The organism is Streptomyces sp. NPDC002328 (assembly GCF_042890065.1).
Classification (GTDB): domain Bacteria; phylum Actinomycetota; class Actinomycetes; order Streptomycetales; family Streptomycetaceae; genus Streptomyces.
Genome location: NZ_JBIARQ010000015.1, coordinates 11,263 through 125,158 on the forward strand (window position 1 = coordinate 11,263; position 113,896 = coordinate 125,158).

Below are 113,896 nucleotides of genomic sequence, written 5' to 3' on the forward strand. Positions count from 1 at the left end.
GGCCCGGCCCCGGTTCAGGCGGGGCCGGGCACCCGGAGTGCGGGGCGGGGGCGGGGGACGTCGGCCGACTCCCCGGCGGCGCTTACGCCTTGGCGAGTTCCTTCTCGCCGCCCTCGCGCTGCTCGGGCAGCTCCGCGGCCTGCGGAGCGGCGCCGTCCGTGTCGTCGTCGTGGTCGAGCAGGGTCTTCTCGTCGAAGGGCGCCCGGCCCGCGAGGACTTCCTCGACGCGCGCCTTGTCGATCTCCTTGGTCCAGGTGCCGATCAGGACGGTGGCGACGGCGTTGCCCGCGAAGTTCGTCAGGGCGCGGGCCTCGCTCATGAAGCGGTCGATGCCGACGACGAGGCCGATGCCGTCCACCAGGGCGGGCTTGTGCGACTGGAGACCGCCGGCCAGGGTCGCGAGACCGGCGCCGGTGACGCCCGCGGCGCCCTTGGAGGCGACGAGCAGGAAGAGCAGCAGCGGGATCTGCTCGCCGACCGACATCGGCGTGCCCATGGCGTCGGCGATGAACAGCGAGGCCATGGTCATGTAGATCATGGTGCCGTCGAGGTTGAAGGAGTAGCCGGTCGGGACGGTGATGCCGACGACGGGCTTGCTGACGCCCAGGTGCTCCATCTTCGCGATGAGGCGCGGCAGCGCGGACTCGGAGGAGGAGGTGGACAGGATCAGCAGGAACTCACGGCCCAGGTACTTGAAGAACGTGAAGATGTTCATGCCGGCCACGATCCGCAGCAGTGCGCCCAGGACGATGAAGACGAACAGGAAACAGGTGGCGTAGAAGCCGAGCATCAGCACGGCCAGGCTCTTCAGCGCGTCCAGGCCGGCGGAGCCGGTGACCGCGGCGATCGCGCCGAAGGCGCCGATCGGGGCGGCCCACATCACCATGGCGAGGATGCGGAAGACGAGTCGCTGGATGTGCTCGATGCCGCGCAGGACCGGCTGTCCTGCGGAGCCCATCGCCTGGAGGGCGAAGCCGGCGAGCAGCGCGACCAGCAGGGTCTGGAGCACCTCGCCGCCGGTGAAGGCGGAGACGATCGTGGTCGGGATGATGCCGAGCAGGAACTCGGTGGTGTCCTTGGCCTCGGCCGACACCTGTGCCTGGCCGGTCTCCTTGATCGCGTCGGTGACCGCGAGGCCGGTGCCCGGCTCGAGGATGTTGCCGACGATCAGGCCGATGCCGAGGGCTACCAGCGACATCACCGTGAAGTAGACGAGGGCGATGCCTCCGACGGCGCCGACCTTGGCGGCCTTACGGACCGATCCGATCCCGAGGACGATCGTGCAGAAGATGATCGGTGAGATCATCATCTTGATCAGGTTGACGAACCCGGTGCCAAGGGGCTTGAGCTCCTTGCCGAAGTCGGGCGCGATCAGGCCCACGGCGATGCCCAGGGCGACCGCGACGATCACCGCGATGTACAGGTAGTGGGTGCGGTCCCGCTTGGCGGGTGCGGCAGGTGCCTTCGTGGTGCTGCTGGCGGCCACGGCTGCCCTCCTTGACGTCTTCGTCGGCATCACCGGCGTGCGGCTCACGTCCGGGGAGATAAAGGGGAATGCAGAGACTGTCTCCCGGTGTGTGAGGGCGGTCACCCTTCCGTTCATTTAGTTCACGCTTAACCTCGGGGGCACACTGACGACATGCGCATCCCCGTCCCCGGACCCCGCAGCCTGGCCGGTCAGCTGTTCGCCATGCAGGCGGTGCTGATCGCGGTCGTCGTCGCGGGGTACGCGCTGTTCACGTACGTGAGCGACCGCAGCCAGGCCGAGGATGCGGCGGGGCGGCAGGCCACCGCCGTGGCCAGGTCGGTCGCCGACTCCCCCTCCGTCCGGGAGGCGATCGGCACCCCGGACCCGACGCTCATGCTTCAGCCGTACGCGCTGCGGGTGATGCGGGACACGGAGGTCGACTTCGTGACGATCATGAATCCCGAGGGCATCCGCTGGACGCACCCGGACGAGAACCAGATCGGCCGGCACTTCCTCGGCAACACGGCCCGCGCCCTGAAGGGCGAGTCGTTCACGGAGACGTACACCGGCACCCTCGGCCCGTCCGTCCGCGCGGTCACGCCGATCGAGGACGACGACGGGCGGGTCGTCGGCATGGTCAGCGCCGGCATACGGGTCGAGGCGATCAGCGAGCGCGTCTCGGACCAGGTCACGGCCCTGTTCGGGGTGGCGGCGGGCGCCCTCGCGCTCGGCGCGGTGGGCACGTACGTGGTCAACGCCCGGCTGCGCCGCCACACGCACAACATGAACGCCGCCGAGCTCAGCCGGATGCACGACTACCACCAGGCGGCGCTGCACGCGGTGCGCGAGGGGCTGCTGATGCTGGACGGGCAGTACCGGGTGGCGTTGATGAACGACGGCGGACGGGAGCTGCTGGGCGTCGACGGCGACGTCGTCGGCGCGTCGGTGGCCGACCTCGGCCTGCCGGCCCCGCTGACGGGCGCGCTGCTGGCGTCCGAGCCGCGGGTGGACGAGGTGCATCTCACGGCGGACCGTGTGCTGGTGGTCAACACCTCCCCGGTGTCCGGCGGGGAGCGCCGCGGCACGGTGGTGACCCTGCGGGACGTGACGGAGCTCCAGTCGCTGATGGGCGAGCTGGACTCGGAGCGCGGCTTCACCCAGGCGTTGCGCTCGCAGGCGCACGAGGCGGCGAACCGGCTGCACACGGTGGTGTCGCTGATCGAGCTGGGCCGGGCGGAGGAGGCCGTCGACTTCGCGACCGCCGAACTGGAGCTGGCCCAGGCGCTGACCGACCAGGTGGTGGCGGCGGTGAGCGAACCTGTGCTCGCGGCGCTGCTGCTCGGCAAGACGGCGCAGGCCAACGAGCGGGGCGTGGAGCTGGTGGTGTCGGAGGACAGCGGCCTGGACGACGGTCTGCTCCCGGAGTCGCTGCCCGCGCGCGACCTGGTGACCATCCTGGGCAACCTCATCGACAACGCCGTGGACGCGGCGCAGGGCAGCGTGCGGGCCAGGGTGACGGTGACGGCGGCCACGGAGGGCGACGAACTGCTGCTGAGCGTAGCCGACACGGGGGACGGGGTGGATCCCGCCCACGCCTCCCAGGTCTTCGAGCGCGGCTTCTCGACGAAGCCGTCGGGCCCCGGCGGGCGCGGCCTGGGCCTGGCCCTGGTCCGCCAGGCCGTGACCCGCCACGAGGGCACGCTGTCGGTGGCGGCGGCCGAGGGCGGCGGCGCGGAGTTCGCGGTACGGCTGCCCTTGCGGACGACGACCGCCGCGGTTCGGACGTCGGGAGGTGCGAGATGACGGACGCGACGGGCCCAGTGGCCACGAACCCCATCCGGGTGCTGGTCGTCGAGGACGACCCGGTCGCCGCCGACGCGCACGTCCTGTACGTCGGCCGGGTGCCGGGCTTCGTCGCCGTCGGCAAGGCGCACACCGGCGCGGAGGCGCGACGCCTGCTGGACCGCACGCCGGTGGACCTGCTGCTGCTGGACCTGCACCTCCCCGACGGTCACGGTCTGCAACTGGCGCGCTCCCTGCGGGCGGCCGGCTACCACGCCGACGTGATCGCGGTGACGTCCGCGCGGGATCTGACGGTGGTCCGGGAGGGGGTGTCGCTGGGCGTCGTCCAGTACGTCCTGAAGCCGTTCACCTTCGCGACGCTGCGGGACCGGCTGGTGCGGTACGCGGAGTTCCGCGGCGCGGCCGGTGAGGCGAGCGGCCAGGACGAGGTGGACCGCGCCCTCGCGGCGCTGCGCGCACCGGGCCCCGCGGCCCTGCCGAAGGGGCTGAGCGGCCCGACCCTGGAACGGGTGACGGTGACCGTGCGGGAGGCGGAGGAGGGGCTGACCGCGGCCGGCGTGGCCGAGGCGGTGGGCATCTCGCGGATCACCGCCCGGCGGTATCTGGAACACCTGGTGGACGCCGGCAGAGCCGAGCGCAAGCCGCTGTACGGGCAGGTGGGGCGGCCGGAGCTGGTGTACCGGTGGGTGTCGGCGGGGCGGTGACCTGCACGCCGGCGGGGCGGTGACGTCCGCGCCGACGGGGCGGTGACCTCCCGGCGTCGGGGCTCGGGCGTGGCGTGAATCGGTCGGCACACGGCGTGACTATGGCCGAACGGCCCGTAGTCGTCGCAGCGTCGGGCCCCTAGCTTGTCCCCCGTGCCCAGACCCACACCCAGACCGCGTGCCCAGACACGAGCCTCCCGACCCGGACCCCCCTTCAACGCGCCCACCGCCCGCCGGCTGCGCGCGGCGCTGCGCATGACGCCCGACCAGGTGGCGCAGCACCTGCGTTCCTCCTACGCCCTGCACCAGGTCACGCCCGACCTCGTCAGCGCCTGGGAGCGCGGTGTCGCCACTCCCACCGCGCCCGAACTGACCGCGCTCGCACGGGTGTTGTGGTGCTCCCCGGCCGAGCTGGTCGGACGGCCCCGCAATCTGCGCGAGCACCGCGTGGCCCGGGGGCTCGCCGCCGAGGACGTGTCCCGGGCCGTGGGACACGAGTTCCTGGCCTATGTCCGGATGGAGGAGGACAACCGGTGGCGCGGCACCGAGCGCCAGACCGCGCTGCTCGCCGATCTGCTGGAGCTCACCCTGCCCGACCTGGTCACCGTGACCGGTGAGGAGGCCAGGCTCGCCGAGCTGCTGCGCGCCGCGGTCGACGGGCGCCCGCAGGCGAGTGTGCGGCCCGTCGGCCGAATCGTGCCGCTGGACCGGCGTCTGCTGGAGGACGCCCTGCGGGAGCTGCACAGGAGCTACGGCGAGCTGCGCCGCGGCTCCGACGACATCGGCGCGGCGGGCACAACGGCCACGACAGGTGCGGCAGGCGACGCGGGCGACCCCGGCCGGGACTTCCTCGACCGGATCGTCGAGGTCTTCTGGGCGACCGTGCAGAGCAGAACCGGCTAGCCGGCCGCCGCGGGGACACGACCGGCTAGAAGACCGACTCCGCCTCGTCCATGCGGTACTTGGGGACCGTCTTCAGCTCGGTGACGGCCTCCGCCAGCGGCACCATCACCACGTCCGTGCCGCGCAGCGCCGTCATCCGGCCGAACTCGCCGCGGTGCGCGGCCTCCACCGCGTGCCAGCCGAAGCGGGTGGCGAGGACACGGTCGTACGCGGTCGGGACGCCGCCGCGCTGGACGTGGCCGAGGATGACCGGGCGGGCCTCCTTGCCGAGCCGCTTCTCCAGCTCGTACGCCAGTGCCGTGCCGATGCCCTGGAAGCGCTCGTGGCCGAACTTGTCGATGGCGCCCTTGCCGTAGTCCATGGAGCCCTCGGCGGGGTGGGCGCCCTCGGCGACGCAGATCACCGCGAACTTCTTGCCGCGGGAGAACCGCTCCTCGACCATCTTGACCAGGTCGGTCGGGTCGAAGGGGCGTTCGGGCAGGCAGATGCCGTGGGCGCCGGCCGCCATGCCGGACTCCAGGGCGATCCAGCCGGCGTGCCGGCCCATGACCTCGACGACCATCACCCGCTGGTGGGACTCGGCGGTCGTCTTCAGGCGGTCCATCGCCTCGGTGGCGACGCCGACCGCCGTGTCGAAGCCGAAGGTGCGGTCGGTGGAGGAGATGTCGTTGTCGATCGTCTTGGGGACGCCGACCACCGGCAGGCCCGCGTCGCTCAGCATCCGCGCCGCCGTCAGCGTGCCCTCGCCGCCGATGGGGATCAGCGCGTCGATGCCGAAGTCGTGGATCATGTCGCCGGCGCTCTCGCAGGCCTCGCGCAGCCGGTCGCGCTCCAGCCGGGAGGAGCCGAGGATCGTGCCGCCGCGGGCCAGGATGCCGCTGACCGCGTTCAGATCGAGGGCACGGTTACGGCCGTCCAGCAGGCCCGCGTAGCCGTCCTCGAAGCCGATGACCTCGTCGCCGTAGTTGTCGACCGCTCGGTGCACGACCGACCGGATCACTGCGTTCAGCCCGGGGCAGTCGCCACCTGCGGTGAGAACTCCGATGCGCATCGTGCTGTGTCTCCTGCTCGCTGTCGATACCGGTGAGCCGTTCCGATTCTTTCACGCCGCCGAGGGCACTGTCTCTTGACGGGCGCCTTATCCACACGCAGGGGTATTGTCAAGAGGGTTCCGCTCACCCCGGTGGGCGATTTTTGTGCCCTGACGGCGACTCTCGACAGCAGCACCCGACAGCAGAAACGGAGAGCACGCGTGACGCGCAGCGTGTACGTGACCGGGATCGACCGCGGCGACGGCCGCCAGGTCGTGGAGCTGGGGGTGATGGAGCTCCTCACCCGCCAGGTCGACCGGGTCGGCGTCTTCCGCCCCTTCGTCCACGACGGGCCCGACCGCCTCTTCGAGTTGCTGCGCGCACGCTACCGGCTGGCGCAGGACCCGGCGACCGTCTACGGCATGGACTACCACGAGGCGTCCGCGCTCCAGGCGGAGCAGGGCACGGACGAGCTGGTGTCCAGGCTCGTCGACCGGTTCCACCGCGTCGCCCGCGAGTACGACGTCGTCCTCGTCCTCGGCACCGACTACGCCGACACCCAGTTCCCGGACGAGCTGTCCCTCAACGCCCGTCTGGCGAACGAGTTCGGCGCCTCGGTGATCCCCGTCGTGGGCGGTCGCAAGCAGCCCGCGGAGTCCGTGCTCGCCGAGACCCGCAACGCCTACCGCGCCTACGACGGCCTGGGCTGCGACGTCATCGCCATGGTCACCAACCGGGTCGCCCGGGAGGACCGGGAGCTGATAGCCGAGCAGCTCGACTCCCGGCTGCCGGTGTCCTGTTACGTCCTGCCCGACGAGCCCGCGCTGTCCGCGCCGACGGTCGCCCAGATCAGCCACGCCCTGGGGGCGAAGGTGCTGCTCGGGGACGACTCGGGGCTGGCCCGCGACGCCCTCGGCTTCGTCTTCGGCGGCGCGATGCTGCCGAACTTCCTGAACGCCCTGACCCCGGGCACCCTCGTCGTCACCCCGGGCGACCGGGCCGACCTGGTCGTCGGCTCGCTCGCCGCGCACAGCGCCGGCACCCCGCCGATCGCCGGCGTGCTGCTCACCCTGGGCGAGGTGCCGAGCAACGAGATCCTCACGCTCGCCGCCCGGCTCGCGCCCGGCACGCCCGTCCTGTCCGTGGCCGGCACCAGCTTCCCCACCGCCGAGCAGCTGTTCTCCCTGGAGGGCAAGCTGAACGCGGCCACCCCGCGCAAGGCCGAGACCGCGCTCGGCCTGTTCGAGCGGCACGTCGACACCGCCGACCTGCTGAAGCGGGTCTCCGCGCCGAGCAGCGACCGCCTCACCCCGATGATGTTCGAGCACCAGTTGCTGGAGACGGCCCGCTCCGACCGGCGCCGGGTCGTCCTGCCCGAGGGCACCGAGGCACGGGTCCTGCACGCGGCCGAGGTGCTGCTGCGCCGCGGCGTCTGCGACCTCACCCTGCTCGGCCCGGTCGACCGGATCCGCAAGCAGGCCGCCGACCTGGGCATCGACCTCGGCGACGCCCAGCTGATCGACCCCGCCACCAGCGAGCTGCGCGACGCCTTCGCCGAGAAGTACGCCCTGCTGCGCGCCCACAAGGGCGTCTCGGTGGAGCTGGCGTACGACGTCGTCTCCGACGTGAACTACTTCGGCACGCTGATGGTGCAGGAGGGTCTCGCCGACGGCATGGTCTCCGGGTCCGTGCACTCCACGGCCGCGACGATCCGGCCCGCCTTCGAGATCATCAAGACCAAGCCGGACGCCGACATCGTCTCGTCCGTCTTCTTCATGTGCCTGGCCGACAAGGTCCTCGTCTACGGCGACTGCGCGGTCAACCCCGATCCGGACGCCGAGCAGCTCGCCGACATCGCCATCCAGTCGGCGGCGACCGCCGCGCAGTTCGGCGTGGAGCCGCGGATCGCGATGCTGTCGTACTCCACGGGCACGTCGGGTTCCGGCGCCGACGTCGACAAGGTGCGGGAGGCGACCGAGCTGGTGCGTTCGCGCCGGCCCGACCTGAGGATCGAGGGGCCGATCCAGTACGACGCCGCCGTGGAGCCGTCGGTCGCGGCGACCAAGCTGCCGGAGTCCGAAGTCGCGGGCCAGGCCAGCGTGTTGATCTTCCCCGACCTCAACACAGGCAACAACACCTACAAGGCCGTGCAGCGTTCGGCCGGCGCGATCGCCGTCGGACCGGTGCTCCAGGGTCTGCGCAAGCCGGTCAACGACCTGTCCCGGGGCGCTCTCGTCCAGGACATCGTCAACACCGTCGCCATCACGGCGATCCAGGCCCAGACCCCCAGCGAGAAGGCGTCCCAGCAGTGAGTGCCACACGTGTCCTCGTCCTCAACTCCGGCTCCTCGTCGGTGAAGTACCAGCTGCTCGACATGGGCGACGGCAGCCGGCTGGCCGTGGGGCTCGTCGAGCGCATCGGTGAGCAGTCCTCCCGGCTCAAGCACACGCCCCTGGCGAGCGGCGGGGATCCGCGGGAGCAGACCGGCGCGATCGCCGACCACGACGCCGCGCTGAAGGCCGTCGCGGAGGAGCTGGCCAAGGACGGGCTGGGGCTGGACTCGCCGGAACTGGCCGCCATCGGGCACCGGGTGGTGCACGGCGGCAAGCACTTCACCGAGCCGACGGTCGTGGACGACGCCGTGCTCGCCGAGATCGAGCGGCTGATCCCGGTGGCCCCGCTGCACAACCCGGCCAATCTGACCGGCATCCGGACCGCGCAGGCGCTGCGGCCCGACCTGCCGCAGGTCGCCGTCTTCGACACGGCGTTCCACACGACGATGCCGGAGTCCGCCGCCCGTTACGCGATCGACGTGGAGACGGCCGACGAACACCGCATCCGGCGCTACGGGTTCCACGGCACCTCGCACGCGTACGTCTCCCGGGCGACGGCACGGCTGCTCGGCAGGACGCCCGAAGAGGTGAACGTCATCGTGCTGCACCTCGGCAACGGGGCGTCAGCGTCGGCGGTGCGCGGAGGCCGGTGCGTGGACACCTCCATGGGGCTCACGCCTTTGGAGGGGCTCGTCATGGGTACGCGCTCCGGAGACACCGATCCGGCCGTCATCTTCCATTTGGCGCGTGTTGGCGATATGTCCATCGACGAAATCGACACTCTTCTCAACAAGAAGAGCGGGCTGATCGGCCTGTGCGGCGACAACGACATGCGGGAGATCACGCGTCGGATCGACGAGGGCGACGAACAGGCCGCGCTCGCCTTCGACATCTACATTCACCGGCTGAAGAAGTACATCGGCGCCTTTTACGCCGTTCTCGGCCGGGTGGACGCGGTGGCGTTCACCGCCGGGGTCGGGGAGAACGCGGCGCGGGTGCGCGAGGCGGCCGTCGCGGGCCTGGAGAGCCTGGGCCTGGCGGTGGACGCCGAGCTGAACGCCGTACGGAGCGACGAGCCGCGGCTGATCTCGCCCGGGGACGCGCGGGTGAAGGTCGCCGTGGTGCCGACGGACGAGGAGCTGGAGATCGCGACACAGACCTACGCATTGGTGGAAAACACAAACTGAACCGGAAAGCAAACGAGCAGCTTCCCGCCCATTTGTATCTTCCGCCAGACGGAATATTCCGTAGCGAAACAAACCGATAGGATCGCCCCATGCGCCGTTCGAAAATCGTCTGTACTCTCGGCCCCGCGGTCGACTCCCACGAGCAGCTCGTCGCGCTGATCGAGGCCGGCATGAACGTGGCCCGCTTCAACTTCAGCCACGGCACGCACGCCGAGCACCAGGGCCGTTACGACCGGGTCCGGGCCGCGTCCAAGGAGACCGGCCGGGCCATCGGCGTCCTCGCCGACCTCCAGGGCCCCAAGATCCGGCTGGAGACCTTCGCCGAAGGTCCGGTGGAACTGGTCCGCGGTGACGAGTTCACCATCACCACCGAGGACGTGCCCGGGGACAAGACGATCTGCGGCACCACCTACAAGGGTCTGCCCGGCGACGTCTCGCGCGGCGACCAGATCCTCATCAACGACGGCAACGTCGAGCTGAAGGTGCTGGACATCGAGGGCCCGCGGGTGCGGACGATCGTCATCGAGGGCGGCGTCATCTCCGACCACAAGGGCATCAACCTGCCCGGCGCGGCCGTCAACGTGCCCGCGCTGAGCGAGAAGGACATCGACGACCTGCGGTTCGCGCTGCGCATGGGCTGCGACCTGGTCGCGCTGTCCTTCGTCCGGGACGCCAAGGACGTCTCCGACGTCCACCGGGTCATGGACGAGGAGGGCCGCCGCGTCCCCGTCATCGCCAAGGTGGAGAAGCCGCAGGCGGTGGAGAACATGGAGGACGTCGTGATGGCGTTCGACGGCGTGATGGTCGCCCGTGGCGACCTGGCCGTCGAGTACCCGCTCGAGAAGGTCCCCATGGTGCAGAAGCGCCTGATCGAGCTGTGCCGGCGCAACGCCAAGCCGGTGATCGTGGCGACCCAGATGATGGAGTCGATGATCACCAACTCCCGTCCCACCCGCGCCGAGGCCTCCGACGTCGCCAACGCGATCCTCGACGGGGCGGACGCGGTCATGCTGTCGGCGGAGTCCTCGGTCGGCGCGTACCCGATCGAGACCGTGAAGACGATGTCGAAGATCGTCGCCGCGGCCGAGCAGGAGCTGCTGAGCAAGGGCCTCCAGCCGCTGGTGCCGGGCAAGAAGCCGCGCACACAGGGCGGTTCGATCGCGCGCGCCGCGTGCGAGATCGCCGACTTCCTCGGCGGCCGGGGCCTGGTGGCCTTCACCCAGTCCGGCGACACCGCCCGCCGGCTGTCCCGCTACCGCGCGGCCCAGCCGATCATCGCCTTCACCACCGACGAGGGCACCCGCAACCAGCTGGCGCTCAGCTGGGGCGTCGAGTCGCACGTCGTGCCGTTCGTGAACAGCACCGACGAGATGGTCGACCTGGTCGACCAGGAGATCATCAAGCTCAACCGCTTCAACGCGGGCGAGATCGTGGTCATCACCGCCGGCTCACCCCCCGGCGTCCCGGGCACCACGAACATGGTCCGGGTCCACCACTTGGGGCAGGGCGACCGCGACTAGGCGGTTCCCGCGTTTCCCGTACGGCACTGAGGGCGCCCCCTGTTTTCGGGGGCGCCCTCAGTGGTTCTCGGCGGGGCTACGGCAGGTCCGGGGTCAACCGCTCCCACTCCTGGACCCCGGGCCAGCGGGGATGATCCGCAAGGAGCGGACTCAACCGCCGCACCGGGACGAGCAATCGCCGGATTATCCGGAACGCCAGGATCTGCTCGCGGCCGCAATCTGGACCTCACCAGCGTCCCGCATCGCGCCACCACCGCCCTACTCGGGGGTAACTTTCAGTCATTCTTTATGGCGCCCTTAGCTCGCATCACCTCTTGAGGTTCACCAGATCCCCACAGGAAATCCCTGATGGCCTCACATGGAGCCGATGTTCTGGAACGCCCGAGACCGCATGGCTCATTGCTCGCCGGTTGCGTGTGGCGCGAAGATTTCCCTTGTCCGGCCCTGGGCTCTTGTGGCTATGTTGATCGCCGCGCCAGAAAACGGAAGTTGACCACTCCGTCCGGGCGCATGCCAACCAGCGACCGGGGGGACACCGTCGCCACGGGGAGAGGTACATCTGTCGTCATGCCGCGACTTGAGCTGTTCACGCCCGCCGTCCCGGCCTGACTCTCCATGCTCTGCGCCACTGACTCCGCGTTGAGGTGGCGGGTCCAACTCCCGTGACACCTCCGCCTTTTCGGGCGGAGCCCCCGCTTGTTCTCTTGCGACAAAAGGAACGTATCTTTGCGCCTTAGACCAAGGTTCTCCAGACCCGTATCACGTAAAACCGGATACCTGGCGCCCATCATCGCGTCCGGTCTGGCTAGTGCCGTGCTGTCCGGGATGGTCGAGCAGCCTGGCCTGCTCGGCCGGTCTTCGGGCGCGGACATGGCTCCGGTGGCGGACAGCTACGACGGGTTCGATGCCGCCGCGGCTGATCAGTTGCGGCAGGACCAGTGCCTGATGACGGAGGTGTTGCGCAGGGGCGGGCCGTCGATGGCGGCGACCGCGCAGAACGGTCTCAACCAGGCGCCGGACAAGCTCCGCGAGGTCGCCAACCGGCAGTACTGGGAGGACACGCCCCTCGCTGCGGCGTTCGACAAGGACCGCGACGCCGCCTTCAAGGAGGCGGACGCGCTTTACGCCAGGCTGAACGCCTGGAAGGAGCCGGTATCGGGACTGCCTCAACCGGGCGGGTTCAAGAGTCTCGCCGACTTCGAATGGCCGCCGGGAACGTCGGCCTCCACGGGTGACAAGGACTTCTTCGACCAGGCGGGTCTCGGACCGTGGATCGGCAGCCGTATGTGGCTGCACGAGGGCGACTTCTACAAGGACCCCACCTCCAAGGCCGACGAGAAGACGGTCAAGGCGGTCAAGGATCTCGGTACGCCGCTGTACGGGAAGGACCCGGACGCGACGCTTCCCACATGGGATCAGGACTACCTCGAACACCGGGCCTGGAACGATCTGGTGAACTGGTCCATGGAGCCGACGGGTGCGGACAACGCCCGTATCTTCCTGGCCTCCGGCGGCTTCCCGCGTACCGTGTCCGAGCCGGGCACCGCGGAGTACCGGATCGCGGTCGAAGACCTGAAAACCCGCTTCGCTTCGTGCGCTTGGCGTACCCCGATCGACCCGAACAAGGTCCTGGGACAGCAGGTCGCCACCGCGTCGAAGGAGTGGCAGGAGGAGATTTCCTCGCAGGCCACGCAGCGCAACCAGATCCTTACCGCCAACAGGGACGCCACCATGGCCATGGCCGCTGGGGCGAAGGCGTTGGGCGAGATGCTGGGCCAGTCGTGGATCGCTGATCGTCTCGCGCGTTGGGAGGACTACTGGGCGCCCGGTGGCGCCGGCTGGATCGGTGAGAGTCCGGCGGTCATCCAGGTTCAGGCCGCGAAGGGCAAGTGCCTTGAGGCGGAGGGCGGGAAGATCGCCAACGGCACTCCGGTGCAGATCTACACCTGCAACAAGTCCGCGGCGCAGGACTGGCAGATCAAAGGCGGCAGCACTCTGTACAACGTCAAGGCCGACAAATGCCTGGACGTCTCGAGCAACGCCTCCGCGAACGGCACGAAGATCCAGCTCTGGACGTGCAACTACTCCCCCGCGCAGACGTGGGAGTACAACACGCGTGCGGTGACCAGCCTGAAGAACGTCGGGACAGGCAAGTGCCTGGACCTGAACAAGTACGACAACGGCCACAACTCCTGGCTCTGGGACTGCAACAACACCGGCCCGCAGCAGTTCAAGGTCGTCGCGTCGGGTCACCAGGGCACTGACAATCTGGACTATCCGGAGAAGGCGGAGTTCGACAAGGCCAAGAAGGGCCTCGCGACGGCGCAGGCCGAGGCGAAGAAGCAGCTCGCCGTGATCAAGGCGCAGGCCGAGATCGCGAAGAAGGCCGTCACCGCCACCGACACGGCCGAGCAGGCCGCGTACTCCATCGCGGACTCCAAGGGCGCGCCCCGGGGCCGTGGTCTCCTGGTGGGTCAGCAGAAGGCTCAGGTGACGAAGGCTTCCTCCGCCGCGCTGCTGGCGATGACCAAGGCCGGCGAGACGGCCGAGGCCGCGACCCGGGCGTCGGGCGCGGACAGCAAGACCATCGCGCAGCGTGCGCTGGCCCAGTCCGCGGCGACGAAGGTCGAGTTCCGCAAGGCCGCGGCAGCCGCCGCCGAGCAGCAGGCGAAATCGGCCGCGGACGCCGCGATGATGCACCGCGACAACGCGAAGAAGGACCGCGACACCGCCAAGGTGAAGCTGGCCGAGGCGCAGAAGGCCGAGGCCGACGCGAAGGCAGCCGCGGCGGACGCGCACGCCAAGCGGCTGGCCGCCGAGGCGGAAGAAGCCACCGCGAAGAAGGAGAAGGCCACCGCCGCCGCGAAGCAGGCCGAGGCAGCGCAGCACAAGAGCAACGCCGAGGGCTACGCGAAGACCGCGAACGAGGCCAAGGGCCGGGCCGAGTCGGCCGAGTCCACCGCACGCGTGAAGCGCCAGGACGCGGAAGCCGCGCGTGACCGGGCCAAGGGCAAGCGGGACAAAGCCTGGGACGCCGAGAGCAAAGCGAACGCGGCGCGGGCCAAGGCCGAAGCCAAGGAAGCCTACGCGGAATCCCTGGAGTCGGGCGACGCCGCGACGCAGGCGAGGGCCGCGGCCAACGCTGCGGACAGCGCGGCCAACGACGCCGAGTCTGCTGCCAGTTCGGCACGCACCGAGGCGGACGCGGCGACTCAGGCAGCCGCCGACGCGGACGCCGCCGCCACCCGCGCCGAAGCCGCCGCCAAGCGCGCCCGCTCCCACGCGGACGACGCCCAGGCCGCCAAACTCAAGGCCGACGCCGCGGTGAAGACCGCGACCAGCGCGGCGGCGGACGCGATCAAGGCAGCCCAGCACGCCGCTTGGGAGGCGAACCAAGCGGTCGCACTGGCCAACGAGGCCCAGCAGCACGCCAAGACCGCCAAGAGCCACGCGGACGAGGCGAGCAAGGAAACCGCCAAGGCCGTCGTGGCCTCCGCGAAAGCCGCCGGATACGCCCACGTCACCGCACAAGCCGCGGCGGACGCGGGGAACGCCGCAGCACAGGTCGCCGCTCCCGCGAACGACGCCATCCAGCTCGGCTCGCCCTACGTCACCACCGACTCCGCCGCGGGCCTGGCCGTGCTGACCGGGCAGGCGTCCAAGTCGATCGCCGAGCAGCAGAAGGCCGTCGCCGACGCCCACGCAAAGAACGCCCAGCAGGAAGCCGCAACAGCCAAGGCCCTCGCGGACCAGGCCACCGGCGACACCAAGGCCGCCTACATCCACGCCGCCAACGCCGCCGCCCACGCCGCAACCGCCCGCACCTACTCCAAAGAAGCCCTCGACTACGCGGCAGAAGCATCCGACTTCGCGGCCGACGCGCAGAAGTCACTGGCCCGCACCATCGAGCACGACCGCCAGGCCACCGAAGACGCCGCCGCAGCCGGCCGTGCTGCCGGCCGCGCCGAGGGCTACGCCACGGCCGCCCGTTCCTCAGCCGACCAGGCCGCCCTGGATGCCGCGGCCGCCCGCACGGCGGCCTCCGAGGCCGAGCAGGCCGCCACGGACGCCCGCGCCGCCGCTACCCGCGCCGACGCCGAAGCCACCGCGGCCGAAGAGGCAGCCAAGGACGCCCAGAAGTACGCCGAGTCCGCCCAGCAAGCGGCCGACTCCGCCGAGCGTAAGGAAGCGAACGGGCAGGTCGCCTCGGGCGCCGGAACCGGCGTCGGAGGTGTCTTCTACATCATCGACAAGATGACCGAGGCCGCGCCGGCCAAACAGCTCAACGAGTGCCAGTACGTTCCCCAGGGCTGCACGGTGAAGTACGAGCTGTACGTGAACATCACGATCAGCTACTACTTCTGCGCCAACCCCGAGGTGCCCGCCACCGAGGCAGGCTGCCCGCAGGCGGACACGATCTTCCTCAAGACGGAGACGCTCGCGAATCAGAAGCTGCCGTGGACCCACCACTTCAGTTTCGGTGACATCACCCGGATCGGCTGGCAGAACCTGTTCGGGGATACGGTCGGCGCGGTCCTGTACGAGATTGCGCTGGGTGATGTCGCCCGCTGTTACCACGGTGACAAGTCAAGCTGTGCTTGGTTCGCGTCCAACTTCATCCCGGGCAAGGTGTTCACGAAGATCGCAGACGGGATCCGCGCGCTCGACGCCGCGATGAAGACCGGCATCGGGGTCGCCGACGCATTCAAGGCGCTGAAGGCCCTGGACGTGGACCCGGCCACGCTGGCCAAGATCGAGGCAGGTGTGAACGCCTACGAGGACGTGGTGACGACGTGCAAGGTCAACAGCTTCCCTGGGGAAACCCTGGTGCTTATGGCCGACGGTACGCGTAGGGCGATCCGTGATGTGCGGGAGGGCGACCAGGTCGTGGCCGCCGACCCCGGCACCGGACGGTTGCGCGCAGAGTCCGTCACCGACACGTTCCGGCACGACACGGAACGGTTGGTGACGATCGGTCTGGCAGGCGGCAGCGGCCTGGACACCACGGCTGGACACAAGATCCGCACCAGCGAGCGTGGTTGGGTCCTTGCCTCCGAACTGCGCCCGGGTGACCGGCTGCTCAGCCCGGACGGGACGCTCCGCGCCGTGACCGACGTCAGTGACCGGTCGGGGCTCGCGCCGCGCCGGGTCTACGACCTCACCGTTGACGGCCTGCACACCTTCTACGTGCGCAGCGAGGGCGTCGGGGCAGTTGACGTCATGGTCCACAACTGCCTGAACCTGGGGGACGAGGACCTCAAGGCCCTGGAGAAGTACAAGGACGAGATCCACACGCTGAAGGAGCACGTGCGGCCGGATGAGAGAAAGGCGTTTGAGCTCGCCGAGAAGAAAGGGAAGCCCAACACCGTCTGGACAAACCAGGAAATCGCTCAGCAGGCCGTGGACCGGGTAGTGGGCGACTACTTCAGCAAGCGGACTGCGAGCGGCCAGAAGGTCTTCGACCAGGACAAGTGGAAGAAGTTCCAAGACTGGGCGGCAAAGGCCAGGGACGGTGAGCAGTACCCGGCGATCACCGGGACGTGGGATGCCTATCCCTCTCTGGGCAAGCGGTACCACCCAGACGGGAGGACGATAGACGATGCCGGTAACGAGGTCGTAGTGATCCTGATGAAGGTCAAGGGTCACAACGGACAGGGCAGGTACGGCTTCGTCGTCAAGACCGCTTACCCGAAGTAGAACACGACCCGTGTAGGACATGATCCATGCCACAGAAACGTCCAGCGTATGTTGAACTGGGCTACTCCGAAGACTTCGGACTCAGCGGTCTGGCGGGGCAGTTGTGCTCTCCTGACCGCACCTCCGCCAGCCCCGTCGTCGACCTCCAGGCCGCGCTCGCGGCCGCGGCCCGGTCGGCGGACGGGTCGGACGGCGAGGAAGCCGTGGAGCTGGGGGAGGATGCCCGTCGGCTGTTGGACGGCCCGTTGTCGGAGGAGGTTCTCCATACGGTGTGGTTGGCCGTGGTTGGCCGGACTTTCGATCCGGCCGACCACGGCATGGACGTCCGCACCTGGCTGCGTGCGGTCTCGGACCTGGCCACGGACCGCCTCCGGCAGAACAGACGCTCCTACGTCCCGCCGCCGGTCCAGCCGATACGGGACGAAGACCTGTGCGGGGAGGTGGTGGCGGAAATCCGCGCCATGGCCGGGGAGCTGACCGGTGCAACCGGGCTGCCCAACCTCGTTCCGAGCTTGGAGCAGGTTGCTGGGCGAACCGACGCTGATCTCGGATTTCGACTCTTCCTGCGGATCCTGAAGGTGTACTTCGTACGGGTCCCGAAGGAGCGGTACGACAGGTTTCGCAGGCTCGGCGAGTGGCTGGAGTACCCGATCGCGGTCGTACGGGAAGGCCTTCACATCGACTGGCCGCCCATAGACACCACGCACCGCGACACGGCATGGGACTTCGGTCTTTCCCGTCTCGCTGGCAACGCCCACCAGGACTGGCGTGCCGACACGGCCCGGCGAGAGATCCGTCGGGTGGCGGACGCGGACGAGCCCGGCCAGTCCCCGGGCACGGCGGCGGCCCTTCTGCTGGAGGACGCGCTGCGTCTGCTGCACTCTCCGCTGTCCGACGGCACGATCACCGCGCTGTGGGTAGCCGTATCGGGCGCTGCACTACGTGTCGACGGACGCGACTGGCTGCGGCTCATCGCGGGCGTGTGCACAGAGCGGCTGGCGGAAGTCGCCCCCGCTTACACCCCCGCTGTACCGCCCGCGCCCATGGACCTGGTGGACTCGGTGCTGTGGGAGCTTCGGCAGATGGGGCTCGCAGTGGCGGACGATGCCATCAGTCCCCACTGGCAGCCGCTGCCGGCCGCGCAGGCCATGGCCGCAGTGGAAGAGGTCATTGGCCGGGTCGATCCCGACCTCGGGTTTCGGTTGTTCCTCCGCGTCCTACTGGTGCTGCATGCGCCGGTCACACGAGGCCAGTACGAGAGGTACCAGGCCATCGGTCAACGGTTCGGTTATGGGCGACACCACGTCGACGAGGTGGAGCATCTGGTGCTCGAGGAGGCTTAGCGGCTCCCCATGTCTCTGCTCAGAAGCAGGTGCACGTCCTTGAGGTTCTCCCGTGAATGATCTACGACATGCCGGTCGAGCAGCGTCACTGCCTCTCGTCCGGCCAGCGTGAGGTTGTGCAGGTGGGCGATGCCGCGCATGGCCTGATGGACGCCGTCGCTCTTGAGACGGCCGTCGCGGAGGACCTTCCAGATTTTCATGCGGGCGAAGGCGAGCTCGACACGGGCGTGGACCTTCCGGTGTGAGCGGTTGTGCTCCTCTTTCCAGTCCGGAAGTTCGCTCTGACCGCGAGAGTGACGCCGAGGCGTCCGCGTAGGCGCCCGAGGCGCTCCTTGCATCAATCCAGACGGCTGCCGCTTACCGGGCGCTGCGAGGCGTAAAGGCAGAACTTTCACGACCCCCGTTCCCGTTCACTCGATGGTATGGGTGACGTCCCCAACTGCGCATGAGGAAGCCGTAGTTGGCGACGCCTGATCACCTATCCTCGGCGGCACTCTGGCCGCTCCGACGGAGTAACACGGCGCATGGGCTCAGGCGGGGGGGGGGGGGGGGGGGGGGGGGGGGGGGGCGCCCCCCGCCCCCCCCCCCCCCCCCCCCCCCCCCCCCCCACCGCCCCACGCGAGCGGGACAGCAAGCATTCACCGCATTTCCTGCACTGTCATCGATCTTCACAGCGGCAACAACTGAGCTGCGGCGAATGCCAGCGCACAGCCCAGCCAGATCAGACGAATCTTCCTCGCGTTGCCTCCCCAACGTTTTGGCGGGAGGCTAGACCCTCCTCCGCTCGACGAAAGGGCGATGGTCTGTAGCGGCACTGTCACGAAACGCTCGTCCTCAAACGCCGGATGGGCTGGATCGGGGCACCTCAGCCGGTCAGGCCCAGCAGCAGCACCCTGGTGAAGCTCCGCACCCACTCCTCGTCCGCCGGTTCGGCACTTACCAGGGTGCGGTGGACCACTGCTCCCGCGACCACGTCGAAGATGAGGTCGACCGTGCGGGAGGCTTCCGCGGGGTCGGTCTCCGGGGGGAGTTCGCCGCGTCGTTGGGCGCGGGCTCGGCCCTCCAGGACCAGGTCCTTCTGGGGGTCGACGATGGAGGAGCGGATGCGGGCGCGCAGTGCGTCGTCGCGGGTGGATTCGGCGACCACCGCCATCAGGCCGCTCCTGGCCTCCGGGAGGGCGAGGATCGCCGCGAACTGGAGGACCACGCCCTCGATGTCGGCGGCCAGGCTGCCGCGGTCGGGGAGTTCGAGTTCGTCGAAGAGTTCCGCGACGGCGTCGACGACGAGTTCGTTCTTGCCGGCCCAGCGGCGGTAGAGCGTCGTCTTGGCGACCCCGGCTCGCGTCGCCACGTCTCCCAGGGTCAGCTTCGACCAGCCCAGCTCGACCAGTGCCTCCCGCGTCGCGGCCAGGATCGCCGCGTCCGCGGCGGCGCTGCGCGGCCGTCCGGTACGGCTGGCGGGAGTGCGGCTCTGCATGGTTCGACCATAACCGCCCGCTTCGGGCTTGTTCGCAGTGAGGGAGATCACCGGAAAGCGCCCCCGCGCGGGCCCCCGGGACCATTACGCTACGACTCGTAGCGGAAGCTCGTGACGGACGTACACGGGTCGCGATCGTGTGACGCGGGGTGGGGACCCGGCGCGTTTTCGGATCGCTTTTCACGCACGCGCGGGAACGGGGGAGGATAGACGCATGCAGCCACGGAACATGTCCATGAGCGGAGTCGTCGACCTCGCCGCGGTGAAGGCGGCCCAGGAGGCCAAGGCGAAGGCGGAGCAGGCGCGCGCCGAAAGCGCCCGGCAGGGCGGGGCGGGTGCGGTGTCCCCCGCCGAACTCGTCATCGACGTCGATGAGGCGGGGTTCGAGCGCGACGTCATCCAGCGCTCCGCCGAGGTGCCCGTCGTCATCGACTTCTGGGCGGAGTGGTGCCAGCCCTGCAAGCAGCTGAGCCCCGTCCTGGAACGGCTCGCCACCGAGTACGCGGGGCGCTTCCTGCTCGCCAAGATCGACGTCGACGCCAACCAGATGCTGATGCAGCAGTTCGGGGTGCAGGGCATCCCGGCCGTCTTCGCCGTCGTCGCGGGGCAGGCCCTGCCGCTCTTCCAGGGGGCCGCCGGAGAGGCGCAGATCCGGCAGACGCTCGATCAGCTGGTGGCCGTCGCCGAGCAGCGCTTCGGGCTCACCGGTCTGACGGTAGACCCGGACGCCCTGCCCGGCGAGCGCCCGGAGCCCGCCGAGGCGCCGGCCGGACCGTACGACGCCTTGCTGGAGGCGGCCGTTCAGGCGCTCGACGCCGGCGACCTCGCGGGCGCGGTGCGCGCCTACCAGAACGTGCTGAACGACGACCCGGCCAACACCGAGGCCAAACTCGGTCTCGCGCAGGCCGAGTTGCTCCAGCGGGTGCAGGGCATGGACCCGCAGGCGGTGCGCAGGGAGGCCGCCGAGAAGCCGCAGGACGCACAGGCTCAGATCGCCGCTGCGGACCTGGATCTGGTGGGCGGTCATGTCGAGGACGCCTTCGGGCGGCTCATCGACGCCGTGCGCGGTACGGCCGGTGAGGAGCGGGACGCCGTACGGGTGCGCCTGCTGGAGCTGTTCGAGGTGGTGGGTCCGGAGGATCCGCGGGTGGCCGCGGCGCGCAGGGCTCTGGCGCGCGCCCTGTTCTGAGGCGGACGGGGACCCCGGTGCTGACCAGTCGCTAAACGCCGGGGCCTGTGATGCCGGAGTGAAATTTCTGCCCACGAGATGCCCCTGCGGCCGCGCTTTACCAAATCTTGGTAATCGCGGCCGCTGTTACTGCTAGTAAGTCAGGGGCGCGGATCTGTCGGATTCTGTCCAGCGATCAATAGTTTTGTCCTGGGCATGATTGCCACCGAGTGTTGTGGGCCGAGACCTGTGGGTCGTTGTTCGGTTATCCGGCCGTTACTAGCCAGTAACGAACCCCCTTGTGCGGGCGGCGAGAATGCACCACGATCGGCCACGCTCGGTCCAATTCCGTACCCCGACAGCCGGTTGGGTTCAACGGATTTCCTGGGTCCCCACCGAGCAGAGCCGACGACAGTGGCGTCGGCTCTTGGGCAGGGGGGTCTTCGCCGCTCGGTGAAGCCTGTCCAGCAGGGTTGTGCGTGATGCGTGTCAGGCGCGACCAGTGGTTGTCGCTCGGGGGTGATCGCCGGTGATCCGAAGCGCGGTTCGCGCCTCTCGGGTACGGGCGCTCCCCTTCCCGAGGACGTAGCACTTCTCCCATCCCTGCCCGGCTCGGCCGCCGCTTCGGAGGCGAGCCGGAGCCAGAGGATGTACGTCCGAGAAGGAGGAAATATGGAGTCCCAGGTGCGTGGCGGGACCAGATGGAAGCGCTTCGCTGTGGTCATGGTGCCCAGCGTCGCCGCGGCAGCGTGTGTGGGCGTCGGTCTGGCGCAGGGCGCACTCGCGGCCTCGTTCAGCGTGTCCGGCCAGCAGTTCAAGGTGACGGCCGACCACCTGCACGGTGACGGATTCGCCCAGTACGGCGGCATCGACAGCGTCTACACCTCGGTCGACGGCAAGACCAAGACGCAGGTTCCGGTCGCGGTCTCGTCGTTCGAAGACGCGACGATCACCAAGATGTGTCAGTCGGTCAAGACGACGATCCCGGTCCTCAACAAGACGTTCTACCTGCGTCTTGAGGCGGGGAACGAGAAGCCGGTCGTCGCCAAGAACCTCTACATCGACGTCGCGCAACTCGACGCCGATGCGACGTTCACCAACATCGACATCGGCGTCGCGGTCAAGGACAAGACCCGTGGCCCCGCCGTCAAGGAGGGCGAGAGCGTGCTGCCGGGCGGCTTCGCCCAGCAGGCGCAGTCGGCCGACCTCTACGGAGTCAAGCAGACGGCGTGGGCGACCACGGCGGGCACGTTCAAGCTCAGCGGTCTGTCGATGCGCCTCGGTGCGGACCCCAAGATGGAGTGCTACTGACGGCTTGTGCCGTCAGGATGACCTTGGCCGGCTGAGCCGCCAGGACGGGGCGGAGGAGCGGTCGCTCCTCCGCCCCGCACCCCCACCCGGTGCTGCGCGCCGGGCGCACCCACACACCCAGAGACCTTCCGGCTTCTCCATGCCACGGCCGAGCCGGTATGTACCCAACCCGGACCCAGGGAGCTGTTTTCCATGAGTGCCGAGACTCCGGGCCAGAGCGCCGGGACTTTTGCCCGGCTGCGTCTGCGGTTCCGTGACTGGCGGGGCGACCGGCCCTTCTGGGCGGGCCTGTTCACCTTGCTCGGCGGTCTGCCGATCGCCTACTTCCCTTACGCCACGCTCAAGCTGGGCACCATGTCGCTCACCATGGCGACCACCGCCGGCGCCGGTTCGCTGATCATCGGCGTGCTGCTGGTCACCCTGGGTCTGACCATGTGGTTCCAGCAGGCGACCCGGGTCTTCGCCGGCATCGCGGCGATCCTCCTCGCGCTGGTCTCCCTGGTGGTCTCCAACATCGGCGGCTTCATCCTGGGCTTCCTGCTGGCGCTGGTCGGCGGAGCGCTCGCCCTCTCCTGGGCGCCCGGCAACCCGGCGCCCGAGGGCGCCGAGCCCAAGGGCTTCACCCCCGCTCCCGCCCATGACGGCGCCCCCGAGGCCGGCCCGCGGCCCGTCGCCGGTGAGTCCGGCCCGTCGTACTCGCTGGACAAGCGGGACGACGGCGACGCGCAGAACCCCGTCCGGGCGGACGAGCCGAACGGAGTGCACCGTGTCGGCTGACGAGGTCCTCGGCGAGGACTCGGCCCTCCAGGAGCGGTCGAGAGGCGGAGGGCGCCACGCGGCGCCCAAGAAGCCGCTGTTCACCCGCTTCCACATGCCGGCGGGCAAGGCGATAGCCATGGCCGCGATGCCCACGGCCGTCCTCATGGGCATGGGGTTCACGCCGACGCTCGCCGTCGCCGACGACCAGCCGACGTCCAACAGCCAGCTGGCCGACGACTACAAGGACTGTCTGACGGCCCTGGAGGACGCCTCCGCCTCTCCCTCGGCCTCGGCCTCCCCGTCGGCCTCCAAGGGCGCCGACGACTCCGGGAGCGACGCCAAGGGCGACGCGTCGGACTCCGGTTCCGAGCAGTCCGGGGGCGCCAAGAACCCGTCGGGCTCGAAGGGCTCGGGTTCTTCGGGTTCGGGGTCGTCGGGCGGCGGTTCCTCCTCGTCGGATTCAGGTTCCGACGAGAAGCCGGTCCCGTCCCCGTCGGCCTCCGCGCAGGAGCCGTCCTCCGGTGAGACCGCGACGGCGAGCCCGGCGCCCGCCGAGACCGAGAAGACCGACAAGAACGTCCTGGAGACCATCGGCGACGCCGTCGTGGACATCTTCGACGGCGGCGGCATCGGCGGCTCCGACAAGACGGCCGAAGCGAGCCCGTCGCCGTCGGCCTCCCCGTCCGCCGCGGACTCCGGCTCCTCCGGGGCCAAGTCGGGCACCTCGGGCACCGCCGGCTCCGGGAAGAGCAGCGCGGACAAGAGCGCCTCCGACACGGCCGAGGACACCTCCGACGCCGTGACCGACACGGTGGAGGAGACCGGGCAGAAGGCCGACGACAAGGCCGACGAGACCGAGAAGGAGACGGAGGAAGCGGCCTCCGACGCGAAGGACGACGACGCGAAGGACGACGCCGACGCCTCCCCCTCCGCCTCGCCCAGCCCGTCCGCGAGCGCCACGAAGGACCTCGAGGACTGCGCCGTCGTCAAGGACGCCGCCGATTCCGGCGTCGACAACAAAGTGCTCCTGGCGGACGACCCGTGGTACCTGAACGCCAGTTCGCTGCTGCTGAAGGGCGCCGACTACCAGGGCGTCGTCGAGGTGAAGACGGCGAACGGGACCAAGAAGAAGGTCCTGAAGTACGTCATCGGCGACGGCACCGACATCGGTGACCTGCACCAGACGGTGAACGACAAGAAGAACGGTGTGACCTACCACGTCCAGGCCGGCTCGGGCACGACGTCCACGATCACCGACGGCGACACGATCATGTACACCGAGAGCATCTCGGGGAACCTGTTCGGCCTGATCCCGGTCACGTTCAGCCCGGAGCACCCGCCGCCGCTGAACATCCCGCTGATCTACTTCACCAAGGTGAAGGTCGTCCAGGCCGGCCAGTTCGGCGGCACCCTGCACATCCCCGGCATGCAGGTCTACACGTCGAAGTTCGCTGGTTAGAACCGCCGGTAAACCCATTAGGGACGGCTCCAGGCAGGCAGCCCGGCTCCTCCGTTCGCGCGGAGGAGCCGGGCTAACGGTCTTTCCCTGCTCACTACTGAATCATCGGCACGATCACCACGCTGCCCGAGCAACTACGCCGCTCGCTGACCTGGGACCGCGGCAAGGAGCTGGCCCAGCACACCCAACTGGGCGTCGACACCGGGCTGCAGGTCTACTTCGCCGACCCGCACAGCCCCTGGCAACGGGGCACCAACGAGAACACGAACGGACTTCTGCGTCAGTACTTTCCCAAGGGAACAGACCTGTCGCGATGGGACGCCGACGAGCTCGATGCTGTTGCTCACGCTCTCAACAGCAGGCCCCGGAAAACGCTCGGTTGGAAGACACCTGCTGAAGCCCTCACTGAGCACCTACTATCGCTACAGGAAGCCGGTGTTGCGACGACCGGTTGAGTTCAGGCAGTACACCTCCCGCGAATTCGCTTACGCCTGCGCCGAGTTGGGAGACAGGCAGTCCATGGGCACGGCCGGAAGGAGCGCGGACAACGCACTCGCCGAGTCGCGTTCACCGCGGCCCTCAAACGCGAGACGCTCCGTGGCACCCGCCGCTTCGACGGCGCCCGCGCCTGCCGCCTGGCAGTCTTCCGCTGGACCACCCGCTACAACACCCGCCGACGGCACTCGGCGAACGAACAACAGGCACCGATCGCCTACGAACAGCAGTCAGCTACCATCACACTGCCGCATAACGACACGAACAGATGTCCACTCTTTGGGGGCAAGGCCCATCTGCCCGCTCCGCCACGAGCGGATCAGAACCCCGCCGGCTCCGTATACACCCCCCACTCGTCCCGCAACACGTCGCAGATTTCGCCGAGGGTCGCCTCGGCGCGTACCGCGTCGAGCATGGGGGCGATCATGTTCGCGCCGTCGCGTGCCGCTGTCAGCATCGCGTTCAGGGCCGTTCGGACCGCCGTCTCGTCCCGTGACGTTCGCCGTGCGGCGAGTGCACGGACCTGTTCGCGTTCCACCTCGTGGCTGACCCGGAGGATCTCCAGGTCGCCCGTCACCGAACCGGTGTGCGCGTTGACGCCGACGACCCTCTTCTCCCCCTTCTCCAGCGCCTGTTGGTACCGGAAGGCGGACTCGGCGATCTCGCCGGTGAACCAGCCGTCCTCGATCCCGCGCAGGATGCCGGAGGTGATCGGTCCGATCGGGTGACGGCCGTCGGGGTGCGCCCGCAGGCCCCGCTCCTTGATCCGCTCGAAGATCGCCTCGGCGTCGGCCTCGATCCGGTCCGTCAACTGCTCGACGAACCACGAACCGCCCAGCGGATCCGCGACGTTGGCGACGCCGGTCTCCTCCATCAGCACCTGCTGCGTGCGCAGCGCGATCTCCGCGGCCTGCTCGCTCGGCAGCGCCAGGGTCTCGTCGAGGGCGTTGGTGTGCAGCGAGTTGGTGCCGCCGAGCACCGCCGCGAGCGCCTCCACCGCCGTGCGCACCACGTTGTTGTACGGCTGCTGGGCCGTCAGGGAGACGCCGGCCGTCTGCGTGTGGAAGCGCAGCCACTGCGCCTTGTCGCTCTTCGCGCCGTAGACGTCCCGCATCCAGCGGGCCCAGATCCGGCGCGCGGCGCGGAACTTGGCGATCTCCTCGAAGAAGTCGAGGTGCGCGTCGAAGAAGAAGGAGAGCCCCGGCGCGAAGACGTCGACGTCGAGCCCGCGGCTCAACCCCAGCTCCACGTACCCGAATCCGTCCGCCAGCGTGTACGCCAGCTCCTGCGCGGCCGTCGCTCCGGCCTCGCGGATGTGGTAGCCGGAGACCGACAGCGGCTTGTAGGCGGGGATGCCGGCCGCGCAGTACTCCATGAGGTCACCGATGAGGCGCAGATGCGGCTCGGGCGGGAAGAGCCACTCCTTCTGCGCGATGTACTCCTTGAAGATGTCGGTCTGGAGCGTGCCGTTGAGCACCGACGGGTCGACGCCCTGCCGCTCGGCAGCGACCAGGTACATGCAGAAGACGGGCACGGCGGGCCCGCTGATCGTCATGGAGGTGGTGACGTCCCCGAGCGGGATGTCCTTGAACAGCACCTCCATGTCGGCCGCGGAGTCGATGGCGACCCCGCAGTGCCCGACCTCGCCCAGCGAGCGCCGGTCGTCGGAGTCGCGGCCCATCAGCGTCGGCATGTCGAAGGCCACGGACAGACCCCCGCCGCCGTTGGCGAGGATCATCTTGTAGCGCTCGTTGGTCTGCTCGGCGTTCCCGAACCCGGCGAACTGCCGGATGGTCCACGTCCGCCCGCGGTACCCGGTCGGATACAGCCCGCGCGTGAAGGGGTACTCCCCGGGCCACCCGATCCGGTCGAACCCCTCGTACGTGTCACCGGGCCGTGGCCCGTACACCGGCTCCACGGGATCGCCGGAGAGCGTGGTGAAATCGGCCTCCCGCTTGCGCGAGGCGTCGTAGCGGGCCTGCCAGCGTCGGCGGCCCTCCTCGATGGCGTCAGCGTCCATGCTTCGAATTTACTAGGACGTCCTAGTAAATGTCGATGGGAGACCGCCGTACGCGTGCGCGTGCACGTGCCGTACGGCGGTGATCTTCAGCCTTCGCCAGCCGGCCCTCAGGCCTGGCGGCCGGCCTCTCAGGCCTTAGCGACCGCGGGGGAGTCCTCGGCGAACGCGGCCTCCAGCTCGTGGCTGATCTTGCGCTCGACGACGAAGGCCGCCGCGGGGACCGTCCCGGCCAGCAGCACCCAGAGCTGCTTCTTCACCGGCCACTTCGCCTTGGAACCCAGGTCGAAGGCGAAGACCAGGTAGAGGATGTAGAGCCAGCCGTGCGCGATGCCCACCACGCGCGTGAAGCTCTCCGCGCCGTCCAGCTCGAACACGTACTTGGCGATGACGCCCAGGGTCAGCAGGACCAGCAGCACACCGGTGACGTAGGCCATGACGCGGTAGCGGGTGAACACGCTTTTCTTCATGCCGACGAGCGTAACGACCCGTTCCGGGCGATCTCGGCGGGGGTCAGTCCTCGTCGAAATCGTGCGCCGACACCCGCAGCGGGCGCAGCATCGCGAAGATCTCGGCGCATTCCTCCGCGTCGTACACGCCGAGGCCGAAGTCCATCGCCATCAGGTCGCGGGTGGCGGCGTCGACGACCTCGCGGCCCTTCTCCGTGATGGAGGCGAGGGTGCCGCGGCCGTCGTTGGGGTTGGGGCGCTTGGCGACCAGGCCCGATCTGACCAGGCGGTCCACCGTGTTCGTGACCGACGTGGGGTGGACCATCAGCCGCTCGCCGATCTTCGACATGGTCAGCTCGCCCTCCTTGGAGAAGGTGAGCAGCACCAGCGCCTCGTACCGCGCGAAGGTCAGCCCGTACGGCTTGACGACCGCGTCCACCTCGGCGAGCAGGATCTGGTGGGCGCGCATGATCGAGGTGATCGCGGCCATGGACGGCACGTTTCCCCAGCGCTGCTTCCAGAGCTCGTCCGCGCGGGCGATGGGGTCGAAGGGAAGGCTGAGCGGCTTCGGCACGGCACCAGACCCTACCCGTCGGTCATATCCCGGTCAGCCCCGTCTCGGCCCTCGGTCCGCCGGGCCTCCCACGCCAGTACCGCGCAGCACGCCGTCCCCACCAGGCCCGCGGCGGTGACCGCCGCCGTCACCCCGACGAACTCGGCCACCACCCCCGCGAGGGCCATCCCGAGGCCCTGGACCGTCATCAGCCCGGCGGTGAGCAGCGTCATGGCCCGCCCGCGCAGCTCCTCCGGCACCGCCCGCACGAGCCACTGGTCGAGCCCGAGGGTGTACGCCGAGCCGGCGCCGGCCAGCGCCAGCAGGAGGAGGGACAGGGGCAGGCCGGGGCGCAGGGCGTAGCCGAGGTACGGCAGCAGGGTGAGGCAGACGAGGGGGAGGACGATCCGCTCCCGGGCCGCGGGACGCAGGCGCGCGCCCGCGTACAGCTCGCCGGCGATCGTGCCGACCGGCAGCGCGCACATCAGCAGGCCGAGCCCGACCGGACCGGCGCCCAGGTCGTCGGCGTACGGGGCCGCGAGCGCCTCCGGCGCGACCGTGAACATCGGCGGCACCCAGAAGAGCAGCATCAGGACGCGCACCCGGCGGTCGGCGAGGATCTGCCGGGCGCCCTTGAGGGACTCCGTGACCAGGGCGCCGCCCGACCGGGTCCGGGCGGGCCGCCGGCGCGTGCCGAGGCGCAGCAGGACGGCGGAGGCGAGGAAGGTGCCGACGGTCACCAGGAGCGCCTGGCGCGGGGAGGCCGCGGTGAGCAGCAGTCCGCCGAGGCCGTACCCGGCGAGGAGCGCGCTCTGCGAGGTGATGCGCAGCAGGGAGCGGCCCAGGACGAAGAGGTCGCCGTCGCCCAGGATGTCGGCGAGCGTGGCCATCCGGGTGCCGGCGAACACCGGCGACACCACGGCGAGGCAGCAGCGCAGGGCGAGGAGGGCGACGAGGGGCGTGCCCGGCGCGGCCATCGGCAGTACGCACGCCGCGCACACCAGGTCGCACACCACGAGCACCCGGCGGGCCGGGTAGCGGTCGGCGACCCCGGCGAGCAGAGTGCCGCCGACGACGTACGGCAGGAAGCCCAGGGCGAAGGTCAGCGCGCTCAGCAGGGGCGAGCCGGTGAGGTCGTAGACGAGGACGGAGAGGGCGATCTCGGCGACGACCACGCCGAGCAGGGACAGCAGATGGGCGGCGAAGACGGCGCGGAACTCGGGCACGGCGAAAACGCGGGCGTAACCGGGAGGCCGTGCGGTGGCGGCCGTGGGCTGTTCGGTGGCGGTCGCGGGCCGTGCGTTGGCGGTCGCCGGCTGATCGGTGGCGGTCGCGGGCCGTGCGTTGGCGGTCGCCGGCTGATCGGTGGCGGTCGCCGGCTGATCGTTGGCGGTCGTGGGCTGTTCGGGCATGGGCAGCAGCGTGCGCGTGCCGTGCCCCGCGGCCTAGAGTTTCGGCGACAGCCGAATCTTCTGGCCCCTGCCGGTGCGCCGCGCGCGGGAGCACCGGAAAGGGGTGAGGGGCGCTGCCGTCTCGTCTGCACTTCGGGGAGGACGACTTCCTGCGCTGCCGTTTCGCGGTGTCCCCGCTGTGGGAGACGCAGGACGCCGTGCGCACCCTCAAGCGGCCCGACCGGCACGGCTACCACGCGCCCTGGCTGCGCCGGATCCGGGAGGCCGCCGCGGGGCTGGACCTGACGGGGCTCTGGCTGCTGATGCCCCGCCGCGGCCACTCCCCCGACTGGCTGAGCCCGCCGCCGGCCGGCCCCACGTCCTCCTTCGAGGAGGAGATCGCGCAGGTCCGCGCGGCCGACCCGGAGGCCGCCCGGGAGGACTCGGCCCGCTCGCTCGCGGACACCCCGGGCGCGCTGGACCATCCGCTGGCGCGCGCCTGGCTCGCGGACCCCGAGCGCATGATCCGTGACCTGACCGACCTGCTGGAACGGGTGTGGCACGCCCTCCTGGCGCCCGACTGGCCCCGGCTGCGGGCCCTGCTGGAGGCGGACGTCACCTTCCACTCACGGCGTCTCGCCGAGGTCGGGCTCGGCGGGCTGCTGCCGGAGATCCACCGGCGGTGCGGCTGGCGGGCCGGCACCCTCACCGTCGAGTCGAACGGCGAGCACGAGCGGCGTCTCGGCGGGCAGGGCCTGGTGCTGATGCCGAGCGTGTTCGTGAGGCCGGACGTGGTCAGCACCTTCGACCCGCCCTGGCAGCCGACCCTGGTCTATCCGGCGCGCGGCATCGCGGGGCTCTGGGCCGACCCCGCCGACCGCTCCCCCGACACGCTGGTACGGCTCCTGGGGCGGGGCCGGGCCGCCGTCCTCACCGCGCTCGACGACCCGGCGACCACCACGGCCCTCGCCCACCGCCTCGGGCTCGCCCCGTCGTCGGTCTCCGCGCACCTGACGGTCTTGCGCGACTCCGGCCTGCTGGCCGCCCGCCGCTACGGCCACCAGGTGCTGTACGAGCGGACGCCGCTGGGGATGGCGCTGGCTTCGGGCGGCGCGTGAGGCGCGTGACGGCGCGTGAGGCGGGCGGGCGCGGGGAGCACACGCGTGCGTGCGGCGTGCGGCGCTCCCCGACAGAGCCGGCGCTCAGTACAGGGCGCGCAGCCCGAGGACGTCCCCCCGGCCGAGCGTGCGGGCGCCCGTGGTGCACGCGAAGGAGTTCGTGTACATGGTCTGCGCCTCGTGGCCGGAGCCGACGTGGGCCAGGCCGAAGACGTGTCCCGCCTCGTGCGTGGCGACGCTGCGGATGTCGTAGGCGTTCTTGCAGTCGCCGGCGGGATTGTTCGTGAAGGTGTAGTCCCTGGTGTTGAAGCGGACGTCGGCCTCCTTCAGCCAGTCCGGCTGGCCGTTGGGCATCGCGCGGCTCCATGAGCAGGTCGTGGCGACGACGCCGGGGCTGAGCACCCCGGCGTCCCAGACGCTCACGTGGTCCCGGGACACGCAGCGGGCCTGCTGGTCGATGTCGGCCTCGTGGTGGGTCCGTCCGTGGTACTTGGACCGCGCCGCGACCACATCGCCGAACCCGCACTTGTTGCGGGTGCCGGTGATGGTCCCGATGGCGCCGTCGAAGGCGCGGTGGGCCTCGGCGGCGGAGACGTTGCCGGGCAGGGCGTCGTCGCCGATCCACCAGTCGTAGGTGCCGTACTCCTTGTGGTCGGCGACGGCGTAGGCGCCGTCCGCGCAGGCGGCGCGGCGGGCGGCGGCGGGCTCGGCCGGGGCGGCCGGGGCGGCCGCCCGCGCGTGGTGCTCCTCGGCCCCGGGGTCGGCCGCCAGGGCGTAGGAGACGGTGCCGTCGGCCGCGACCTCGACGGTGAAGCCGTGCCGGGAGCCGTCCACGGACAGGGAGTCGACGGTCACCTTCATGCCCGGCTCGGGGACCGTGACGCCGGCGCCCTCGTGGGTGAGGAGGCGTCCGACGGCCGCGCAGTCGAGCGCGGAGGACCCGGCGGGCAGGTCGTCCATGGTCAGCGCGCCGCGCGCGGGCGCGCACCCGACGTCCGCGCGCCTGGCCGTGTCGCCGTCGCCCGTCGCTGCCAACGACACCGCCAATACCACCGCCGCGACGGCCTTGCCCGCCCGTCCCGGCCTGTGCCGACCTGCCACTTCGCCTCCGCCCGAAGGTCCGCCCCGCAGGCGGACTTGATCGATTCCCGGAGAGGTTAGCCAGCGCGCGCGAGCTGAAAACCATGGGAACCGCACCCGTTTGAGCGATCGCTCAAACGGGTGTACCGTCCTATCAACGTATTTGAGCGATCGCTCAAACCTGGCCCGACCTGGGGGGATCGCATGGGGCTGTACGTCGAGACACGGATCCGCGCCGACCTGGACGACCTGTGGGCGCGAACGCAGCAGCCGGACCAGCACCAACGCTGGGACCTGCGCTTCAGCGAGATCGACTACCTCCCACGGGTGGAAGACGAGCCGCAGCGGTTCCGGTACGCCACGCGTGTGACGCCGTTCCTGAAGATCGCCGGGACGGGCGTCTCGGCGGGTGAACGAGAGCGACCCGACGGCACCCGCACCTCCGCGCTGCGCTTCGCCTCCCCGCACCCGCTCTCCCTGCTCGCCGAGGGCAGCGGCTACTGGCGCTACGTACCCGACGGCGACGGGATCCGCTTCCTCACCGGCTACGACTACCGCCCCCGCTGGGGCGCGTTCGGCGCGCTCGCCGACCGGCTCGTGTTCCGTCCGCTGATGGGCTGGGCGACGGCCTGGTCCTTCGACCGGCTGCGGCTGTGGCTGGAGCGGGGCGTCACTCCGGAGCGCGCGCTGCTGAACTGGCTCGCCGAACTCGCCGTCCGCGCCCTGGTCGTCGCCGTCGCCTGCACCGGGCTCGGACTGGAGTCCGCGCTCCGGCTGCTCGGCCCGTTCGCCGCGTCGATGGCGTACGCGTGCCCCCTGCTGCTGAGCGTCGCCGTGTGCCTGGCGCTGTTCAAGGCGCCGCTGTCCACCACGCCGGCGGCCCGCCGCTGTCTGCGCCGGCCGCCCACACGCGTGCGTGCGCCGCGTCTGCTGAACGCCCTGGAGACGCCGCGATGACCTCGATCTTCCGTGCCGCGATGGGCGCCGAGTTCGACCGGCTGCACCCCGAGCTGCGGCGGCGCTTCTCCGTGGGCCTCACGAGCGGCCAGATGTGCACGGGGCGCGGGGTGATGGATCGCGTCTGGCACGGACGGGCGTTCGTGAAGCCGTTCCTGGCGCTGGGCGCCACCCGCAACATCCTCGTCCCGCGCGCGGGGCGCGATGTGCCGTTCGTCATCGAGAACGTGCCGTACGCCGACTCCTTCGGCCGTGAGACGGTGACCTTCGTGCGTACCTTCGACCTGCCCGGCCGCGCCCGCCGGTTCGACGCCCAGATGGTGCTCGGCCCGCGGGGCGACCGCGTCCTCGACTACCTCGGCACCCATCAGCACCTCGCCACCGACCTGCGCTTCCACGCCGAGCCCGACGGCTCCCTGCTGATCCGTTCCGGGGAGCACCGGTTCCGGGAGGGCATCGTGGACGTGCGCGTGCCGGAGCTGATCGGGGCGACGGCGGAGGTGCGGGAGTCGTACGACGAGGCTGCCGGCCGGTTCCGGATCCGGGTCGCCGTGGTGAACCGGTACTTCGGTCCGCTGTTCGGTTACGAGGGCTCCTTCACCGCCGCCTACTCGGACGTCCGCAGGTGTGGCGTGCGGCCGGGACTGCGGCCGGTGCGCGAGGAGGCGCGCGCGTGAGCGCGGAGACGGCCAAGTCGCTGAAGACGAAGGCCAAGCTGCTGGAGGGGGCGCTGCGCACGCTCACCGAGCAGGGCATCGCCAAGACCTCGGCCCGTACGGTCGCGGCGACCGCCGGGGTCAACCAGGCGCTGGTCTTCTACCACTTCGGCTCGGTCGACGAACTGCTCGCGGCGGCCTGCCGGTACGGCGCGGAGCGGTCGGTGTCGCGCTACCGCGCCCGCTTCGAGACGGTCGGCTCGCTGTCGGAACTGCTCGCCCTCGGGCGGGAGATCCATGAGCGCGAGCGGGCCGAGGGGCATGTCACGCGCCTCGGCCAGCTGCTGGCCGGCGCGCAGACCCACGAGACGCTGGGGCCGGCGACGGCGGCGGGGCTGGACCTGTGGATCGTGGAGATCGAGAAGGTCCTCGTGCGGGTGCTCGCGGGCACGCCGTTCGGCGAGTTCACCGACCCGGCGGGCCTGGCCCGCGCGGTCGCCGCCTCGTTCGTGGGCCTCGAACTGTACGAGGGCGTCGACACGGAGGGCGCGACGGCGGCGCTGGACGCGCTGGAGCAACTGGGAACGCTGGTGGGCGCGCTGGAGGAACTGGGGCCGGTGGCGCAGCGGGCGGTACGGCAGTACCTGCGGCGGAGCTCCGGGAGGCGCTGACGTCAACGCCTCCCGGGCGGATCACCCGTGGAGCCGGGTCACTCCCCGGCCTGGGCCAGGTGGCGTTCCACCGTGTCCACCTTCGACGTCAGTCCGTCCGTCACCGAGGGGCGGATGTCCGCCTTGAGGACCAGGGAGACACGCGGCGCGCGCGCCTCGACGGCGGCGACGGCGCGCTTGACGACGTCCATGACCTCGCCCCACTCGCCCTCGATGGAGGTGAACATGGCGTCGGTGCGGTTCGGCAGGCCCGACTCGCGGACGACGCGGACGGCGTCGGCGACGTACTCGCCGACCTCCTCGCCGACGCCCAGCGGGGTGACGGAGAAGGCGACGATCACGACGCCTCCACCACGCCCTCGCGCCGGGCGCGGGAGGCGATGACGGCGTCTTCGGCCTCGCGGCGCAGCCTGCGGTCGGCGATGAAGCCGCCGCCGGGGATGATCGAGTACGCGAAGTAGAGCGCACCGGTCTTCGCGTCCCACTTGGCGCGGTTCCAGGCGTCCGCCCAGAAGATCACGTACAGGACGAACAGCACGCCGTGGATCGGCCCGAGCACCGGGGCGGCGTCGAAGCCCTCGGCGACGGTGTACTTGATGATCGTGCAGACCGCCAGGACGATCCAGGAGATGCCCTCCGGGATGGAGACCAGGCGCAGGCGGCGGAGGGCGGAGGCTGTCTTGAGGTCCACGGGTCACCTTCGGTGGGGATGCGTCGAGAATCGGGGGCGGCTTGTGAACGCACGCACAAGCGTTCGCCCATTGTGGCAAACGAACGGGGCGGCGCGGGACCGGGGTGGGGTCGGACGGCCATGGGTACCGGCGTCCCGCCCCGGCCTCCTCCGGGGCACGCCGGGCACCGAGTCCGGCACCGCCACCGCCAGCATCGTCTACGACGCGCCCCGTACGCGGGCGCCTCGGGGCGCCCACGGCGAAGTCGGCAGACAGGTCAGCAAGCAAAGGACGAGTTCATGAATGAGTCAGCGTCGGACACCTCCTCCACCGGGGTGCGCCGGCTTCTGAGGGTTGACGCCGCCCTGTCCTCCGGGCCCGGGATCATCCTGATGATCGCGGTGCTCATGGGACTGGTGTTCACGGGCTCCCCTTTCGGCTACGGCGCCGCGGGTGTCCTTTTCGCGGCCTGGGTCTGCGTCGGGATCATCGGCAAGAGGCACCAGTCGAGAAAGAGCAGGACGTCGGATTCGTCCCTCTAGGGCGTGTCCGGGCCCGGTCGTCGGACACCCCTTAGGGGGACGATCAGGGATGATCTCCCCCCTCGGGATCTGTCGGTCGGGCTTCCGGGAGGCTACCTTCGCTGCGTGGCGATGTTTCGACTTCAAGGCAGCAAGGTGCTCGCCGTCGACATGACCGGGGACGCCGTGAAGGCGAAGAACGGCTCGATGGTCGCGTACGACGGGCAGATGGCCTTCAAGAAGATGAGCGGCGGCGGCGAGGGCCTGCGGGGGATGGTGACCCGGCGGCTCACCGGCGAGCAGATGACGGTGATGGAGGTGAGGGGGCAGGGCACGTGCTGGTTCGCCGACCGCGCCTCCGAGATCAACCTCGTGCGGCTCCAGGGCGACACGCTGTACGTCGAGTCGAGCAATCTGCTCGCGACGGACGCCGGGCTGCGGACGGGGACGAGCTTCACCGGCATGCGTGGCGCCTCCCAGGGCAACGGCCTGTTCACGACGACCGTCGAGGGGCACGGCCAGGCGGCGATCACCTCGGACGGGCCGGCGGTGGTGCTGCGGGTCAGCCCCCAGTACCCGCTGACGGTGGACCCGGGGGCGTACGTCGCGCACCAGGGCAACGTCCGGCAGTCCTTCCAGTCCGGTGTGACGTTCCGCACGTTCCTGGGCGAGGGCGGCGGCGAGGCCTTCCAGATCAGGTTCGAGGGGGACGGGCTCGTGTACGTGCAGCCGAGCGAGCGGAACACGATCGCGGGGGACGTGTGACATGCCCTTCCGTGAGATCAACTCCAGGATGATCGAGGCGACGGTCCTGCCGGGCGGGCGGCTGTTCAGTCAGCGCGGCGCGATGCTCGCCTACAAGGGCGAGGTGTCCTTCACGCCCAACATGCAGGGCGGGCAGGGCGGGGTGATGTCGATGATCGGGCGCCGGCTCGCCGACGAGGACACCCCGCTGATGTCGGTGGAGGGCAGCGGCACGGTCCTGTTCGGGCACGGCGGCCACCACATCCAGATCATCCACCTCACCGGCGAGACCCTGTACGTGGAGGCGGACCGCCTGCTCGCGTTCGAGGGCACGCTCCAGCAGGGCACGATGTTCATGGGCTCGCAGGGCGGCGTCATGGGCATGGTCCGCGGCCAGATCAGCGGCCAGGGCCTGTTCACCACGACCCTCAAGGGGCACGGCGCGGTGGCCGTGATGGCGCACGGCGGCGTCTTCGAGGTCCCCATCACCCCCCAGCGCCCGGTGCACGTCGACCCGCAGGCCTACGTCGCCCACCACGGCGATGTGCGCAACAAGCTCTCGACGGCCCTCGGCTGGCGGGACATGGTGGGCCGGGGCTCCGGCGAGGCGTTCCAGCTGGAGCTGAGCGGCAGCGGCGCGGTGTACGTCCAGGCGTCGGAGGAGAAGCTGTGACCACCTACCCCGGCACGGGCCCCGCCGTCTTCGATCCGATGACGCTGCCCGTCGACGACAACGTCAACCCGTACACCTTCTGTGTGGAGCTGAAGGGGAGCCAGTGGTTCCTCCAGAAGGGGAAGATGATCGCCTACTACGGCTCCATGGACTTCAACGGCGTCGGACACGGCCGACTGGACCGTCTGGTGCGCACGTCGTTCCATTCGCCTCTGCACGCGAGCGACTGGGTCGTGGCCGAGGGTTCGGGCAAGATGCTCCTCGCCGACCGGGCCTTCGATGTGAACTCGTACGATGTGGAAGACGGCAATCTGACCATTCGCGCGGGCAATCTGCTCGCTTTTCAGCCAAGTCTGTCGCTGAAGCAGTCGATCGTGCCGGGTTTCCTCACGCTGATCGGAACCGGAAAGTTCGTGGCCGCATCTAACGGCCCGGTGGTGTTCATGGAACCGCCGATCCGGGTGGACCCCCAGGCGCTCGTCGGCTGGGCCGACTGCCCCTCGCCCTGTCATCACTACGACCACGGGTACATGACGGGCGTGATGGGCGGCCTACGTGCGCTGACGGGCCTGGGCGGGGCGTCCGGGGAGGAGCACCAGTTCGAGTTCGTGGGCGCCGGGACGGTGCTGCTCCAGTCCTCGGAGACCCTCATGGCCGAGCAGGCCACGGGTGCGGTTCCGCACGAGCCGGGGGTTCCCGGCGGCGGGGCCGGCGGCGCTCACGGCGGGCAGGCCGGGGTACCGCGCCTTCCCGGACAGCTGGGAGACCTCCAGCGTCGCTTCGGGCTGTGAGCGGTAGTCTGCGGAGTGTGACGTCGAACGCGTGCACGCCGTCACACCACCCTCACTAGTTCGCCTTTCAACATTTTAGGTAGACTTCACTTATGGAGACCGAAACGGCCACGCGCTGGCTGACCGATGCGGAGCAGTGCGCCTGGCGCACACACCTGGAGGTCAACAGGCTGTTGACGTACCAGCTCGAGAAGGACCTCCAGCCGTTCGGCCTGACCATGAACGACTACGAGATCCTGGTGAACCTCTCCGAGTCGGAGGACGTCCGGATGCGGATGAGCGACCTCGCCTCCGCCACCCTCCAGTCCAAGAGCCGCCTCTCGCACCAGATCACCCGGATGGAGAACGCCGATCTGGTGCGCCGGGAGAACTGCGAGTCCGACCGCCGCGGTCTGTACGCGGTGCTCACCGAGCACGGCATGGAGACGATGCAGAAGGTCGCGCCCCACCATGTGGCGTCCGTGCGGCGGCACTTCATCGACCTGCTCCCGCAGGAGGCCCTCGCCGAACTCGACCGGGCCCTGAAGCCCGTCGCGGACCACCTCCGCGGCGAGCGGGGACGCCCGTAGCGCCCCCGCGCGCAACAGCGGTCTAGGACACGACCGGCAGGCGGAGCTCGAACAGGGCTCCGCCTGCCGTCGCCTGCCGGACCGTGAGCGTGCCGCCGTGCCGCTCCGCCACGTCACGGGCGATGGCCAGGCCGAGGCCCGCCCCGCCCTCGTCCCGGCTGCGGGCGGCGTCCAGCCGTACGAACCGCTCGAAGACGCGCTCCCGGTCCGCCTCCGGCACCCCCTCACCGTCGTCGGCGACCCCGACGACGGCCCACTCCCCTTCCCGCCGGCTCTCCCGACGCACCGACACCGAGACCTCCGCCCGCGCGTGCCGCCGCGCGTTGTCGAGCAGGTTGGCGAGCACCCGCCCCAACTGCCCCCGCGATCCGGCCACCTCCACCGGCTCCGCGTCCACCGTCACGCCCGTCCGGTGCGCCGCCTCCTCCCGCACCAGCGCCGCCAGGTCGACCCGGGTCTCCGCGGGCCGCTCCCCCGCGTCCAGCCGGGCGAGCAGCAACAGGTCGGCGGCGAGGTCCTGGAGCCGCACGGTGTCCGCGACGGCCCCCGGCACGTCCAGCAACTCGGGGTGCGCCGCGCCCACTTCGAGCTGGGTGCGCAGGGAGGCGATGGGGCTGCGCAGTTCGTGGGAGGCGTCGGCGACGAACCGGCGCTGCCGCTCCACGGCGCTCTCCAGCGCCGTCAGCGTCTCGTTCGTCGTGCGGGCGAGCCGGGCGACCTCGTCGTGGGTGTCCGGCTCGGGCACCCGGCGGGCGAGGTCCGCCGACGCGGTGATCGCGGCCATCTCGCGCCGGATCCCCTCGACAGGCCGCAGCGCCCGCCGGGTGACCAGCCAGGTCACGCCCGCGACGACGGCCAGCAGCAGCGGAAAGCCGATCAGCATGACGGTGAGCGCGGTGCCCACGGCGCTGCGCTCGGTGGACAGGGGCGCGCCGGCGTGGACGGTCAGGGCGCCCCGGTCGGCGGTCTCGACGGAGACGGTGGCGAAGCGGTAGTCGGCGGTGTCGCCGTCCACGATGGCCGAGCCCTCGGCGTAGGAGGTGTCCTCGCCGATCTCGCCGGGGTGCAGCCCGGAGGCGGCGTCATCGGTGCCGTCGTCAGTGTCGTTCTCGGCGCTCTCGGCGCTCTCGGCGCCCTCTGCGCCCCCAGCGCCCTCTGCCTCGTCGTCCGGGGTGGCCGCCGGCACCGGAGCCGCCGTGGGCCGTACCGCGTCCGTCCCCGTCCCGCTGATCCGTTCGAGGCCCTCGGTGGCCGCGACCAGCGCGCCGTCCTCGGTGACGACCTGGACGGGCCGGTCGTCGTCGTCCAGGGACAGCTTGTCGTAGGACCGTCCGGCGGCCAGCTCGGCGGCCACCTCGCGCGCGGTGCGGTCCGCCTCGGTGCTCGCCTGCCCGCTCAGGCTGGACGCCAGCGACAGCAGGACGGCCGCCCCGGCGGCCACCAGGGCGACGGCGACGACGAGCGTGGCGCCCAGGGTGGCCCGCGCGCGGACGGAGCCCAGCCGGCGCCTCACCGCCCCTCCCCCGGGGCCGCCGGACGCTCCGGCCGCTCCAGCCGGTACCCGGCCCCGCGCACGGTGCGGATCAGCCCGGCGTCCAGCTTGCGGCGCAGCGCGCTCACGTACACCTCGACGATGTTGGGGTCGCCCTCGTACGCGAAGTCCCAGACGTGGTCGAGGATCTCCGACTTGGACACCACCGCGCCGGCCCGCACCACCAGCTGCTCCAGGACGGAGAACTCCTTCGCGGTGAGCGTCACCTCCTCCTCCCGCAGGAACACCCTGCGGGCCGCGGTGTCGACCCTCAGCTCACCGAGGACGTGCACGGGCGAGGCCCCGGCGCCCTGGCCGCGGCGGCGCAGCAGCGCCTTCACCCGGGCGACCAGGACGACGTACGAGAACGGCTTGGTCAGGTAGTCGTCCGCGCCCGTGTCCAGGCCCTCCGCCTCGTCGTACTCGCCGTCCTTGGCGGTGAGCATCAGGATCGGGACGTCGTTCCCGGCGGCGCGCAGGGCGGAGCAGACGCGGTAGCCGTTCATGCCGGGCAGCATGATGTCGAGGACGACGAGGTCGTACTGCGACTCGCTCGCGCGGTGCAGGCCCTCCAGGCCGTCGTGGACGACGTCCACGGCGTAGCCCTCGGCGGTCAGGCCCTTGGCCAGGGAGAGGGCGAGTCGCTTCTCGTCCTCGACGATCAACAGACGCATGTCCACCAGAGTTCCAGACGCCACCTGAAGCGATCTTCAGGTGCCTTCAGGTTCCCCTCAGCGTGGGTCGGCGAAGGTGGTTCCCGTCGACGGCGAACAGCACGAAACGCCGTCGAACAACGTGAACAACGTGAAACGACCGCACTCGGGAGGAACCACCATGAAGCGCAAGCTCGTCATCGCCGCCGTCGCCGCGTCCGTCGCGATCGGGGGCGGCACGGCGGTCGCCGTCGCCGACGACGACGTGCGCGGCACCACGCAGGCCGAGGTCCGGGCGGACCAGGTGAAGGTCGGCGCCGAGCAGGCGATCGCGGCGGCGCTGAAGGCGCAGCCCGGCACGGCCGTCTCCGCCGACCTCGACGACGGCGCGGACCGCGGCTGGGAGGTCGACGTGCTGGGCGAGGGCGACACCTCGTACACCGTCCGCGTGGACCCCGCCGACGGCCGGATCCTCGGCAAGGAGACCGATCGGGACGACGCCGACGACGTACGCGAGGCCCGCGCCCTGCTGAAGGACGCCCGGGTCACCGCGGCCGAGGCGGCGAAGACCGCCGCCGCGAAGGGCACCGTCACCTCGGTGGACCTGGACGAGGACGGCGAGGCCGGCGCCCCCGGCAAGGGCGGCTGGCACGTGGAGACCACGGACACGGCGGCCAAGGAGCACGACTGGACGGTGGGCCTGAAGGGCGCCCAGCTCACCGCGGACCGCGACGACGACGACCGCGACGACACGGCCGACGACCAGGCCTCCGACCAGGACGACACCGCCGACGGCGACGACGCCTGACGCCCCGCTCAGGCACCGCGCGACGGGCCCCCGCACCGGACCAGAACCCGGCGCGGGGGCCCGCCGCGCACCCGGCGTCCCGCGTTCGGCGCGCCCGCTCCCGCCTACTCCCCCCGCGTCAGCCCCGTCACCAGCTCGTCCGCCGCCCCGTACGGGTCCAGTTCGCCGGCGACGATGCGGTCCGCCAGCGCGCTGAGGCGGCGGTCGCCGTGGAGGTCGCCGATCCGTTCCCGCAGGGCCGTGACGGCGATCGCCTCCACCTCGCGGGCGGCGCGGGCGCGGCGGCGCTCGGCCAGGACCCCGCGCTCCTCCATCCACGCCCGGTGCTTCTCCAGCGCCTCCAGCACCTCGTCGATGCCCTCCGCGCGGGCCGCGACGGTCTTGACGATCGGCGGACGCCAGTCGCCGGGGCCGCGGGCCTCGCCGAGGCTCAGCATGTGGTTCAGCTCACGGGCGGTCGCGTCGGCGCCGTCCCGGTCCGCCTTGTTGACGACGTAGACGTCGCCGATCTCCAGGATCCCGGCCTTCGCGGCCTGGATGCCGTCGCCCATGCCGGGGGCGAGCAGGACCACGGAGGTGTCCGCCTGGGAGGCGATCTCCACCTCCGACTGGCCCACGCCCACCGTCTCGACGAGGATCACGTCGCAGCCGGCCGCGTCCAGCACGCGGATCGCCTGCGGGGCGGCCCAGGCGAGGCCGCCGAGATGGCCGCGCGTGGCCATGGAGCGGATGTAGACGCCCGGGTCGGAGGCGTGATCGGACATCCGGACGCGGTCGCCGAGCAGGGCGCCGCCGGAGAAGGGCGAGGACGGGTCGACGGCCAGGACGCCGACCCGCCGGCCCTGCTTGCGGTACGCCGTGACCAGCGCGGAGGTCGAGGTGGACTTGCCGACGCCCGGCGAGCCGGTGAGGCCGACGACATAGGCGTTGCCGGTCAGCGGGGCCAGCGCCGCCATCACCTCCCTGAGCTGCGGGGACGCCCCCTCCACCAGGGAGATCAGCCGGGCCACGGCCCGCGGCCGGCCTTCCCTGGCCTGGGCGACCAGCGAGGAGACGTCCTGCATCACAGCTCCGTTCACGAAAGAAAGGCCTCCGAGCGCCGCCGAAGGGGTGATTCAGCCCCTGGGCACCCGCACGATCAGTGCGTCGCCCTGGCCGCCGCCGCCGCACAGGGCCGCCGCGCCCACGCCGCCGCCGCGCCGCTTCAGCTCCAGGGCCAGGTGCAGCACGAGCCGGGCGCCGGACATGCCGATCGGGTGGCCCAGGGCGATGGCGCCGCCGTTGACGTTCACCTTTTCCGTGGACACGCCCAGGTCCTTCATTGACTGGACGGCGACGGCGGCGAAAGCCTCGTTGATCTCGATGAGGTCCAGGTCGGCGACCTCCAGGCCCTCCTTCTTCAGGGCGTGCTGGATGGCGTTGGACGGCTGGGACTGGAGGGAGTTGTCCGGGCCCGCCACATTGCCGTGGGCGCCGATCTCGGCGATCCACTCCAGGCCGAGCTCCTGCGCCTTGGCCTTGCTCATCACGATCACGGCGGCGGCGCCGTCGGAGATCTGCGAGGCGGAGCCGGCGGTGATCGTGCCGTCCTTGGCGAAGGCCGGGCGGAGCTTGCCGAGGGACTCGGCGGTGGTCTCGGCGCGGATGCCCTCGTCCTGGCTGAAGAGGACCGGCTCGCCCTTGCGCTGCGGGATCTCCACCGGGGCGATCTCGGCCTCGAACAGGCCGTTCTTCTGGGCGGCGGCGGCGCGCTGGTGGGAGAGGGCGGCGATCTCGTCCTGCACGGGGCGCTCGATGCCGAGGCGCGTGTTGTGCTTCTCGGTGGACTCGCCCATGGCGATGTTCTCGAAGGCGTCGGTGAGACCGTCGTACGCCATCGCGTCGAGCATCTCGATCGCGCCGTACTTGTAGCCCTCGCGGGACTTCGGCAGCAGGTGCGGGGCGTTGGTCATGGACTCCTGGCCGCCCGCGACGATCACGTCGAACTCACCCGCGCGGATCAACTGGTCGGCGAGAGCGATCGCGTCCAGGCCCGACAGACACACCTTGTTGATCGTGAGCGCCGGGACGTTCATCGGAATTCCGGCCTTGACGGCGGCCTGGCGGGCCGGGATCTGGCCCGCGCCGGCCTGGAGCACCTGGCCCATGATCACGTACTGCACCTGGTCGCCGCCGATGCCCGCGCGGTCGAGTGCGGCCTTGATGGCGAAGCCGCCGAGGTCGGCTCCGGAGAAGGACTTCAGCGAGCCCAGCAGCCGCCCCATGGGCGTGCGGGCGCCCGCGACGATCACCGAGGTCGTGCCGTTCGTACCAGTCGATCCAGTCATGAGCTGAGATCCCCTTACCGGCCTGCACGGGCCGCGGAGTGAACGAGGGTTTACTTCGAATGTACTGAGCGGTAGAGCACCCCGTCACCTCGCTGTCGGTGTGATCGCCCGCACGTTGCGCAACCCCTTCCGGAGCGCTCCACTAACAGCATGCTGACGCGAATCGACCACATCGGGATCGCCTGCCACGACCTCGACGCCACCGTCGAGTTCTACCGCTCCACGTACGGCTTCGAGGTGTTCCACTCCGAGATCAACGAGGAGCAGGGCGTGCGCGAGGCCATGCTCAAGATCAACGATACGTCCGACGGCGGCGCCACCTACCTCCAGCTCCTGGAACCGACCAGGGAGGACTCCACGGTCGCGAAGTGGCTGGCCAAGAACGGTGAGGGCGTGCACCACATCGCTTTCGGTACGGCGGATGTGGACGGTGACGCGGCGGACATCCGCGACAAGGGCGTACGCGTTCTGTACGAAGAGCCTCGACGTGGCTCCATGGGGTCACGAATCACCTTCCTGCACCCCAAGGATTGCCACGGTGTACTGACAGAACTGGTCACATCGGCCCCTGTTGAGTCACCTGAGCACTGACCCTCGTACATAGGGGCCGGTAGGGTTGGGGTCGGTCGCCGCTCTTGACGGGCGACCGGCGTCCTGCCGTCTCGGCGGCAGGACCATCCGGGGTCCGGGTTTCGGGGGACGAGCGTCGGGGCAGCAGCCCGTGCTCCGCCGTTGATCTGACACCATTCCCCGGGGGCCCCGTTCGGCGGATGGACGGAGCTCGTTGGAAAAGCTTGCGACCATGGGACGGATGGGACCGCGCAGTGCGGGGCTACGAGAGCCAGGAGCGGGAGCCGGCGGCTGACGTCGACCACCTCACTCGGTTCGAAGCCGAGATGAAGCGGCTGAAGACCGAGCGGGAAAAGGCGATCCAGCATGCCGAGGACCTCGGCTACCAGGTCGAGGTGCTGCGCGCCAAGTTGCACGAGGCGCGGCGTACCGCCATGTCCCGGCCCGCCTTCGACGGCGGTGACATCGGCTATCAGGCCGAGCAGTTGCTGCGCAACGCGCAGATGCAGGCGGACCAGATCCGCTCCGACGCGGAGCGGGAGCTGAGCCAGGCGCGGTCGCAGACCCAGCGCATCCTCCAGGAGCACGCCGAGCAGGCGGCCCGGCTCCAGGCGGAGCTGCACGCGGAGGCCGTGGCCCGGCGTCAGCAGCTCGACCAGGAGCTGTCGGAGCGCCGGCAGACCGTCGAGTCGCACGTCAACGACAACGTGGCCTGGGCCGAGCAGTTGCGCGCCCGCACCGAGTCGCAGGCGCGCCGGCTGCTGGAGGAGTCGCGCGCCGAGGCCGAGCAGGCCCTGACGGCCGCGCGCACCGAGGCCGAGCGGGTGGCCGCGCAGGCCCGCCAGCGGCTCCAGAGCGAGGCCGAGTCGGCCCGCGCGGAGGCCGAGCAGCTGCTGCTGCGCGCCCGTGCGGACGCCGAGCGGCTGCTGAACGCGGCCTCCACCCAGGCCCAGGAGGCCAGCGACCACGCCGAGGCGCTGCGCAGCTCCACGGCGAACGAGTCGGACACGGCCCGCCGCCAGGCGGGTGAGCTGAGCCGTGCCGCCGAGCAGCGCATGGCCGAGGCGGAGACCGCGCTGCGGGAGGCGCGCTCGGAGGCCGAGAAGCTCGTCGCCGAGGCGAAGACGGCCGCCGAGAAGGCGCTCAGCAGCGCCGAGTCGACCAACGAACAGCGCACCCGTACGGCGAAGGAGCAGGTCGCCCGGCTGGTCAGCGAGGCCACCAAGGAGGCCGAGACCACCAAGGCGGACGCCGAGCAGCTCGTCGCGGACGCCCGCGCCGAGGCCGAGAAGATCGTCGCCGAGGCCTCCGAGAAGGCCCGTACGCTCACCGCCGAGGAGAGCGCGACCCAGCTGTCGAAGGCGGCCAAGACCGCCGAGGACGTCCTCAACAAGGCGCAGGAGGACGCCCGGCGCACCACGAAGGCCGCCGCGGAGGAGGCCGAGCGCATCCGCCGGGAGGCGGAGGCGGAGTCGGACCGGCTGCGTGCCGAGGCGCACGACATCGCCGAGGAGCTGAAGGGCTCCGCGAAGGACGACACCAAGGAGTACCGCGCCAAGACGGTCGAGCTCCAGGAGGAGGCGCGCCGGCTGCGCGGCGAGGCCGAGCAGCTGCGCGCCGACGCGGTCGCCGAGGGCGAGAAGATCCGCGCGGAGGCCCGCAGGGAGGCCGTCCAGCAGATCGAGGAGGCGGCCAGGACCGCCGAGGAGCTGCTCTCCAAGGCGAAGGCCGACGCGGACGAGCTGCGCCAGAAGGCCACCGCGGACAGCGAGAAGGTCCGCACGGAGGCCATCGAGCGGGCGACGACGCTGCGCCGGCAGGCCGAGGAGACCCTGGAGCGCACCCGCAAGGAGGCCGAGCGTCAGCGCGACGAGGCGGTCGACCTGGCGGAGACGATCACCTCCAACGCCGAGGAGGCCGCGCGCGAGCTGCGCGAGGAGGCCGAGCGTGCGGTCGAGGCCCGGCAGGCGGACGCCGCCGAGGAGCTGGCCCGGCTGCACTCGGAGGCCGAGCAGCGGCTCGCCACCGCCGAGCAGGCGCTCACCGACGCCCGCGAGGAGGCCGCGCGGATCCGCCGCGAGGCCGGCGAGGAGACGGAGCGGCTGCGCGGCGAGGCCGCGGAGCGGATCCGTACGCTCCAGCAGCAGGCGGAGACGGAGGCCGAGCGGCTGCGCACCGAGGCCGCGTCCGACGCGTCCGCGTCCCGGGCCGAGGGCGAGGCCGTCGCCGTACGGCTGCGGTCGGAGGCCGCGGCGGAGGCGGAGCGGCTGAAGACCGAGGCGCAGGACACCGCCGACCGGGTGCGCGCGGAGGCGCAGGCCGCCGCGGAGCGGCTGTCCGCGGAGGCGTCGGAGACGCTGGCCGCCGCCCAGGAGGAGGCCGCCCGGCGTCGCCGGGAGGCCGAGGACTACCTCGGCGGGGCCCGTCAGGAGGCCGACCAGGAGCGTGAGCGGGCCCGCGACCAGAGCGAGGAGCTGCTGGCGTCGGCGCGCCGCCGGGTGGAGGACGCGCAGACCGAGGCCGTCCGGCTGGTCGAGGAGGCCGACCGGCGCGCGAGCGAGATGGTGTCGGCGGCCGAGCAGCACGCGCAGCAGGTGCGGGACTCCGTGTCCGGGCTGCACGAGCAGGCCCAGGAGGAGATCACCGGGCTGCGCAGCGCCGCCGAGCACGCGGCGGACCGTACCCGGCGGGAGGCCGAGGAGGAGGCGGACCGGGTCCGCGCCGACGCCTACGCCGAGCGGGAGCGTGCCTCCGAGGACGCGGGCCGCCTGCGGCGCGAGGCGCGCGAGGAGGCGGAGGCCGCGCAGGCGCTGGCCGAGCGGACGATGGGCGAGGCGATCGCCGAGGCCGAGCGGCTGCGTTCGGAGGCGTCCGCGCACGCCCAGCGGGTGCGCACGGAGGCCTCGGACGCGATCGCGCAGGCCGACCAGGACGCGTCGCGCACCCGGGCGGACGCCCGCGACGACGCCAACCGCATCCGGTCGGACGCGGCGACGCAGGCCGACACGCTGATCACCGAGGCGCGTTCGGAGGCGGAGCGCCTTCAGACGGAGACCCTCGCCGAGGCGGAGCGGCTCCAGTCCGAGACGGCCGCGGAGGCCGAGCGGGTGCGGGCCGAGTCGGTCGCCAAGGCGGAGAAGCTGATCGGGGACGCCGCCGGCGACGCGGAGCGGCTGCGCGCCGAGGCCGCCGAGACGGTGGGTTCCGCGCGGCAGCACGCCGAGCGGATCCGCGTCGAGGCCGAGCGGGTCAAGGCGGAGGCGGCGGCGGAGGCCGACCGTCTGATGAGCGTGGCCCGCGACGAGGCGGACCGGACGCTGGACGAGGCACGCCAGGACGCCAACAAGCGGCGTTCGGAGGCGGCCGAGCAGGTCGACACGCTCATCACGGAGACCGCCGCCGAGGCGGACAAGCTGCTCACCGAGGCGCAGCAGCAGGCGCTGAAGACCACCGCGGAGGCGGAGGCGCAGGCCGACACGATGGTCGGCGCGGCCCGCAAGGAGGCCGACCGGCTGGTCTCGGAGGCGACCCGCGCGGGCAACGGCCGGGTGGAGAAGGCCCGTACGGACGCGGACGAGCTGCTCGTGGGGGCCCGCCGGGACGCGGCCGCCATAAGGGAGCGGGCGCAGGAGCTGCGTGACCGGATCACGTCCGAGATCGAGGAGCTGCACGAGCGGGCGCGCCGGGAGGCCGCGGAGACGATGAAGTCGACCGGCGACCGCTGCGACGCGCTGATCAAGGCGTCCGAGGAGCAGCTCGCGAAGGCGCAGGCGAAGGCCAAGGAGCTGGTGTCGGAGGCGAATTCGGAGGCGGGCAAGGTCCGTATCGCCGCCGTGAAGAAGGCGGAGGGGCTGCTCAAGGAGGCCGAGCAGAAGAAGTCCACGCTGGTGCGGGAGGCCGAGGAGCTGAAGGCGGAGGCGATCCGCGAGGCGCGGCGCACCGTCGAGGAGGGAAAGCGCGAACTGGAGGTGCTGGTCCGGCGTCGGGAGGACATCAACGCCGAGATCTCACGGGTGCAGGACGTGCTGGAGGCGCTGGAGTCGTTCGAGGCGCCGTCCTCCAACAAGGACGGCGGCGTCAAGGCGGGCGCGACCATCGGATCGCCCCGATCGGGCGGCAAGCCTTCGGACGGCTAGGGCCTGTCGTTCGGGTCAGGTCGCGGGGAATCGGGAGCTGCCTTCTCGACTTGGGCGAGCGGGGTCCGGTGCGTGCAGATGCAAGGCGGAGGAGGGCGTCGACGCGATGGGGGCCCCTCCCGCTCGAGCGAAGTCGAGAGTGGGGGAGTCGGCAACCGACGACAACGCGGCAGATGCGCGTGCCGGACCCCGCGTCCGCGGCATGATCCGAACGGCAGGCCCTTCAGCGGCGCGCGGGAATTCCATTGAGGTCTGGGGCCTTTGACCAAGTTTTTGGCAAGCCGTCCGGTGGGGAGCCACCCAAAAGGGGTGTCAATCTCCAGATCAAACACGTATCCGCTCGATGACACAGCGCTTCGGCCCCTAGGATTCCACCTATCACCTCACCGGTCTCATTCGACAGGAACCCCATGAGCGACACTTCCCCCTACGGCTTCGAGCTTGTGCGGCGTGGATACGACCGCGCTCAGGTGGACGAACGGATCTCCAAGCTCGTCTCCGACCGTGACAGCGCTCTCACCCGCATCACCGCTCTGGAAAAGCGCATCGAGGAGCTCCACCTCGAGACGCAGAACGCCCAGGCCCAGGTAAGCGACGCGGAGCCGTCGTACGCCGGTCTCGGCGCGCGTGTCGAGAAGATCCTCCGCCTCGCCGAGGAGGAGGCCAAGGATCTGCGCGAAGAGGCCCGTCGCGCGTCCGAGCAGCACCGTGAGCTCGCCGAGTCGGCGGCCCAGCAGGTGCGCAACGACGCGGAATCGTTCGCCGCGGACCGCAAGGCCAAGGCGGAGGACGAGGGCGTCCGGATCGTCGAGAAGGCCAAGAGCGACGCGTCGCAGCTGCGTCAGGAGGCCCAGAAGGACGCGCAGTCCAAGCGTGAGGAGGCCGACGCGCTCTTCGAGGAGACCCGTGCGAAGGCCGCGCAGGCCGCCGCCGACTTCGAGACGAACCTCGCCAAGCGTCGCGAGCAGTCGGAGCGCGACCTGGCGTCCCGTCAGCAGAAGGCCGAGAAGCGCCTCGCGGAGATCGAGCACCGCGCGGAGCAGCTGCGGCTGGAGGCGGAGAAGCTGCGCACGGACGCCGAGCGCCGCGCCCGTCAGACCGTCGAGACGGCGCAGCGTCAGGCCGAGGACATCGTGGCCGACGCCAACGCCAAGGCCGACCGCATCCGTTCGGAATCGGAGCGTGAGCTCGCGGCTCTCACCAACCGCCGCGACTCGATCAACGCCCAGCTGACGAACGTCCGCGAGATGCTGGCGACGCTGACCGGCGCCGCGGTGGCCGCGGCCGGTTCCCCGACCGAGGACGAGCCGATCTCCCGGGGCGTTCCGGCCCAGCAGTCCCGGTAGTCACCGGCGAGCAGAGGCGAGCAGAGCCAGGCAGAGGGGCGGTGGGCCGTGGGCCCCACCGCCCTTCCGCATGTGTTGTTGTCGTGGGCGTCGGCCGTCGTTCGTCCGGCGGGTTGGCACAGGCCCCGCACCGGTCATAGCGTGGCCCGCATGATCGAGCTCGAAGGGCTGACCAAGCGGTACGGCGACAAGGTCGCGGTCGACAACCTCACCTTCAGTGTGAGACCGGGCATCGTGACGGGGTTCCTCGGTCCCAACGGCGCCGGCAAGTCCACCACCATGCGGATGATGCTCGGGCTCGACCGGCCGACCGCGGGGGACGTCCGCATCGACGGGCAGCACTACGACCAGCTCAAGGATCCGCTGAAGTACATCGGCGCCCTGCTGGACGCCAAGGCCGTGCACGGCGGGCGCAGCGCCTTCAACCATCTGCTGTGTCTGGCGCAGAGCAACGGCATCCCCGGCGAGCGGGTGCACGAGGTGCTCGACACCGTGGGCCTGACCACCGTGGCGAGGAAGAAGGCGAAGGGGTTCTCGCTGGGCATGGGGCAGCGGCTCGGCATCGCGGGCGCGCTCCTCGGCGATCCGCGGATCCTGATGTTCGACGAGCCGGTCAACGGGCTCGACCCCGAGGGCATCCACTGGATCCGCAATCTGATGAAGTCGCTGGCGGGGCAGGGCCGGACGGTGTTCGTCTCCTCGCACCTGATGAGCGAGATGGCGCTGACCGCCGATCACCTCGTCGTCATCGGCCAGGGCCGGCTGCTCGCCGACACCTCGATGGCCGACTTCATCGCGCGCAACTCGCGGTCGTACGTCCGTATCCGCACCCCGCAGCGGGAACGGATGCTCGACGTGCTGCACGGGGCCGGGATCACCGTCGTGGAGGCCGGCAACGGTCATCTGGAGGTGGACGGGGACAAGTCCGAGGCCATCGGGGAACTCGCCGCGCGGCATCAGCTGGTGCTGCACGAGCTGAGTCCGCAGCGGGCCTCGCTGGAGGAGGCGTTCATGCAACTGACCGCGGAGTCGGTGGAGTACCACGCGCACACCGACTCGCCGCCCGCACAGCCGCCGCAGCAACAGCAGCAGCAGCAGCAGCAGTGGGGCGACGGCTGGAAGAAGGGCTGACATGGCGGCGACCCAGGTCATCCGGTCCGAGTGGACGAAGATCCGCTCCGTCGCGTCCACGGTGTGGACGCTCGCCCTCGCCGCGGTCGTGACGATCGCCCTCGGCATGCTGATCGCGGCGTTGACGAAGAGCCAGTTCGACAACATGAACGCCGACGACCGGCTCTCCTTCGACCCGACGTTCATCAGCTTTGCCGGGATGAGTCTCGGCCAGCTGGCGATGATCGTGTTCGGGGTGCTGGTGGTGTCCAACGAGTACAGCACCGGCATGATCCGCGTCTCGCTGGCCGCGGTGCCGCAGCGCGGCGCCTTCCTGTTCAGCAAGATCGCGGTGGCGGCCGGGCTCGCGCTCGTCGTCGGGCTGGTCACCAGCTTCGTCGCCTTCTTCCTCGGGCAGGCGATGCTCGGCGAGCACAAGGCGTCGATCGGCGACACCGGGGTGCTGCGGGCGGTGATCGGCGGCGGCCTCTACATGACGCTGATCGCGATGTTCTCCATGGGCATCGCCGCGATCCTGCGCTCGCCGATGCTGTCGCTGGGCATCCTGATGCCGTTCTTCTTCCTGATCTCCAACATCCTGGGGAACGTCGACGCGACGAAGAAGATCGGCCAGTATCTGCCCGACCAGGCCGGCAGCAAGATCATGCAGGTGGTCACCCCGGTCGGCGACGACGCTCCCTACGGGCCCTGGGGCGGGCTGGGGATCATGGCGCTGTGGGTGCTGGCAGCCCTCGCAGGCGGGTACCTCACCCTCCGGCAACGCGATGCGTGAAGCTTTGGTCTTTACTTTGATTTGAGCGGAACCGTCAGCGCCTCGATAAGCTCCTAACCCTTACGGGGGGCGTGCGCCCCGCTGTCCTGAACCTGTCGATGGGTGCGGAGCATGATCGAAGCAGTCGGCCTGACCAAGCGCTACGGCGACAAGACCGCTGTGTACAACCTTTCCTTCCAGGTACGACCGGGTGCCGTCACGGGCTTCCTCGGGCCGAACGGCTCGGGCAAGTCCACGACCATGCGGATGATCCTCGGCCTGGACAACCCGACGTCCGGGACGGTGACGATCGGCGGCTATCCGTACCGGAGGCTGCCGAACGCCGCCCGCCAGGTCGGCGCGCTGCTGGACGCCAAGGCCGTGCACGGCGGGCGGCACGCCCGCAACCACCTGCTGAGCCTGGCCCAGCTCTCGGGCATCCCGGCCCGGCGCGTGGACGAGGTGCTGGGCGTGGTCGGCCTCCAGGACGTGGCGAAGAAGCGGTCCAAGGGGTTCTCGCTGGGCATGGGGCAGCGGCTCGGCATCGCCGCCGCGCTGCTCGGCGACCCCCAGGTGCTGCTGTTCGACGAGCCGGTCAACGGCCTCGACCCCGAGGGCATCCTCTGGGTGCGCAACCTGATGAAGTCCCTCGCGGCGGAGGGGCGGACGGTGTTCGTCTCCTCCCACCTGATGAGTGAGATGGCGCTGACCGCCGATCACCTGATCGTCATCGGGCGCGGGCAGCTGCTCGCCGACATGAGCGTGCGGGACTTCATCTCGGCCAACTCGGCCGACTTCGCGCGCGTGCGCACCCCGCAGACGGAGCCGCAGCTGCGCGAGAAGCTGGCCGCCGCGCTCACCGAGTCGGGCGGCCATGTGCTGCCCGAGCAGGACGGCGCGCTCCGGGTCACCGGGCTGGCGCTCCCGCGGATCAGCGACATCGCCCACGAGGCCGACGTCCGGCTGTGGGAGCTGTCGCCGCACCAGGCCTCGCTGGAAGAGGCGTACATGCGGATGACGCAGGGGGCCGTCGACTACCGGTCGACCATCGATCAGAAGGCGGGCCTCCAGCAGCCGCTGCCGCCCGGCGTCCAGCCGCCGATGCCGGTGCCCGGCCAGGGCCAGCCCGGCTGGTACGCCCCGCCGCCCCCGCAGCAGGGTTACGCCCCGCCCCAGCCCGCCCAGGGCCCCTACGGCGCGCCCGCCCCCGTCGGCGGCCCCAACCCGTACGCCCAGCCGCCCGCCGCCCCCGCACCGGGCCACCCGGCGCAGCCCCCGGCGGCCCCGCAGACTGCCGCACCGGCCGCAGCCCCGGCTCCGGCTCCGGCTCCGGCTCCGGCTCCTCAGGCTGCCGCGCCCGTCGCTCAGGCCCCCGCGCCGGTGGCTCAGCCCCCGGCCCCTCCGGCCGCCCCGGCCGCCCCTCCGGCCGCCCCGGCCGCGCCTCCGCAGCCCGCCGCCGCACAGCCGGTCGCCGCGCAGGCCGTTCCGACGCCGGCCAAGGCCCCGGCGGGCGCCGCGCCCGCGCCGGCCGCCGGGCAGGCCACCGCTCCGACCACGACCGAGGACGCCCGATGAGCACGCCGCAGCCCACGTCTCCGCAGGCCGCGCCCGCCTGGCAGGCGGCGCCCGGGTCCGCCTACCCCGGCTACACCTCGCCGATCCCCGTGGTGCGCACGCACCTCGGACACGCCCTCGCCTCGGAGTGGACCAAGATCCGGTCGGTGCGCTCCACCGTGTGGACGCTGGGCGTGTTCGTCCTGCTCGTCATCGGCATCGGACTGGCGACCGCCGCGCTGATCGCCGCGAACGCCGAGGGCGCCGGCCTGGAGAGCGAGAACCCGCTGTCCTTCGGCTTCTTCGGACTGCTCCTCGGCTGCATGTGCATCATCACGCTCGGCGTGCTGACCACCGCCTCCGAGTACGGCACCGGCATGATCCGGACCACGATGGTGGCCTGCCCGTCGCGCGGGCGCGTCCTCGCGGCGAAGGCCGTCGTGTTCTTCCTGGTCGCGTTCGTCGTGACGCTGGTCTCGTCGCTCTTCGTCGCGATGATCGACGTGGCCCTGCTGCCCGAGGCCCGCGACCCCTCCGGCGGCGAGTGGGTCAAGGGCACGCTCGGCGTGTCCCTCTTCATCGCGCTGCTCGGACTGCTCTCGCTGGCCGTCGGCTCGATCATCCGGCACTCGGCCGGCGCCATCACCCTCATGATCGGCCTCGTGCTGGCGCCGCTGGTGATCGCGCTGTTCATGTTCTCGGAGTCCCTGGTCGACCTGCGCGAGGCCCTGTTCGAGTACTCGATCCCCAACCAGCTCAGCGTGTTCTACTCCACCTCGCTGACCGAGTCCGGCCCGTCCGGCTGGGACCCGCTGTGGATCGCGCTCGGCGTCACGGCCGCCGCCTTCGCCGCCGCCTTCGCCCTGCTGGAGAAGCGGGACGTCTGAGCCACCACGCCACACGCCGCCGCGACGTCGGCGGCCGAGCGTCGGGCCTTCGGCCGAGCCGCTAGAACTTCGGCGCGTTACGGGACCGCCGCACCCCCGGGGTGCGGCGGTCCCGCGCGTTCCAGCACGCCTTGTGCCAGTGCCGGCGGTCGTCCACCCCCGCGTGCTCGGGCCAGGTGACGACGTGCGGCACGCCGTCGGGGATCATCTGGTCGCAACCGGGGCACCGGTAGGCCTTGCCCTGCGCGCTCGCGCCGGCCACGTGCCGTACGTTCCACTGCTCGTCCTGCCAGCTCACCGTGGACTGCCAGCCGCCGTAACGGTCCGCGCGGTCGTCCTCGGCGCTCCGGCCGGACGAGCACTCACCCTTGGGTCGGTTGCGACGCGGGGACACGGGACACCTCACGGGGCTATACAGGGAGCAGGGTTGGCATCCAGCCTACGCGGCCGGGGCGCGGGTACCCGTAGGGTGCCAAACCCCACAAGTCCCCCTCCGGAACCGCTCATTCTGAAGACAATCCGCAAATCCCTCCGCCCAGGCCGTGTCCTCGGCACGTGTCAGACGGTTATGCCGGGTGGGGGAGCTCCGCGTCGGAGCCGAGGAAGCAGGAAAGTCCCATGCGTGTTGGAAGTTTCGTGTTGGCGGCCCAGTTCCCGGGCCAGGGTCAGGGGGAGGCGCTGCACCGGGCGGTCCGCTCCGCCGAGGTCGCCGAGGAGGCGGGCCTGGACTCGGTCTGGCTGGCCGAGCACCACTTCGTGCCGTACGGCACCTGCCCGTCCGCCATCACCCTGGCCGCCCTGCTGCTGGGCCGCACCCGGCGCATCCGCGTCGGCACGGCGGTCAGCGTGCTGCCCACCGTCCACCCCGTCGCCCTGGGCGAACAGGCCGCGCTGCTGCATGTGACGAGCGGCGGGCGTTTCTCCCTGGGCGTGGGGCGCGGCGGGCCCTGGGTCGACCTGGAGGTGTTCGGGTCGGGCCTGGAGGCGTACGAGAAGGGGTTCCCGGAATCACTCGATCTGCTGGTTCGCTGGCTGCGCGAACCGTCCGTCGGAGCGGAGGGCGAGCGCTTCCGTTTCCGCGAAGTCCCCGTCGTACCACGCCCGTCGGAGGCGCTGACGGACGCGGCGGGGCCGGAGGTGGTCGTCGCCTGCACCTCCCCGGCGAGCGTGCGGCTGGCCGCCGAGCGCGGGCTGCCGATGCTGCTCGGGATGCACGTCGGGGACGAGGAGAAGGCCGAGATGGTCGCCCTGTGGCGGCGGCACGCGCGCGCGGCCGGACGGTCCCCGGAGGAGATCCGGGGCGCGGGCCATGTCTCGGCGGGCGTCTGCCAGATCGCGGACCGGCGCACCGACGCCGTGGAGACCTTGGTGAAGGCGATGCCGGGCTGGCTCAGGCAGGGCCTCGACGCACATGTGACGGTGGACGGGCGAGCCCGCGGCATGCGGGACCCGGTGGCGTACACCGAACTGCTCTGCGGGCTGCACCCGGTGGGCACTCCCCGGCTGTGCGTGGACCGTCTCGCCGCGACCAGCGAGCGGACCGGCGTCTCGCGCTTCGCCCTCCTCGTCGAGGGTTCGGGCGATCTCGCTGCCACCGAGGAGAACCTGCGGCGGCTGGGCTCGGAGGTCCTCCCCCACCTCCGGTGAACGGCCCCGCCGCCGAGGAGCTTGCCGCTCCGGTACCGATCGGCGCCTCGTGCGCGCCGTGCGCCTGAGGAGCGGCAAGCGACAGGCTCACATGGCCTCAGCAGTCCCGGAACTCCGGGGACTGGTTCAGCACCTGACTGCGGACCGAGGTGAAACGGGCCAGCTTCTCGTCGACCGAGGTGTCCAACGGGAAGACCGCCACCCGGTGGCAGTTCTGGAAGGCCAGCCGCACGCCGAAATGCCGCTGGAGCGCGCCGCGAATGGCGTCACTCGCCAGCGCTCGCAACAGCTGCCCGCGTGCCTGCTCGTCCGGCGGGGGCGTCTGGTTGTCGGCGAAGGCTCCGCCGTCCACCTTCAGCTGGGCCACCAGGGAGCTGACCATCTCCCATGCGTAGGGCAGGGAGGTCCGGACGCAGTCGACGAATTCTGCTTCGTCGACCTCGCCTCGCTCGGCCTGTTCGAGTAGGGCCGGTGAGACGTCGAGCGACATGGGTTCTCCTCTCGCACCCCCGAGGCGCAGGGGTTGCCGGACAGGGAAAGGGAGTTCGCCGTGCGCGGACACCGAGCACGCTGAGTACACGCATCGCGACCTCCCGTTCCTACGGTAGGCAACGGACGGTGACCGCACCAGGAGAACGGGCACATAGGGAATTCCTGGTGGGCACACAATCGGCCACTGTCGAACTCACGTTTTCCTGATCAAAAGGTGCAGCCCTCGGGCCTCCTCCGCGGGGCGGTACGGGGAGATGCTCGGGCGAATCGCGTGGCGCGCGGGACGTCGAGTAGCGTTGCCCACCATGCGTCTCGTCATCGCCCGGTGCTCCGTGGACTACGCGGGCCGGCTCACCGCCCACCTCCCCTCCGCCCCCCGTCTCATCCTGGTGAAGGCGGACGGCAGCGTCTCGATCCACGCGGACGACCGTGCCTACAAGCCCCTGAACTGGATGTCCCCGCCCTGCACGCTGAAGGAGGGCACGGGCGACGACGAGGGCGTGTGGACCGTCGTCAACAAAGCGGGCGAGAAACTGATCATCACGATGGAGGAAGTCCTCCACGACTCCTCGCACGAGCTCGGCGTCGACCCCGGTCTGATCAAGGACGGCGTGGAAGCGCACCTCCAGGAACTGCTCGCCGACCGCATCGAGACGCTCGGCGAGGGCTACAGCCTCATCCGCCGCGAGTACATGACCGCCATCGGGCCGGTCGACATCCTCTGCCGGGACGCCGAGGGGCAGACCGTCGCGGTGGAGATCAAGCGGCGCGGCGAGATCGACGGGGTGGAGCAACTCACCCGCTATCTGGAGCTGTTGAACCGCGATCCCCATCTGGCCCCGGTGCGGGGCGTCTTCGCGGCCCAGGAGATCAAGCCGCAGGCCCGCGTGCTGGCCACGGACCGGGGCATCGGCTGCGCGGTCCTGGACTACGACGCGCTGCGCGGCATCGAGGACGACAAGCTGCGGCTGTTCTGAACGCCGGCACGACGACGGCGAGGGGCCGGGTCCGGTGACGGACCCGGCCCCTCGCCGTGTGACGGGCGGGGAACTGCCGGGGCTCAGATGATCGGGTCCGGGGAGACGGAGGAGCCGGAGGCGCTCGGGGAGCCGGAGAAGCTCTGCGCGCCGCCGCTCGGGCTCACCGGGCTGGACGACACGTTGTTGCCGGCTGTGGAGGAGCTGCTGGAGCTCGGGGAGCCGGACGGATTCGACGTGGTCCCCGTCGGCGAGGGCGATGTCGTCGAGGTGTTCGAGTTCGAGGGCCGCGGCGACGTCGAGGCGGACGACGACGGCTTGGGCGTCGTGCTCGTCGACGTCGTCCCGGAAGGCGACGGGGACGGTCCCCCGGTCCCGGTCCCCTGTGTGCTGCTCGGCCCCCCGGAGGGCTCCGCCGGCGCCGAACCCGTCGGCGTGGGATCGTCCGACGTGCCCATCGTCCCGTCCGGGCCGGGGTCCGTCGGCCGGGACGTCGCCACGCCGGTGTCCCCGGAGCCGGTGTCGTCGCCGGGCGTCTCCGCGTCCATGCTGCCGTCGTCCACGCCGGTGCTGGCGGACGGGCGGACGCCGCCGCGGTCGGCGGGGGTGTTCGCGTCGTTCTGGGAGGTCGCGCCGAGCGTCACCACCGTGCCGAGCACCGCCACGAGCACGGCGCCCGCGCCGGCCGCGACCAGGTTGCGCTTGGCCAGCGCCCGGATGCCGCCGCGGGCGCGGTGGGCCGGGGCGGCGGCCGGGACGCCCGCGCCCAGGGGCGGGGCGGTGGCGCCGAAGGCCGGGGTGGCGGGCGCCGGGGTGGGCAGCGCCGCGGTGATGCCGCGCGGCGGCGGGACGGGCTCCTCGCGGCGGGTCTCGGTCAGCTCCTCGGCGGCGGTCAGCGCGGCGAGGCCGGGCACGTCGCCCGAGCGGTCGGCGACCAGGGCGAGGGCGCGGCGGCCGGCGACGGTGCCCCGCTTGTCGGCGAGGGCGCCGCGCAGGGCGAGGGAGGCCTCCAGCTCGGAGCGGGCCCGGTCGAGCTGTCCGGCGCAGAGCGCGAGGACGCCCAGCTCGTGGTGGAAGTAGGCGCGGTCGGCGGAGGCGGCGGCGAGGCGGGCGGCCTCGGCGCCCTCGTGCAGGGTCTGCTCCCAGGCGCTCCAGCTGAGTCCGGCGGCGAACGCGGGGGCTGCGGCGCGGGCCAGCCGGACGGCGGTGGCCTCCTCCTCGTCCTCGGCGGGCCGGGTGGTGGCGGGCACGATCAGGGCGAGCGCGGTGAGGATCGCGTCGGCCTCGGCGCACACCCGCTCCGGGGTGACCGAGGGGTGCGCGGCCCACCAGGCGTAGTGCTGGGCGGCGCTGTGGGCGCGGCCGTCGACGTCGTCGGCGTAGCCGGCGGCCTCCAGCTGGGCCTGCACGCCGGCGGCGAGCCGGTAGCGGGAGCCGACCGGGGAGACGAGGCCGCAGGCGGCGAGTTCGCCGAGGGCGGCGTCGGCGTGGGTGTCGCCGACGAGGGCCGGCAGATGGGCCTGGTGCGGGACCTCGCCGCCGAGGGCGACGGCGAAGCGCAGGGCGGTGCGGGCGGAGGCGCTGAGGCGGGCGGCGAGGAGCGGGGCGGGCGCGGCGGCCTCGCCGAGGGAGGGCAGGGGTATCTCCTCCGCCTCGCCGGCGCCGGCGTCGAGGGGCGCGGTGAACGGCCGGGCGTCCTCGAAGACGCCGAACTCGTCGACGGCGTCGGCGCTGGCCCGCAGCTGGTCGCGCTGGCGCAGCAGGGCGCCGGCCTGGACGAACCTGAGCGGCAGGCCCTCGGACTCGAACCAGAGGTCGCCGGCCCAGTTGGCCTCCTCCTCGGTGAGGACGCGGGCGACGGCGTTCTCGATCACCTCGACGCCGCCGGCGCGGTCGAGGCCGCGGAGGACGACCTCCTCGACGGCGGAGCCGGCGGTGGGCGCGGGGACGTCGGGGGTCGCGCCGAGCAGGAAGGCGCACTCGGGCGTCGCGTCGAGCAGTTCGTCGAGGGCGGCGCCGCCGATCTCCAGGTCGTCCACGACGACGACCGCGCCGATCTCGCGCACGTGGTCGAGCAGCTCGTCGTCCTCGGGGCGCAGGCGGGGGGCGTCGTAGACGGTGTGGAAGAGGTCGTGCAGCAGATCGTCGGCGGTGCGGCGGTAGCCGGTGAGGCGGACGACGCCGTCGGGCGCGAGGTCCTCGCAGTCCTCGGCGACGAGGTCCAGGAGGCTGGTGCGGCCGGAGCCGGAGGGGCCCGTCAGACGGACGGTGCGGCCGCGGGCGAGCAGCCGGACGAGTTCCTCGCGCTCGTCCTGGCGGCCCAGCAGGGGCTGCGCGGGTATGCGGTGGGTGCCGGCCGGTGCGGGAGGACGGGCCGAGCGGTCGGCCTCGGCGCGCTCCTCGGGGGTGCGCTTCGTGGGCGGTTCGGGCCGCTCGGTGGGCGGGCACAGCTCTATCTCGCTGCCGTCGACGGGGTTGACGGTGAGGAGGTGGTCACCGGTGTGCAGCCGCACGGTGCGGGCGAGCGCCGGCGCGTGCGGGGCGAAGTCGGGTGCCAGGGGGTCCCTGGAGGAGCGGGGGCGCGGCGCGTGGCCCTGCCCGGTCTCGGCCTCGGCCGAGCGGGAGGCGCCGGCGTCGTCGTGGCCGTACTCCTCGGGTCCCCGGTTGATCGGGTCCATGGGTCCCCCCAAAAGCGTCGTGTGGCGGTAGCCCCTCCCGGCCTTGCTGCACACTGCGCTGTCGCTTCTGGTCCGGTGCCCGCCTGAGGGCTGCGCTGGGCGGGCAGACGAACCGTAAACCTTCGCACAGTATCTACGACAGTCCGGGGTGCCGCGCCGCCCGAGACGTCACAGTCCGGTGAGGATTGCGTGCGTGGCCTGCCGGGTCCCCCGTGGGGGCGTTTCACACCCGTGTTCCGGACCCGCGTCCCGCGCCCGCGTTTCAGACCCGGGGCAGGGACTCCACTCCGATGCCGCCCTCGATGGCGAGGATCCGGTGCAGTCGGGTGGCCACCAGCAGACGCTGCATCTGGGGCGGTACGCCGCGCAGGACCAGGCGGCGGCCGCAGCGGCCGGCGCGGCGGTGGACGCCCATGATGACGCCGAGGCCGGTCGCGTCCCAGGAGTCCAGCGCGGACAGGTCGAGCACCAGGTCGCCTACGCCGTCGTCCACCGCCGTGTGCAGGACCGTACGGGCGTCCGCCGCGGTGCGGACGTCGAGACGGCCCCCGACGACCAGCTCGGCGTGGTCGCCCCTGATGTACATAGCGCTCCCCTAAGCGTGCGTCTCGTGCTCCGCGGTGTGATGTCCGGTGTTGCCTCCTCTGACTGCGTGAAGCGGTCGGAGGTTGCCGTCTGTGAGCGAACCGATAGCAGATTCACCCGCAGGGGTGAGGCCTGTGAGGCCTGTGCGGATTCCGTGCCTGTAGAAGCCCTGCCCGCTCGCGCGTCCGATGTCACCGGCGTCAGCCATCCGGCGCATCGACCGCTTTCCTCACGGCTCTCGGCCGGACACTAGCGGGCCTGAGGCGCTGTGTGACCGGTTAGTAACGCGTTTCACGTCTCAGCGCGTGAGACACCGGTCACGTCGTCAAATCCTGTCTGATTCGCACCGATTGACCCCGTGCTGACCTGGGGTGACGAAGGGAACGGAACGGATCGCCGGGGACCGTCTAGATTGGCCGCATGGTCAATCTGACGCGCATCTACACCAGGACCGGCGACCAGGGCACGACCGCCCTCGGCGACATGAGCCGGGTCGCCAAGACCGACCTGCGGATCGCCGCGTACGCGGACGCGAACGAGGCGAACGCCGCGCTCGGCACGGCGATCGCGCTGGGCGGGCTCGACGAGGAGATCGTCACGGTCCTCACCCGGGTGCAGAACGACCTCTTCGACGTGGGCGCGGACCTGTGCACGCCGGTGGTGGAGAACCCGGAGTTCCCGCCGCTGCGGGTCGAGCAGTTCTACGTCGACCGGCTGGAGGCGGACTGCGACCGCTTCAACGGGGAGCTGGAGAAGCTGCGTTCCTTCATCCTGCCCGGCGGCACGCCCGGCGCGGCGCTGCTGCACCAGGCGTGCACGGTGGTCCGTCGCGCCGAGCGCTCGACGTGGGCGGCCCTGGAAGCGCACGGCGAGACGATGAACCCGCTGACGGCGACCTACCTCAACCGGCTGTCCGACCTGCTGTTCATCCTGGCCCGGACGGCCAACAAGGCCGACGGCGACGTCCTGTGGGTCCCCGGCGGGGAGCGCTGAGCGCCCCCACCTCCAGCACCGCCACCACTGCCGCCACCGCTACCACCGGGCCGCCGGGGCCTTGCGGGGCCAGATCGTGTACGACAGGGCGATCAGGCCGTAGACGCCGACGACGCGCAGGGCCGTCCACTGGAACGACCGCAGCGAGCTGACGTCGCCGGAGTCGCCGACGTACCAGACGGCGAGCTGGAGCAGGGCCAGGGCGACGGCCCCGCCCAGCACGGCCCGCAGCCACAGCTTCGCCTCGTGCACGGCGCGCGCCCGGCCGTAGCGGGGCGGCTTCGGCGGGGGCGGGGCGCCGCCCAGACGGTGGGCGGCGTGGCCGTCCAGCCAGCGGATCGTGTAGTGGCCGAAGGCCACGGTGTAGCCGATGTACAGCGCCGCCAGGCCGTGCTCCCAGCCGGGCTCGGCGCCGTTCCTCAGATCGACGGCCGTCGCGACGAACAGCACCAGCTCCAGCAGCGGCTCGCACAGCAGCAGCACGACGCTCGTCCGCCGCCACTTCAGCAGGTAGCGGACGGCCAGTCCGAGCGCCAGCAGCACCCAGAAGCCGATCTCACAGGCGGCGATCAACCAGACGATCACGGTTCGCTCCTCTCGCTCACCGTTCCAGGCTCCTGCGCGCGGCGGCCGGGATCGTCGTCGCCGGTGACGAACCTCCGGTACATCGAAAGATGCAGTCCGGGGCCCTTCCGTGGCATCACGCGACGGTGCGGCGGGCCGTGTTGGATGGAGACATGGCCCTTCGACTCCCGCACCCGCACCGCTTCGACGTGTTCGCGGCGGTCGGCGGGCTGCTCGGCGGGCTGCTGCTGTGGGGCATCGGGCTGGGCACCCGGCGGGCGGCCGACCCGATCGTCCTCTTCGACGGACGCTGGCCCGTCCTGCTGCCGCTGTTCGTGATGGCGGGCTGCGAGCTGCTGCGCCGGGCCGCGCCGCGCGTCGCCCTGCTGACCGCCACGGTCGCGCTGACCCTGGACACGATGACGCAGGGCAGCCTCGGCACGCTGCTGATGTTCACCGACGTCGTGTACGCGGCCGTGCTGTACGGCACGCCCGCGTCGGCGCGGCGCATCCCCTGGATCACGGGACTGATCACGGTGCTCGCGACGGTGGTGCCGTTCGCGGTCTGGCGGGTGCCCGAGGCCCTGCTGGTCGGGGTGGCCGTCGGGGTCGTCTCCTTCGCGCCCGCGTCCACCGGTCTGATCGTCCGCAACCACCGGGACGCCGCCGAGGGCGCCCGGCTGCGCGCCGAACAGACCGCGCTGCTCGCCGAGATGGACCGGGTGCAGGCGGTGAGCGCCGAACGGGCCCGGATGGCGCGCGAGTTGCACGACATGGTCGCCAACCACCTGTCCGCGATCGCCATCCACTCCACGGCCGCGCTCTCCATCGACGAGCCGGAGACCTCCCGGGAGGCCCTCGGCGTGATCCGGGAGAACAGCGTGGAGGGGCTGGCGGAGATGCGGCGGCTGATCGGGATCCTGCGCGACAGCGGCGGTGATCTGGAACCGGCCGCCGCGCCCACCCTCGACGGCCTCGGCGCACTGGTCGAGAGCGCCCGCGCGAACGGCCTGGACGTCACCCTCGACACGGCCCTGGACGCCGACGCCGACACCGCCCGCGACTCGTCCCGCGGCCCCGGCCCCGTCCCCGCCCCGGTGGGGCTGGCGGCGTACCGGATCGTGCAGGAGTCCCTCACCAACGCCCTCAAGCACGCCTCCCCCGGCCGTGTCACCGTGCGTCTCGCCATGGGGGCACCTCCCACGCCTTCCGGGCAGTGGGGGAAGGACGACTCGCTCACCGTGGAGGTGACGAGCCCGTACGGCGACCGGGACGGGCCGCGGGCCCCCGGCTCGGGCGCGGGGCTGGTCGGGATGCGGGAGCGGACGGAACTGCTGGGCGGAACCTTCGAGGCCGGACCGGTGCACGGCAAGGTCTGGTCCGTGCGCGCCGTCCTGCCCCTCACCGACACCACCGCCGCCACCCCCACCCCCGCTCAAGGAGGCCCCGCATGATCCGCGTCCTCGTCGCCGAGGACCAGTCCGCCGTACGCGCCGGGCTGGTCCTGATCCTGCGCAGCGCCCCCGACGTCGAGGTGGTCGGCGAGGCGGCGGACGGGGAGCAGGCGGTGGCGCTCGCGCGGGAGCTGCGCCCGGACCTGGTGCTGATGGACGTGCAGATGCCGCGGATGGACGGGGTGTCGGCGACCCGGGCGGTCGTCGCCGAAGGGCTCGCGGACGTGCTGGTGCTGACCACCTTCGACCTCGACGAGTACGTGTTCGGGGCGCTGCGCGCCGGGGCCGCCGGGTTCCTGCTGAAGAACACGGAGGCCAAGGACCTCATCACGGCCGTGCGCACCGTCGCCGCCGGCGAGGGCATCGTCGCGCCGGCCGTCACCCGCCGGCTCATCGCCGAGTTCGCGGCCCGGCCGGCGCCGCGGCCGAAGGCCGACCCGGCGGTCCTGGAGTCGCTGACCCGGCGCGAGCGCGAGGTGCTGGCCTGTCTGGGCGAGGGACTGCCGAACGCGCGGATCGCGGAGCGGCTGGACATGGCGGAGGCGACGGTGAAGACGCACGTCAGCCGGCTGCTGGGCAAGCTGGAGCTGCGCAGCCGGGTGCAAGCGGCCGTGCTGGCGCAGGAGTTGGGGATCAAGAACCCGTGAGCCCTGGTGGTCCAGACCTATTGACCCGTGGTCCAGACCTTTCTATTCTCGCGGCACTGCGGGCGTGAGGGCTCAGTCACGCCCCCCACAACTCCCCTCAAGGAGGCGCTGCATGCGCTTCAGGCACCGCGTCGCCGCAGGGTTCGCGACCCTGTTGCTCCCCTTCGCCGGACTGGTCGGTCTGGCGAGCCCCGCCGAGGCGGCCCCCTCCGCCACGGCCACCTACGCCAAACCCCAGGACTGGGGCACCGGCTTCGAGGGCAAGTGGACGGTGAAGAACACCGGCACCACCACCCTGACCTCCTGGACCGTCGAGTGGGACTTCCCCGCCGGCACGTCCGTCACCTCCGCCTGGGACGCCGACGTCACCTCCTCCGGCGCCCACTGGACCGCGAAGAACAAGTCCTGGAACGGCACCCTCGCCCCCGGCGCCTCCGTCTCCTTCGGCTTCAACGGCACGGGCGCGGGGTCCCCCGCCAACTGCAAGCTCAACGGCGGCAGTTGCGACGGCACCTCGGTCCCCGGCGACGCGGCCCCCTCCGCGCCGGGCACCCCCGCCGCCTCCGACATCACCAACACCTCGGTCAAGCTGACCTGGAGCGCGGCCACCGACGACAAGGGCGTCAAGAACTACGACGTCCTGCGCGACGGCGTGAAGGTCGCCACCGTGACGGCCACCTCGTACACGAACACCGGTCTCACCGCCGGCACCGACTACTCCTACACCGTCCAGGCCCGTGACACCGCCGACCAGACCGGCCCGGTCAGCGGAGCCCGCGCCGTGCGCACCACCGGCGGCACCACCGAGCCCCCGCCCACCGGCAACAAGGTCAAGCTCGGCTACTTCGTCGAGTGGGGCGTCTACGGCCGCAACTACCACGTGAAGAACCTGGTCACCTCCGGCTCCGCGTCGAAGATCACGCACATCAACTACGCGTTCGGCAACGTGAAGAACGGCCAGTGCACGGTCGACGACACCTACGCCGCCTACGACAAGGCCTACACCGCCGACCAGTCCGTCAGCGGCACCGCCGACACCTGGGACCAGCCGCTGCGCGGCAACTTCAACCAGCTGCGCCAGCTGAAGGCGAAGTACCCGCACATCAAGGTGCTGTACTCGTTCGGCGGCTGGACCTACTCCGGCGGCTTCGGGCAGGCCGCGGCCAACGCCGCCGCGTTCGCCAAGTCCTGCAAGTCCGTCGTGGAGGACCCGCGGTGGGCCGACGTCTTCGACGGCATCGACATCGACTGGGAGTACCCGAACGCCTGCGGCCTGACCTGCGACACCTCAGGCCCCGCCGCGTTCCGCACCCTGATGCAGGCGCTGCGCGCCGAGTTCGGGAGCAACTACCTGGTCACCGCCGCCATCACCGCCGACGGCTCCAACGGCGGCAAGATCGACGCGGCCGACTACGGCGGCGCCGCGCGGTACCTCGACTGGTACAACGTGATGACGTACGACTACTTCGGCGCCTTCGACAAGGACGGCCCGACCGCCCCGCACTCCCCGCTCACCTCGTACCCGGGCATCCCGCAGGCCGGCTTCAACTCGGCCGACGCGATCGCCAAGCTCAAGGCCAAGGGCGTGCCGTCCGCCAAGCTCCTGCTCGGCATCGGCTTCTACGGCCGCGGCTGGACCGGCGTCACCCAGTCCGCCCCCGGCGGCACGGCGACCGGCGCGGCGCCCGGCACCTACGAGGCCGGCATCGAGGACTACAAGGTGCTGAAGAACACCTGCCCCGCCACCGGCACCGTCGCCGGCACCGCGTACGCGTACTGCGGCGGCAACTGGTGGTCCTACGACACCCCGTCGACGATCGCCGGGAAGATGAGCTGGGCGAAGAACCAGGGCCTGGGCGGCGCGTTCTTCTGGGAGTTCAGCGGCGACACCACGGGCGGAGAGCTGGTGAACGCCATCAACAGCGGCCTGTCGTAACCCTTTTCGAAGGCCTAAGCGACGTTGACTCTCCCCCGGACTTCGTCCGGGGGAGAGTGAATGCGGCTACGCCACATTCACTCGCTGTCCGGGCGGGGCTGCCTCCAGCCACGCGAGGAATCCGGTCAGCGCGTCTTCGCTCATCGCGAGTTCGAGGCGGGTGCCCCGATGGGTACAGACGAGGATCACCGCGTCGGAGAGCAGCGCCAGCTCCTCCTCGCCCTCGGGCAGACGGCGGCCGGCCACCTCGATCGAGGCGCGCTCCAGGACGCGGCGCGGGCGGTAGGCGTAGGAGAAGACGCGGTACCACTCGATGCGGTCGCCGTTGTAGCGGGCGACTCCGTAGCTCCAGCCTTTTCCGCTCGGATCCGGTTTCTCGGGTACGTCCCAGCGCAGGGAACAGTCGAAGGTGCCGCCGGAGCGCTGGATGAGTCTGCGGCGCAGACCGAAGACGAACAGCCCCAGCACCACCAGGGCCACGACGACTCCGCACACAGTCAGAGCGAGGACCATCGACACCGACCTCCTCGTCTCCTAGGTACCTTCGATAGGTAACGGAACGGAAAAAACATCCATATCTGCCTCAGCCGCGGCCGGCTCCGGATCGCTCCGGTGCCGGCCGCGGCTGAGTGACGTCATCACACGGCGAGCTGGGTCAGCTCGCCGCCGCCGCACGCAGTCGTACGTCCGCGCGGCGCTCGGCGGTGGCATCGCCCTCCGCCTTCGCGCGCTCGAGCTCGCGCTCCGCGCGCTGGACGTCGATCTCGTCCGACAGCTCGGCGATCTCGGCCAGCAGCGACAGCTTGTCGTCCGCGAACGAGATGAAACCGCCGTGCACCGCGGCGACGACCGTTCCACCATCACTCGTACGGATGGTCACCGGGCCCGACTCCAGCACACCGAGCAGCGGCTGGTGACCGGGCATGACGCCGATGTCGCCGGACGTGGTGCGCGCGACGACCAGGGTGGCCTCGCCGGACCAGACCTCTCGGTCGGCCGCGACCAGCGCGACGTGCAGCTCAGCAGCCAAGGTGGCTCCTCGGGTCACCACCCGGCGGGTGTGCCGGGTGTTGGTTACAAGTCTAGTGGGCGTGACGGAGGGGGCGGGACGAACCCCGCCCCCTCCGGTGTGAGCACGCGGCTCACGAGTGTGAGCACGCGGCTCACTCAAGAGCTCTCAGCTCAGGAGACGCCCAGCTCCTTCGCGTTCTTCTTCAGGTCCTCGATGCCACCGCAGAGGAAGAACGCCTGCTCCGGGAAGTGGTCGTACTCGCCGTCGATGATCGCGTTGAACGCGGTGATCGACTCGTCCAGCGGGACGTCCGACCCGTCGACGCCGGTGAACTGCTTGGCGACGTGGGTGTTCTGGGACAGGAAGCGCTCCACGCGACGGGCGCGGTGGACGGTGAGCTTGTCCTCCTCGCCCAGCTCGTCGATGCCGAGGATCGCGATGATGTCCTGGAGGTCCTTGTACTTCTGGAGGACCGTCTTGACGCGCATCGCCGTGGCGTAGTGGTCCGCCGCGATGTAGCGGGGGTCCAGGATCCGGGACGTGGAGTCCAGCGGGTCCACGGCCGGGTAGATGCCCTTCTCGGAGATCGGACGGGAGAGCACCGTCGTCGCGTCGAGGTGGGCGAAGGTGGTGGCCGGGGCCGGGTCGGTCAGGTCGTCCGCGGGGACGTAGATCGCCTGCATCGAGGTGATCGAGTGACCACGGGTCGAGGTGATGCGCTCCTGGAGGAGACCCATCTCGTCGGCCAGGTTCGGCTGGTAGCCCACCGCGGAGGGCATACGGCCGAGCAGGGTCGAGACCTCGGAACCGGCCTGGGTGAAGCGGAAGATGTTGTCGATGAAGAACAGCACGTCCTGCTTCTGCACATCGCGGAAGTACTCCGCCATGGTCAGACCGGCCAGGGCCACGCGCAGACGGGTGCCCGGGGGCTCGTCCATCTGACCGAAGACCAGCGCGGTCTTGTCGATGACGCCCGAGTCGGCCATCTCCTCGATGAGGTCGTTGCCCTCACGGGTGCGCTCACCGACGCCGGCGAACACGGAGACACCGTCGTGGTTGTTGGCGACGCGGTAGATCATCTCCTGGATGAGCACCGTCTTGCCGACGCCGGCGCCGCCGAACAGACCGATCTTGCCGCCCTTGACGTACGGGGTCAGCAGGTCGATGACCTTGACGCCGGTCTCGAACATCTCGGTCTTCGACTCGAGCTCGTCGAAGTTGGGGGCCTTGCGGTGGATGGACCAGCGCTCGCCCTCGTACTGCTCGTCGACGTTCAGCACCTCACCGAGGGTGTTGAACACCTTGCCCTTGGTGAAGTCGCCGACGGGGACGGTGATGCCCGTGCCCGTGTCGGTGACCGGGGCCTGGCGGACCAGGCCGTCGGTGGGCTGCATGGAGATGGTGCGGACCAGGCCGTCACCCAGGTGCTGGGCGACCTCCAGGGTCAGCGTCTTCTTCGCGCCGTCCTGGGCCGGGTCGGCCACCTCGACGTGAAGGGCGTTGTAGATCTCCGGCATGGCGTCGACGGGGAACTCCACGTCGACGACCGGACCGATGACCCGGGCGACGCGGCCCGTGGCAACGGCCGTCTCAACTGTCGTCGTCATTACCTGTCACTCCCCGCGGTCGCGTCGGCCAGGGCTGCGGAGCCACCGACGATCTCGCTGATTTCCTGGGTGATTTCGGCCTGGCGGGCCGCGTTGGCAAGGCGCGAGAGCGTCTCGATGAGCTCTCCCGCGTTGTCGGTCGCCGACTTCATCGCGCGCCGCGTGGCGGCGTGCTTCGAGGCTGCCGACTGGAGGAGCGCGTTGTAGACGCGGCTCTCCACGTAGCGCGGCAGCAGGGCGTCGAGGACGTCCTCCGCCGAGGGCTCGAAGTCGAAGAGCGGAAGGATCTCGCCCTGCGGCTTCGCCTCCTTGGCGACCTCGTCGAGGCTGAGCGGCAGCAGACGGTCGTCGAGCGCCGTCTGCGTCATCATCGAGACGAACTCGGTGAAGACGATGTGGATCTCGTCCACGCCGCCGTCCGCCGTCTCCTTCTCGATGGCCTCGATGAGGGGGGCCGCGACCTTCTTGGCGTCCGCGTACGTCGGCTCGTCCGTGAAGCCCGACCACGAATCCGCGACCTTGCGCTCACGGAAGTTGTAGTGCGCGAGACCACGCCGGCCGACGATGTACGTGTCGACCTGCTTGCCCTCGGACTCGAGGCGTGCCGTCAGCTGCTCCGCGGCCTTGATGGCGTTGGAGTTGAAGGCGCCGGCGAGACCGCGGTCGCTCGTCAGGAGCAGCACCGCGGACCGCACGACCGTCTCGGCCTGCGTGGTCAGCGCGTGCTTGGTGTTCGAGCCGGTGCCGACCGCCGTGACCGCGCGGGTGAGCTCGGTCGCGTACGGCGCGGAGGCCGCCACCTTGCGCTGCGCCTTGACGACACGCGAGGCGGCGATCATCTCCATCGCCTTGGTGATCTTCTTGGTCGCGGTGACGGATCGGATGCGACGCTTGTAGACCCGGAGCTGGGCTCCCATGAGTCAGGTCCCTTCCTTACGTCACTTGGCCGCGGCCGGGGCGTCCTCGCCGAGGAGCTTGCCGTCCGAGGTCTCGAACTGCTTCTTGAACTCGGCGATCGCGTCGGCCACGGCGGTGAGGGTGTCGTCCGACATCTTCGCGCCCTCCTTGATGGAGGTCATGAGGCCCTGCTCCTTGCGGTGCAGGTACTCCAGCAGCTCCTTCTCGAAGCGGCGCACGTCGGAGACCGGGACGTCGTCCATCTTGCCGGTGGTGCCGGCCCACACGGAGACGACCTGGTCCTCGGTCGGCATCGGCTGGTACTGGGGCTGCTTGAGCAGCTCGACCAGTCGCTGACCACGCTCCAGCTGGGACTTCGACGCGGCGTCCAGGTCGGAACCGAAGGCGGCGAACGCCTCCAGCTCGCGGTACTGGGCGAGGTCGAGGCGGAGCCGGCCGGACACCTGGCGCATCGCCTTGTGCTGGGCGGAGCCACCGACGCGGGAGACGGAGATACCGACGTTCAGCGCGGGGCGCTGACCGGCGTTGAACAGGTCCGACTCCAGGAAGCACTGGCCGTCGGTGATGGAGATGACGTTGGTCGGGATGAACGCCGAGACGTCGTTGGCCTTCGTCTCGACGATCGGCAGACCGGTCATCGAGCCGGCGCCCAGCTCGTCGGAGAGCTTCGCGCAGCGCTCCAGCAGGCGGGAGTGCAGGTAGAAGACGTCACCCGGGTAGGCCTCGCGGCCCGGCGGACGGCGCAGCAGCAGCGACACGGCGCGGTAGGCGTCGGCCTGCTTCGACAGGTCGTCGAAGATGATGAGGACGTGCTTGCCCTCGTACATCCACTGCTGACCGATGGCCGAACCGGTGTACGGCGCCAGGTACTTGAAGCCGGCCGGGTCGGACGCCGGGGCGGCGACGATGGTCGTGTACTCCAGCGCGCCGGCCTCTTCGAGGGCGCCACGCACGGAGGCGATGGTCGAGCCCTTCTGGCCGATGGCGACGTAGACGCAGCGGACCTGCTTCTTCGGGTCGCCGGAGCGCCAGTTGTCGCGCTGGTTGATGATCGTGTCGACGGCCAGGGCGGTCTTGCCGGTCTGGCGGTCACCGATGATCAGCTGACGCTGACCGCGGCCGATCGGGGTCATCGCGTCGACGGCCTTGTAGCCGGTCTCCATCGGCTCGTGCACCGACTTACGGGCCATGACGCCGGGAGCCTGAAGCTCCAGGGCACGGCGACCGGACGTCTCGATCTCGCCGAGGCCGTCGATCGGGTTGCCGAGCGGGTCGACGACACGGCCGAGGTAGCCCTCGCCGACGGCGACGGACAGGACCTCTCCCGTGCGGGTGACCGGCTGGCCCTCCTCGACGCCGCTGAACTCGCCGAGGATGACGGTACCGATCTCGCGCTCTTCGAGGTTGAGCGCGAGGCCGAGGGTGCCGTCCTCGAACTTCAGCAGTTCGTTGGCCATGGCCGAGGGAAGGCCCTCGACCTTCGCGATGCCGTCGCCGGCAAGGGTGACCGTACCGACCTCCTCGCGCGAGGCCGCGTCCGGCTTGTACGACTGGACGAAGTTCTCCAGCGCGTCCCGGATCTCCTCCGGCCGGATCGTGAGCTCCGCCATCTGGGTTCCCTGCTCTCCTTGTTGGGCCCGAAGTTTCACTTTGGGGGGATGTCTGAATCCCGGACTCCCCCCTGAAAGAGGTGAATCCTCTGCACGGCCCAACCAGGGCCGCTTGCGTACGTACTGCGGTATTCGTTTCTGCTAGCTCGCCATGCGGCGGGCGGCGTCCTCGATGCGGTCCGCGAGGGAGCCGTTGATCACCTCGTCGCCGACCTGCACCCGGATCCCGCCGAGGACCTCGGGGTCCACGTCGAGGTTGAGGTGCATCCGACGGCCGTAGAGCTTCGCCAGGGCGGCGCCCAGGCGCAGCTTCTGCGGGCCGGTCAGCGGCACGGCGGACGTGACGACGGCCACGACGCGGTCGCGGCGCTCGGCGGCGAGCTTGGACAGGGACTCGAGTCCCGCTTCCAGGCTACGGCCTCGCGGCGCGGTCACGAGGCGCGTCACCAGACGCTCGGTGGCCGCGTCCGCACGGCCGCCCAGCAGGCTGCGCAGCAGCTCGCGCTTGGCGGAGGCGGTGGCCTTCCGGTTCGTCAGTGCGGCGCGCAGCTCGGTGTTCGAGGAGACGATCCGCCCGAAGCGGAACAGCTCGTCCTCGACGTCGTCGAGCGTGCCGGCCTTCTGCGCGGCGGTGAGGTCGGCGGTGTTCGCCAGCTCCTCCAGCGCGTCCACCAGGTCACGCGACTGCGACCAGCGCGAGCGCACCAGGCCGGACACCAGATCGGCGGTGCTGCCGCTGACCTGTCCGCCGAGCAGGCGCTGAGCCAGCTCGGCCTTGGCCTCGCCTGCCTGCGCCGGGTCGGTGAGGACCCGACGCAGCGACACCTCGCGGTCGAGCAGCGCGGTGACGGCCGCCAGCTCGGCGGCGAGCTGCGTCGCGTCCACGGACGTCGAGTCCGTCAGCGCGTCGAGACGCTCGCGCGCGGCTGCCAGGGCCTCGCGGCTCGCTCCGTTCATCGCGACGCCTCGGCCTTCTCCTCGAGCTCATCGAGGAAGCGGTCGATGACGCGGCTCTGGCGGGCGTGGTCCTCGAGGGACTCGCCGACGAGCTTGCCGGCCAGCTCGGTGGCGAGCTTGCCGACGTCCTGGCGAAGCGCGGACGCGGCGACCTTGCGGTCGGCCTCGATCTGGGAGTGACCCGCGGCGACGATCTCCTCGCGCTGCCGCTGGCCTTCGGCCCGCATCTCGGCGATGAGGGTCGCGCCCTGCTCCTGCGCCTCCTGGCGCAGACGGGCGGCCTCGTGCCGGGCCTCGGCGAGTTGCGCCTTGTACTGCTCAAGGACGCTCTGGGCCTCGACCTTCATGGCCTCGGCCTCTTCGATACCGCCTTCGATCGCCTCGCGGCGCTCTTCCAGAACCTTGTTGATGTTCGGAAGCAGCTTCTTCCAGAAGAAGAAGAACACGATGGCGAAGGCGATGGTGCCGACGAGCAGCTCGGGGCCCGGAGGCAGAAGCGGGTTCTGCTTCTCCTCGGCCGCCAGCTGTACCAGGTTGGCGATCACATCAGTGCCTTTCGTCGAAACGTGTCGGTGAGCAGTGGATTACTGACCGAACACGAACGGCATGACGATGCCGATGAGGGCCAGCGCCTCGCAGAAGGCGAAGCCCAGGATCTGGTTGGCGCGGATCAGGCCGGCCGCCTCGGGCTGGCGGGCGAGGGCCTGGGTGCCGTTGCCGAAGATGATGCCGACGCCGACGCCGGGGCCGATGGCGGAGAGGCCGTAGCCGATGGAGCCGAGCGAACCGGAGACAGCGGCGAGGGTCTCAGTGGCAGCCATGCTGAATCTTCCTTCTCTTTCACGGACCGGCGGGGGTTGGCCACCGGACGTATCTGGGACTTGTGGGGCGGGAGGGGCTCAGTGGTGCTCGGCGAGAGCGCCCTGGATGTACGTGCAGGCGAGGAGCACGAAGACGTAGGCCTGGACGGCCTGCACGAAAAGCTCGAAGCCGATCATGACGATGGTCATCACGAAGGAGACGCCGGCCGCCGGGACCATCCAGCTGTTCAGCAGGTACCACGAGGCGACGGTGAACATGACGAGCATCAGGTGGCCGGCGAACATGTTGGCGAACAGTCGCACCGCGTGCGTGAACGGCCGGACGAGCAGGTTCGAGAAGAACTCGATGATCATCACGAGCGGGAGCACGGCGCCCAGCGACTTGTCGTAGCCGGTGATGTTCTTGAAGAACCCCACGAAGCCGTGCCGCTTGAAGGTCAGCGAGACCCAGACGACGTAGACGACCAGGGCGAGCACCGCCGGGTAGGCGATGATCGAGGACACCGGGAACTGCGCCAGCGGGATCACGGACCAGATGTTCATGATCCAGATGAAGAAGAAGAGCGAGACCATCAGGGGGACGTACTTCTCGCCCTCCTTCTTGCCGAGGGTCTCGTAGACGATGCCGCGGCGCACGAAGTCGTAGCCGGCCTCGCCGATCATCTGGAGCTTGCCCGGGACGACCTTGGCCTTGCCGAAGGCCGCCCAGAAGAAGCTGACGACCAGCAGGGTGGTGATGAGCGCGAGCAGCATCACCTTGTTGAACTCGAACCCGCCGACGTCGGCGATCGGCTTGAAGAGGAACGAGTGCAGGCCGGGAGCCGGGAAGCCACAGCCGTTGTCGGACATGATCCGACAGCTCCAGTCAAAGGCGAGCTGGGTCTGGTCAGCACTCACCACGGGCTCCTTCGGCGTGACGCATGGGTACGGCAACCTCGTTGTGTCGGCGCGGCGCGCAGCCGCGGATCGGCACCGGACTGGTGTTTCGGATGTGAGGGCGGCTGGGGGGCATCGAGCCTCGCGTGTGAGCAGGCGTCAGCTCAGATGCCCGCGCCCGCGATGCCGCAGTTGGCACCGGACGATAGCAGGAGAACCGGCAAGCCCTTATCTCGGCCCTACCTCTCACGACGAGGACCCGGACTTCTCGGACTTCTCGCTCTTCTCGGGGGCCGGATCGATGTAGAAGATCTTGGCCTTCATGTGCGCGCGGGCCTGCGCAGCCATCCACACGACGGTCGCGACGATGAGCGAGATCGCGAACGTCTTGGGATCGAAGAGGGACGTGTCCTTGAAGAGGGCCACGAAGATCATGAGCAGCAGGAGCTGGGCGACGTAGAGCATCAGCCCCATCGCCTGGAACAGCTGCGGGAGCGTTTTCGCCGTCCACTGGAGCACATAGAGCCCGATCCCCATGAAGAGGATCGCCAGCAGTGTGCCGACGGCCGCCCCCAGCGCGCCCTCACCGCCGGCGACCGCGCCGCTGACAGCGACCGCGACCACGCCGGCAGCCGCTGTGGGCACAGCGATCTGCAAGAGGTTCCGGGCGTCATTGGACGGCATGGCGGCAACTCCGCTTTCACAGGGGGCAGGGTGTCGTCATGGACGAGCGTAGTCCCGGTCCGAGGAGGTGAAGACCTCACACCAATGGACCGTCGCACTACGGTCCTTCGGCTCCATCCGGGGTTCTCGTGAACCGTATCACAAACTATTTGATGAGGTCTTTACCTGGATGGTGTGCTTGCAGTCACACATGAGAGTGACAGTGCGCGTCTGTGCAGAAACAGTGACCACTTGTCTGGTATTGGGCGCTTTGCCGCCCTGCGGCTTCCCCACGACTTGGCAATGCTCTCGTCAGATTCTTACCTTGCCGCACGCGAACGAGGGCCCACCGCGGTCGCCCCGTTGACCCCGGAGACCCCTACAGCCACAGGAGTTCGCGGCTCCTGCTGTTCCTGCTGGTCTTCCGCGGCCGGCGTTTCAGCGGCCTCCGGCAGGGCCCTGCGGCGCCGGTAGCGCGGCGGCACGAAGGCCTCCGCCCAGCGCGGGGCGCGCGGCGTGAACCGCGGCAGCAGAAGCAGCACCAGTCCGATCGCGCTGAGCGCCACGACGCCGAGGACGATCCACATCGACGCCGAGTTGACCGAGTAGGCGAGCGCGCCGAAGGCGATCAGCGCCGACCAGAAGTACATGATCAGCACCGCGCGGCTGTGCGAGTGGCCGATCTCCAGCAGCCGGTGGTGCAGATGCCCGCGGTCCGCCGCGAACGGCGACTGGCCGCGCCAGGTGCGGCGCACGATCGCCAGGATCAGGTCGGCGGCCGGGATCGCGATGATGGTCAGCGGCAGCAGCAGCGGGATGTACACGGGCACCGTCTGGTGCACGGTGTTGCGCTCCGAACCGGAGAACAGGTTCATCACGTCCGGGTCGACCTGCCCCGTGATGGAGATCGCGCCCGCGGCCAGCACCAGCCCGATCAGCATCGAGCCGGAGTCCCCCATGAAGATCCGCGCCGGGTGCATGTTGTGCGGCAGGAAGCCCAGGCACATGCCCATCAGGATCGCCGAGAACAGCGTCGCCGGGGCGGCGGCCTCGATGCCGTACGAGTACCAGATGCGGTACGCGTACATGAAGAACGCCGCCGAGGCGATGCACACCATGCCGGCGGCGAGGCCGTCGAGGCCGTCCACGAAGTTGACCGCGTTGATGGTGATCACCACCAGCGCCACCGTCAGCAGGGTGCCCTGCCACTGGGTCAGCGCGAACGTGCCGACGCCGGGGATCGGCAGCCAGAGGATCGTCAGACCCTGCATGACCATCACGCCCGCGGCGATCATCTGCGCGCCCAGCTTGATCAGGGCGTCGATCTCGAACTTGTCGTCCAGGACGCCGATCAGCCAGATCACCGCCGCCCCGGAGAGCAGGGCGCGCGGCTCGTTCGACCGCTCGAAGACGTCGTTGAGGTTGGTCAGGTGGTCGGCGACCAGCAGACCCGCGCACAGACCGAAGAACATCGCGATGCCGCCGAGCCGCGGAGTGGGTTCCCGGTGCACGTCACGGGCCCGGACCGCCGGCATCGCACCCGCCACGATCGCGAACTTCCGTACCGGCCCTGTCAGCAGATACGTCACCGCGGCCGTGATGCAGAGCGTCAGCAGGTATTCACGCACGGGCTTCCCCACAGGTCTCGCTGGCCATCACAGCCCCACACCCTAGCGACGGCCGCATACGGTTGGGGACTTCCGGGTAGCCAGGATGGTTGCATGTGTGGCTGTGTACGGGAGCGCGCCTACCCCGGTTCAGCCCGGATACGGCGGAAACGCCACTGCGAGCTCCCTCACTTCCTCGCGCGCCCTCTTGAGCTCCACCTCGGCCCTGAGGACCCCCGCGAGCACCTTGGCGAGCCGCTCCATCTCCGTCTCCCCCATGCCCTGCGTGGTCAGCGCGGCCGTGCCCAGCCGCAGGCCACGCACGTCGGCGTGCGGCAGGGCGCAGCAGTCCAGCACCATGCCGGCCGCCGCGAGCCGGCCGCGCGCGGTGCGCCCGTCGACGCCCAGGGGGGCGGGGTCGGCGGTGATCAGATGGGTGTCGGTGCCGCCGGTGGTGACGGCCAGCCCCTCCGCGTCCAGCGCCGCCGCGAGAACCCTCGCGTTGGCGACCACCTGATGGGCGTACACGGCGAACGCCGGTGTTGCCGCCTCGCCGAACGCGACCGCCTTCGCGGCGATCGTGTGCATCTGCGCGCCGCCCTGTGTGAAGGGGAACACCGCCCGGTCGACCCGCTCGGCCAGTTCGCTTCCGCACAGGATCATCCCGCCGCGCGGCCCGCGCAGCACCTTGTGCGTGGTGGCGCAGACGACGTCGGCGTACGGCACCGGCGAGGGCGCCGCTCCCCCGGCGACGAGGCCGATGGGGTGGGCGGCGTCGGCGATGAGGTACGCGCCGACCTCGTCGGCCACCTCCCGGAAGAAGGCGTAGTCGAGGTGGCGCGGGTAGGCGATGGACCCGCACACGATCGCCTTGGGCCGATGGCCGCGGGCCAGGGTCCGCAACTGCTCGTGGTCGACGAGGCCGGTCTCGGCGTCCACCCCGTAGGGCACGAAGTCGAACCAGCGGCCGGAGAAGTTGGCGGGCGAGCCGTGCGTGAGGTGACCGCCGTAGGGCAGGCCGAGCGCGAGGACGGTGTCCCCGGGCCGCAGCAGCGCCGCGTACGCGGCCAGCACGGCCGAGGACCCGGAATGCGCCTGCACGTTGGCGTGCTCGGCGCCGAACAGCGTCTTGGCCCGCTCCACGGCGAGACGCTCGGCCACGTCGACGATCTCGCAGCCGCCGTGGTGCCGGGCGCCCGGATACCCCTCCGCGTACTTGTTCGCGAGCGGCGAGCCGAGCGCGGCCAGCACGGCGGGCGAGGTGAAGTTCTCGGCGGCGATCAGCTGAAGCGTCGAAGCCTGCCGCTCCCGCTCCCCGAGCAGCACCCCGGCGAGTTCAGGATCCTGCCGCCGCAGTACATCGGCCGCGCTGACATGGGTGACCGACATGACGCACTCCGCACAGTCGACAATGCCCCACGACCAATGTAGGCCCCCGGACCCACTACCGCTCTGGTACCGCCGTAGGTGACTCTGAACTGCCCACAGCGGTGGTTACATCCGCGCCGGCACCCCGGTCAACGCCGTGACGACAGGATCCAGCGCCTGATGTATCTCGTCGCCGATGGAGCGGAAGAACGGCAACGGCGCCCCGTACGGGTCGTACACCTCGTCCGCCTCGGCCGTGGGCGCCAGCAACCACCCCCGCAGCGCGGCAGCCGCCCGCACCAGCGCCCGCGCCCGCATCACCACCCCCTCCTCCAGCGGAGGCAGCGTCGCCGGGTCGATCGCGTTGACCAGCCGGGTGAACTCCTTGAGGGTGAAGGTCCGCAGCCCCGCCGAGTGCCCCATGGAGATGACCTGCGCGCGGTGGTCCCGCGTGGCCGTCAGCACCAGATCGGCCCGGATGACGTGCTCGTCGAGCAGCTCCCGCCCGATGAACCCGGACGCGTCCGCGCCGAAGTCGGCCAGCACGGTCTCCGCGTTGGCCTCCATCGGCGCGCCCTCATGGCCCCAGGTCCCCGCGCTCTCCACGATCAGCCCGCCGCCGAGCACCCCGAGCCGCTGCGACACGAAATGCCGCGTCAGCCGCTCGGTGATCGGCGAGCGGCACACGTTGCCGGTGCTGACGTGGAGGATGCGGAAGGTGTCGCGGGGAAACCCGAACGTCGTCGTCTCCTCCGCAGCGCGTACCCCGTTGCCTATGCCACGCCCCGCGTCAGGGGCTGTCAATTCGCCACCTCGAGGTCGGGTACGACCTTGCGCAGCTCGTCCGCGGAGATCGCGCCCGCGCGCAGCAGCAGGGGCACCTCACGGCTGACGTCGACGATCGACGAGGGCACATTGCCCGGCGTCGGGCCGCCGTCGAGGTAGACGGAGACGGAGTCGCCGAGCATCTCCTGCGCGTAGTCGCAGTTCTCCGGCGCCGGGTGCCCGGTGAGGTTCGCGGAGGACACCGCCATCGGGCCGACCTCGGTCAGCAGCTCGATGGCGACGGGGTGCAGCGGCATCCGCACGGCGACCGTGCCCCGGGTGTCGCCCAGGTCCCACTGGAGAGACGGCTGGTGCTTGGCGACGAGCGTGAGCGCGCCCGGCCAGAAGGCGTCGACCAGCTCCCAGGCCAGCTCGGAGAAGTCGGTGACGAGACCGTGGAGCGTGTTCGGGGAGCCGATCAGCACGGGGGTGGGCATGTTGCGGCCCCGCCCCTTGGCCTCCAGCAGATCGGCCACCGCCTCCGAGGAGAAGGCGTCCGCGCCGATGCCGTACACCGTGTCCGTCGGGAGGACCACGAGTTCGCCACGGCGGACGGCGGACGCGGCTTCACGCAGACCGGTCACGCGGTCGGTCGCGTCGTTGGTGTCGTATCGCCGAGCCATGTCTAGCGGGCCTCCTCGTGCACGTACTGCCGGTCGAAGATGTGGTGGGCGCTCACGGCATCGCCTTGCGGGCGGTGGCGAAGCGGGGGCGGTTGTTGAGGTCGGGGTGGTCGGCCGCGTCCGCCCAGCCCCGCTCCTCGGCGAAGATCCACGGCACCTGGCCGCCCTGGGTGTCGGCGTGTTCGATCACGACGACGCCGCCGGGGCGCAGGAGCCGGTGCGCGGTGCGTTCGATGCCCCGGATGAGGTCGAGTCCGTCCTCGCCGGAGAAGAGGGCGAGGTCGGGGTCGTAGTCCCGGGCCTCGGGGGCGACGTACTCCCACTCGGTGAGCGGGATGTACGGCGGGTTGGAGACGACCAGGTCGACCTGGCCGTCGAGGTCGGGGAAGGCGTCGAGGGCGTTGCCCTGGCGCAGGTCGACCCGGGAGCCCTCGGTGTTCTTGCGGGTCCACACCAGGGCGTCCTCGGACAGCTCCACGGCGTGCACGCTGGAGCGCGGGACCTCCTGGGCGAGGGCGAGCGCGATGGCGCCGGAGCCGGTGCACAGGTCGACGATGCACGGCTCGACGACGTCCATGGCGCGCACGGCGTCTATGGCCCACCCGACGACGGACTCGGTCTCCGGGCGGGGCACGAACACCCCTGGTCCGACCTGGAGTTCCAGGTAGCGGAAGTAGGCCCGCCCGGTGATGTGCTGGAGCGGCTCGCGCTGCTCGCGCCGGGCGACGACCTCCCAGTACCGGGCGTCGAAGTCGGAGTCCCGCACGGAGTGGAGCGCACCGCGCTTCACCCCGTGCACGAACGCGGCGAGCTCCTCGGCGTCGTTGCGCGGCGAGGGCACGCCTGCGTCGGCCAGCCGCTGGGTGGCCTGAGCTACCTCAGCGAGCAGCAGACTGCGGGGGCTCGGGGGTCGCCCCCCGAAGGATCGCTGCACGCTAGTCCTCCGTGTCGTACTCGTACGTCCTGACGCGGCCCGGCGGGGCCCGGCCGGCTGCTACGCGGCCGCGAGCTTGGCGGCCGAGTCCGCGTCGACGCAGGCCTGGATCACCGCGTCGAGGTCGCCGTCCAGGACCTGGTCCAGGTTGTAGGCCTTGAAGCCGACCCGGTGGTCGGAGATGCGGTTCTCCGGGAAGTTGTACGTGCGGATCTTCTCGGAGCGGTCGACGGTGCGGACCTGGCTGCGGCGGGCGTCCGCGGCCTCCCTCTCCGCCTCCTCCTGCGCCGCGGCCAGCAGCCTGGAGCGCAGGATACGCATCGCCTGCTCCTTGTTCTGGAGCTGACTCTTCTCGTTCTGGCAGGAGGCGACGACTCCGGTGGGGATGTGCGTGATGCGCACGGCGGAGTCGGTGGTGTTGACGGACTGGCCGCCGGGACCGGAGGAGCGGTAGACGTCGATCCGCAGGTCGTTCGCGTTGATCTCGACGTCGACCTCCTCGGCCTCGGGCGTGACCAGCACGCCGGCCGCGGAGGTGTGGATACGGCCCTGGGACTCGGTCGCCGGCACCCGCTGGACGCGGTGCACCCCGCCCTCGTACTTCATCCGGGCCCAGACGCCCTGGCCGGGCTCGGTGGCGCCCTGGCCGCCCTTGGTCTTCACGGCGACCTGGACGTCCTTGTAGCCGCCCAGCTCGGACTCGGTGGAGTCGATGATCTCGGTCTTCCAGCCGACCCGTTCGGCGTAGCGCAGGTACATCCGCAGCAGGTCGCCGGCGAACAGGGCCGACTCGTCGCCGCCCGCGCCCGCCTTGATCTCCAGGATGACGTCCTTGTCGTCGCTCGGGTCCCGGGGGACGAGCAGCAGGCGGAGCTTCTCCGTCAGCTCCTCGCGCTGCTTCTCCAGGTCCTTGACCTCGGCGGCGAAGTCGGGGTCGTCGGCGGCGAGTTCACGTGCGGTGTCGATGTCGTCGCCGGTCTGCTTCCAGGAGCGGAACGTGGCGACGATCGGGGTGAGCTCGGCGTAGCGCTTGTTCAGCTTGCGCGCGTTGGCCTGGTCGGCGAAGACCGACGGGTCGGCGAGCTTCTTCTCCAGGTCGGCGTGCTCTACGACGAGTTCCTCGACGGCCTCGAACATCTCTGGCTCCTGATACTGCGTGCGGAAGGGAAGGCGGGCGACCAAAAACGCCGGTCCCGGCGCGCCCCCCGGGCGGGGTGCGGCCGTGGACCGGCGCCAGGGCCTGTCCGGCGGATCAGGTCGGAGAAAAGCCACCGTACCTGTCGGATGCCGGTGAGCGGGGCCTGGTGCGTGCAGCTGCAAGGCGGAGGAAGAAGTCGACGCGATGGGGCCCCTCCCGCGCGAGCGAAGCCGAGCGTGGGGGAGTCGGCGACTGACGACAACGCCGCAGATGTGCGTGCCAGGCCCCGCGTCTCCAGCAGGATCCGCCGGGCAGGCCCTAGGGGCTCGCTACTTCTTGGAGCCGGCGGCCTTGCCGAAGCGGGCCTCGAAGCGGGCCACACGGCCACCGGTGTCGAGGATCTTCTGCTTGCCCGTGTAGAACGGGTGGCACTCGGAGCAGACGTCGGCGCGGATGGTGCCGGCCTCGATCGTGCTGCGGGTGGTGAACGACGCGCCGCAGGTGCAGCTGACCTGCGTCTCGACGTACGCGGGGTGGATGTCGCGCTTCAAGGTGTCTCCTAGGTATCGGGAGGGCGCCGGGTCGCAGCCGCGGGGATGCGGAAGCGTGAACCGGAGCCGACGTACCAGTCTGCCAGGACTGGTGCCATCCCCCCAAACCGGGGACTGCGGCGATCTATTCCGCGAGGCCCGTGCCGGGCTGCTCGCCGCCGGGGGCGCGGCCCTCAGCCGCCGCTCACGACGTCCTCGGCCTCGCCGGTCGCCGTGCCCTCGGTCGCGCTCTTCGGGATCGGCCGGTCGTTCTCGAGGGCCGTCCAGACCTGCTGGGCCTTCTGTTCCTGGAGGAGGACCCGGTTGGGGTCGGCGGGGTCGTACCGCACGGGCAGCGTGACCATGTCCATGTTGGCCGCGCTGATGCCCTTGAGGCCCTCGGCGAAGGACATCAGGGACTTCAGCGAGCCGAGGTCGGAGTCGGTGGTCACCGTCTTGGTGGCGGTGTCGGCGAGGTCGTAGAGCCGGGTGCCGCCGGAGAAGAGCCCGATCTCCTTCACCTGCTCGACGAGGGCCTTCACGAAGGCCTGCTGGAGCTGGATGCGGCCGAGGTCGGAGCCGTCGCCGACGCCGTGCCGGGTGCGGACGAGGGCGAGGGCCTGTTCGCCGCCGAGCGTGTGCTTGCCGGCCTTGAGGTTCAGGTGGCTGTCGGGGTCGTCGATGTCCTCGCTGGTGGTGATGTCGACGCCGCCCAGCTCGTCGATGAGCTTCTGGAAGCCGGAGAAGTCGACCTCCAGGTAGTGGTCCATGCGGACGCCGCTCATCGACTCGACGGTCTTCACCGCGCAGGCCGCGCCGCCCGTGGTGTACGCCGAGTTGAACATGACGTCCTCGGCGGCGTCGTGCGCGCCGCCCTCGGCGTCGGTGCACTCGGGGCGGTCGACGAGGGTGTCGCGCGGTATGGAGACGACGCTGGCCTTCTTGTGGCCCTCGTACACGTGGATGATCATCGCCGTGTCGGAGCGGGCGCTGCCGTCGTCCGTGCCGCCGCCGAGCTTCTTGTTGGCGCCGGCGCGGGTGTCGGAGCCGAGGACGAGGATGTTCTCGGAGCCGTTGTCGGCCTTGGTGGGCCGGTCGGCGCCGAGGGCCTGGTCGATGTCGACGCTCTTGATGTTGCCGTTCAGCTTGAAGAACACGTATCCGGCGCCGGTGCCGCCGAGGGCGACGATGCCGGCCGCGGTCCAGGCCGCGATCATCAGGCCCTTGCGCCTGCCGCGCGGCTTGCGGCGGCGTCCCTTGCCCCGGCAGCGCGGGGCGCTGCGGCCGGGTTCGTCCGGTGGGCCGGCCTCTCCCGGTATGACGGGCTCCGGCGTGCTCTCGGCGGACATGCTCTCCTCGGTTCTCGTCCGGTTTCGGTTACCCCCTGTGGTCGGGGTCAGGCCTGGTCCGTCGTCCGGGTTGGACCGGTTGGGACCCTTACCGCACCATCGTCGCTCCGCCCGGTCAGAGGGCGAAACTCGGGAAAGGGTTGCACAACGGACGGTGCCCGCCCCGCCCTCAGCCGGCCACGGAGCGTGCCCGAACCCACCCGGGACACGCCGCACTCACCTGCACCTTCACCGGGCAGGACGGTGTCTGTCGGACGGCGTCCTCGGGGTGATGCCTGTGGCGAAGGTCTCGAAGGCAACCATGCGAACACGCCAAAGGGCCGCCCCCCGAAACACGGGGGACGACCCTGAGCCGCCTACGGGGCAACGCCCCTTAACGTCGAAAACTCGCGGCTACTCCAGCGGAGCGTCAGTCCCCATTACCCGGCGCCGGCGTCGTCTTCTGAATCTGAAGCAGGAACTCCGCGTTCGACTTCGTCTGCTTCATCTTGTCGAGCAGCAGCTCGATCGCCTGCTGCGAGTCGAGCGCGTGCAGCACCCGGCGCAGCTTCCAGACGATGCCCAGCTCCTCGCTGCCGAGCAGGATCTCTTCCTTACGGGTGCCGGACGCGTCGACGTCCACCGCGGGGAAGATGCGCTTGTCGGCGAGCTTCCGGTCGAGCTTGAGCTCCATGTTGCCGGTGCCCTTGAACTCCTCGAAGATCACCTCGTCCATGCGGGACCCGGTGTCCACCAGCGCGGTGGCGAGGATGGTCAGCGAGCCGCCGTCCTCGATGTTGCGGGCCGCACCGAAGAAGCGCTTCGGCGGGTACAGGGCGGTCGAGTCGACACCACCGGACAGGATGCGGCCGGAGGCCGGGGCGGCCAGGTTGTAGGCGCGGCCCAGGCGCGTGATCGAGTCGAGCAGGACGACCACGTCGTGGCCCAGCTCCACCAGTCGCTTGGCGCGCTCGATGGCGAGCTCGGCGACCGTGGTGTGGTCCTCGGCCGGGCGGTCGAAGGTCGAGGAGATGACCTCGCCCTTCACCGACCGCTGCATGTCGGTGACCTCTTCCGGACGCTCGTCGACGAGGACGACCATCAGGTGGCACTCGGGGTTGTTGTGGGTGATCGCGTTGGCGACCGCCTGCATGATCATGGTCTTGCCGGTCTTCGGCGGGGCCACGATCAGACCGCGCTGGCCCTTGCCGATGGGCGAGACGAGGTCGATGATCCGCGTGGTGAGGACGCCCGGGTCCGTCTCCAGACGGAGGCGGTCCTGCGGGTACAGCGGCGTCAGCTTGTTGAACTCCGGGCGGCCACGGCCGTGTTCGGGCGCCATGCCGTTGGTGGAGTCCAGGCGGACCAGCGCGTTGAACTTCTCGCGCCGCTCGCCGTCCTTGGGCTGACGGACCGCGCCGGTGATGTGGTCGCCCTTGCGCAGGCCGTTCTTGCGGACCTGGGCGAGGGAGACGTACACGTCGTTGGGGCCGGGCAGGTAGCCCGACGTACGGATGAAGGCGTAGTTGTCGAGGATGTCCAGGATGCCCGCGACGGGGATCAGGACGTCGTCGTCGGCGATCTGCGGCTCGGGGCCGCTCATCTCGTCACGGCCGCGACGGCCGCGGCGGTCGCGGTAACGGCCGCGACGGCCACGGCGTCCGCCGTCGAAGTCGTCGTCGTCCTGCGGGCCGTTGTCACGCTGGCGGTCCTGGCGGTCCTGACGGCCGCCGCTCTGCTGCTGGCCGCCCTGCTGCTGACCGCGGTCGCGCTGACCGCCCTGACTCTGGCCCTGGCCCTGCTGGTCGTCGCCCTTGCCGCGGCGGTCGCGGTCACGGCCGCGCTCACGGCGGTCGCGGCGGCGGCCCTCGCCGCCGTCGTCGCCCTTGGCGTCGCCCTGCGGCTGGGTCTGCTCGGCCTGCGCCGGCGCCTCGGCCTTGGCCGCGCTCTTCGCCTCGGCCGTCACGGTCTCGGGGCTGCCCGCCTCGGCGGTGGCGCGGCGGCGACGGCGCTCGGTGGGCGCGTCGGCTCCGGCCGGCTGGCCGGGGATCTCGATCTGCTGCTGGGCCACGGCCTTCTCGGCGGGGGCCTCGGCCGGGGCGGCGTCCGCCTTCTTGTCGGCGGCCTCGCCCGTGCGGGCCTTCGAGGTGGCGCGGCGCTTGGGCTTGGTCTCGGCGGGGGCGTCGGCCTTCGCGGCCGGTGCGCCTCCTCCCGCCTGCGCCTCCTTGATGACCTCGATCAGCTGGCTCTTGCGCATCCGCGCGGTGCCCCTGATGCCCAGGCCGGATGCGACCTGCTGGAGCTCGGCCAGCACCATGCCCTCGAGGCCGGTACCGCGGCGCCGCCGGGAGCCGGCACCGGTGGCAGGCGCGGAGGCGTCCGTGGCGGGCGCGGCAGCGGTCTCCTCGACACGTGCGCCCATCAGATCGGTGGTGTCGCTCACGAAGGGTCCTTCCCTGGAGCGGACGTCGGCCTGTCTGGCTCGGCGACCGGTTGTGCTGTCCGACTTCGGTCCCTGATATGGCGAAGCCGGGGCGGTGGTCCGCCAAAGCGGCGGAAGAGATTTCTGGTGATGGCGCTTCCTCGACGAGCCGTGACACGCGGTGTCACGCGGCTTGGTCGCACCGATTCCGGAGCGTGCCCGTCGGACCGCTCAGCGTCGCTGTACGGCGTACTGCCCAGGTACGACGTACGGAACGCAGTGCGGCTTGGGGAGCTCCCGGAAGAATGTCTGTCCCGGACGGGGACACGAAGCACCTCGCCATGGTGGGGTCGGGTGCAGACTTGAGGTTAACACTACCGGATCCAACAAACATTCCCCCTCTCGAAATCCGGCAACCACGCGTTACTGGAGGTCGCCGGTGGGAGCGAGCGGCATAACGCTCGCGCCCTGTAGGTCAAGGCTCAGCCTGTTCGCCGCCCAGTCCCGGCCCGCCAGGGCCTCGACCTTGTCGGCCGTGCCCGCGTCGGCCAGCGCCATCACGGTGGGGCCGGCGCCGGAGATCACCGCGGGGATCCCGTCGGCGCGCAGCCGCTCCACCAGCGCGGCGCTCTCCGGCATCGCCGGGGCGCGGTACTCCTGGTGGAGACGGTCCTCGGTGGCGGGCAGCAGCAGCTCGGGGCGCCTGGTCAGCGCCTCGACGAGCAGGGCGGCGCGGCCCGCGTTGGTCGCGGCGTCGACGTGCGGCACGGAACGCGGGAGCAGTCCGCGCGCGGTCTCCGTCAACACCGGCTTCCCGGGCACGAAAACCACCGGAACGATGGAATCCGAGGGCTCCATCCTGATCGCGCGCGCGGCGCCGGCCTCCATCCAGGAGAGCGTGAACCCGCCGAGCAGACAGGCCGCGACGTTGTCGGGGTGGCCCTCGATCTCGGTGGCGAGCTCCAGCAGGGCGGCGTCGTCGAGCTTGTTCTCGCCGCCTATGGTCACCGCTCGGGCGGCGACGATGCCGGCGCAGATGGCGGCGGAGGAGGAGCCGAGGCCGCGGCCGTGCGGGATGCGGTTGGCGCAGACGATCTCCAGGCCGCGCGGCTGGCCGCCCAGGATGTCGAAGGCGGTGCGCAGGGAGCGGACGAGGAGGTGCCGCTCGTCGCGCGGCAGCGTCTCGCTGCCCTCACCCGCGATGTCGATGTGCAGCCCGGAGTCGGCCACCCGGACGACGACGTCGTCGTAGAGCCCCAGCGCGAGGCCCAGGGCGTCGAAGCCCGGACCGAGGTTGGCGCTGGTGGCGGGGACGCGCACCCGGACGGCGGCGGCGCGGAACGCTGGACCGGCCATCGCTCGTTGACTCTCCTTGAGCTGCGTGATGGTCGAATGACATTCGATGACGTACGAAGACCCTCGGGCCGACGGGACGGCGGGACGCCGTTGCCGGCCGGGCGATATGCGGAGGCATATGCGGTAGGCGGGTTCGGTACAGCCTATCGAAGGAAGGTTCTGTGGCGACATAGGGCGCACAGGAGGCGCACGATGCGTGTCGTAAGCCCCCTGTGCACCCCCGTGGGGGTTACCCCTGTCAGGCGAGGCCGAGGCGCGCCGCCGCCGTCACGGCGTCGACCGGGACGGTGACCGGCTGGGGCGCGCCGGCGACGGCCCAGTCGGGGTCCTTCAGACCGTTGCCGGTGACGGTGCACACGATCCGCTGCCCCGGGTCGACCTTGCCCTGCTCGGCCGCCTTGAGCAGACCGGCCACGGACGCGGCGGACGCGGGCTCCACGAAGACGCCCTCCTGCGCGGCCAACAGCCGGTAGGCGCGCAGGATCTCACGGTCCGTCACCTCGTCGATGAGGCCGCCGGACTCGTCCCGCGCCGCCAACGCGTACTGCCAGGAAGCGGGGTTGCCGATCCGGATCGCGGTGGCGACGGTCGCCGGGTCCTTGACGATCTCGCCGCGCACGATCGGGGCGCTGCCGGAGGCCTGGAAGCCCCACATACGGGGGGTCTTTCCGGCCACGCCGTCGGCGGCGTACTCCTTGTACCCCTTCCAGTACGCGGTGATGTTGCCCGCGTTGCCGACCGGCAGGACATGGATGTCGGGGGCGTCGCCGAGCATGTCGACGATCTCGAAGGCCGCCGTCTTCTGCCCCTCGATGCGCACCGGGTTGACCGAATTGACCAGCGCCACCGGGTAGTTGTCGCTCAACGCGCGGGCCAGCGTGAGGCAGTCGTCGAAGTTGCCGTCGACCTGGAGGATCTTCGCGCCGTGGACAAGGGCCTGCCCCATCTTGCCGAGCGCGATCTTGCCCTGCGGGACGAGAACGGCCGAAACCATGCCGGCGCGCACGGCGTACGCGGCGGCGGAGGCGGACGTGTTGCCCGTGGAGGCGCAGATGACCGCCTTCGCGCCCTCCTCCTTGGCCCGGGTGATGGCCATGGTCATGCCGCGGTCCTTGAAGGACCCGGTGGGGTTGGCGCCCTCGACCTTGAGGTGAACCTCGCAGCCGGTGCGCTCGGAGAGCACCTGCGCGGGCACGAGGGGCGTGCCGCCTTCGCGGAGCGTCACGACCGGCGTGGTGTCGGACACCGGCAGCCGGTCCCGGTACTCCTCGATGATTCCGCGCCATTGGTGGGTCATTGCTCGTTACTCTCCTTCAACCCGCATGATGCTGGCGACACCCCGCACGGTGTCGAGCTTGCGCAGCGCCTCGACGGTCCCGGTGAGGGAGGCGTCGGAGGCGCGGTGGGTGACGACGACGAGGGAGGCCTCGCCGTCCTTACCCTGCTGGCGAACGGTATCGATCGACACCCCGTGCTCCGCGAACACGGTCGCCACCTGAGCGAGGACACCGGGTTTGTCCGCGACGTCGAGGCTGATGTGGTAGCGGGTGACCACATCCCCCATCGGCGACACGGTCAGGGCGGCGTACGCCGACTCGCCGGGCCCCGTCGCCCCGCTGAGCCGGTTGCGGCAGACGGCGACGAGGTCGCCGAGCACGGCGGAGGCGGTGGGGGCACCGCCCGCGCCGGGGCCGTAGAACATGAGCTGACCGGCCGCGTCCGACTCGACGAACACGGCGTTGTACGCGCCACGCACGGAGGCGAGCGGGTGGGTCAGCGGAATCATCGCGGGGTGCACCCGGGCGGTGACCGAGCCCCCGTCGGCGGCCCGCTCGCAGATGGCGAGCAGCTTGATGGTGCAGCCCATCTCCTTGGCGGAGGCGAAGTCGGCCGCGGTGACCTCGGTCATGCCCTCGCGGTAGACGTCGTCGAGACGCACGCGCGTGTGGAACGCGATCCCGGCGAGGATGGCGGCCTTGGCGGCGGCGTCGAACGCCTCCACGTCGGCGGTGGGATCCGCCTCCGCGTACCCGAGCGCCGTGGCCTCGTCGAGGGCCTCCTGATAGCCGGCCCCCGTCGAGTCCATCTTGTCGAGGATGAAGTTGGTCGTGCCGTTGACGATGCCCATCACCCGGTTGATCTTGTCGCCGGCGAGGGACTCGCGCAGCGGGCGGATCAGCGGGATGGCGCCGGCGACGGCGGCCTCGTAGTAGAGGTCGGCGTCGTGGTCCTCGGCGGCCGCGTGCAGGGCGGCGCCGTCCTGGGCGAGGAGCGCCTTGTTGGCGGAGACGACGGACGCGCCGTGCTCGAAGGCGGTGGTGATGAGCGTGCGGGCGGGCTCGATGCCCCCGATGACCTCGACCACGACGTCGATGTCCCCCCGCTTGACGAGGGCGGTGGCGTCGGTGGTGACCAGCTCGGGCGCGATGCCCTCGCGCACCTTGGACGGCCGCCGCACGGCCACGCCCGCGAGCTCGACCGGGGCCCCGATCCTCGCCGTGAGGTCGTCGGCGTGCGTCGTCATGATGCGCGCCACCTCTGAGCCGACCACTCCACAGCCCAGCAGCGCCACCTTCAGCGGACGCGTACGCATCATCCGACCTCGTTTCCTCATACCGTCATCGGTTGGACCAGTCTCACCCACCGAACCGGACTTTCTGTCCATGGTCCGGATCGTGAGACGTTTATTTCATTTTCCCGGAGGCGCCGGACAGGAAGATCTTCCGCCGGCTTTTTCCGTTTCGGAATTCGTCATCCGACGTCGAGCCTGAGGAGATCCTCCTCGGTCTCGCGCCGGACGATGAGCCGGGCCTCCCCGTCGGCGACGGCGACCACCGGCGGCCGCGGCACGTGGTTGTAGTTGCTGGCCATGGACCGGCAGTACGCGCCCGTGGCCGGGACGGCGATCAGGTCACCCGGTGCCAGGTCGGCCGGGAGGAAGGCGTCCTTCACGACGATGTCACCGCTCTCGCAGTGCTTGCCGACCACGCGCGCCGGCATCGGCGCGGCCTCGGACGTCCGGGACACCAGGGCGACGCTGTACTCGGCGTCGTACAGCGCCGTGCGGATGTTGTCGGACATGCCCCCGTCGACGGAGACGTAGGTGCGCAGCCCGTCGAGGGGCTTGACGGTGCCGACCTCGTAGAGCGTGAAGGCGGTGGGCCCGACGATGGCGCGGCCCGGCTCGACGGAGATACGAGGCGTGCGCAGCTTGGCCGCCTCACACTCACGGGTGACGATCTCGGTGAGCGCCTTGGCGATCTCGTGCGGCTCGCGGGGGTCGTCGTCGCTCGTGTAGGCGATCCCGAGGCCGCCGCCGAGGTCGATCTCGGGAAGCTCGACACCGTGCTCGTCGCGGATGTCCTTCAGCAGTCCGACGACTCGGTGCGCGGCGACCTCGAAGCCGGACATGTCGAAGATCTGCGACCCGATGTGGCTGTGGATCCCGATCAGTTCGAGGCCGTCGAGCTGGAGGGCCCGCCGCACGGCCTCCGCCGCCTGCCCGCCGGCCAGCGGGATCCCGAACTTCTGGTCCTCGTGGGCGGTGGCGATGAACTCGTGAGTGTGGGCCTCGACGCCGACGGTGATCCGGATCTGCACCGGCTGCCGCTTGCCGAGCTCGCTCGCGATGTGCGCGACCCGCACGATCTCCTGGAAGGAGTCGAGAACGATCCGGCCGACCCCGGCGCGGATGGCCCGCTCGATCTCGGCCACGGACTTGTTGTTGCCGTGGAAGGCGATGCGGTCGGCGGGCATGCCGACGGAGAGCGCGGTGGCGAGCTCGCCGCCGGAGCAGACGTCGAGGTTGAGCCCTTCCTCGTGCAGCCAGCGCACGACGGCACGCGACAGGAACGCCTTCCCGGCGTAGAAGACGTCGGCGTCGGCCCCGAAGGCCCCGCGCCAGGCGCGCGCCCGGGCCCGGAAGTCGGCCTCGTCGAGGATGTAGGCGGGGGTGCCGTGCTGCTCGGCGAGGGTCTTCACATCGACCCCGCCGACGGTGACGACGCCTTGGGCGTCCCGGCCGACGGTCTGGGCCCACACCTTCGGGTCGAGGGCGTTGAGGTCGGCGGGCGGGGCGGAGTAGTGGCCCTCGGGGTAGACATCGGCGTGACGGGGCCCGGCGGGGTGTGCGGAACGGCTCATCTTGGGCGTGCTCTTTCGGGACGGATCACAGGTGATCGGGGGCGTCGATGCCGAGCAGGGTCAGGCCGCCGGCCAGCACCGTCCCGACGGCTTCGGCGAGCGCGAGCCGGGCGCGGTGGGCGGCCGAGGGTTTCTCGTCCCCGCGGGGGAGGACGGTGGAGAAGAAGGGGAGGGCGGCGTCGGCGAGATCGAGGAGATGCCGCGTGAGTCGGGAGGGGGCGCCCGCGCCGTCGGTGTGCGGGAGGCTCGCGACGGTGGTGAGCACGCGGGGGTAGTCGGCGAGGAGGGTGGGGAGGGCGAGGTGGCCGGCGGCGGCGGAGTGGACGTCGGCGTCGTCGCCTGCGAAGTGAGCGTCGTCACCTGCGGTGAACCGGAGGGCGACGGCGTTGCGGCGGAGGGCACGGGTGCGGGCGTGGGCGTACCGGACGCGGAAGAGGGGGTTGCCCTCGCGCTGGACCAGGTGCTCGGCGGTGATGCGGGGCCGGTCGTGCGGGGCGGGGTGCAGCAGGGCCCAGCAGGCGGCGTCGAGCCCGAGGGGCGTGGGGTCCTCGGGGGCGGGCACGGGCCGCAGATTGACGGGTTCACGGTGATCGACCTCGACCCGGCCGCCCTGCGCCCCGACGATCCGCCCGAGGGCGTCGGCGAGCACCTCGGCGCGAACTTCGTACGGCACGCGCAGCTCGAAGACCCGCCCGGCGAGGGCGTCGGTGTGGCCGTACCGGAGGCCCTCCCGGAGGATCTGCCGCACGAGGTCGTCGAGTCCGGCGGAGACGGCGGCGCGGTCGAGGCTGATGTTGAGGAACCCGGGCCCGGTGATCTCGACGTCGACGACGCCGACGGCGTCGGAGAGGTAGCCGCGCAGCACTTCGGCGACGCGCAAGGGGGGCTGGCCGGCGGGCCGGGCGAGCTGCAACGCGACGTTGGTGGCGTAGTCCGCGCACCCTCCGGGCCCGGGCGGCGCCACGACGACGCGGGAGGGCACGTCCACGGTGAGCTCACCGGCGTCCACGGCACGGCGTACCGCATGCACGACGGTGCGGGAGAGCTCGACGGGGGTCACGGGACAAGCGTAGGGGAGGAGGGGGGTGGGAAGGCGAGCTGCCCGGGGCCGAGGTCCGACATACGGACGGGGGCCGCTACTCCCCCGCGGGGCCGTTCCCGTTGAGGCTCCCGGCCCCGACGCCGTCACCGGAGCGGAGGCCGCCTCCCGAGCCGAGGACGGTGCCGATGCTCAGCCTGACGGCACCGGGCACCAGCCCTAACCCGCCGAGCCCCCGCCGCCCCCCTCTGACCCCTTCGCCTCGCCCGGCCATCAACTCCTGCACCAGGGTGATGAGTTGGGAGGGCTCGAAGGGCTTGGAGAGGAAGGCGTCGACGCCGGCTTCGAGACCGGCCTCGACCTCGTGGGGAGTGCAGGCGCTGATGATGGCGAGGGGGAGGTCACGGGTGAGCGGGTCGGCACGGAGCCGGGCGGCGGTGCGGAGGCCGTCCAGCCGGGGCATGACGACATCGAGGGTCACGAGGTCGGGTCGGACGTGGTGCACGACATCCAGACACTCGGCACCGTCGGACGCGGTCACGACCTCGAGGCCCTCCAGCTCGAGATTGACCCTGATCAGCTGCCGGATGACCTTGTTGTCGTCCACAACAAGCACCCGGCCAGACGCGCCTGGCACAACTCGAGAGTAGGTCGACCCCGGCCACCGCGTCCGGGTTTTCCCCACTTCCACCCCGCCCGAGCGACCCACACCAAAACCCGTTCCTGATCACCCCGACCAAGCTGGTAGTGTTCTACCCGTCGCCGCGAGCAACGCCCGACACGCCCCCGTAGCTCAGGGGATAGAGCAACGGCCTCCGGAGCCGTGTGCGCAGGTTCGAATCCTGCCGGGGGCACCTTGGATTAGGTGCCCAAAGACCCCGTCACCAGCGGAAACGCTGCGGTCGGGGTCTTCGCGTATGTGCAGGCGTATGCAGCGCTGAGCGGCTCTGTGACGGGGCCCGTGGACTGTTCGTGGACACGATCTTGGGTCATTTCCCCTGGTCAGCCCCGCAGTTTTCCGAGCGCCCGTCAGCCGGCGTCCGGCCACTGCTCAGGGAGCGGAGGCGGCTCCGGCTCGTCCCGTTCCACCTGCCGCGCGTTCTCCCCACGCAGTGCCGTCAGCCACGGCCAGAGATCCGGCAGCGGCTGTGCCGGGCAGGCCAGGCGGTGCTCGATACGGCACCGCTGAAACTGGTCCGGCGGACACACTCCGTAGACGGTCACCCGCCCATCGGACAGCTCGATCCAGCGGTGCTCCGCGGGCACCGTATGAGCGAGTGGGTGCATATCCGGCTCCAGCAGCACCCAGTCCTGCTCAAGCGTCGCTACTCGATCTTGCGAAAGCCCGCAGTGACGGCAACGGTTTTGCCCACCGCCCAGGCGGCGCGGCTTCTCATCTAGAACCCCCATGACGTGAGGGTCGTCAGGCATTCGGTCAAGGCGTAGAGCGCGAACCAGACGGAACGCCTGGGACAGCCGCGCACAGGTCAGGCGAAACACGACGCAGCAGGCGTCAACATCACCTCCCGTCCGACGACGCACGGCCGAGACAAGGCGGCACCCCCGGCTCGTCGAACTTCCACCAGTTCAAGCGTCTCGCCGTTCGATGGGAACGCCGCTTGAGTACCACTTACGTGCCGACAATCTTTGAACCGGTTGCCACTGCATCACTTACTCCGATAAAACGCAGAGCGCGCCTTTCACTTCCCCGCCCAGCGGCGGCAAGGGTGAAGCGTCCTCGGGTTGCGCCTTTTCATGCCTGCGGACGCTTCATCGGATCGGATCGGGGTGGCCTGGAGGGGGTGCCGGAAAGATGGCGACAAGCAGGGGTAAGAGAAGGTGGTTTGTCGGCGTTTCTGTTCTCGCCGTCGTGTTGTTGCTTCTTCTGGTGCGATCGTGTGGCGAGGACTGCGAGGACGAGGGGGTAGCAGCAACTCCGAAGGTGACGACCACCGTTGTCGTCACCGCCACACCGAGCCCGGTCGGGAGCCAGATCGGGGAACTCGTGGACGCGGCCCTGATGCGCGTGAAGCAGACAGGGCTGAGCGTGGCCGCTCACGATGCCAGCGATCTGGACGAGACGCCAGCTGCCGACTGGCGCGTTTGCTTCGAGAAAGTGACCCTGAGTCAAGTCGAGTTCGCTGCCGTGGCACCTGGGGCTCCGTGCCCGGATAAGGACGGTAAGCCGATCCCATGGCCAAAGATGCCCGCCGTGAAGGGCGTCACCTACGGCAAGGCCGTGGAGATGCTGGGGGCCGACGTCGGTCCCGTTGTCCTTGAGGCGGCGTACCAGGACGAGTACGGCTACGACCAAGACAACAAGTTCGGGGACTTCGCCGATTGGAAGGTCTGCTTTCAGAGCATCGGACCTGGACAGGTTCTCAAGGACCGACCCGGGATCACACTCCACGCAGTCGAAAAGGGAGGAGCCTGCCCATCGAACAAGGGACAGTACAAGGATCCGACCAACAATCCCGCGTATGCAGATCCTGCCCCTGGCTCCGACAGCGGGTCGTCCGATGCTGACCGAAGTGGCAGCGGAGGAAGTGGTAGTGGGGAAAGCGACTCCTACCCAGGCGACAAGGGCGGGTGCCCTCCGGGCGGGTGCTACAACCCTTGCCCGCCCGGCGGCTGCCGGTAACTGGTCGAGTCCGCACACTGCGACCGGCAGTACGGCACGCCGTGTGCGCCGGCTTGGAGAAGAACTTCCCCGGGCTGCTCGCCGCCTGGGGGCGGGCCGACGATCGGCCTCGGTTCGTGCAGGCGCGGCATGAGGAGATGGCCGCCTTGCAGGCGGTGGGGTACGCCAAGTTCTCCGGGAAGGTGGGCGTACGCGCCGCCACCTCCGGGCCGGGGGCGATCCATCTGCTCAACGGGCTCTACGACGCCAAGCTCGACCACGTTCCCGTCGTCGCGCTGGTCGGGCAGACCGACCGGAGTGCCATGGGCGGCTCCTACCAGCAGGAAGCGGACCTCCAGAGTCTGTACAAGGACGTCGCCTCGGAGTTCCGCGAGACGGCGATGGTGCCCGAGCAGCTGCCGAATCTGATCGACCGCGCTTTCCGCACCGCGTACGCCAAGCGCACCGTCACCGCGATCATCCTGCCGGCGGATGTCCAGGAGCTGGACTACAGCCCGCCCACGCACGCCTTCAAGATGGTGCCGTCGCGGCTGGTGGTCGCCGTGCTGAACAACCAGGACCTCAACCAGGTCACCTGGGAGATGCGGGCCATGTCCGGCGCGCCGCCGTTCGAGGAGTCCCAGCACATCCCGGACCTGCCGTACGCCGAGATCGCCCAGCGCATGGGCCTGGACGGCGTCCGCGTGGAGAAGCCCGAGAACGTCGAGGCCGCCTGGGACCGGGCGCTGTCCGCGGACCGGCCCTTCCTCATCGACTTCCGCACCGACCCGGCCGTCCCGCCGATCCCGCCGCACGCCTCCCTCGATCAGATCGAGGCCGCCGCCTCGGCGGTCCTCAAGGGGGACAGCGAGCGTGTCTCCATGGTCCGGCAGGGGCTGAAGGCCAAGGTGCAGAAGATGCTGCCGGGCAGCCGGCACCGCGACGACCGCCCCGGCGCCGGGAAGCACGACAGCTCCGACAACAGCGCCGACAACAGCTCCGGCGACGGCACGTGAGCCGGGCCGGGCGGGTGGTGGGCTCGTTACGGGGCTTCAGGGGTGGGGGGTGCCGATCAGGATGAAGGCCATGGTGGTGGGGTGGGGGGTGGGGTTGTGCCAGTTGTGGCGGGTGGCGTTCTGGATCACTATGTCGCCTGTGGAGAGGTGGGTGCGGTGACCGTCGTCCAGTTCGAGGAGGATCTCGCCGTCCAGGACGATGGCGTAGTCCACGGTGGGTGTCCTGTGCATGCCGTCGGGTTCCATGAGCTCCGCCAGGCCCGGTGAGTCGGCCCGTTGTTCCTCGTCGAAGGCGGCGGGGTCGAACGCCGGGTCGGCCATGGCGGCGTCCGGCGGGAAGGTCAGCACGATGAACCGGGTGCCGCCGGGCGCCGGCAGCAGGCTGGTGATCTTTGGCGTGGGGTCCTCGCCGGCGACGCTCGCCGGCTCGCCGGGTTCCGTCGCCCACGGCAGTCGGGACACCCATCCGGGCAGGCTGCGGAACTCCCGGCTGCGGGGGACGGGCCCGTCGCTGACGACGACCGACCGGCCGCTCGCGTCATGACCGGTGACGACTCTGCGCATGCGGTTCTCCTAACGGGTGGGGTGGTGGCCGGCGAGCGCCGCCGTCCAGGCGTCCACCGTCTCCGCTACGGTGTCGGCCGGCTTCCTGAGCAGGGACGACGCCGTGGTGCGGACGAATTGCCTCTGGTGGTCGGCCGTCAGGTACTCCACCGGGGACTTGCCGTCCACCCGGGCCAGCAGCAGGGCGGGGAGCAGGGACGCGGCCCGTGCTTCGAGGGTCGCGCGGGGTTCCCAGTCGACCTGGCGGACGTAGTGCTCGGCCAGCGCATGCGCCGAGTGGGCGAGGTCCGTGCGTCGGTCGGGCACCGCGAGGCTCTTGAGGAGCAGGTGGTTGACGCAGAAGGCCAGGTCGAAGGCGGGGTCGCCGTACCAGGCGCACTCGGCGTCCAGGAACACGGGGCCCTTCGGGCCGACGAGGATGTTCTTGGGGCTGACGTCGCCGTGCACCAGGGTCAGGCGCGTGGCGGCCGTGCGGGCGGCGAGGTCCTGGAGGACGTCGCCGAGGGCGGGGTGTGCGGCGGCCGTCGCCAGCAGGTACGGCTCTATGCGGAGCGCGTGGAAGTTGTCGTCCGTGGCGAACTCGGCGGCGAGCGCCGGGTCGCTTGCGCTCGCCGCGTGCAGGGCGCCGAGCAGTTCTCCTACGGCCTCGGCGGTTTCGGTCGCCACCTCGCCGTTCAGGAGTTGCGCCTTCCACATCGGGTGGCGGTCCGGCGGCAGGTACGCCATCGCGAAGAGGCCGGCCTCGGGGTCGTGGGCGAGCAGCTCGGGCACGCTGTCCGGGCGGTGCCGGGACGCGAACCGCATCCACGCCCACTCGTACGCGTTGCGCGAGACCGGCGCCTGCCAGTCGGCCGCGACCCGCAGCCGGGCCAGGGCCCGCTTGACGCAGAGGGAGCGCCGCCGCGCCGGCAGATCCACCCGCCACAGATCGGACGAGACGCCCCCGGCGAGCGGAGTCCACCGCCCCACTTCACCGGGCTGAGCAAGCCCGTGGGCGAGGAGGAATTCGGGGAGGGTGGAATCGGGGGCAGCTAGCGGGTCGGGGGTGGTTTGCGGGTCGGGGGTGTTTTGGGGGTCGCGGGCGGCCTGCGGGGCTGGGGTGACCTGCGTTTCAGGGGCGGCCTGAGGGGCGCGCGCCGCCTGCGGACCAAGAGGGGCCTGCGGGTCTGAGGCAGGCTGAGGGCCGCGGGTCGCCTGCGGGGCGGGGGTGAGCTGCGGGTCAGGGGCGGTCTGAGGGGCGCGCGCCGCCTGCGAACCAGGGGCGGATTGACGGGCGCGCGCCGCCTGCGGGCCAGGGGCGGTCTCAGGGGCGCGGGCTGCCTGCGGGCCAGGGGCGCTCTCAGGGGCGCGCGCCGCCTGTGGAGCAAGAGGGGCCTGCGGGTCAGAGGCAGGCTGAGGGCCGCAGGTGGCCTGCGGAGCAGGGGTGAGCTGCGGGTCAGAGGCGGACTGAGGGTCCCGGGCTGCCCGCGGACCAGGGGCGGGCTGAGGGGCGCGGGCTGCCCGCGGACCAGGGGCGACCTGCGAGTCAGAGGCAGGCTGAGGGGCGCGCGCCGCCTGCGGGGCAGGGGTGAGCTGCGGGTCACGGGCCGAGAGCGTGCTCATCGTGACTCCCCGGCCGTCGTGCGGGCGGTTCCGGGCTCCGCGGGAAGCGCCCCGCCGATCCCCGCCGCCACCCCCGCAGCCTCAGCCGGCGCACCGGCAGTCCCTGACGTCGGGCCGGCAGTCCCTGACGCCGTGCCGGCAGTCCCGGCCGACGTCGGCTCAGCCGGACCCCGCACCTGGCCCGCGGCCCCGACGTCCGCCCCATTCCCCGCCTGCACTCCGCCGTCCCCGTCCCCGTCCCGCGCCGCAGGCCTGTTGCATGGATGGGTCGGTGCCTCGCCGGCCAGGGTTCGTACGACCTCCTCGGCCGCTCGGCGGCGCAGTTCTGTGACCGAGGCGTCGGAGGAGAACGCGATGTGCGGGGTGAGCAGTGCGCCCGGCTGGGCCAGGAGCCGTGCCGGGACGCGCGGCTCGGTCTCCAGGACGTCGAGGGCGGCGCCGTCCAGGTGTCCGGCGGCGAGCGACTCCGTCACCGCGTCGGTGTCGACCAGGCCGCCCCGGCTGACGTTGACCAGCAGTCCCCCCGGCCGCATCAGCGCGAGCTGCTCCGCTCCGACGAGGTGGTGCGTCGCCGGGGTGAGCGGCACGTGGAGGATCACTACGTCGCTGCGGCGCAGCAGGTCCTCCAGGTCCGTCAGCTCCACGCCGGCCGCGTCCTTCGGCGCGTGCGGATCGTGGGCGAGGACGCGGCAGCCGAACGCGCCGAGCTTGCGCGCGGTGGCCCGTCCGATGCGCCCGTAGCCGACGACCCCGCAGGTCAGCGTGGACAGCCGGCGCAGTCGGGCGCCCGCCGGGTCCCAGCGGCCGGCGCGCACCTCACGGTCGTATCGGGCCAGGCCGCGCGTCCAGGCCAGCACCATGCCGACGGCGTGGTCGGAGACCTCCTCGACGCAGTAGTCCGGCACGTTGGTGACCCACACGCCGCGCTCGGTGGCGGCGTCCACGGCGATGTTGTCGAGGCCGACGCCCAGCCGGGCCACGATCCGCAGCTCCGGCGACGCGTCGATCGCGGCGGCGGAGACGGGGGCCCAGCAGGTGAGGATCCCGTCGGGCCGGTGCTCGGCGACCAGCCGCTCGACGGCCTCGGCGGGGGCGGGCCCGGCGGGGCCGGTGACGAGGGTGTGGCCCGCGGCCTCGACGACGGCTCGCTCGACGGAGTCGTCGGGCCAGGCGTAGTCGGTGAGCAGCACGGTGCCGGGGCGGCTCGGTGGTGTCATGGCAGGTCGTCCTCAGAGGTTCTCGGGGGATTTCCGTGAGTGGATCGTTCGACGGCGGGCGGATCGTTCGTCAGCAGCAGCGGGCGGATCGTTCGTCGGCGGGGCTCGTCCCGGGAGGCGGCGGCTTCGGCCGGTCCGTCGGCCGCGAGGCCGTCAGGCGGTCGCTGGGCTCGGGTCGGGATGGAGTGGTCGGCACGCGCCGGCTTGTGGTCGGCGGGGAGCCGCGGTACGTCCCCGGATCGGGTCGCGAGACGCCGGGGCACGTTGCATCACTGTGTCACAGCCACGTGGTGCTAACGATAGCACTGAGGGGCTTCGATTCAACCCCGAATTCGGCCCTGTAATTGTTCTCGTCCCACGGAATCCGTACAGCGCGAAAGAAATTCGTCGTCATCTCTTGACGCGTAGGGGACTTCCCCTCATGGTTTCTGCCAACGCCGACCGTGCGGACCACGACCACAACCGTCCGTCTGTCCGTCCGCCCGGGATCCGGCTGTCGATGACGTCACGGCCACGGACGTCCCGACGGGCGCTCTACGACGGCTGCTCGTTTCCGCGTGCGGAGTCCGCCGCGCGTGACAGCCGCACGCCCCGCCCCCCTTTTTTTCGCCTGCCGCTACTCGTCGTCGCCGCAGGTTCCCTCGCCGCCCGCAGTTCCCGTGCGGTCGTCATCGCCCGCGGGTCCCGTGCGGCCCCTCACGGCCGTGCACGGCCCCGCGTCCCTTCCTCCTCAGGAGCCGCAATGACTCAAGCAGCGCAAGCCGCCGTCGGCACGATGCCCGCCGGCGACGGCACGAAGGGCAGCGGTCCGGCCGCCCTCTCCCGGCCCATGATCGGGGTGGGCTTCGCCCTGGTGGTCCTCTCCTACATGGTGAACGCGATGGACCGCCAGGTCTTCCCGCCCCTGCTGCCCAACATCCGCGCCGAGTACGGGTTCTCCCTTGAGCAGGGCGGTCTGCTGGCGACGAACTTCACCCTCGGCATGGCCCTCGCCGGCCTCCCCGCCGGCTATCTGCTGGACCGCTTCCGCCGCAAGACCGTGCTGGTGGCGAGCATCGTCGTCTACTCCCTCGGCACGATGGCCACTCCCCTGGCGACCGGCCTCGCCGACATGACGCTGTACCGGGTGGTCTCCGGCTTCGGCGAGGGCATGCAGTCCGCGGCGATCTTCGCCGCGATGGGCGCCTTCTTCGCCCACCGCCGCGGCCTCGCCTTCGGCGTCATCGGCCTCGGCTACTCCGTCGGCGTGTTCATCGCCCCGCTCATCGGGGTCCAGCTGATGACGCTGCACGGCACCTGGCGCTCACCCTTCTACCTGTTCGGCTGCGCCGGACTGCTGATCGCCGCCGCCGCGCTGTTCCTCGTGAAAACGGGCCTGACCGAGCACGCCGCCGAGAAGGTCGTGGCGACCCGGACCTACGAGTACATGCCGGCCTCCGCCTACAACCGCAACACCGTCGCCCTGGCCGTGCACTCCGTCGTCAGCGGGGTCGCCATCTACGGGTTCCTCGGCCTCTACCCGACCTACCTCATCAGCTCGCTGCACTACTCCTCCGAGCAGGCCGCGCTGGCGATGAGCTGCCTCGGCTTCGGCGGCATGCTGGCCCTCCTCGGCGGCTGGCTCGGCGACCGCGTGGACCAGCGCGCGCTGCTGATCCTGAGTCTGCTGGCGGTCTCCGCGATCAGCGTGTGCATCTACGAGACGCGGGCGTCGGTGGGCGTGCAGTGCGTGTTCGCCTTCCTCATGGGCGCGTTCGGCCTCGGCTTCCTCTATCCGAACACCAACAGCGCGATGCAGCGGGCCGTCCGCCCCGGGCAGATCGGACGGGCCTCCGGTCTCTTCGTCACCAGCTACTACGGGACGGCGGCGTTCTCGGGTCTGCTCTTCGCCGCCCTCGTGGACTCCTTCGGCTGGAGCCGGGCCGGACTGCTCCAAGTGACGGTCCTGCCGCTGGCCGGCGTCACCGCCCTGTGCTTCGTCCGCACCTCGCTGTTCAACAACGCTGTGCGGTAGGGCACTTGACGGGCCGAAGGGCCTGCCCGCCGCCGGGAGCGGTGGGCAGGCCCTTCGGTCACGGTCGCGGCCGCGGTCGCGGTCACGGTCGTGGTCACACATGCGTGTCGGCCGGCGGGTCCCGTGCCGGCCGCCCGCCGCCCGCGTCAGCCGCCCGCGTCAACGGCTCTCCGCCACCACGGAGTTGCGCAGGACGCCGATGCCCTCGATCTCCACCTCGACCTCGTCGCCGGGACGGATCGGTCCGACGCCGGACGGGGTGCCCGTCATGATGGCGTCGCCGGGCAGCAGCGTCAGGTGGCGGCTGAGGTAGGCGATGAGCTCGGGCACGCCGAGCAGCAGGTCGGCCGTGCTCGCCGACTGGGCGACGACGCCGTTCACCCGGGTCGTCAACGACAGTGCGGACGGGTCGAGTTCGGTGGCGACGACCGGCCCGAGGGGCGCGAACGTGTCCTGCCCCTTGCCGATCAGCAGCGTCCCGTAGGCGCTTTCCCGGCGCTGGACGATCCGGTCGCTGACGTCGTTGCCGCAGGTGTAGCCGAGGATGTGCTCATGGGCCTCGGAAGGCTTCACATGGCGGGCCCGCTTTCCGATGACGACGACCAACTCGCCCTCGAAATGGATCAGTTCGCCGTCCGCCGGATAGACGATGGCGTCGCCCGGACCGATCACGGCGGTGCTCGGCTTCATGAAGCACACCGGGACTTCCGGGATGTCGCGGTCCGTCTCCCCCACGTGCGAGGCGTAGTTGTAGGCGAATCCGAAGATCCTGGGACTTTCGAGCGGCGGCAGAATGGCCACGTCGCCCACTTCGTCGAGGTGGCCCGTAGGGGAAAGCCCCGTGAAGGGGTCGCCTTCGAGTCTCGCGATCCTGGAATCGCCGGAATCCATATCCCCGTAATGGCGTTCGCCGCCGACGGCGTATCTGACGATCCGCACGCAACCTCCCGCAACGACTGGGCAGCCTGGGGCGGCTGCACGACACGTCCAGCGGTGCTAACGTTAGCACGGCTGGGCAGAACGGCTCGTCGAGCCCGGTGCCCGGGTCCAACCCCGGCCCCAACCCGGGGCCCGACCCCGACCCGACCCCGGACACGGAGCGCGACGACGCCGCTATCGTTGGCACGCGGACAGTGACGATGCGGGACGACCCTGGGGCCACCCCCCGGGGCACCCCCGGGCCGCCCCCGGATCGCGCGACCGCACGACACCGGGACGAGACGAGACGAGCAGGCCGGAGGGGGCCCCACGTGATCACGACCAGGGACATCGCCGAACGCCTCGGGGTCTCCGTCTCGACGGTCGGCCGGGCGCTCTCCGACGACCCCCGCATCAGCGAGGAGACCAAGTTCCGGGTCCGCCAGGCGGCTTCCGAGATGGGCTACGTCGGCAACCGCGCGGCGCGCATGATGCGCGGGGCCTCCAGCAACGTGGTCGCGCTGGTGATCCCGGACATCCGCAACAGCTTCTACTCGACCATCGCGCACGAGCTGTCCAAGAACATGGAGGCCGAGGGCTTCCAGCTGATGCTCTCGGAGACCGACGACGACCGGATGGTGGAGCTGCGCCATCTGCGGGAGCTGTCCGCGAACCGGGTGGCCGGCGTGATCATCGTCCCCACCGCCCGTCCGCACAGCGACTCCGTCAAGCTGCTGCGCACGGTGCCACACCTGCAACTGCTGCGCCGCCACGCCTCGTTGGGATCCCAGTGGTTCGGCGTCGACGACCACGAGGCGCTGCGTCAGGGCACGGCGCATCTGGTGGCCCAGGGTCACACCCGCATCGCGTACCTGGGCGGCCCCGAGGAGCTGCCGACGGGCGCGGAGCGTCTGCGCGGCTTCCGCGGCGCCCTGCGCGACGGCGGCCTGCCGGACGACGCCGGGCGGGCGGAGCTGGGGCCGCCGTCGTCCGTGGAGTACGGCCGTCAGGCGGTGCGCCGGCTGCTGGCGGGGCCGGACGCGCCCAGCGCGCTCGTCCTGGGGTCGATCCAGCTGACGCTGGGAGTCCTGGAGGAGCTGTCGGAGCAGGGCGTGAAGGTGCCCGGGGAGCTGTCGGTGGTCGGCTTCGGCGACGAGCCGGGCTTCTCCTGGTGGGGCCCGGGACTCACCACCGTCGGCCTCCCGATCCAGGAGATGGCCACGGGCTGCGCCCTGTGGATGATGCGCCGCCTGAAGACCGAGCCGGGCAACGACAGCCCCTACACGTCGGTCTCACCGGGCTCGCTGATCCTGCGCGGGAGCACGGCGGCGCCGGGAGGCGGAGCGAGGGCCTGACCCCCACCCACGGTCACCACGAGGAGCGGATCGACCACGGAGCGCTTAGGGTCGTTCATGGCCGCGCACCGGACCCCGCACCGTCGGGGCAGCCCAGGCCGCGCCTTCGGCCACGCGTCCCGCGACGCGCCTCACCAAGGAGACGGCCATGCCCGACAACGCCGCGTACTTCACCTTCACCTACCCGCCGACCCCCGAGCGCTTCACGATCCAGCTCACCGATCCCGCCAAGATCCAGCACGCGCGGAACATCCTCAACGGCACCGAGACCCGCGAGATCCACGTCGGCGGCCGGATCATCAAGCGCCAGGTCCCCTACAACCGGGACTGGTCGTTCCACCTCGACCCGAACAGCATCGACTTCTTCGAACGGGCCGTCGAGGTGTCCGACGCTCACATCCAGCAGGTCGAGCACCACCTGGACGAGGCGGGCGGCGCATTCCTGCCCGACTTGATGTGGGCGCCCTTCGGTTCCCGCCTGGAGCGGGAAGTCCACTTCGCCTGACCCCGGAAACCGCCTGCCGCCCCCAGGGGGCACGCAGCGGCAGTAGCGGCCTGGGCGGCGGTGCGGCCCGCCGGACGGAATCCCGGCGGGCCGCCCGTGCGCGTGGCGCGTCCGCTCCGGACGGGAGCATCCGTTCACCACCGAGACACCGCGCGAAGCCGCGGAACCGCAGGGTCATAGAGCCACAAAGCCACGGAACCGCAGCACCGCAGCACCGCAGCACCGCAGAGCATTGCGCGAACGATAGCACCAGCCCTTCCCTCAGCCAATGCCCCCGCAGAGACAAACTACCCACACCCTCGACTTACCCACAGGCCCCTTGACTCGCCCTCCCCCACCTCTCACCATTGCGCTATCGATAGCACACAGCGCCGACAACACTCGCCACTCGGCATCCCGAACGAAAGGGTGCAGCGCCATGACAGACGCGCGGATCGCCGGCCTCCACGGCCGCAGGGTGTGGGACTCCCGTGGGCGGCCGACCGTGGAGGTCGAGGTTCGCCTCGTGGACGGTGTGACCGGTCGGGCCATCGCTCCCGCCGGGGCCTCCACCGGCCGAGGCGAAGCCCTCGACCTGCGCGACGGCGGCGACCGCTTCGGCGGACTCGACGTCCATCGCGCGGTGGGCTCGGTGAACCACGAGATCGCACCCGCCCTGAAGGACCACGACGCCGGCGACCAGGCAGCCGTCGACCGGCTCCTGGCCGACCTCGACGGGACCCCAGACCGCAGCCGGCTCGGCGGCAACGCGCTCGTCGCCACGTCCATGGCGGTGCTGCACGCCGCCGCCGCGTCGGCGGGCGTGCCGCTGTGGCGGCATCTGGCGGGCGGGCGGCCGGTGCGCGTCCCGCTGCCGGAGATCCAGATCTTCGGCGGCGGCGCCCACGCGGACCGCCGTGTCGACGTCCAGGACTTCATGGTGGTCTGCCCGGCCGCCGGGAGCTTCTCCGAGGCGCTGGACTGGACGGCGGAGATCTACCGCGCCGCCGGCGCGCTGATGCGCAAGGCCGGCAAAGCCCAGGGCGTGGCCGACGAGGGCGGCTTCTGGCCCGCGTTCGCGTCCAACGAGGAGGCCTTGGAGACACTGACCCGGGCGATCGAGAGCGCGGGTTTCGCCCCCTCCGCCCAGGTCGGCATCTCCCTGGACGTGGCGGCCTCGCAGTTCGGCTCCGCCGACGGGTACCGGCTCGCCCTGGACGACCGCACCCTGGACACCTCCGCGCTGATCGACCTGCTGGGCGGCTGGATCGAGCAGTACCCGATCCTGTCCGTCGAGGACCCGGTGGGCGAGGACGACCACGAGGGCATGGCCGAGTTCACCCGGCGCTACGGCCACCGCTGCCAGGTGATCGGCGACGACTACCTGGTGACGAACGCCAAGCGGGTGGAGGCGGCGGCGACCGGCGGGACGGTGAACGCCGTGCTGGTCAAGCCGAACCAGGCGGGCACGGTCACAGAGGCGTTCGAAGCCCTGCGGGCCGGCAAGGACGCCGGTTTCGGCACGGTCGTCTCGGCGCGCTCCGGCGAGTCCGAGGACGTCACCATCGCCCATCTGAGCGTGGGGTGGGACGCGGGCCAGCTGAAGGTGGGCTCGTTCACCCGCTCCGAACGGATGGCGAAGTGGAACGAGGTGCTGCGCATCGAGGAATCCCTCGGCGCGGCAGCGGAATTCAGCGGCTGGTCCACCTTTCCCTTCATCACTCAATCTGTGAATGCGACCCGGCAGTAATAGGGCCCCGAAGTACTACAGTCCGAATTCAGAGCCGATCCGATCGGAGCACGGAGACCAGCATGCTGCCACCCGTCAATCTGCGCCCCAGTTTCAACATCACCCGCTCCAGTCACGTCCGTCTCACCGTCGTCGATCTGGCCGAGAGCCGGGACTTCTATGTGAACGTGCTGGGCCTGGTCGTCTCCGAGGAGGACGACCGCGCCTGCTACCTGCGCGGTCTGTCGGAAGCCTGCCATCACAGCCTCGTGCTGGAGCGGGACGGGACGGGCGGCGGGGCGTGCCGCAGGATCGGTTTCCGGGTCTTCTTCGACGAGGATCTCGACCTCGCGTACGACTGGTTCCGGGCGCGCGGGCTGCCCGCGGAGTGGGTCGACATGCCGCACCAGGGCCGCACCCTGCACGTCAGCGACCCGGTCGGCACCCCGCTGGAGCTGTGCGCGCACATGGAGACCCGGCCGCGGCTCCACATCGACTTCCAGCTTCACAAGGGCGCCCACGCGCAGCGGCTGGACCACTACCAGATCTTCGCGCCCGACACCTACGAGCTGTGCGCGTTCTACGGCGAACTCGGCTTCCGCAACTCGGAGTACCTGGAGCACGGCGACAAGCTGCTGGGCGCGTTCATGTACCGCAAGGGCACGTGTCTGGACCTGGCGATCGTCGAGAACACCGGGCCCGCCCTGCACCACTTCGCGTACACCGTCTCCGAGAGCCACGACATCTTCTCCGCCTGCGACTTCGCGGGGATCCTCGGCTACGGCGAGGGCGTGGAACGCGGCCCGGGGCGGCACGGTCCGGGCGGGATGCTGTTCGCCTACCTCCGCGACCCGGACGGACACCGGGTGGAGGTCTTCAACAGCCACTACCAGACGATCGACACCGAGATCGAGCCGGTCCGCTGGGACGCGGGCTCGCTCAGCACCAACGCCCGCTGGGGTCTGCCGGCGCTGGAGAAGTGGTACTTCGAGGCGTCGCCCTTCGTCGACGCGCCGCTGATCCCGCCGGCCGAGCCGCCCAGGCCGATGTCGCTGGAGCGGTTCCTGCTCGAACAGTCCGCCCGCTGAGCCGTCCGTCCGCCGGCAGCCTGAGGCAGCCCGCGAGGCACCCCCCTTCCGCCACCGAGCAGACCCCGAGGAGACCCCATGGCCCGAGTGCCCTATCTGCGCCGCGAGGACGCGGACGACTCGCAGAAACCGCTGTACGACCGGCTGGAAGCCGAACGCAAGGTCCCGACGGCGAACATCTTCCTCGCCCTGGCCAACGCGCCGGCCCAGCTGGACGCCTTCCTCACCTACGCCAACTCGCTGCGGGCCGCCGATCTGAGCCCCCGGCTGCGCGAGCTTGCGATCCTGACCGTGGGGCACGCGACCCGGTCGGCGTACGAGGTGGCGCACCACCGATCGCACGGTCTGAAGGCCGGGCTCACCGAGGAACAGCTCGCGGCGGTGGCCGACTTCGAGTCGTCCGACCTGTTCGACGAGACGGAGAAGGCGGTGATGCGCCTGGCCGAGGAGTCCACGCTCCGGGTCGACGTCTCCGAGAAAACATGGCGGGCCGCCGCCGCTTTCCTGACGGACAAGCAGATGGTCGAACTCTCCTTGTCCATCGCCTGGTACAACTCCGGCGTCCGCATCATGGGGCTGCTGAACATCGATCTCGAAGAGAACTACCCGAACCCTTTCCCGAACCCCTTTCCGCAGTCTTAGGCATCGTTGCCGCGAAGGCGCGTTGTGCTCCATGAGCCGTGATTTGCAAGGAGTGTTTCAATGGCGAAAATGCTCGCTGCGCGTCTGCACGCGCTCGGTGAGCCGATGTCGGTGGACACGATCGACGTGCCCACCCCACGGCCCACGGACGTGCTGGTGCGGGTGAAGGCCTGCGGGATCGTCCCCAACATGGCCAACGTCATCAATAGTTGGCCCACGTGGTTCCCGCACCAGCCGCTGCCGAAGCTGCCCGCCATCTTCGGCCTGGACGCCGCCGGCGTGGTCGAGCAGGTCGGCGAGGCGGTGCTGCACACCCGCCCCGGCGACCGGGTGTACGTCAACCCGCTCCGCTCCTGCGGGAGTTGTCAGGTGTGCCGGGGCGGCGAGCTGAGCCGCTGCCGCTACTTCACGCTGAACGGCTACTTCAGCACCTCCCGCGACGGCCAGCGCATCTTCGACCTGTACCCGTACGGCGGGTTCGCGGAGTACATGACCGCCCCGCAGTACTCGATCGTCAACCTCCCGGACACCATGACGTTCGAACAGGCGGGCAAGCTGGGCTACATCGGCACCTCCTACGGCGCGCTCAAGAACGCCGCGGCCGGCCCCGGCCAGGTCGCGCTGATCGACGGGGTGACGGGCACCCTCGGCGTCGCCTCGACCCTGCTCGCGCTGGCCTCCGGCGCCTCTCGGGTCCTCGGGACCGGCCGCAACGAGGAACTCCTCAAGCGCGTCAAGGAGTTGGACCCGGAGCGGGTCGAGGTCATGCGGCTGGGCGACGGCTCCACCGGCGAGTGGGCGAAGTCCCTGACCGGCGGGGAGGGCGCGGACTACGTGATCAGCGCGCTGGGCGCCCAGGCGCCGGTGGAGACGATGCTCGACTCCATGCAGGGCGTCCGCAGGGGCGGCCGGGTCGTCAACGTCGGCGGTGTCGCCGACCGGCTGCCCGTGGACGTCAAGTGGCTGATGGACGAGCAGGTCCAGCTGATCGGCTCCAACTGGTTCAGCACCGCGCAGGGGCAGGAACTCGCCGACATGGTCGGCACCGGCGCGCTGGACCTGTCGTATCTCCAGGTCAAGCCGTTCCCGCTGGCCCGGGTGAACGAGGCGATCTCGGGCCTCGACGACCGGGACGGCGGCTTCAGCAACTACGTCGTGATCCCCTGACGGACGCCCCGCAGCTCACCCCGCGGCGGGCCTGTCCTGCCCTGACGCCGCCGCGGGGTGTCCGCCCTCGTCCGGCACCGCGTACCCGGGGACGGACGGCCATCGCACGGTCAGCACCACCGACTCCTCCTCGGCGAACCAGGAGTGGTCCACGCCGTGCCCCCAGACGACGTAGTCGCCCTGGCGCTCCAGCACCACGCTGCGGCCCGGGAACTCGATCCGGAACCGGCCGCTGACGAGCACCTGGAGCGCGGTGCGTTCCTCGCCCCGCACCCACTGCGCCCGCCGGTCGCCCCGCGGGTGGACGCCCCACTTGATCTCGACGTCCTCGCTGTGCCGGGGATCGCCGTCGGGCTTGAAGTGCCCGAGCAGCCATCCCCGGTCGATCGCGGCGTCCTCACCCGCGTTGCCCACGTACACGTCGTCCATGTGCGGCGGTCAGCTCCGGCGAGCCGCGTACGTCACGAACGCGGACCACTCCGTGGGGGAGAAGGCGAGTTGAGCGTGGGCCGGGGCTTTGGAGTCACGGATGTGGATGGTGCCGGGTGTGGAGGCGACCTCCAGGCACTCGCCGCCTTCGTTACCGCTATAGCTGCTCTTGAACCAGGCGAGGGGTGTGGGCTCAGCGGTACTCATCGTTCTCCCAGCAAGCTTTCGATCAGGACGAGGGACTCCTGCATCGTAAGTGCCTGCGCCCTGATGCTCCCGTAGCGCGCGGCAAGCATCCGCACCTCCTCGGGCTCCGTGATGAGATTGCTGCTGCTCTGCGCCTCGGTGTACCCGACCTGCGGCTTTCCTTTGGGCGTCAGCAGCACGAACGGCCCGCCCATGCCGGCGTGTTCGGTGCGCTCCGACGGCATCACCTGGATCTCCACGCTGGGCAGTCGGCCGAGCTCGAGCAGATGCTCCAACTGCTCCCGGTGGATCATCCAGCCGCCGAGGGGACGCCGCAGCACCACCTCCTCGATCACCGCTGTCACCATGCACAGGGGCCAGCGGGTCAGGATGTCCTGCCGGTCCACCCGGGACGCCACGCGCTGCTCGATGGTGTCCTGGTCCAGCACCGGCTTGCGCATCACGTACAGCGCACGGGTTCGCTGCTGAGTCTGCAACAGACCAGGCACATCATGGTTGTTGTAGAAGTTGATCTCGACCGCGCTCCGTTCCAGCCGCGCGTAGTCCTTGAACCACGCCGGATGCCGGACCCTCGCCTTCGCCTTGGCCCGCTCGACGTCCTCGATGACCGCCTTCAACATCCCGCCCGCGTCGAGGAGTTCGTCCGCCGCCACCAGGAACTCCCGCTGAGGCGTCCGTACGCCCCTCTCCAGCGCGGAGATCAGGTCGGGGCCGTACCCGAGCCGGTCACCCAGTTCCTTCTGCGAAAGGCCCGCCCGCTCCCGCAACAGCCTCAACAGCTTGCCGACGGCCCGGTTCAGGTCGCTCATCTGCTCGACCTCGTCGTAGGCCTCCTCGGCCCCCGTGCTCTCGACCTGCTCCGCCAAGGTCATCCCCGACCCCTCACTCTCCGTCCGAAGGATCCCCACGCCGTCATCAGAATAGAACCGCACGAACACTCTCCGTGACGCTAATGGAAAGAGAGCCGTCGATCGGGGAGTAATCGGGGAGTATCCGGAGCATGGAACGGGACCGGTATGTGGACTTCCTGCGGGCGTGGGCCATCCTGCTCGTCGTGCTCGGGCACTGGCTGATCACCGGGCTGGTGCGGCGGCCGGACGGCGAGATCACCGCGCCGGAGCTGCTGGCGACCGTGCCCTGGACTCAGTGGCTGACGCTGGGCTTCCAGATCATGCCGCTGTTCTTCCTCGCCGGGGGCTGCGCGGCGGGCGGGTCCTGGACGCGGGCGCGGGCAGGGGGCGCGACGGCCGCCGGGTGGGTGGGGCAGCGGGCGGTACGGCTGCTGCTGCCGACCGGCGTCTACAGCGGGCTCGTGCTCACCGCCGTCGCGGTGTGCTCGGCTCTCGGCGTCGACCCGTTCACGCTGGCGCTGGTGGGGTGGGCGCTGGCCATGCAGTTCTGGTTCCTGCCGGTCTATCTGCTGGTCAGCGCGCTGACTCCGGCGCTGCACGCCCTGCATCGGCGGTGGGGGCTGCTCGTCCCGGCGGCGATGGTCGGGCTGGCCCTTGTCGTCGGGGTGCTGGATCTGGCGGCGGGACTGCCGTACGTCGGGCTGCTCAACTACGTGCTGGTGTGGGGCGTGGTCTACCAGCTCGGGTTCTGCTGGCGGGACGGGCTGGTCGGCGGGAGCCGTGCGCTGCCGGCCGCGCTGGTCCTGGGCGGCGGGGGCGCGTTCGCCGCGCTCGTCGGCCTCGGGCCGTTCCCGGTCAGCCTGATCCTGGTGACCGGGCAGGACCCCAGCAACACGAACCCGCCGTCGGCCGCCATGCTGGCGTGGGCGGTCGCGCAGGTCGGGGCGTGTCTGCTCGTCGCGCCCGCGGTGCGGCGGCTGCTGGAGCGGGAGCGGTGGCAGCGGGCGGTGCGGGCGACGGGGGCCGTCAGCATGACGCTCTACCTGTGGCACATGCTGCCGGTGCTGGTGATCGCCGCCGCCTTCTATCTGACCGGCCTCGCCCCGCAGCCGGCCTTCGGTTCGGCGGCCTGGTGGGCATGGCGGGTGCCGTGGCTGCTGGGGCTGGGGCTGGTGCTGCTCGCGACGGTGCGGGTGCTGGTGCCCGTGGAGCGCCGGCTGCTCTCGCTGAACGTGGGCGTCCGCGCCGACGCCGGTCCCCGGGAGGCGTGGCGGGTGTGGGCCGGCCTCGGCCTGAGCGTCTGGGCGCTGACGTACTTCGCCGGGCACGGTTTCGCGTACGGCGGCGGGTTCCCGGCGTGGCCGGCGCTGGGGCTGACGGCGGGGACGGGACTGGTCCTGACGGCCGGACTCGGAACGCCGGGTCCGCGAGGGACGCCGGGTCCCCGTGGTGCGCGGGGACGGATGGAGCCGGGGGCGGTGACGGAGAAGCCGGTGGAGGAGGCGGCCTGAGGACGGCAGAACGGCAGAACGGCAGAACAGCAGGACAGCAGGACAGCAGGACAGCAGGACGGTGCGGTCACGCCGTCCGTTTGCGGGCGGCCGTCTTCTTCGCCGGGGTCGCCTTCTTCGCCGTGGTCTTCTTGGCCGTGCTCTTCGCCGTCGACTTCTTCGCGCCGCCCTGCGCCGACTTGGCCGACTTCGCGGTCTTCGCCGTCGACTTCGTGGCCGCCGTCTTCTTCGCCGCCGTCGTCTTCTTCGCCGTGGACGTCGACGCCTTGCCGCCCGTCTGCTTGGGCGCCGCGCGGGCCGTCTTCCGCGGGGGCAGCTCCCTGACCTCGGCCTTCTCGGCCGCGGGCGCCTCGCCCCGGGACTCCTTCGCCGCCCGCACACTGTTCTCCAGGGCCGCCATCAGGTCCAGCACCTTGCCGCTGGAGGCGGGGGCGGGCGCCTCGGGCAGGGTCTCGCCGGCCGCCTTCGCGGCGACGACGCCCTCGACCGCCTCGCGGTACTCGTCGTGGAGGTCGTCCAGATCGACCTCGCCGAGGGTGTCCATCAGCGCGTCGGCGAGATCGAGTTCCTGGTCGCGGACGGTGACGTCGGTGTCCGGGGCGACGCCCTCGGGGGCGCGGACCTCGTCCGGCCAGAGCAGACCGTGCATGGCGATGGCCTCGCCGACCACGCGGAGCATGCCCAGCCGCTCCCGCCCGCGCAGCGCGTACTTGGCGATCGCGACCTTGTTGCTGCGCTTGAGCGCCTCCCTGAGCAGGGTGTACGGCTTCGCCGCCGGGGCGCCGCCCGCCTGGAGGTAGTAGGCGGCGTCCATCTGGAGCGGGTCGATGCGGTCGGCCGGCACGAAGGCCACGATCTCGATCGTCTTCGCGGTCGGGATCGGCAGCTGGGACAGGTCCTCGTCGGTGATCGGGACGATCGTGCCGTCCGCGTCCTCGTACCCCTTGCCGATCTCGGCGGAGCTCACCTCGCGGTCCTCCAGCTCGCAGACCTTGCGGTAGCGGATCCGGCCGCCGTCCTCGGTGTGGATCTGGCGGAAGGAGATCGAGTGGCTCTCGGTGGCGTTCACCAGCTTGATCGGGATGCTGACGAGACCGAAGGAGATGGCGCCGTTCCAGATGGATCGCACGTGCAGCACCTTTCCGGGCACTATCCGACAAAAGTGATGTAACGGAACAATGCGGATGAAGTATGTGATTCTCATCGTATGACGCCGATTACCGAGGTGGAGGGGCGACGGCTGGCGCTGAGCAACCTGGAGAAGGTGCTGTATCCGGCGACCGGCTTCACCAAGGGCGAGACGCTGCACTACTACGCCACCATCGCCCCGGCCCTGCTGCCCCATCTGCGTGACCGGCCGCTGTCCTTCCTGCGCTACCCGGACGGGCCCGGCGGACAGCTCTTCTTCGCGAAGAACGTGCCGCCGGGCACCCCCGAGTGGGTCACCACGGCGGAGGTCCCGCGCTCGGAGGGGCCGGCCCGGATGGTGCTCGTGCAGGACCTGGCGAGCCTGATGTGGGCGGCGAACCTCGTCACCGAGTTCCATACGCCCCAGTGGGTGATCCAGGACGTGGTCCGGGACCCGCAGGAGGCCGACCGGCTGGTCTTCGACCTCGACCCGGGCGCGCCCGCGACCGTCGTCGAGTGCTGCGAGGTCGCGCTGTGGCTGCGGGAACGGCTGGCGGCGGACGGGATCGACGCGTACGCCAAGACGTCGGGGGCGAAGGGGCTGCATCTGGTGGCGGCGGTGCGGGGCTCGTCGTCCGAGCGGGTGACGGAGTACGCGAAACGGCTCGCGGTGGAGGCGGAGGGGGCGATGCCGGGGCTGGTCGTCCACCGGATGACGCGGAGCCTGCGGCCGGGCAAGGTGTTCGTCGACTGGAGCCAGAACGCCGCCCGCAAGACGACGGCCACGCCCTACACCCTGCGGGCGCGGCCCGAGCCGACCGCGTCGGCGCCGGTGACGTGGGGGGAGGTGGAGGGGTGCGGGGCGCCGCGGGAGCTGGCGTTCCGGGCGGAGGACGTCATGTCCCGGGTGGGCGAGGAGGGGGATCTGCTGGCACCGCTCTTCGAGCTGCGGGCGGCGGGCCAACTGCCGCCATGACCTGCGGGCACGATGACCCGGCGGCCCATCCGGCGTTCGAGGACGAGGCCCGAGGCCCGTTCAGGGCCGAAGCGAGGGCCCGGGGGCGACGGCCCTCGGCGTCGGCCCTCGGCGTCGGCCCTCGGCGGCAGTCCTCGGCGTCGGCCCTCGGCGACGGCCACGCGGGCCGACCCGCGCGCGAGGACGTCCGGCCGACCCCCGGAGGCCCACTCCGGTCAACCGCCGGAGGCCCACGTCCGTCTGTCCCGGGCCATCGCGTGCAGACCCTCCACGTCCGCCGGCTTCAGGACGCCGCCCGCGCGGGTCAGCGCGCCCAGTTCCGTGTCGCGCAGGACGCGCACCTCGCGCGGGGGCGTGGTGATCCGCAGGTCGGCGGGTTCGACCAGGGCGAGGACCGGGCGGACCTCGGCGGTCAGGGCGTAGGAGGCGCGGTCGGCGTCGGCGCGGACGCGGCGCAACAGGGGCCGCGGGTCGCGGCGGCCGAGGGCGACCGCCGGGTCGGCGACGAGGACCCGCTGCCGGCGGGCGTACAGCGCGTGGACGGCGAAGAGGCCGCCGGGCCCGATGGTCAGGTGGTGGATGCGGTCGCCGCCGGGCAGCGGGACGGAGTGCAGGGTGTGCCAGCCGGCCCCGTCGAGCCGGTCCAGGGCGTCGCCGACGGTCTGCTCGGCGGCGAGTGCCCGCCGGCGCGGGTCGGGCCGCAGCCGGTGGGCGGGGGCGGGGTCCCGGTCGAGGTCGATCAGCAGGGCCTCGCCGGGGCGGTTGGGCGCGAGGTCGTCGTCCGGGCGGAGGGCGAGCCGGGCCAGCTCGGCGGGGGTGGGGACCGGGGGCGGGCCCACGGTGACCGGCCCGGTCAGGAAGGGGCCGAGCACCTCCAGGACGTCCTCCCGGCGATCGTCGGCGAGCACGTTGACCCGGCCGGCCTCACGGTCGTACCAGGCGATGTTCCGGCCGTCGGCCAGACAGACGTAGAGCCGCTCCTGGCCGTGTCGCCAGGTCGGTACGACGCGAAGTCCGCTCATCGACATCACCCCATGACCATGGGAACAGGCGGGGCGCTCCAGGGGCAAGAAGGCGCATACCTTCGGGCGCGGTGGGGCAGTCACTGGGGACGGGACGGAGCGCGGTTGGGGAGGCGTCGTTGCGGACCCGCAGGAAGCAGTCCGAGGTACCTTCGCCGGACGCCCCGTGGAACGAGATCGTGCCGGGCCTGTGGATGGGCGGACACGAGTACCGCGGGCGGGACGGACAACGGCGGTTCGCGGTGGTGCAGGGCGAGTTCGACCTCGTCCAGACGCTCCTGAGGCTGCCCGGACACGGTCCGGACGAGGGCGTGCCGCACCAGGTGTGGCCCATACCCGACGGGCCGCTGGACGGCACCCAGCTCGCCGGGGTGATGCGGCTGGCGCAGGCGG

Annotated in this window: 101 protein-coding genes, 1 tRNA gene and 2 pseudogenes (1 of these 104 cut by a window edge); 49 read left to right on the forward strand and 55 right to left on the reverse strand. The window is 70.9% G+C overall.

The genetic code is table 11. The annotated features are described in order from the left end of the window. Positions 1-82: 82 nt before the first annotated feature. Complete coding sequence (locus ACFYX4_RS30025; protein ID WP_389340186.1) at positions 83-1,516, reverse strand: cation:dicarboxylate symporter family transporter; 1,434 nt, start codon at positions 1,514-1,516, stop codon at positions 83-85. A gap of 123 nt (positions 1,517-1,639) precedes the next feature. Between ACFYX4_RS30025 and ACFYX4_RS30030 the strand changes: the two genes are divergently transcribed. The 3 genes from ACFYX4_RS30030 (at position 1,640) to ACFYX4_RS30040 (ending at position 4,878) form a co-directional block, all read left to right on the forward strand. Then, positions 1,640-3,271, forward strand: coding sequence for an ATP-binding protein (locus ACFYX4_RS30030; protein ID WP_389339872.1), 1,632 nt, complete (start codon positions 1,640-1,642; stop codon positions 3,269-3,271). Then, positions 3,268-3,975, forward strand: a complete 708-nt coding sequence (locus ACFYX4_RS30035; RefSeq protein WP_389339874.1) for a response regulator — start codon at positions 3,268-3,270, stop codon at positions 3,973-3,975. The genes ACFYX4_RS30030 and ACFYX4_RS30035 overlap by 4 nt, the downstream gene beginning before the upstream one ends. 153 nt (positions 3,976-4,128) lie before the next feature. Then, positions 4,129-4,878: a helix-turn-helix domain-containing protein gene (locus ACFYX4_RS30040; protein ID WP_389339876.1), complete on the forward strand. Its 750-nt coding sequence runs from the start codon at positions 4,129-4,131 to the stop codon at positions 4,876-4,878. 25 nt (positions 4,879-4,903) lie between these two features. Here ACFYX4_RS30040 and ACFYX4_RS30045 read toward each other — a convergent pair whose 3' ends face one another. After that, on the reverse strand, positions 4,904-5,929 hold the full coding sequence (locus ACFYX4_RS30045) for an ATP-dependent 6-phosphofructokinase (protein WP_389339878.1): 1,026 nt from the start codon (positions 5,927-5,929) through the stop codon (positions 4,904-4,906). 201 nt (positions 5,930-6,130) lie between these two features. Here ACFYX4_RS30045 and pta point away from each other — a divergent pair, with 201 nt between their 5' ends. The 5 genes from pta to ACFYX4_RS30070 all read left to right on the forward strand — a co-directional run bounded on the left by pta (position 6,131) and on the right by ACFYX4_RS30070 (position 17,989). Further along, positions 6,131-8,221: a phosphate acetyltransferase gene (pta, locus tag ACFYX4_RS30050; RefSeq protein ID WP_389339880.1), complete on the forward strand. Its 2,091-nt coding sequence runs from the start codon at positions 6,131-6,133 to the stop codon at positions 8,219-8,221. After that, positions 8,218-9,429 carry an acetate kinase gene (locus tag ACFYX4_RS30055; protein ID WP_389339882.1) on the forward strand — a complete coding sequence of 404 codons (1,212 nt, stop codon included), beginning with the start codon at positions 8,218-8,220 and terminating at the stop codon, positions 9,427-9,429. Before pta ends, ACFYX4_RS30055 begins: the two co-directional genes overlap by 4 nt. 89 nt (positions 9,430-9,518) lie before the next feature. Next, entirely contained in the window at positions 9,519-10,949 is a 1,431-nt protein-coding gene (gene pyk / locus ACFYX4_RS30060; RefSeq protein ID WP_389339884.1) for a pyruvate kinase, read from the forward strand. A gap of 726 nt (positions 10,950-11,675) precedes the next feature. After that, entirely contained in the window at positions 11,676-16,646 is a 4,971-nt protein-coding gene (locus ACFYX4_RS30065) for a ricin-type beta-trefoil lectin domain protein (protein ID WP_389339886.1), read from the forward strand. A gap of 26 nt (positions 16,647-16,672) precedes the next feature. Next, positions 16,673-17,989: a hypothetical protein gene (locus ACFYX4_RS30070; RefSeq protein WP_389339888.1), complete on the forward strand. Its 1,317-nt coding sequence runs from the start codon at positions 16,673-16,675 to the stop codon at positions 17,987-17,989. Here the strand turns inward: ACFYX4_RS30070 and ACFYX4_RS30075 are convergent. Together ACFYX4_RS30075 and ACFYX4_RS30080 are read right to left on the reverse strand one after the other, a co-directional pair. Beyond that, positions 17,986-18,288 (reverse strand): annotated as a pseudogene (locus ACFYX4_RS30075) (hypothetical protein); the annotation flags it as partial. The gene ACFYX4_RS30070 and the pseudogene ACFYX4_RS30075 overlap by 4 nt on opposite strands. Positions 18,289-18,854: 566 nt before the next feature. Further along, the gene (locus tag ACFYX4_RS30080) at positions 18,855-19,466 is read right to left on the reverse strand and encodes a TetR/AcrR family transcriptional regulator (RefSeq protein WP_389339890.1); all 612 of its coding nucleotides are present in this window, start codon (positions 19,464-19,466) and stop codon (positions 18,855-18,857) included. Between the two features lie 214 nt (positions 19,467-19,680). On the opposite strand from ACFYX4_RS30080, the gene ACFYX4_RS30085 reads away from it, so the two are divergent. The 5 genes and pseudogenes from ACFYX4_RS30085 to ACFYX4_RS30105 form a co-directional block, all read left to right on the forward strand. After that, on the forward strand, positions 19,681-20,655 hold the full coding sequence (locus tag ACFYX4_RS30085; RefSeq protein WP_389339892.1) for a tetratricopeptide repeat protein: 975 nt from the start codon (positions 19,681-19,683) through the stop codon (positions 20,653-20,655). 651 nt (positions 20,656-21,306) lie between these two features. Continuing rightward, a complete protein-coding gene (locus tag ACFYX4_RS30090; RefSeq protein ID WP_389339894.1) occupies positions 21,307-21,945 on the forward strand; it encodes a DUF6230 family protein in 639 nt (212 codons plus the stop codon). A 192-nt stretch (positions 21,946-22,137) separates the two neighbouring features. After that, on the forward strand, positions 22,138-22,722 hold the full coding sequence (locus ACFYX4_RS30095; protein WP_389339896.1) for a DUF6114 domain-containing protein: 585 nt from the start codon (positions 22,138-22,140) through the stop codon (positions 22,720-22,722). Then, positions 22,712-24,163, forward strand: a complete 1,452-nt coding sequence (locus ACFYX4_RS30100) for a hypothetical protein (protein ID WP_389339898.1) — start codon at positions 22,712-22,714, stop codon at positions 24,161-24,163. Before ACFYX4_RS30095 ends, ACFYX4_RS30100 begins: the two co-directional genes overlap by 11 nt. Before the next feature lie 110 nt (positions 24,164-24,273). Further along, positions 24,274-24,618 (forward strand): annotated as a pseudogene (locus ACFYX4_RS30105) (IS30 family transposase); the annotation flags it as partial. Between the two features lie 359 nt (positions 24,619-24,977). Here the strand turns inward: ACFYX4_RS30105 and ACFYX4_RS30110 are convergent. The 4 genes from ACFYX4_RS30110 to ACFYX4_RS30125 form a co-directional block, all read right to left on the reverse strand. Continuing rightward, positions 24,978-26,678: a methylmalonyl-CoA mutase gene (locus tag ACFYX4_RS30110; RefSeq protein WP_389339900.1), complete on the reverse strand. Its 1,701-nt coding sequence runs from the start codon at positions 26,676-26,678 to the stop codon at positions 24,978-24,980. Between the two features lie 128 nt (positions 26,679-26,806). Continuing rightward, a complete protein-coding gene (locus tag ACFYX4_RS30115; RefSeq protein WP_389339902.1) occupies positions 26,807-27,145 on the reverse strand; it encodes a DUF3817 domain-containing protein in 339 nt (112 codons plus the stop codon). 43 nt (positions 27,146-27,188) lie between these two features. Then, positions 27,189-27,698 (reverse strand): MarR family winged helix-turn-helix transcriptional regulator, encoded by a 510-nt coding sequence (locus ACFYX4_RS30120; protein WP_389339904.1) that lies wholly within the window; start codon positions 27,696-27,698, stop codon positions 27,189-27,191. A gap of 11 nt (positions 27,699-27,709) precedes the next feature. Next, on the reverse strand, positions 27,710-29,089 hold the full coding sequence (locus ACFYX4_RS30125) for an MFS transporter (RefSeq protein WP_389339906.1): 1,380 nt from the start codon (positions 29,087-29,089) through the stop codon (positions 27,710-27,712). Positions 29,090-29,202: 113 nt separating this feature from the next. On the opposite strand from ACFYX4_RS30125, the gene ACFYX4_RS30130 reads away from it, so the two are divergent. Further along, positions 29,203-30,186, forward strand: a complete 984-nt coding sequence (locus tag ACFYX4_RS30130; RefSeq protein WP_389340188.1) for a DUF5937 family protein — start codon at positions 29,203-29,205, stop codon at positions 30,184-30,186. An 84-nt stretch (positions 30,187-30,270) separates the two neighbouring features. Here ACFYX4_RS30130 and ACFYX4_RS30135 read toward each other — a convergent pair whose 3' ends face one another. Then, on the reverse strand, positions 30,271-31,227 hold the full coding sequence (locus ACFYX4_RS30135; RefSeq protein ID WP_389339908.1) for a matrixin family metalloprotease: 957 nt from the start codon (positions 31,225-31,227) through the stop codon (positions 30,271-30,273). A gap of 243 nt (positions 31,228-31,470) precedes the next feature. On the opposite strand from ACFYX4_RS30135, the gene ACFYX4_RS30140 reads away from it, so the two are divergent. Genes ACFYX4_RS30140 through ACFYX4_RS30150 form a run of 3 tightly spaced genes read left to right on the forward strand, consistent with a single transcriptional unit; the run spans position 31,471 to position 33,550 of the window. Then, entirely contained in the window at positions 31,471-32,223 is a 753-nt protein-coding gene (locus ACFYX4_RS30140; protein WP_389339910.1) for a hypothetical protein, read from the forward strand. Next, a complete protein-coding gene (locus tag ACFYX4_RS30145) occupies positions 32,220-32,900 on the forward strand; it encodes a DUF4166 domain-containing protein (RefSeq protein ID WP_389339912.1) in 681 nt (226 codons plus the stop codon). Before ACFYX4_RS30140 ends, ACFYX4_RS30145 begins: the two co-directional genes overlap by 4 nt. After that, on the forward strand, positions 32,897-33,550 hold the full coding sequence (locus ACFYX4_RS30150; protein WP_389339914.1) for a TetR/AcrR family transcriptional regulator: 654 nt from the start codon (positions 32,897-32,899) through the stop codon (positions 33,548-33,550). Before ACFYX4_RS30145 ends, ACFYX4_RS30150 begins: the two co-directional genes overlap by 4 nt. Before the next feature lie 38 nt (positions 33,551-33,588). On the opposite strand, the gene ACFYX4_RS30155 is transcribed toward ACFYX4_RS30150, so the two are convergent. Together ACFYX4_RS30155 and ACFYX4_RS30160 are read right to left on the reverse strand one after the other, a co-directional pair. Beyond that, on the reverse strand, positions 33,589-33,891 hold the full coding sequence (locus tag ACFYX4_RS30155; protein WP_389339916.1) for an MTH1187 family thiamine-binding protein: 303 nt from the start codon (positions 33,889-33,891) through the stop codon (positions 33,589-33,591). Then, the gene (locus tag ACFYX4_RS30160) at positions 33,888-34,241 is read right to left on the reverse strand and encodes a DUF3817 domain-containing protein (protein WP_389339918.1); all 354 of its coding nucleotides are present in this window, start codon (positions 34,239-34,241) and stop codon (positions 33,888-33,890) included. Before ACFYX4_RS30160 ends, ACFYX4_RS30155 begins: the two co-directional genes overlap by 4 nt. Before the next feature lie 279 nt (positions 34,242-34,520). On the opposite strand from ACFYX4_RS30160, the gene ACFYX4_RS30165 reads away from it, so the two are divergent. The 5 genes from ACFYX4_RS30165 to ACFYX4_RS30185 all read left to right on the forward strand — a co-directional run bounded on the left by ACFYX4_RS30165 (position 34,521) and on the right by ACFYX4_RS30185 (position 37,519). Beyond that, positions 34,521-34,763 carry a hypothetical protein gene (locus tag ACFYX4_RS30165; RefSeq protein WP_389339920.1) on the forward strand — a complete coding sequence of 81 codons (243 nt, stop codon included), beginning with the start codon at positions 34,521-34,523 and terminating at the stop codon, positions 34,761-34,763. 111 nt (positions 34,764-34,874) lie between these two features. After that, positions 34,875-35,507 (forward strand): AIM24 family protein, encoded by a 633-nt coding sequence (locus ACFYX4_RS30170; RefSeq protein ID WP_389340190.1) that lies wholly within the window; start codon positions 34,875-34,877, stop codon positions 35,505-35,507. 1 nt (position 35,508) lies between these two features. After that, complete coding sequence (locus ACFYX4_RS30175) at positions 35,509-36,159, forward strand: AIM24 family protein (protein ID WP_389339922.1); 651 nt, start codon at positions 35,509-35,511, stop codon at positions 36,157-36,159. After that, on the forward strand, positions 36,156-36,950 hold the full coding sequence (locus ACFYX4_RS30180; protein WP_389339924.1) for an AIM24 family protein: 795 nt from the start codon (positions 36,156-36,158) through the stop codon (positions 36,948-36,950). The genes ACFYX4_RS30175 and ACFYX4_RS30180 overlap by 4 nt, the downstream gene beginning before the upstream one ends. A 92-nt stretch (positions 36,951-37,042) precedes the next feature. Next, a complete protein-coding gene (locus ACFYX4_RS30185) occupies positions 37,043-37,519 on the forward strand; it encodes a MarR family winged helix-turn-helix transcriptional regulator (RefSeq protein ID WP_389339926.1) in 477 nt (158 codons plus the stop codon). Between the two features lie 22 nt (positions 37,520-37,541). On the opposite strand, the gene ACFYX4_RS30190 is transcribed toward ACFYX4_RS30185, so the two are convergent. After that, complete coding sequence (locus tag ACFYX4_RS30190) at positions 37,542-39,032, reverse strand: sensor histidine kinase (protein WP_389339928.1); 1,491 nt, start codon at positions 39,030-39,032, stop codon at positions 37,542-37,544. After that, positions 39,029-39,724 (reverse strand): response regulator transcription factor, encoded by a 696-nt coding sequence (locus tag ACFYX4_RS30195; protein WP_389339930.1) that lies wholly within the window; start codon positions 39,722-39,724, stop codon positions 39,029-39,031. Before ACFYX4_RS30195 ends, ACFYX4_RS30190 begins: the two co-directional genes overlap by 4 nt. A 160-nt stretch (positions 39,725-39,884) precedes the next feature. On the opposite strand from ACFYX4_RS30195, the gene ACFYX4_RS30200 reads away from it, so the two are divergent. Further along, complete coding sequence (locus ACFYX4_RS30200; RefSeq protein ID WP_389339932.1) at positions 39,885-40,511, forward strand: PepSY domain-containing protein; 627 nt, start codon at positions 39,885-39,887, stop codon at positions 40,509-40,511. A gap of 104 nt (positions 40,512-40,615) precedes the next feature. On the opposite strand, the gene meaB is transcribed toward ACFYX4_RS30200, so the two are convergent. Then, the gene (gene meaB / locus ACFYX4_RS30205) at positions 40,616-41,575 is read right to left on the reverse strand and encodes a methylmalonyl Co-A mutase-associated GTPase MeaB (protein WP_389339934.1); all 960 of its coding nucleotides are present in this window, start codon (positions 41,573-41,575) and stop codon (positions 40,616-40,618) included. Positions 41,576-41,626: 51 nt separating this feature from the next. Continuing rightward, a complete protein-coding gene (locus ACFYX4_RS30210) occupies positions 41,627-42,838 on the reverse strand; it encodes an acetyl-CoA C-acetyltransferase (protein ID WP_389339936.1) in 1,212 nt (403 codons plus the stop codon). Between the two features lie 150 nt (positions 42,839-42,988). Between ACFYX4_RS30210 and mce the strand changes: the two genes are divergently transcribed. The 7 genes from mce (at position 42,989) to ACFYX4_RS30245 (ending at position 53,213) form a co-directional block, all read left to right on the forward strand. Continuing rightward, complete coding sequence (gene mce, locus ACFYX4_RS30215; protein WP_389339938.1) at positions 42,989-43,429, forward strand: methylmalonyl-CoA epimerase; 441 nt, start codon at positions 42,989-42,991, stop codon at positions 43,427-43,429. Between the two features lie 233 nt (positions 43,430-43,662). Next, the gene (gene scy, locus ACFYX4_RS30220; protein WP_389339940.1) at positions 43,663-47,544 is read left to right on the forward strand and encodes a polarized growth protein Scy; all 3,882 of its coding nucleotides are present in this window, start codon (positions 43,663-43,665) and stop codon (positions 47,542-47,544) included. A 410-nt stretch (positions 47,545-47,954) separates the two neighbouring features. After that, positions 47,955-48,890, forward strand: coding sequence for a cellulose-binding protein (locus ACFYX4_RS30225; protein WP_389339942.1), 936 nt, complete (start codon positions 47,955-47,957; stop codon positions 48,888-48,890). A 150-nt stretch (positions 48,891-49,040) separates the two neighbouring features. Then, positions 49,041-50,021 (forward strand): ABC transporter ATP-binding protein, encoded by a 981-nt coding sequence (locus ACFYX4_RS30230; protein ID WP_389339944.1) that lies wholly within the window; start codon positions 49,041-49,043, stop codon positions 50,019-50,021. 1 nt (position 50,022) lies between these two features. Further along, the gene (locus ACFYX4_RS30235) at positions 50,023-50,793 is read left to right on the forward strand and encodes an ABC transporter permease (RefSeq protein ID WP_389339946.1); all 771 of its coding nucleotides are present in this window, start codon (positions 50,023-50,025) and stop codon (positions 50,791-50,793) included. Between the two features lie 111 nt (positions 50,794-50,904). Then, complete coding sequence (locus ACFYX4_RS30240; protein WP_389339948.1) at positions 50,905-52,347, forward strand: ATP-binding cassette domain-containing protein; 1,443 nt, start codon at positions 50,905-50,907, stop codon at positions 52,345-52,347. Further along, positions 52,344-53,213, forward strand: a complete 870-nt coding sequence (locus tag ACFYX4_RS30245) for an ABC transporter permease (RefSeq protein ID WP_389339950.1) — start codon at positions 52,344-52,346, stop codon at positions 53,211-53,213. The genes ACFYX4_RS30240 and ACFYX4_RS30245 overlap by 4 nt, the downstream gene beginning before the upstream one ends. Positions 53,214-53,274: 61 nt before the next feature. On the opposite strand, the gene ACFYX4_RS30250 is transcribed toward ACFYX4_RS30245, so the two are convergent. Then, complete coding sequence (locus ACFYX4_RS30250) at positions 53,275-53,607, reverse strand: ATP/GTP-binding protein (RefSeq protein WP_389339952.1); 333 nt, start codon at positions 53,605-53,607, stop codon at positions 53,275-53,277. Between the two features lie 224 nt (positions 53,608-53,831). Between ACFYX4_RS30250 and ACFYX4_RS30255 the strand changes: the two genes are divergently transcribed. Next, positions 53,832-54,860 (forward strand): LLM class flavin-dependent oxidoreductase, encoded by a 1,029-nt coding sequence (locus ACFYX4_RS30255; protein ID WP_389339954.1) that lies wholly within the window; start codon positions 53,832-53,834, stop codon positions 54,858-54,860. A 97-nt stretch (positions 54,861-54,957) separates the two neighbouring features. On the opposite strand, the gene ACFYX4_RS30260 is transcribed toward ACFYX4_RS30255, so the two are convergent. Next, complete coding sequence (locus tag ACFYX4_RS30260) at positions 54,958-55,350, reverse strand: SCO5389 family protein (RefSeq protein ID WP_389339956.1); 393 nt, start codon at positions 55,348-55,350, stop codon at positions 54,958-54,960. Between the two features lie 307 nt (positions 55,351-55,657). Here ACFYX4_RS30260 and nucS point away from each other — a divergent pair, with 307 nt between their 5' ends. Beyond that, entirely contained in the window at positions 55,658-56,329 is a 672-nt protein-coding gene (gene nucS, locus ACFYX4_RS30265) for an endonuclease NucS (protein WP_389339958.1), read from the forward strand. An 83-nt stretch (positions 56,330-56,412) separates the two neighbouring features. Here nucS and ACFYX4_RS30270 read toward each other — a convergent pair whose 3' ends face one another. Together ACFYX4_RS30270 and ACFYX4_RS30275 are read right to left on the reverse strand one after the other, a co-directional pair. Next, positions 56,413-59,007 (reverse strand): ATP-binding protein, encoded by a 2,595-nt coding sequence (locus ACFYX4_RS30270; protein WP_389339960.1) that lies wholly within the window; start codon positions 59,005-59,007, stop codon positions 56,413-56,415. Between the two features lie 262 nt (positions 59,008-59,269). Continuing rightward, positions 59,270-59,593 carry an STAS domain-containing protein gene (locus tag ACFYX4_RS30275; protein WP_389339962.1) on the reverse strand — a complete coding sequence of 108 codons (324 nt, stop codon included), beginning with the start codon at positions 59,591-59,593 and terminating at the stop codon, positions 59,270-59,272. Positions 59,594-60,012: 419 nt separating this feature from the next. Between ACFYX4_RS30275 and ACFYX4_RS30280 the strand changes: the two genes are divergently transcribed. Next, entirely contained in the window at positions 60,013-60,585 is a 573-nt protein-coding gene (locus ACFYX4_RS30280) for a cob(I)yrinic acid a,c-diamide adenosyltransferase (RefSeq protein ID WP_389339964.1), read from the forward strand. 39 nt (positions 60,586-60,624) lie between these two features. Here ACFYX4_RS30280 and ACFYX4_RS30285 read toward each other — a convergent pair whose 3' ends face one another. Next, positions 60,625-61,170, reverse strand: a complete 546-nt coding sequence (locus tag ACFYX4_RS30285) for a hypothetical protein (protein ID WP_389339966.1) — start codon at positions 61,168-61,170, stop codon at positions 60,625-60,627. A gap of 152 nt (positions 61,171-61,322) precedes the next feature. On the opposite strand from ACFYX4_RS30285, the gene ACFYX4_RS30290 reads away from it, so the two are divergent. From ACFYX4_RS30290 to ACFYX4_RS30300, 3 genes are all read left to right on the forward strand, one after another. Then, positions 61,323-62,603 (forward strand): sensor histidine kinase, encoded by a 1,281-nt coding sequence (locus tag ACFYX4_RS30290; RefSeq protein WP_389339968.1) that lies wholly within the window; start codon positions 61,323-61,325, stop codon positions 62,601-62,603. Then, the gene (locus tag ACFYX4_RS30295; protein ID WP_389339970.1) at positions 62,600-63,250 is read left to right on the forward strand and encodes a response regulator; all 651 of its coding nucleotides are present in this window, start codon (positions 62,600-62,602) and stop codon (positions 63,248-63,250) included. Before ACFYX4_RS30290 ends, ACFYX4_RS30295 begins: the two co-directional genes overlap by 4 nt. 112 nt (positions 63,251-63,362) lie before the next feature. Next, positions 63,363-65,186 carry a glycosyl hydrolase family 18 protein gene (locus tag ACFYX4_RS30300; protein WP_389339972.1) on the forward strand — a complete coding sequence of 608 codons (1,824 nt, stop codon included), beginning with the start codon at positions 63,363-63,365 and terminating at the stop codon, positions 65,184-65,186. Positions 65,187-65,252: 66 nt separating this feature from the next. Here the strand turns inward: ACFYX4_RS30300 and ACFYX4_RS30305 are convergent, their stop codons facing one another. The 25 genes from ACFYX4_RS30305 to ACFYX4_RS30425 form a co-directional block, all read right to left on the reverse strand. After that, on the reverse strand, positions 65,253-65,699 hold the full coding sequence (locus tag ACFYX4_RS30305; RefSeq protein ID WP_389339974.1) for a DUF2550 domain-containing protein: 447 nt from the start codon (positions 65,697-65,699) through the stop codon (positions 65,253-65,255). 142 nt (positions 65,700-65,841) lie between these two features. Continuing rightward, a complete protein-coding gene (locus ACFYX4_RS30310; protein WP_130443462.1) occupies positions 65,842-66,216 on the reverse strand; it encodes a F0F1 ATP synthase subunit epsilon in 375 nt (124 codons plus the stop codon). 152 nt (positions 66,217-66,368) lie between these two features. Further along, positions 66,369-67,805, reverse strand: a complete 1,437-nt coding sequence (gene atpD, locus ACFYX4_RS30315; RefSeq protein ID WP_389339976.1) for a F0F1 ATP synthase subunit beta — start codon at positions 67,803-67,805, stop codon at positions 66,369-66,371. Beyond that, a complete protein-coding gene (locus ACFYX4_RS30320) occupies positions 67,805-68,722 on the reverse strand; it encodes a F0F1 ATP synthase subunit gamma (protein ID WP_389339979.1) in 918 nt (305 codons plus the stop codon). Before ACFYX4_RS30320 ends, atpD begins: the two co-directional genes overlap by 1 nt. A 21-nt stretch (positions 68,723-68,743) precedes the next feature. Continuing rightward, positions 68,744-70,333: a F0F1 ATP synthase subunit alpha gene (atpA, locus tag ACFYX4_RS30325; protein ID WP_389339981.1), complete on the reverse strand. Its 1,590-nt coding sequence runs from the start codon at positions 70,331-70,333 to the stop codon at positions 68,744-68,746. Positions 70,334-70,474: 141 nt separating this feature from the next. After that, positions 70,475-71,290: a F0F1 ATP synthase subunit delta gene (locus ACFYX4_RS30330; RefSeq protein WP_389339983.1), complete on the reverse strand. Its 816-nt coding sequence runs from the start codon at positions 71,288-71,290 to the stop codon at positions 70,475-70,477. Beyond that, positions 71,287-71,835, reverse strand: a complete 549-nt coding sequence (locus ACFYX4_RS30335; RefSeq protein ID WP_389339985.1) for a F0F1 ATP synthase subunit B — start codon at positions 71,833-71,835, stop codon at positions 71,287-71,289. Before ACFYX4_RS30335 ends, ACFYX4_RS30330 begins: the two co-directional genes overlap by 4 nt. 39 nt (positions 71,836-71,874) lie before the next feature. After that, positions 71,875-72,111: a F0F1 ATP synthase subunit C gene (locus ACFYX4_RS30340; protein WP_351098992.1), complete on the reverse strand. Its 237-nt coding sequence runs from the start codon at positions 72,109-72,111 to the stop codon at positions 71,875-71,877. Between the two features lie 78 nt (positions 72,112-72,189). After that, the gene (gene atpB / locus ACFYX4_RS30345) at positions 72,190-72,960 is read right to left on the reverse strand and encodes a F0F1 ATP synthase subunit A (RefSeq protein WP_389340192.1); all 771 of its coding nucleotides are present in this window, start codon (positions 72,958-72,960) and stop codon (positions 72,190-72,192) included. Between the two features lie 273 nt (positions 72,961-73,233). Further along, positions 73,234-73,671: a hypothetical protein gene (locus tag ACFYX4_RS30350; RefSeq protein ID WP_389339987.1), complete on the reverse strand. Its 438-nt coding sequence runs from the start codon at positions 73,669-73,671 to the stop codon at positions 73,234-73,236. A gap of 299 nt (positions 73,672-73,970) precedes the next feature. Next, complete coding sequence (locus ACFYX4_RS30355; protein ID WP_389339989.1) at positions 73,971-75,278, reverse strand: MraY family glycosyltransferase; 1,308 nt, start codon at positions 75,276-75,278, stop codon at positions 73,971-73,973. A 129-nt stretch (positions 75,279-75,407) separates the two neighbouring features. After that, positions 75,408-76,646, reverse strand: coding sequence for a serine hydroxymethyltransferase (glyA, locus tag ACFYX4_RS30360; protein WP_389339991.1), 1,239 nt, complete (start codon positions 76,644-76,646; stop codon positions 75,408-75,410). A 105-nt stretch (positions 76,647-76,751) separates the two neighbouring features. Then, entirely contained in the window at positions 76,752-77,429 is a 678-nt protein-coding gene (locus ACFYX4_RS30365) for a protein-tyrosine-phosphatase (RefSeq protein WP_389339993.1), read from the reverse strand. Then, entirely contained in the window at positions 77,426-78,073 is a 648-nt protein-coding gene (locus tag ACFYX4_RS30370; protein WP_319675503.1) for an L-threonylcarbamoyladenylate synthase, read from the reverse strand. The genes ACFYX4_RS30365 and ACFYX4_RS30370 overlap by 4 nt, the downstream gene beginning before the upstream one ends. Positions 78,074-78,125: 52 nt before the next feature. After that, a complete protein-coding gene (prmC, locus tag ACFYX4_RS30375) occupies positions 78,126-78,965 on the reverse strand; it encodes a peptide chain release factor N(5)-glutamine methyltransferase (RefSeq protein WP_389340194.1) in 840 nt (279 codons plus the stop codon). Between the two features lie 102 nt (positions 78,966-79,067). Next, positions 79,068-80,144, reverse strand: coding sequence for a peptide chain release factor 1 (prfA, locus tag ACFYX4_RS30380; RefSeq protein WP_389339995.1), 1,077 nt, complete (start codon positions 80,142-80,144; stop codon positions 79,068-79,070). Between the two features lie 330 nt (positions 80,145-80,474). Next, a complete protein-coding gene (gene rpmE / locus ACFYX4_RS30385; protein WP_189942647.1) occupies positions 80,475-80,696 on the reverse strand; it encodes a 50S ribosomal protein L31 in 222 nt (73 codons plus the stop codon). 173 nt (positions 80,697-80,869) lie between these two features. Continuing rightward, positions 80,870-82,024, reverse strand: a complete 1,155-nt coding sequence (locus tag ACFYX4_RS30390) for an LCP family protein (RefSeq protein ID WP_389339997.1) — start codon at positions 82,022-82,024, stop codon at positions 80,870-80,872. 409 nt (positions 82,025-82,433) lie between these two features. Further along, on the reverse strand, positions 82,434-84,446 hold the full coding sequence (gene rho, locus ACFYX4_RS30395; RefSeq protein WP_389339999.1) for a transcription termination factor Rho: 2,013 nt from the start codon (positions 84,444-84,446) through the stop codon (positions 82,434-82,436). Positions 84,447-84,848: 402 nt separating this feature from the next. Next, positions 84,849-85,781: a homoserine kinase gene (gene thrB / locus ACFYX4_RS30400; protein WP_389340001.1), complete on the reverse strand. Its 933-nt coding sequence runs from the start codon at positions 85,779-85,781 to the stop codon at positions 84,849-84,851. 238 nt (positions 85,782-86,019) lie between these two features. Then, positions 86,020-87,078 carry a threonine synthase gene (thrC, locus tag ACFYX4_RS30405; RefSeq protein ID WP_389340003.1) on the reverse strand — a complete coding sequence of 353 codons (1,059 nt, stop codon included), beginning with the start codon at positions 87,076-87,078 and terminating at the stop codon, positions 86,020-86,022. 6 nt (positions 87,079-87,084) lie between these two features. Continuing rightward, positions 87,085-88,377, reverse strand: a complete 1,293-nt coding sequence (locus tag ACFYX4_RS30410; RefSeq protein WP_389340005.1) for a homoserine dehydrogenase — start codon at positions 88,375-88,377, stop codon at positions 87,085-87,087. 155 nt (positions 88,378-88,532) lie between these two features. After that, entirely contained in the window at positions 88,533-89,924 is a 1,392-nt protein-coding gene (gene lysA, locus ACFYX4_RS30415) for a diaminopimelate decarboxylase (RefSeq protein ID WP_389340007.1), read from the reverse strand. Between the two features lie 25 nt (positions 89,925-89,949). Next, entirely contained in the window at positions 89,950-90,984 is a 1,035-nt protein-coding gene (nrtL, locus tag ACFYX4_RS30420; protein WP_389340009.1) for an ArgS-related anticodon-binding protein NrtL, read from the reverse strand. A 76-nt stretch (positions 90,985-91,060) separates the two neighbouring features. Next, entirely contained in the window at positions 91,061-91,579 is a 519-nt protein-coding gene (locus ACFYX4_RS30425; protein WP_389340196.1) for a response regulator, read from the reverse strand. A 166-nt stretch (positions 91,580-91,745) separates the two neighbouring features. Here ACFYX4_RS30425 and ACFYX4_RS30430 point away from each other — a divergent pair. Next, positions 91,746-91,817, forward strand: a tRNA-Arg gene (locus ACFYX4_RS30430). Between the two features lie 175 nt (positions 91,818-91,992). On the opposite strand, the gene ACFYX4_RS30435 is transcribed toward ACFYX4_RS30430, so the two are convergent. Beyond that, positions 91,993-92,373 carry a DUF6083 domain-containing protein gene (locus ACFYX4_RS30435; protein WP_389340011.1) on the reverse strand — a complete coding sequence of 127 codons (381 nt, stop codon included), beginning with the start codon at positions 92,371-92,373 and terminating at the stop codon, positions 91,993-91,995. A 403-nt stretch (positions 92,374-92,776) separates the two neighbouring features. On the opposite strand from ACFYX4_RS30435, the gene ACFYX4_RS30440 reads away from it, so the two are divergent. Continuing rightward, positions 92,777-93,604 (forward strand): hypothetical protein, encoded by an 828-nt coding sequence (locus ACFYX4_RS30440; protein WP_389340013.1) that lies wholly within the window; start codon positions 92,777-92,779, stop codon positions 93,602-93,604. Between the two features lie 53 nt (positions 93,605-93,657). Beyond that, the gene (locus ACFYX4_RS30445; protein WP_389340015.1) at positions 93,658-94,599 is read left to right on the forward strand and encodes a thiamine pyrophosphate-binding protein; all 942 of its coding nucleotides are present in this window, start codon (positions 93,658-93,660) and stop codon (positions 94,597-94,599) included. Positions 94,600-94,635: 36 nt separating this feature from the next. Here ACFYX4_RS30445 and ACFYX4_RS30450 read toward each other — a convergent pair whose 3' ends face one another. From ACFYX4_RS30450 to ACFYX4_RS30460, 3 genes are all read right to left on the reverse strand, one after another. Beyond that, positions 94,636-95,163 (reverse strand): cupin domain-containing protein, encoded by a 528-nt coding sequence (locus tag ACFYX4_RS30450; RefSeq protein WP_389340017.1) that lies wholly within the window; start codon positions 95,161-95,163, stop codon positions 94,636-94,638. 9 nt (positions 95,164-95,172) lie between these two features. Further along, the gene (locus ACFYX4_RS30455) at positions 95,173-96,132 is read right to left on the reverse strand and encodes a phosphotransferase family protein (RefSeq protein ID WP_389340019.1); all 960 of its coding nucleotides are present in this window, start codon (positions 96,130-96,132) and stop codon (positions 95,173-95,175) included. A gap of 629 nt (positions 96,133-96,761) precedes the next feature. After that, positions 96,762-97,982: a C-terminal binding protein gene (locus ACFYX4_RS30460; protein ID WP_389340021.1), complete on the reverse strand. Its 1,221-nt coding sequence runs from the start codon at positions 97,980-97,982 to the stop codon at positions 96,762-96,764. Positions 97,983-98,724: 742 nt separating this feature from the next. Between ACFYX4_RS30460 and ACFYX4_RS30465 the strand changes: the two genes are divergently transcribed. Further along, positions 98,725-99,996, forward strand: a complete 1,272-nt coding sequence (locus ACFYX4_RS30465; protein WP_389340023.1) for an MFS transporter — start codon at positions 98,725-98,727, stop codon at positions 99,994-99,996. A 159-nt stretch (positions 99,997-100,155) separates the two neighbouring features. Here ACFYX4_RS30465 and ACFYX4_RS30470 read toward each other — a convergent pair whose 3' ends face one another. Further along, positions 100,156-100,935: a fumarylacetoacetate hydrolase family protein gene (locus ACFYX4_RS30470; protein ID WP_389340025.1), complete on the reverse strand. Its 780-nt coding sequence runs from the start codon at positions 100,933-100,935 to the stop codon at positions 100,156-100,158. 311 nt (positions 100,936-101,246) lie between these two features. On the opposite strand from ACFYX4_RS30470, the gene ACFYX4_RS30475 reads away from it, so the two are divergent. The 6 genes from ACFYX4_RS30475 to ACFYX4_RS30500 all read left to right on the forward strand — a co-directional run bounded on the left by ACFYX4_RS30475 (position 101,247) and on the right by ACFYX4_RS30500 (position 107,379). Next, positions 101,247-102,269, forward strand: coding sequence for a LacI family DNA-binding transcriptional regulator (locus ACFYX4_RS30475; RefSeq protein ID WP_389340027.1), 1,023 nt, complete (start codon positions 101,247-101,249; stop codon positions 102,267-102,269). Positions 102,270-102,417: 148 nt separating this feature from the next. Beyond that, complete coding sequence (locus ACFYX4_RS30480; protein ID WP_389340029.1) at positions 102,418-102,774, forward strand: calmodulin; 357 nt, start codon at positions 102,418-102,420, stop codon at positions 102,772-102,774. Positions 102,775-103,192: 418 nt separating this feature from the next. Then, positions 103,193-104,503 (forward strand): phosphopyruvate hydratase, encoded by a 1,311-nt coding sequence (eno, locus tag ACFYX4_RS30485; protein ID WP_389340031.1) that lies wholly within the window; start codon positions 103,193-103,195, stop codon positions 104,501-104,503. A 62-nt stretch (positions 104,504-104,565) separates the two neighbouring features. After that, complete coding sequence (locus ACFYX4_RS30490) at positions 104,566-105,570, forward strand: VOC family protein (protein WP_389340033.1); 1,005 nt, start codon at positions 104,566-104,568, stop codon at positions 105,568-105,570. Positions 105,571-105,648: 78 nt separating this feature from the next. Beyond that, positions 105,649-106,212, forward strand: coding sequence for a carboxymuconolactone decarboxylase family protein (locus ACFYX4_RS30495; protein WP_389340035.1), 564 nt, complete (start codon positions 105,649-105,651; stop codon positions 106,210-106,212). Positions 106,213-106,272: 60 nt separating this feature from the next. Further along, complete coding sequence (locus ACFYX4_RS30500; RefSeq protein WP_389340037.1) at positions 106,273-107,379, forward strand: alcohol dehydrogenase catalytic domain-containing protein; 1,107 nt, start codon at positions 106,273-106,275, stop codon at positions 107,377-107,379. Positions 107,380-107,394: 15 nt separating this feature from the next. Here the strand turns inward: ACFYX4_RS30500 and ACFYX4_RS30505 are convergent, their stop codons facing one another. From ACFYX4_RS30505 to ACFYX4_RS30515, 3 genes are read right to left on the reverse strand one after another with little or no spacing between them, the layout of a single operon-like run. Next, complete coding sequence (locus ACFYX4_RS30505) at positions 107,395-107,808, reverse strand: signal peptidase I (RefSeq protein ID WP_389340039.1); 414 nt, start codon at positions 107,806-107,808, stop codon at positions 107,395-107,397. 9 nt (positions 107,809-107,817) lie between these two features. Next, entirely contained in the window at positions 107,818-108,015 is a 198-nt protein-coding gene (locus tag ACFYX4_RS30510) for a DUF397 domain-containing protein (protein ID WP_389340041.1), read from the reverse strand. Continuing rightward, positions 108,012-108,887, reverse strand: a complete 876-nt coding sequence (locus ACFYX4_RS30515; RefSeq protein WP_389340043.1) for a helix-turn-helix domain-containing protein — start codon at positions 108,885-108,887, stop codon at positions 108,012-108,014. The genes ACFYX4_RS30510 and ACFYX4_RS30515 overlap by 4 nt, the downstream gene beginning before the upstream one ends. Before the next feature lie 128 nt (positions 108,888-109,015). Between ACFYX4_RS30515 and ACFYX4_RS30520 the strand changes: the two genes are divergently transcribed. Next, the gene (locus ACFYX4_RS30520) at positions 109,016-110,377 is read left to right on the forward strand and encodes an acyltransferase (protein ID WP_389340045.1); all 1,362 of its coding nucleotides are present in this window, start codon (positions 109,016-109,018) and stop codon (positions 110,375-110,377) included. Between the two features lie 67 nt (positions 110,378-110,444). Here the strand turns inward: ACFYX4_RS30520 and ACFYX4_RS30525 are convergent, their stop codons facing one another. Then, the gene (locus ACFYX4_RS30525) at positions 110,445-111,515 is read right to left on the reverse strand and encodes a Ku protein (RefSeq protein WP_389340047.1); all 1,071 of its coding nucleotides are present in this window, start codon (positions 111,513-111,515) and stop codon (positions 110,445-110,447) included. Between the two features lie 69 nt (positions 111,516-111,584). On the opposite strand from ACFYX4_RS30525, the gene ligD reads away from it, so the two are divergent. Beyond that, complete coding sequence (gene ligD, locus ACFYX4_RS30530; RefSeq protein ID WP_389340049.1) at positions 111,585-112,481, forward strand: non-homologous end-joining DNA ligase; 897 nt, start codon at positions 111,585-111,587, stop codon at positions 112,479-112,481. Positions 112,482-112,696: 215 nt separating this feature from the next. Here ligD and ACFYX4_RS30535 read toward each other — a convergent pair whose 3' ends face one another. Then, positions 112,697-113,503 carry a nuclease-related domain-containing protein gene (locus tag ACFYX4_RS30535; RefSeq protein ID WP_389340051.1) on the reverse strand — a complete coding sequence of 269 codons (807 nt, stop codon included), beginning with the start codon at positions 113,501-113,503 and terminating at the stop codon, positions 112,697-112,699. 119 nt (positions 113,504-113,622) lie between these two features. Between ACFYX4_RS30535 and ACFYX4_RS30540 the strand changes: the two genes are divergently transcribed. Further along, positions 113,623-113,896: the 5' portion of a protein phosphatase gene (locus tag ACFYX4_RS30540; RefSeq protein ID WP_389340053.1), read on the forward strand. Its footprint extends 233 nt past the window's final position; the window shows 274 of its 507 coding nt (coding positions 1-274); it begins with the start codon at positions 113,623-113,625; the stop codon falls past the right edge of the window.

Excerpts from the sequence above, each read along its gene's own strand:
- ACFYX4_RS30495 (WP_389340035.1), top strand. The coding sequence starts at position 105,649 with ATGGCCCGAGTGCCCTATCTGCGCCGCGAGGACGCGGACGACTCGCAG.
- ACFYX4_RS30080 (WP_389339890.1), bottom strand. The coding sequence starts at position 19,466 with ATGCAGAGCCGCACTCCCGCCAGCCGTACCGGACGGCCGCGCAGCGCC.
- ACFYX4_RS30300 (WP_389339972.1), top strand. The coding sequence starts at position 63,363 with ATGCGCTTCAGGCACCGCGTCGCCGCAGGGTTCGCGACCCTGTTGCTC.
- ACFYX4_RS30410 (WP_389340005.1), bottom strand. The coding sequence starts at position 88,377 with ATGATGCGTACGCGTCCGCTGAAGGTGGCGCTGCTGGGCTGTGGAGTG.
- ACFYX4_RS30480 (WP_389340029.1), top strand. The coding sequence starts at position 102,418 with ATGCCCGACAACGCCGCGTACTTCACCTTCACCTACCCGCCGACCCCC.
- glyA (WP_389339991.1), bottom strand. The coding sequence starts at position 76,646 with ATGTCGGTCACCCATGTCAGCGCGGCCGATGTACTGCGGCGGCAGGAT.
- atpB (WP_389340192.1), bottom strand. The coding sequence starts at position 72,960 with ATGTCCGACAACGGCTGTGGCTTCCCGGCTCCCGGCCTGCACTCGTTC.
- ACFYX4_RS30025 (WP_389340186.1), bottom strand. The coding sequence starts at position 1,516 with ATGCCGACGAAGACGTCAAGGAGGGCAGCCGTGGCCGCCAGCAGCACC.
- eno (WP_389340031.1), top strand. The coding sequence starts at position 103,193 with ATGACAGACGCGCGGATCGCCGGCCTCCACGGCCGCAGGGTGTGGGAC.
- ACFYX4_RS30290 (WP_389339968.1), top strand. The coding sequence starts at position 61,323 with ATGGCCCTTCGACTCCCGCACCCGCACCGCTTCGACGTGTTCGCGGCG.
- ACFYX4_RS30200 (WP_389339932.1), top strand. The coding sequence starts at position 39,885 with ATGAAGCGCAAGCTCGTCATCGCCGCCGTCGCCGCGTCCGTCGCGATC.
- ACFYX4_RS30350 (WP_389339987.1), bottom strand. The coding sequence starts at position 73,671 with ATGCCGTCCAATGACGCCCGGAACCTCTTGCAGATCGCTGTGCCCACA.
- ACFYX4_RS30175 (WP_389339922.1), top strand. The coding sequence starts at position 35,509 with ATGCCCTTCCGTGAGATCAACTCCAGGATGATCGAGGCGACGGTCCTG.
- ACFYX4_RS30165 (WP_389339920.1), top strand. The coding sequence starts at position 34,521 with ATGAATGAGTCAGCGTCGGACACCTCCTCCACCGGGGTGCGCCGGCTT.
- ACFYX4_RS30110 (WP_389339900.1), bottom strand. The coding sequence starts at position 26,678 with ATGGACGCTGACGCCATCGAGGAGGGCCGCCGACGCTGGCAGGCCCGC.
- ACFYX4_RS30500 (WP_389340037.1), top strand. The coding sequence starts at position 106,273 with ATGGCGAAAATGCTCGCTGCGCGTCTGCACGCGCTCGGTGAGCCGATG.
- ACFYX4_RS30270 (WP_389339960.1), bottom strand. The coding sequence starts at position 59,007 with ATGGACCCGATCAACCGGGGACCCGAGGAGTACGGCCACGACGACGCC.
- ACFYX4_RS30280 (WP_389339964.1), top strand. The coding sequence starts at position 60,013 with ATGGTCAATCTGACGCGCATCTACACCAGGACCGGCGACCAGGGCACG.
- ACFYX4_RS30240 (WP_389339948.1), top strand. The coding sequence starts at position 50,905 with ATGATCGAAGCAGTCGGCCTGACCAAGCGCTACGGCGACAAGACCGCT.
- ACFYX4_RS30185 (WP_389339926.1), top strand. The coding sequence starts at position 37,043 with ATGGAGACCGAAACGGCCACGCGCTGGCTGACCGATGCGGAGCAGTGC.
- ACFYX4_RS30390 (WP_389339997.1), bottom strand. The coding sequence starts at position 82,024 with ATGTCCGCCGAGAGCACGCCGGAGCCCGTCATACCGGGAGAGGCCGGC.
- thrB (WP_389340001.1), bottom strand. The coding sequence starts at position 85,781 with ATGGCCGGTCCAGCGTTCCGCGCCGCCGCCGTCCGGGTGCGCGTCCCC.
- ACFYX4_RS30490 (WP_389340033.1), top strand. The coding sequence starts at position 104,566 with ATGCTGCCACCCGTCAATCTGCGCCCCAGTTTCAACATCACCCGCTCC.
- ACFYX4_RS30370 (WP_319675503.1), bottom strand. The coding sequence starts at position 78,073 with ATGGCTCGGCGATACGACACCAACGACGCGACCGACCGCGTGACCGGT.
- atpA (WP_389339981.1), bottom strand. The coding sequence starts at position 70,333 with ATGGCGGAGCTCACGATCCGGCCGGAGGAGATCCGGGACGCGCTGGAG.
- nucS (WP_389339958.1), top strand. The coding sequence starts at position 55,658 with ATGCGTCTCGTCATCGCCCGGTGCTCCGTGGACTACGCGGGCCGGCTC.
- ACFYX4_RS30095 (WP_389339896.1), top strand. The coding sequence starts at position 22,138 with ATGAGTGCCGAGACTCCGGGCCAGAGCGCCGGGACTTTTGCCCGGCTG.
- ACFYX4_RS30030 (WP_389339872.1), top strand. The coding sequence starts at position 1,640 with ATGCGCATCCCCGTCCCCGGACCCCGCAGCCTGGCCGGTCAGCTGTTC.
- ACFYX4_RS30450 (WP_389340017.1), bottom strand. The coding sequence starts at position 95,163 with ATGCGCAGAGTCGTCACCGGTCATGACGCGAGCGGCCGGTCGGTCGTC.
- ACFYX4_RS30305 (WP_389339974.1), bottom strand. The coding sequence starts at position 65,699 with ATGGTCCTCGCTCTGACTGTGTGCGGAGTCGTCGTGGCCCTGGTGGTG.
- ACFYX4_RS30245 (WP_389339950.1), top strand. The coding sequence starts at position 52,344 with ATGAGCACGCCGCAGCCCACGTCTCCGCAGGCCGCGCCCGCCTGGCAG.
- ACFYX4_RS30070 (WP_389339888.1), top strand. The coding sequence starts at position 16,673 with ATGCCACAGAAACGTCCAGCGTATGTTGAACTGGGCTACTCCGAAGAC.
- ACFYX4_RS30330 (WP_389339983.1), bottom strand. The coding sequence starts at position 71,290 with ATGAACGGAGCGAGCCGCGAGGCCCTGGCAGCCGCGCGCGAGCGTCTC.
- ACFYX4_RS30520 (WP_389340045.1), top strand. The coding sequence starts at position 109,016 with ATGGAACGGGACCGGTATGTGGACTTCCTGCGGGCGTGGGCCATCCTG.
- ACFYX4_RS30125 (WP_389339906.1), bottom strand. The coding sequence starts at position 29,089 with ATGCCCGAACAGCCCACGACCGCCAACGATCAGCCGGCGACCGCCACC.
- ACFYX4_RS30210 (WP_389339936.1), bottom strand. The coding sequence starts at position 42,838 with ATGACTGGATCGACTGGTACGAACGGCACGACCTCGGTGATCGTCGCG.
- lysA (WP_389340007.1), bottom strand. The coding sequence starts at position 89,924 with ATGAGCCGTTCCGCACACCCCGCCGGGCCCCGTCACGCCGATGTCTAC.
- ACFYX4_RS30195 (WP_389339930.1), bottom strand. The coding sequence starts at position 39,724 with ATGCGTCTGTTGATCGTCGAGGACGAGAAGCGACTCGCCCTCTCCCTG.
- ACFYX4_RS30035 (WP_389339874.1), top strand. The coding sequence starts at position 3,268 with ATGACGGACGCGACGGGCCCAGTGGCCACGAACCCCATCCGGGTGCTG.
- ACFYX4_RS30320 (WP_389339979.1), bottom strand. The coding sequence starts at position 68,722 with ATGGGAGCCCAGCTCCGGGTCTACAAGCGTCGCATCCGATCCGTCACC.
- ACFYX4_RS30235 (WP_389339946.1), top strand. The coding sequence starts at position 50,023 with ATGGCGGCGACCCAGGTCATCCGGTCCGAGTGGACGAAGATCCGCTCC.
- atpD (WP_389339976.1), bottom strand. The coding sequence starts at position 67,805 with ATGACGACGACAGTTGAGACGGCCGTTGCCACGGGCCGCGTCGCCCGG.
- ACFYX4_RS30340 (WP_351098992.1), bottom strand. The coding sequence starts at position 72,111 with ATGGCTGCCACTGAGACCCTCGCCGCTGTCTCCGGTTCGCTCGGCTCC.
- ACFYX4_RS30515 (WP_389340043.1), bottom strand. The coding sequence starts at position 108,887 with ATGACCTTGGCGGAGCAGGTCGAGAGCACGGGGGCCGAGGAGGCCTAC.
- ACFYX4_RS30275 (WP_389339962.1), bottom strand. The coding sequence starts at position 59,593 with ATGTACATCAGGGGCGACCACGCCGAGCTGGTCGTCGGGGGCCGTCTC.
- ACFYX4_RS30440 (WP_389340013.1), top strand. The coding sequence starts at position 92,777 with ATGGCGACAAGCAGGGGTAAGAGAAGGTGGTTTGTCGGCGTTTCTGTT.
- ACFYX4_RS30140 (WP_389339910.1), top strand. The coding sequence starts at position 31,471 with ATGGGGCTGTACGTCGAGACACGGATCCGCGCCGACCTGGACGACCTG.
- pyk (WP_389339884.1), top strand. The coding sequence starts at position 9,519 with ATGCGCCGTTCGAAAATCGTCTGTACTCTCGGCCCCGCGGTCGACTCC.
- ACFYX4_RS30225 (WP_389339942.1), top strand. The coding sequence starts at position 47,955 with ATGAGCGACACTTCCCCCTACGGCTTCGAGCTTGTGCGGCGTGGATAC.
- ACFYX4_RS30260 (WP_389339956.1), bottom strand. The coding sequence starts at position 55,350 with ATGTCGCTCGACGTCTCACCGGCCCTACTCGAACAGGCCGAGCGAGGC.
- mce (WP_389339938.1), top strand. The coding sequence starts at position 42,989 with ATGCTGACGCGAATCGACCACATCGGGATCGCCTGCCACGACCTCGAC.
- ligD (WP_389340049.1), top strand. The coding sequence starts at position 111,585 with ATGACGCCGATTACCGAGGTGGAGGGGCGACGGCTGGCGCTGAGCAAC.
- ACFYX4_RS30145 (WP_389339912.1), top strand. The coding sequence starts at position 32,220 with ATGACCTCGATCTTCCGTGCCGCGATGGGCGCCGAGTTCGACCGGCTG.
- ACFYX4_RS30115 (WP_389339902.1), bottom strand. The coding sequence starts at position 27,145 with ATGAAGAAAAGCGTGTTCACCCGCTACCGCGTCATGGCCTACGTCACC.
- ACFYX4_RS30230 (WP_389339944.1), top strand. The coding sequence starts at position 49,041 with ATGATCGAGCTCGAAGGGCTGACCAAGCGGTACGGCGACAAGGTCGCG.
- meaB (WP_389339934.1), bottom strand. The coding sequence starts at position 41,575 with ATGCAGGACGTCTCCTCGCTGGTCGCCCAGGCCAGGGAAGGCCGGCCG.
- ACFYX4_RS30505 (WP_389340039.1), bottom strand. The coding sequence starts at position 107,808 with ATGGACGACGTGTACGTGGGCAACGCGGGTGAGGACGCCGCGATCGAC.
- thrC (WP_389340003.1), bottom strand. The coding sequence starts at position 87,078 with ATGACCCACCAATGGCGCGGAATCATCGAGGAGTACCGGGACCGGCTG.
- ACFYX4_RS30465 (WP_389340023.1), top strand. The coding sequence starts at position 98,725 with ATGACTCAAGCAGCGCAAGCCGCCGTCGGCACGATGCCCGCCGGCGAC.
- ACFYX4_RS30045 (WP_389339878.1), bottom strand. The coding sequence starts at position 5,929 with ATGCGCATCGGAGTTCTCACCGCAGGTGGCGACTGCCCCGGGCTGAAC.
- ACFYX4_RS30090 (WP_389339894.1), top strand. The coding sequence starts at position 21,307 with ATGGAGTCCCAGGTGCGTGGCGGGACCAGATGGAAGCGCTTCGCTGTG.
- ACFYX4_RS30460 (WP_389340021.1), bottom strand. The coding sequence starts at position 97,982 with ATGACACCACCGAGCCGCCCCGGCACCGTGCTGCTCACCGACTACGCC.
- ACFYX4_RS30510 (WP_389340041.1), bottom strand. The coding sequence starts at position 108,015 with ATGAGTACCGCTGAGCCCACACCCCTCGCCTGGTTCAAGAGCAGCTAT.
- ACFYX4_RS30535 (WP_389340051.1), bottom strand. The coding sequence starts at position 113,503 with ATGAGCGGACTTCGCGTCGTACCGACCTGGCGACACGGCCAGGAGCGG.
- ACFYX4_RS30085 (WP_389339892.1), top strand. The coding sequence starts at position 19,681 with ATGCAGCCACGGAACATGTCCATGAGCGGAGTCGTCGACCTCGCCGCG.
- prfA (WP_389339995.1), bottom strand. The coding sequence starts at position 80,144 with ATGTTCGAGGCCGTCGAGGAACTCGTCGTAGAGCACGCCGACCTGGAG.
- ACFYX4_RS30255 (WP_389339954.1), top strand. The coding sequence starts at position 53,832 with ATGCGTGTTGGAAGTTTCGTGTTGGCGGCCCAGTTCCCGGGCCAGGGT.
- ACFYX4_RS30295 (WP_389339970.1), top strand. The coding sequence starts at position 62,600 with ATGATCCGCGTCCTCGTCGCCGAGGACCAGTCCGCCGTACGCGCCGGG.
- ACFYX4_RS30170 (WP_389340190.1), top strand. The coding sequence starts at position 34,875 with ATGTTTCGACTTCAAGGCAGCAAGGTGCTCGCCGTCGACATGACCGGG.
- ACFYX4_RS30435 (WP_389340011.1), bottom strand. The coding sequence starts at position 92,373 with ATGGGGGTTCTAGATGAGAAGCCGCGCCGCCTGGGCGGTGGGCAAAAC.